Origin of the sequence: Streptomyces sp. WAC05374 (assembly GCF_004353505.1) — a bacterium.
GTDB lineage: Bacteria > Actinomycetota > Actinomycetes > Streptomycetales > Streptomycetaceae > Streptomyces.
This window is the reverse complement of the sequence record NZ_SMNQ01000001.1, coordinates 792,876-908,218: the sequence shown is the minus strand read 5'-3', so window position 1 is coordinate 908,218 and position 115,343 is coordinate 792,876. Positions and strand designations below refer to the sequence as shown.

The 115,343-nt window shown below is 74.3% G+C and carries 89 protein-coding genes and 1 pseudogene (2 of these 90 cut by a window edge); 41 read left to right on the top strand and 49 right to left on the bottom strand.

Features of this window, described 5'->3' with window-relative positions:
- A protein-coding gene (locus tag E2B92_RS04055) for an MMPL family transporter (protein WP_126883397.1) crosses the window boundary here: on the bottom strand, window positions 1-1,762 show its 5' portion. Its footprint begins 695 nt before the window's first position; the window shows 1,762 of its 2,457 coding nt (coding positions 1-1,762); it begins with the start codon at window positions 1,760-1,762; the stop codon falls past the left edge of the window.
- A gap of 267 nt (window positions 1,763-2,029) precedes the next feature.
- Here E2B92_RS04055 and E2B92_RS04050 point away from each other — a divergent pair, with 267 nt between their 5' ends.
- Window positions 2,030-3,586: an FUSC family protein gene (locus E2B92_RS04050; protein ID WP_126883396.1), complete on the top strand. Its 1,557-nt coding sequence runs from the start codon at window positions 2,030-2,032 to the stop codon at window positions 3,584-3,586.
- Between the two features lie 262 nt (window positions 3,587-3,848).
- Window positions 3,849-4,904, top strand: a complete 1,056-nt coding sequence (locus E2B92_RS04045) for a lactonase family protein (RefSeq protein ID WP_126883395.1) — start codon at window positions 3,849-3,851, stop codon at window positions 4,902-4,904.
- A gap of 51 nt (window positions 4,905-4,955) precedes the next feature.
- On the opposite strand, the gene E2B92_RS04040 is transcribed toward E2B92_RS04045, so the two are convergent.
- The 5 genes from E2B92_RS04040 to E2B92_RS04015 all read right to left on the bottom strand — a co-directional run bounded on the left by E2B92_RS04040 (window position 4,956) and on the right by E2B92_RS04015 (window position 9,037).
- A complete protein-coding gene (locus E2B92_RS04040; protein ID WP_126883394.1) occupies window positions 4,956-5,876 on the bottom strand; it encodes a sirohydrochlorin chelatase in 921 nt (306 codons plus the stop codon).
- A gap of 70 nt (window positions 5,877-5,946) precedes the next feature.
- A complete protein-coding gene (locus tag E2B92_RS04035) occupies window positions 5,947-6,981 on the bottom strand; it encodes an N-acetylglucosamine kinase (RefSeq protein WP_126883393.1) in 1,035 nt (344 codons plus the stop codon).
- Entirely contained in the window at window positions 6,978-7,655 is a 678-nt protein-coding gene (locus E2B92_RS04030) for a uracil-DNA glycosylase (RefSeq protein ID WP_126883392.1), read from the bottom strand. Before E2B92_RS04030 ends, E2B92_RS04035 begins: the two co-directional genes overlap by 4 nt.
- A 97-nt stretch (window positions 7,656-7,752) precedes the next feature.
- Entirely contained in the window at window positions 7,753-8,049 is a 297-nt protein-coding gene (locus E2B92_RS04025; protein ID WP_126883391.1) for an antibiotic biosynthesis monooxygenase, read from the bottom strand.
- Between the two features lie 247 nt (window positions 8,050-8,296).
- Complete coding sequence (locus E2B92_RS04015) at window positions 8,297-9,037, bottom strand: PP2C family protein-serine/threonine phosphatase (protein ID WP_399430838.1); 741 nt, start codon at window positions 9,035-9,037, stop codon at window positions 8,297-8,299.
- A gap of 171 nt (window positions 9,038-9,208) precedes the next feature.
- On the opposite strand from E2B92_RS04015, the gene E2B92_RS33945 reads away from it, so the two are divergent.
- On the top strand, window positions 9,209-10,294 hold the full coding sequence (locus E2B92_RS33945; RefSeq protein WP_126883389.1) for a M28 family peptidase: 1,086 nt from the start codon (window positions 9,209-9,211) through the stop codon (window positions 10,292-10,294).
- 20 nt (window positions 10,295-10,314) lie between these two features.
- Window positions 10,315-12,051, top strand: a complete 1,737-nt coding sequence (gene polX, locus E2B92_RS04005; protein WP_126883388.1) for a DNA polymerase/3'-5' exonuclease PolX — start codon at window positions 10,315-10,317, stop codon at window positions 12,049-12,051.
- Window positions 12,052-12,103: 52 nt separating this feature from the next.
- Here the strand turns inward: polX and E2B92_RS04000 are convergent, their stop codons facing one another.
- Window positions 12,104-13,189: a WD40/YVTN/BNR-like repeat-containing protein gene (locus E2B92_RS04000; RefSeq protein ID WP_126883387.1), complete on the bottom strand. Its 1,086-nt coding sequence runs from the start codon at window positions 13,187-13,189 to the stop codon at window positions 12,104-12,106.
- Between the two features lie 91 nt (window positions 13,190-13,280).
- The gene (locus E2B92_RS03995) at window positions 13,281-14,363 is read right to left on the bottom strand and encodes an NADH:flavin oxidoreductase/NADH oxidase (RefSeq protein ID WP_126883386.1); all 1,083 of its coding nucleotides are present in this window, start codon (window positions 14,361-14,363) and stop codon (window positions 13,281-13,283) included.
- 120 nt (window positions 14,364-14,483) lie between these two features.
- Between E2B92_RS03995 and E2B92_RS03990 the strand changes: the two genes are divergently transcribed.
- Window positions 14,484-14,834 (top strand): ArsR/SmtB family transcription factor, encoded by a 351-nt coding sequence (locus tag E2B92_RS03990; RefSeq protein WP_126883385.1) that lies wholly within the window; start codon window positions 14,484-14,486, stop codon window positions 14,832-14,834.
- Between the two features lie 21 nt (window positions 14,835-14,855).
- On the opposite strand, the gene E2B92_RS03985 is transcribed toward E2B92_RS03990, so the two are convergent.
- Both E2B92_RS03985 and E2B92_RS03980 read right to left on the bottom strand, forming a co-directional pair.
- Complete coding sequence (locus E2B92_RS03985; RefSeq protein WP_126883384.1) at window positions 14,856-16,202, bottom strand: FAD-dependent oxidoreductase; 1,347 nt, start codon at window positions 16,200-16,202, stop codon at window positions 14,856-14,858.
- Between the two features lie 357 nt (window positions 16,203-16,559).
- The gene (locus E2B92_RS03980; protein ID WP_126883416.1) at window positions 16,560-17,216 is read right to left on the bottom strand and encodes a DUF305 domain-containing protein; all 657 of its coding nucleotides are present in this window, start codon (window positions 17,214-17,216) and stop codon (window positions 16,560-16,562) included.
- A gap of 163 nt (window positions 17,217-17,379) precedes the next feature.
- Here E2B92_RS03980 and E2B92_RS03975 point away from each other — a divergent pair, with 163 nt between their 5' ends.
- The gene (locus tag E2B92_RS03975; protein ID WP_126883383.1) at window positions 17,380-18,894 is read left to right on the top strand and encodes an LVIVD repeat-containing protein; all 1,515 of its coding nucleotides are present in this window, start codon (window positions 17,380-17,382) and stop codon (window positions 18,892-18,894) included.
- Here E2B92_RS03975 and E2B92_RS03970 read toward each other — a convergent pair.
- The 4 genes from E2B92_RS03970 to E2B92_RS03955 all read right to left on the bottom strand — a co-directional run bounded on the left by E2B92_RS03970 (window position 18,870) and on the right by E2B92_RS03955 (window position 21,902).
- Window positions 18,870-19,520, bottom strand: a complete 651-nt coding sequence (locus E2B92_RS03970) for a TetR/AcrR family transcriptional regulator (protein ID WP_126883382.1) — start codon at window positions 19,518-19,520, stop codon at window positions 18,870-18,872. The two genes, E2B92_RS03975 and E2B92_RS03970, sit on opposite strands and share 25 nt — an antisense overlap.
- Before the next feature lie 109 nt (window positions 19,521-19,629).
- Window positions 19,630-20,298, bottom strand: coding sequence for a phosphatase PAP2 family protein (locus tag E2B92_RS03965; protein WP_133087388.1), 669 nt, complete (start codon window positions 20,296-20,298; stop codon window positions 19,630-19,632).
- A 28-nt stretch (window positions 20,299-20,326) separates the two neighbouring features.
- The gene (locus tag E2B92_RS03960; RefSeq protein ID WP_126883380.1) at window positions 20,327-21,262 is read right to left on the bottom strand and encodes a M56 family metallopeptidase; all 936 of its coding nucleotides are present in this window, start codon (window positions 21,260-21,262) and stop codon (window positions 20,327-20,329) included.
- Between the two features lie 103 nt (window positions 21,263-21,365).
- Window positions 21,366-21,902: a DUF5134 domain-containing protein gene (locus E2B92_RS03955; RefSeq protein WP_126883379.1), complete on the bottom strand. Its 537-nt coding sequence runs from the start codon at window positions 21,900-21,902 to the stop codon at window positions 21,366-21,368.
- A 141-nt stretch (window positions 21,903-22,043) separates the two neighbouring features.
- On the opposite strand from E2B92_RS03955, the gene E2B92_RS03950 reads away from it, so the two are divergent.
- Window positions 22,044-22,619: a GNAT family N-acetyltransferase gene (locus E2B92_RS03950; RefSeq protein ID WP_126883378.1), complete on the top strand. Its 576-nt coding sequence runs from the start codon at window positions 22,044-22,046 to the stop codon at window positions 22,617-22,619.
- 246 nt (window positions 22,620-22,865) lie between these two features.
- Here the strand turns inward: E2B92_RS03950 and E2B92_RS03945 are convergent, their stop codons facing one another.
- The 3 genes from E2B92_RS03945 to E2B92_RS33745 all read right to left on the bottom strand — a co-directional run bounded on the left by E2B92_RS03945 (window position 22,866) and on the right by E2B92_RS33745 (window position 26,631).
- Window positions 22,866-25,583, bottom strand: a complete 2,718-nt coding sequence (locus E2B92_RS03945; RefSeq protein ID WP_126883377.1) for an ATP-dependent Clp protease ATP-binding subunit — start codon at window positions 25,581-25,583, stop codon at window positions 22,866-22,868.
- Between the two features lie 172 nt (window positions 25,584-25,755).
- Entirely contained in the window at window positions 25,756-26,439 is a 684-nt protein-coding gene (locus E2B92_RS03940) for a glycerophosphodiester phosphodiesterase (RefSeq protein ID WP_126883415.1), read from the bottom strand.
- A 66-nt stretch (window positions 26,440-26,505) separates the two neighbouring features.
- Window positions 26,506-26,631 carry a hypothetical protein gene (locus tag E2B92_RS33745; protein WP_260604296.1) on the bottom strand — a complete coding sequence of 42 codons (126 nt, stop codon included), beginning with the start codon at window positions 26,629-26,631 and terminating at the stop codon, window positions 26,506-26,508.
- Between the two features lie 300 nt (window positions 26,632-26,931).
- On the opposite strand from E2B92_RS33745, the gene E2B92_RS03935 reads away from it, so the two are divergent.
- The 5 genes from E2B92_RS03935 to E2B92_RS03915 all read left to right on the top strand — a co-directional run bounded on the left by E2B92_RS03935 (window position 26,932) and on the right by E2B92_RS03915 (window position 31,559).
- Complete coding sequence (locus E2B92_RS03935; protein WP_126883376.1) at window positions 26,932-28,332, top strand: DUF6421 family protein; 1,401 nt, start codon at window positions 26,932-26,934, stop codon at window positions 28,330-28,332.
- A gap of 26 nt (window positions 28,333-28,358) precedes the next feature.
- On the top strand, window positions 28,359-29,120 hold the full coding sequence (locus E2B92_RS03930; RefSeq protein WP_126883414.1) for an SDR family NAD(P)-dependent oxidoreductase: 762 nt from the start codon (window positions 28,359-28,361) through the stop codon (window positions 29,118-29,120).
- The gene (locus E2B92_RS03925; RefSeq protein WP_235023677.1) at window positions 29,099-30,202 is read left to right on the top strand and encodes a threonine aldolase family protein; all 1,104 of its coding nucleotides are present in this window, start codon (window positions 29,099-29,101) and stop codon (window positions 30,200-30,202) included. The genes E2B92_RS03930 and E2B92_RS03925 overlap by 22 nt, the downstream gene beginning before the upstream one ends.
- Before the next feature lie 68 nt (window positions 30,203-30,270).
- Window positions 30,271-30,849, top strand: coding sequence for a transglutaminase-like domain-containing protein (locus tag E2B92_RS03920; protein WP_126883375.1), 579 nt, complete (start codon window positions 30,271-30,273; stop codon window positions 30,847-30,849).
- 17 nt (window positions 30,850-30,866) lie between these two features.
- Window positions 30,867-31,559 carry a B3/B4 domain-containing protein gene (locus E2B92_RS03915; RefSeq protein WP_126883374.1) on the top strand — a complete coding sequence of 231 codons (693 nt, stop codon included), beginning with the start codon at window positions 30,867-30,869 and terminating at the stop codon, window positions 31,557-31,559.
- A gap of 16 nt (window positions 31,560-31,575) precedes the next feature.
- Here E2B92_RS03915 and E2B92_RS03910 read toward each other — a convergent pair whose 3' ends face one another.
- Complete coding sequence (locus E2B92_RS03910) at window positions 31,576-32,298, bottom strand: lysophospholipid acyltransferase family protein (RefSeq protein ID WP_126883373.1); 723 nt, start codon at window positions 32,296-32,298, stop codon at window positions 31,576-31,578.
- A 308-nt stretch (window positions 32,299-32,606) separates the two neighbouring features.
- Here E2B92_RS03910 and E2B92_RS03905 point away from each other — a divergent pair, with 308 nt between their 5' ends.
- From E2B92_RS03905 to E2B92_RS03880, 6 genes and pseudogenes are all read left to right on the top strand, one after another.
- A complete protein-coding gene (locus E2B92_RS03905; RefSeq protein ID WP_235023676.1) occupies window positions 32,607-32,930 on the top strand; it encodes a TlpA family protein disulfide reductase in 324 nt (107 codons plus the stop codon).
- A gap of 199 nt (window positions 32,931-33,129) precedes the next feature.
- Window positions 33,130-33,654, top strand: coding sequence for a flavin reductase family protein (locus tag E2B92_RS03900; protein ID WP_126883371.1), 525 nt, complete (start codon window positions 33,130-33,132; stop codon window positions 33,652-33,654).
- A gap of 189 nt (window positions 33,655-33,843) precedes the next feature.
- Window positions 33,844-34,629 carry an electron transfer flavoprotein subunit beta/FixA family protein gene (locus E2B92_RS03895; RefSeq protein ID WP_126883370.1) on the top strand — a complete coding sequence of 262 codons (786 nt, stop codon included), beginning with the start codon at window positions 33,844-33,846 and terminating at the stop codon, window positions 34,627-34,629.
- 59 nt (window positions 34,630-34,688) lie between these two features.
- The gene (locus E2B92_RS03890) at window positions 34,689-35,651 is read left to right on the top strand and encodes an electron transfer flavoprotein subunit alpha/FixB family protein (protein WP_126883369.1); all 963 of its coding nucleotides are present in this window, start codon (window positions 34,689-34,691) and stop codon (window positions 35,649-35,651) included.
- Between the two features lie 172 nt (window positions 35,652-35,823).
- Window positions 35,824-37,113, top strand: a complete 1,290-nt coding sequence (locus E2B92_RS03885) for a DUF6986 family protein (RefSeq protein ID WP_126883368.1) — start codon at window positions 35,824-35,826, stop codon at window positions 37,111-37,113.
- An 88-nt stretch (window positions 37,114-37,201) separates the two neighbouring features.
- A pseudogene (locus tag E2B92_RS03880) lies at window positions 37,202-38,976 on the top strand (serine/threonine-protein kinase).
- 6 nt (window positions 38,977-38,982) lie between these two features.
- On the opposite strand, the gene E2B92_RS03875 reads toward E2B92_RS03880, so the two are convergent.
- On the bottom strand, window positions 38,983-40,014 hold the full coding sequence (locus E2B92_RS03875) for a LacI family DNA-binding transcriptional regulator (RefSeq protein WP_126883367.1): 1,032 nt from the start codon (window positions 40,012-40,014) through the stop codon (window positions 38,983-38,985).
- Window positions 40,015-40,217: 203 nt separating this feature from the next.
- Between E2B92_RS03875 and E2B92_RS03870 the strand changes: the two genes are divergently transcribed.
- Entirely contained in the window at window positions 40,218-41,168 is a 951-nt protein-coding gene (locus tag E2B92_RS03870) for an ROK family protein (RefSeq protein WP_126883366.1), read from the top strand.
- Window positions 41,169-41,243: 75 nt separating this feature from the next.
- Here E2B92_RS03870 and E2B92_RS03865 read toward each other — a convergent pair whose 3' ends face one another.
- Window positions 41,244-41,423 carry a hypothetical protein gene (locus E2B92_RS03865; protein ID WP_185923487.1) on the bottom strand — a complete coding sequence of 60 codons (180 nt, stop codon included), beginning with the start codon at window positions 41,421-41,423 and terminating at the stop codon, window positions 41,244-41,246.
- A gap of 229 nt (window positions 41,424-41,652) precedes the next feature.
- Here E2B92_RS03865 and E2B92_RS03860 point away from each other — a divergent pair, with 229 nt between their 5' ends.
- The gene (locus tag E2B92_RS03860; RefSeq protein ID WP_126883364.1) at window positions 41,653-42,693 is read left to right on the top strand and encodes an NUDIX hydrolase; all 1,041 of its coding nucleotides are present in this window, start codon (window positions 41,653-41,655) and stop codon (window positions 42,691-42,693) included.
- 64 nt (window positions 42,694-42,757) lie between these two features.
- Here E2B92_RS03860 and E2B92_RS03855 read toward each other — a convergent pair whose 3' ends face one another.
- Window positions 42,758-43,471, bottom strand: coding sequence for an MBL fold metallo-hydrolase (locus E2B92_RS03855; protein WP_126883412.1), 714 nt, complete (start codon window positions 43,469-43,471; stop codon window positions 42,758-42,760).
- An 80-nt stretch (window positions 43,472-43,551) separates the two neighbouring features.
- On the bottom strand, window positions 43,552-44,937 hold the full coding sequence (locus E2B92_RS03850) for a dipeptidase (protein ID WP_126883363.1): 1,386 nt from the start codon (window positions 44,935-44,937) through the stop codon (window positions 43,552-43,554).
- Between the two features lie 229 nt (window positions 44,938-45,166).
- Here E2B92_RS03850 and E2B92_RS03845 point away from each other — a divergent pair, with 229 nt between their 5' ends.
- The gene (locus tag E2B92_RS03845) at window positions 45,167-46,384 is read left to right on the top strand and encodes a geranylgeranyl reductase family protein (RefSeq protein WP_235023675.1); all 1,218 of its coding nucleotides are present in this window, start codon (window positions 45,167-45,169) and stop codon (window positions 46,382-46,384) included.
- Window positions 46,385-46,441: 57 nt separating this feature from the next.
- Here E2B92_RS03845 and E2B92_RS03840 read toward each other — a convergent pair whose 3' ends face one another.
- Window positions 46,442-46,897 carry a nitroreductase family deazaflavin-dependent oxidoreductase gene (locus E2B92_RS03840; protein ID WP_126883362.1) on the bottom strand — a complete coding sequence of 152 codons (456 nt, stop codon included), beginning with the start codon at window positions 46,895-46,897 and terminating at the stop codon, window positions 46,442-46,444.
- 125 nt (window positions 46,898-47,022) lie between these two features.
- On the opposite strand from E2B92_RS03840, the gene E2B92_RS03835 reads away from it, so the two are divergent.
- The 3 genes from E2B92_RS03835 (at window position 47,023) to E2B92_RS03825 (ending at window position 49,920) form a co-directional block, all read left to right on the top strand.
- Complete coding sequence (locus E2B92_RS03835; protein ID WP_126883361.1) at window positions 47,023-47,874, top strand: TetR/AcrR family transcriptional regulator; 852 nt, start codon at window positions 47,023-47,025, stop codon at window positions 47,872-47,874.
- 157 nt (window positions 47,875-48,031) lie between these two features.
- Window positions 48,032-48,601 (top strand): TetR/AcrR family transcriptional regulator, encoded by a 570-nt coding sequence (locus E2B92_RS03830; RefSeq protein ID WP_133087387.1) that lies wholly within the window; start codon window positions 48,032-48,034, stop codon window positions 48,599-48,601.
- A gap of 41 nt (window positions 48,602-48,642) precedes the next feature.
- Window positions 48,643-49,920, top strand: coding sequence for a GDSL-type esterase/lipase family protein (locus E2B92_RS03825; RefSeq protein ID WP_126889270.1), 1,278 nt, complete (start codon window positions 48,643-48,645; stop codon window positions 49,918-49,920).
- Between the two features lie 63 nt (window positions 49,921-49,983).
- Here the strand turns inward: E2B92_RS03825 and E2B92_RS03820 are convergent, their stop codons facing one another.
- Together E2B92_RS03820 and E2B92_RS03815 are read right to left on the bottom strand one after the other, a co-directional pair.
- Complete coding sequence (locus tag E2B92_RS03820; protein WP_126889271.1) at window positions 49,984-50,262, bottom strand: DUF6332 family protein; 279 nt, start codon at window positions 50,260-50,262, stop codon at window positions 49,984-49,986.
- 80 nt (window positions 50,263-50,342) lie between these two features.
- Entirely contained in the window at window positions 50,343-51,896 is a 1,554-nt protein-coding gene (locus tag E2B92_RS03815; RefSeq protein ID WP_126889272.1) for an MFS transporter, read from the bottom strand.
- Between the two features lie 87 nt (window positions 51,897-51,983).
- Here E2B92_RS03815 and E2B92_RS03810 point away from each other — a divergent pair, with 87 nt between their 5' ends.
- Window positions 51,984-52,397: a MarR family winged helix-turn-helix transcriptional regulator gene (locus E2B92_RS03810; protein WP_126889273.1), complete on the top strand. Its 414-nt coding sequence runs from the start codon at window positions 51,984-51,986 to the stop codon at window positions 52,395-52,397.
- On the opposite strand, the gene E2B92_RS03805 is transcribed toward E2B92_RS03810, so the two are convergent.
- From E2B92_RS03805 to E2B92_RS03790, 4 genes are all read right to left on the bottom strand, one after another.
- Window positions 52,384-53,139 carry a maleylpyruvate isomerase family mycothiol-dependent enzyme gene (locus E2B92_RS03805; RefSeq protein ID WP_126889274.1) on the bottom strand — a complete coding sequence of 252 codons (756 nt, stop codon included), beginning with the start codon at window positions 53,137-53,139 and terminating at the stop codon, window positions 52,384-52,386. The two genes, E2B92_RS03810 and E2B92_RS03805, sit on opposite strands and share 14 nt — an antisense overlap.
- 56 nt (window positions 53,140-53,195) lie before the next feature.
- Window positions 53,196-54,422, bottom strand: a complete 1,227-nt coding sequence (locus E2B92_RS03800) for an MFS transporter (RefSeq protein ID WP_126889275.1) — start codon at window positions 54,420-54,422, stop codon at window positions 53,196-53,198.
- Between the two features lie 454 nt (window positions 54,423-54,876).
- Window positions 54,877-55,233: a hypothetical protein gene (locus E2B92_RS03795; RefSeq protein ID WP_126889105.1), complete on the bottom strand. Its 357-nt coding sequence runs from the start codon at window positions 55,231-55,233 to the stop codon at window positions 54,877-54,879.
- 41 nt (window positions 55,234-55,274) lie between these two features.
- On the bottom strand, window positions 55,275-55,931 hold the full coding sequence (locus E2B92_RS03790) for an endonuclease (RefSeq protein WP_126889106.1): 657 nt from the start codon (window positions 55,929-55,931) through the stop codon (window positions 55,275-55,277).
- 152 nt (window positions 55,932-56,083) lie between these two features.
- On the opposite strand from E2B92_RS03790, the gene E2B92_RS03785 reads away from it, so the two are divergent.
- Window positions 56,084-57,310 (top strand): ROK family protein, encoded by a 1,227-nt coding sequence (locus E2B92_RS03785; RefSeq protein ID WP_126889107.1) that lies wholly within the window; start codon window positions 56,084-56,086, stop codon window positions 57,308-57,310.
- A 57-nt stretch (window positions 57,311-57,367) separates the two neighbouring features.
- Here E2B92_RS03785 and E2B92_RS03780 read toward each other — a convergent pair whose 3' ends face one another.
- From E2B92_RS03780 to E2B92_RS03770, 3 genes are all read right to left on the bottom strand, one after another.
- Window positions 57,368-57,643 carry a mycoredoxin gene (locus E2B92_RS03780; protein WP_260604443.1) on the bottom strand — a complete coding sequence of 92 codons (276 nt, stop codon included), beginning with the start codon at window positions 57,641-57,643 and terminating at the stop codon, window positions 57,368-57,370.
- Window positions 57,644-58,001: 358 nt separating this feature from the next.
- Entirely contained in the window at window positions 58,002-58,544 is a 543-nt protein-coding gene (locus E2B92_RS03775; RefSeq protein WP_126889108.1) for an ATP-binding protein, read from the bottom strand.
- Window positions 58,545-58,758: 214 nt separating this feature from the next.
- The gene (locus tag E2B92_RS03770) at window positions 58,759-59,088 is read right to left on the bottom strand and encodes a hypothetical protein (RefSeq protein ID WP_126889109.1); all 330 of its coding nucleotides are present in this window, start codon (window positions 59,086-59,088) and stop codon (window positions 58,759-58,761) included.
- 229 nt (window positions 59,089-59,317) lie between these two features.
- On the opposite strand from E2B92_RS03770, the gene E2B92_RS03765 reads away from it, so the two are divergent.
- Window positions 59,318-60,493, top strand: coding sequence for a PLP-dependent cysteine synthase family protein (locus E2B92_RS03765; protein WP_126889110.1), 1,176 nt, complete (start codon window positions 59,318-59,320; stop codon window positions 60,491-60,493).
- A gap of 7 nt (window positions 60,494-60,500) precedes the next feature.
- Here the strand turns inward: E2B92_RS03765 and E2B92_RS03760 are convergent, their stop codons facing one another.
- From E2B92_RS03760 to E2B92_RS03750, 3 genes are all read right to left on the bottom strand, one after another.
- Window positions 60,501-60,989, bottom strand: coding sequence for an SRPBCC family protein (locus E2B92_RS03760; protein ID WP_126889111.1), 489 nt, complete (start codon window positions 60,987-60,989; stop codon window positions 60,501-60,503).
- Between the two features lie 61 nt (window positions 60,990-61,050).
- On the bottom strand, window positions 61,051-61,497 hold the full coding sequence (locus tag E2B92_RS03755; RefSeq protein ID WP_133087386.1) for an SRPBCC family protein: 447 nt from the start codon (window positions 61,495-61,497) through the stop codon (window positions 61,051-61,053).
- 300 nt (window positions 61,498-61,797) lie between these two features.
- Entirely contained in the window at window positions 61,798-62,628 is an 831-nt protein-coding gene (locus E2B92_RS03750; RefSeq protein WP_185923777.1) for a DeoR/GlpR family DNA-binding transcription regulator, read from the bottom strand.
- Between the two features lie 222 nt (window positions 62,629-62,850).
- Here E2B92_RS03750 and E2B92_RS03745 point away from each other — a divergent pair, with 222 nt between their 5' ends.
- Entirely contained in the window at window positions 62,851-65,268 is a 2,418-nt protein-coding gene (locus E2B92_RS03745) for a hypothetical protein (protein WP_126888978.1), read from the top strand.
- Here the strand turns inward: E2B92_RS03745 and E2B92_RS03740 are convergent.
- The 5 genes from E2B92_RS03740 to E2B92_RS03720 all read right to left on the bottom strand — a co-directional run bounded on the left by E2B92_RS03740 (window position 65,238) and on the right by E2B92_RS03720 (window position 71,593).
- Window positions 65,238-67,730 carry a right-handed parallel beta-helix repeat-containing protein gene (locus E2B92_RS03740; protein ID WP_126888977.1) on the bottom strand — a complete coding sequence of 831 codons (2,493 nt, stop codon included), beginning with the start codon at window positions 67,728-67,730 and terminating at the stop codon, window positions 65,238-65,240. The genes E2B92_RS03745 and E2B92_RS03740 overlap by 31 nt on opposite strands.
- Before the next feature lie 114 nt (window positions 67,731-67,844).
- A complete protein-coding gene (locus E2B92_RS03735; RefSeq protein WP_126888976.1) occupies window positions 67,845-68,453 on the bottom strand; it encodes an Rv1733c family protein in 609 nt (202 codons plus the stop codon).
- 226 nt (window positions 68,454-68,679) lie between these two features.
- Window positions 68,680-69,504, bottom strand: a complete 825-nt coding sequence (locus E2B92_RS03730; RefSeq protein ID WP_126888975.1) for an MOSC domain-containing protein — start codon at window positions 69,502-69,504, stop codon at window positions 68,680-68,682.
- Between the two features lie 42 nt (window positions 69,505-69,546).
- Window positions 69,547-70,014 (bottom strand): DUF6643 family protein, encoded by a 468-nt coding sequence (locus E2B92_RS03725; RefSeq protein WP_133087385.1) that lies wholly within the window; start codon window positions 70,012-70,014, stop codon window positions 69,547-69,549.
- 385 nt (window positions 70,015-70,399) lie between these two features.
- A complete protein-coding gene (locus E2B92_RS03720; RefSeq protein WP_126889502.1) occupies window positions 70,400-71,593 on the bottom strand; it encodes a glycosyltransferase in 1,194 nt (397 codons plus the stop codon).
- 58 nt (window positions 71,594-71,651) lie between these two features.
- Between E2B92_RS03720 and E2B92_RS03715 the strand changes: the two genes are divergently transcribed.
- The 6 genes from E2B92_RS03715 (at window position 71,652) to E2B92_RS03690 (ending at window position 78,374) form a co-directional block, all read left to right on the top strand.
- Window positions 71,652-72,437 (top strand): glutamate racemase, encoded by a 786-nt coding sequence (locus E2B92_RS03715; protein ID WP_126889503.1) that lies wholly within the window; start codon window positions 71,652-71,654, stop codon window positions 72,435-72,437.
- Window positions 72,438-72,507: 70 nt separating this feature from the next.
- Window positions 72,508-73,149 (top strand): hypothetical protein, encoded by a 642-nt coding sequence (locus E2B92_RS03710; protein WP_235023673.1) that lies wholly within the window; start codon window positions 72,508-72,510, stop codon window positions 73,147-73,149.
- Between the two features lie 256 nt (window positions 73,150-73,405).
- Window positions 73,406-75,016 (top strand): apolipoprotein N-acyltransferase, encoded by a 1,611-nt coding sequence (lnt, locus tag E2B92_RS03705; protein WP_235023672.1) that lies wholly within the window; start codon window positions 73,406-73,408, stop codon window positions 75,014-75,016.
- Window positions 75,017-75,026: 10 nt separating this feature from the next.
- Window positions 75,027-75,503 (top strand): NUDIX hydrolase, encoded by a 477-nt coding sequence (locus E2B92_RS03700; RefSeq protein WP_126883352.1) that lies wholly within the window; start codon window positions 75,027-75,029, stop codon window positions 75,501-75,503.
- 60 nt (window positions 75,504-75,563) lie between these two features.
- A complete protein-coding gene (locus E2B92_RS03695) occupies window positions 75,564-76,349 on the top strand; it encodes a 3-hydroxybutyrate dehydrogenase (protein ID WP_126883351.1) in 786 nt (261 codons plus the stop codon).
- Between the two features lie 63 nt (window positions 76,350-76,412).
- Window positions 76,413-78,374: a helix-turn-helix domain-containing protein gene (locus tag E2B92_RS03690; RefSeq protein WP_126883350.1), complete on the top strand. Its 1,962-nt coding sequence runs from the start codon at window positions 76,413-76,415 to the stop codon at window positions 78,372-78,374.
- 52 nt (window positions 78,375-78,426) lie between these two features.
- Here the strand turns inward: E2B92_RS03690 and E2B92_RS03685 are convergent, their stop codons facing one another.
- Window positions 78,427-79,785, bottom strand: coding sequence for an MFS transporter (locus tag E2B92_RS03685; RefSeq protein WP_126883349.1), 1,359 nt, complete (start codon window positions 79,783-79,785; stop codon window positions 78,427-78,429).
- 327 nt (window positions 79,786-80,112) lie between these two features.
- On the opposite strand from E2B92_RS03685, the gene E2B92_RS03680 reads away from it, so the two are divergent.
- On the top strand, window positions 80,113-80,751 hold the full coding sequence (locus tag E2B92_RS03680; RefSeq protein WP_126883348.1) for a hypothetical protein: 639 nt from the start codon (window positions 80,113-80,115) through the stop codon (window positions 80,749-80,751).
- Window positions 80,752-80,788: 37 nt separating this feature from the next.
- Here the strand turns inward: E2B92_RS03680 and E2B92_RS03675 are convergent, their stop codons facing one another.
- The 6 genes from E2B92_RS03675 to E2B92_RS03650 form a co-directional block, all read right to left on the bottom strand.
- Complete coding sequence (locus E2B92_RS03675; protein WP_235023671.1) at window positions 80,789-81,196, bottom strand: hypothetical protein; 408 nt, start codon at window positions 81,194-81,196, stop codon at window positions 80,789-80,791.
- 303 nt (window positions 81,197-81,499) lie between these two features.
- Window positions 81,500-83,668 carry a bifunctional serine/threonine-protein kinase/ABC transporter substrate-binding protein gene (locus E2B92_RS03670; RefSeq protein WP_126883346.1) on the bottom strand — a complete coding sequence of 723 codons (2,169 nt, stop codon included), beginning with the start codon at window positions 83,666-83,668 and terminating at the stop codon, window positions 81,500-81,502.
- A 10-nt stretch (window positions 83,669-83,678) separates the two neighbouring features.
- On the bottom strand, window positions 83,679-86,078 hold the full coding sequence (locus E2B92_RS03665) for a bifunctional serine/threonine-protein kinase/ABC transporter substrate-binding protein (protein WP_126883345.1): 2,400 nt from the start codon (window positions 86,076-86,078) through the stop codon (window positions 83,679-83,681).
- Complete coding sequence (locus E2B92_RS03660) at window positions 86,078-86,896, bottom strand: hypothetical protein (protein ID WP_235023670.1); 819 nt, start codon at window positions 86,894-86,896, stop codon at window positions 86,078-86,080. The genes E2B92_RS03665 and E2B92_RS03660 overlap by 1 nt, the downstream gene beginning before the upstream one ends.
- A 160-nt stretch (window positions 86,897-87,056) precedes the next feature.
- Window positions 87,057-89,939, bottom strand: a complete 2,883-nt coding sequence (locus E2B92_RS03655) for a helix-turn-helix transcriptional regulator (RefSeq protein WP_312846019.1) — start codon at window positions 89,937-89,939, stop codon at window positions 87,057-87,059.
- A gap of 334 nt (window positions 89,940-90,273) precedes the next feature.
- Window positions 90,274-91,221, bottom strand: a complete 948-nt coding sequence (locus E2B92_RS03650; RefSeq protein ID WP_126883344.1) for a methionyl-tRNA formyltransferase — start codon at window positions 91,219-91,221, stop codon at window positions 90,274-90,276.
- 261 nt (window positions 91,222-91,482) lie between these two features.
- Between E2B92_RS03650 and E2B92_RS03645 the strand changes: the two genes are divergently transcribed.
- The 4 genes from E2B92_RS03645 (at window position 91,483) to E2B92_RS03630 (ending at window position 110,041) form a co-directional block, all read left to right on the top strand.
- Window positions 91,483-92,835 (top strand): lysine N(6)-hydroxylase/L-ornithine N(5)-oxygenase family protein, encoded by a 1,353-nt coding sequence (locus tag E2B92_RS03645; RefSeq protein ID WP_126883343.1) that lies wholly within the window; start codon window positions 91,483-91,485, stop codon window positions 92,833-92,835.
- Between the two features lie 99 nt (window positions 92,836-92,934).
- Complete coding sequence (locus E2B92_RS03640) at window positions 92,935-93,975, top strand: iron-siderophore ABC transporter substrate-binding protein (RefSeq protein ID WP_200836910.1); 1,041 nt, start codon at window positions 92,935-92,937, stop codon at window positions 93,973-93,975.
- Between the two features lie 356 nt (window positions 93,976-94,331).
- Entirely contained in the window at window positions 94,332-109,835 is a 15,504-nt protein-coding gene (locus E2B92_RS03635) for a non-ribosomal peptide synthetase (RefSeq protein WP_126883342.1), read from the top strand.
- Complete coding sequence (locus E2B92_RS03630; protein WP_126883341.1) at window positions 109,832-110,041, top strand: MbtH family protein; 210 nt, start codon at window positions 109,832-109,834, stop codon at window positions 110,039-110,041. The genes E2B92_RS03635 and E2B92_RS03630 overlap by 4 nt, the downstream gene beginning before the upstream one ends.
- 198 nt (window positions 110,042-110,239) lie before the next feature.
- On the opposite strand, the gene E2B92_RS03625 is transcribed toward E2B92_RS03630, so the two are convergent.
- Together E2B92_RS03625 and E2B92_RS03620 are read right to left on the bottom strand one after the other, a co-directional pair.
- A complete protein-coding gene (locus tag E2B92_RS03625; RefSeq protein WP_200836909.1) occupies window positions 110,240-112,147 on the bottom strand; it encodes an ABC transporter ATP-binding protein in 1,908 nt (635 codons plus the stop codon).
- Window positions 112,144-113,856 (bottom strand): ABC transporter transmembrane domain-containing protein, encoded by a 1,713-nt coding sequence (locus tag E2B92_RS03620; protein ID WP_126883340.1) that lies wholly within the window; start codon window positions 113,854-113,856, stop codon window positions 112,144-112,146. Before E2B92_RS03620 ends, E2B92_RS03625 begins: the two co-directional genes overlap by 4 nt.
- A gap of 271 nt (window positions 113,857-114,127) precedes the next feature.
- On the opposite strand from E2B92_RS03620, the gene E2B92_RS03615 reads away from it, so the two are divergent.
- Together E2B92_RS03615 and E2B92_RS03610 are read left to right on the top strand one after the other, a co-directional pair.
- Window positions 114,128-115,135, top strand: coding sequence for a FecCD family ABC transporter permease (locus E2B92_RS03615; RefSeq protein WP_235023669.1), 1,008 nt, complete (start codon window positions 114,128-114,130; stop codon window positions 115,133-115,135).
- Window positions 115,132-115,343: the start of a FecCD family ABC transporter permease gene (locus E2B92_RS03610; RefSeq protein ID WP_126883338.1), read on the top strand. 919 nt of this gene lie beyond the right edge of the window; only the first 212 of its 1,131 coding nucleotides appear in the window; its start codon is at window positions 115,132-115,134; its stop codon lies beyond the right edge, outside the window. Before E2B92_RS03615 ends, E2B92_RS03610 begins: the two co-directional genes overlap by 4 nt.

The following is a 115,343-nucleotide window of genomic DNA, read 5'->3' as shown; positions in this document are numbered from 1 at the left end:
GATCGCCCGGCTCACCGGCCGTGGCCACCGACAGGTACGCGCCGCGTGCCGCCGTCCCCGGCGGCGGTACGAAACGGACGGCCGCCGCCGACGGGCCCGCGACGAGCCGGCCGTGGCGGTACGTCCCGGTGGCCGTGTCCACCCGCTCCACACCGGACACGCCGGAGACCCGGCGTGCGTAGCCGTCCAGTTCGCCCGCGCGGGAACGGGCGTCCAGGCCCGGCAGGACGACCGTGGTCGCCCCGACCGGGGTGTCGGGGAAGTCGTCGCGCAGCGCCGCGCCGACCCCGCCGGCGGCCGTTCCGGCGGGCAGCACCCGGTCGTCGGACATGGTGAACCGGACGTCGGTGAACGGCAGGGTCAGCAGTACCAGCAGGCACGTCACCGGAATCCCCGTCGCCAGGGGGCGCCGCATGACGGCCAGGGCGATCCGCCCCCAGCCGCCCCGCCCCGTCGCCCGCTCCCGGCGGGGACGGCGGCGCCAGCGCGCGAACACGTCCAGGCGTTCCAGCCGGCCGCCCAGCAGTGACAGCACGGCCGGCAGCACGACCAGGCTGCCGACGGCGGCCATGACGGTGACGGCCACCCCCGCGTACCCGAGCGAGCGCAGCAGCGGGTGCGGGAAGACGAGCAGGGCCGCCATGCTGCACGCGACGGTCCCGGCCGAGAAGGCCACCGCCCGGCCGGCGGTCCGCAGCGCGGTGTGCAGCGCCCGGGAGGTCGTCGCGCCGCCCAGGCACTCCTCGCGGTACCGGCTGACCAGGAACAGGCTGTAGTCGATGGCCAGCGCGAAGGCCAGCGCGGTGCCGATGTTGAGCGCGTACACCGACACCTCGGTGACGTCGGTGAGCCGGCGCAGCAGCGCGGTGGTGCCGAGCGCCGCGAAGACCCCGACCAGCACGGGCAGGGCCGCCGCCACCAGGGAGCCGAACACCAGCAGCAGGAGCGTCGCCGTGACCGGAAGGGCGACCAGTTCGCTCATCCGGGCGTCACGGGACGCCTGACGGGCCACCTCGACCCGGGTGGCCGCCTCGCCCCCGGCGGTGACCGTCAGCGGCCCGAACCGTCCCGTCACGCCGGGCACCACGCGCTCGGCGGTCCGGCCACGCTCGCGGTCACCGCCGTGGAGCCAGGCCAGCACCAGCGCGCCCCGCCCGTCCTGCTCCCGCAGCGCCGCCCTCACCGGCCCCGGCGCGCCCGGCGTCCAGTACGACTGCACGCGCGCCACGCCCGGGTCGGCCGCCAGCCGCCGCTCCACCAGCCGCCCGGCGGTGACGGAGCCGACGGCGTCCACCCCGCGACCGGGGGCGGTCCCCGCACTGGGGGCGGCGCCTTCACGCCCGCGGGCACCCGCGTCCGTGCCGGTGCCGGGCCTGCCGGGACCCGCGTCCGTGCCGGGGCTGACGGCGCCGGCACCCGCCTCCGTGCCGCGACCGGCCGGGGCGTCGGCGACGGGGCCGCCCGCCGTGTCCGTACGGGCCAGCAGCACCAGGTCCGGTCTGCCGGCCGCGAAATCCCGCCGGAGCACCTCCTCCGCGCGCAGCGACTCCGCCCCCGGCGGCACCAGGCCGCCCGAGGACAGCCGGCCGGCCACGTCGTGGCCGACCAGCCCCGACAGGGCCATCAGCAGCAGCGCGAGCACGGACACGAGACGCCGGTGGCGTACGGCGAAGGGGACGGGCGGGCCCCCGGGCCCGTCGCCGCCGTCCACCGGTGACGTGGGCTCGGGGGCGGCCGGGTCAGGCCTGGTCGTGGTCGTCATGTGCGCTCCCCTGGCACGGGTCCTGGCGGCGGGGCCAGGCGATCGGTTCGCTTCCCCTTCTTCTTCGACCCGGGCCGGGCCCGGCCTTGAGCTGGCCCATTGGTGCGGTCCCCGCGCCGGTCCCGCCCGTCTCCCTGGACCAATGGCCCAGTGGTGTCCCGTCGAGTTGAGCCAACGGGACGGGAAGTGGTGTCATGGGGGAGTCGATGGCGCTGCGGATCCCGCGGCGCCTTTTTCATGCCGGAACGTCGAAGGGGCGGGGAAACTGTGCTGAAGAGGGTGTTCGTGGCTCCGGACCCGGGGCGGCTGCGACTGCGCAGCGCCACCCGGGCCGTCCTCGGCATCAGCGTGGCGGTGGCGGTGTGCGGGCTGGCCGGGCACTCGCTCGCGGCGGCCATCACCGGTGGGCTCGCCGCGCTCCTCGCGCTCTTCACCGTCACGGACACCACGGTCCAAAAACAGCTCGTCACCACGGCCCTGCTGCCGGTCGTGGGCTTCCCGGTCCTCGCCCTCGCCGCCGTGCTGCACGCCCACCCGGTCGCCCGGGACGTGGCCTTCCTCGCCGTCATGGGGGCCGGGGTCTACGCCCGCCGGTGGGGGCCGCGTGGCCACTCCCTCGGCGTCTTCGCGTTCATGACCTTCTTCGTGACGCAGTTCCTGCACACCCTGCCCGGGCAGTTGCCCGAGCTGTACGCCGCCGTCGCGCTGTCCCTGCTCTGCTCGTCGGCCGTGCGCTTCGGCCTGTGGTGCTACGAGCGGCGCCTGCCGCCCCCGGCCGTGGTCCAGGCCCCGGAGGAGGGGCGCGGGCTGGCCCGTACCACCACACGCCAGGCGGTCCAGGCGACCGTCGGCGGCGCCGTGGCCCTGGTGATCGGCCAGATGCTCTCGGGCGAGCGCTGGTACTGGGCCGTCGGCGCCACCTGGTGGATCTTCGTCAACACCACCTCGCGCGGCGAGACCCTGGTGCGCGGCTTCCGGCGGGTGCTCGGCACGCTGCTCGGTATCGCCGTCGGCCTGGTGGCCGTCGTCCCGCTGGACGGTGCCCCCGTGCCCACGGCCGTCCTGGTCGGCGTGTGCGTCTTCGGCATCTTCTACACGGCCCCCGTCTCCTACACCTGGATGATGCTGTCGGTGACGCTGATGGCCGGGGCGCTGTACGGGCTGCTCGGCGTGCTGGACCCGGCCCTGCTCGCGCTGCGGGCCCTGGAGACCGGCGCGGGGGCGATCGGGGCGGTGCTGGCCGTACTGCTCGTGCTGCCCGTCACCACCCACGCCACGACCGACGCGTGGATCCAGCGCGCCCTTCGCTGCGTGCACGTCTGCACCGCCGAGGCCGCCGCCCGGCTGTCGGGGAGCCCGGGGGCCGACCCGTCGCCGCACGTCGCCGACCTGGAGGTCCTCCTGGGGCGCGTACGGCTGTCGCTGGCCCCGCTCGTGCACCCGCTGAGCCCGCTGCGGGCCCGCAAGGCCCGCGCCCGCCGGGTGCTCGCGCTGCTCGACGAGTGCGCCCGTGAGGTAAGGGGCCTCGCCTCCGTCGCGGCCGACCCCGAGGCGTCCCACGACGCCCGCCTGGCCGCCGCCTGCTGGCGGGTGGAGGCCGCCGTGGAGGCGCTCACCACGCCCGAGAAGGCGCGTCAGGCCCGGACGGCGCCCGCCGACTCGGCCGACACCGCCGGGGCGGCCGCGCCCGGGCGCGCGCTGGCGCACCTGCACAGCCTGGAGCGTGCGCTGACCGAGCTGGCCACGCCGCTGCGCACGATCCCGGCGTCCCTGCCGTCCCTGCCGCCCCCGCCGTCCTCGCGTGAGCCGCTGATCGGCGCCTGACGGCGACCACGGCCGGGCGGGCGGGCCTTCTGGGGCCCCGGCCCCGCGCGTGTGGACCCCGGTCCGGGTCCACGCGCGCGTGTGCCCCGGTTCCGCGACGCGGGCCGTGTACTCCGGTCCACGCGGGCGTGTGCCCCGGTTCCGCAGCGCGGGCCATGCCCTCCGGTCCCCGCGCGTGTCCCGGTTCCGCCGCCGACTTGGTCTAGACCTGCTAGCGTCGGGCGCGCGCCCAGGTCGGGCGCGGGCGGAGAGGGGAGGCCCGGTGGCGGACGAAGCGGGACGGTGGGGCGCGAAGGGCGGCCGGCGGGCGTACATCGGGTCGTTCACGTCGGCGGGCGGGCGCGGGGTCGTCGCCGCGACCGTGGACCCGCGCACCGGCGCGCTCACCCCGACCGGCGCGTCGGACGCCGTGGCGGACCCGTCCTTCCTGGCCGCCGCGCCCGGCGGCGACCTGCTGTACGCGGTCAGCGAGACCGAGGACGGCGCCGTCGCCGCCTTCGACGTCTCGGGCCCCGCACCCCGCCTGCTCGGCGCCCCGGCGCCGGTGGGCGGGACGCACCCGACGCACCTGGCGCTGGCCCACGGACACGCGCTCACCGCCAACTACGGCTCCGGCAGCGTGAGCGCCCTCCCCCTGGGCCCGGACGGCGCGCCCCGGGCCGCCACCGGACTGCTCCGGCACCGGGGCGCCGGCCCGCACCCGGAGCGGCAGGAGGGCCCGCACGCCCACCAGGTGGTGCCGGCCCCGGGCGGCCGCTGGGTGCTGGGCGTGGACCTCGGCACCGACTCCGTCCAGGTCATGGCCCTCGACCCGGCGACGGGCGGGCTGACGCGCCACGGCGAGGCCGCGCTGCGGCCGGGCAGCGGCCCGCGCCACCTCGCCCTCCACCCGTCGGGCGGCCACGCCTACGTCCTGCACGAGCTGGCCCCCGCGCTCACCGTCTGCCGCTGGGACCCCGCCACGGGCGCCCTCACGCCCGTACGGGAGGTGGCCCTGCCCGCGGACGCCGGGAGCTACCCCTCCGGGATCGCCGTCTCGCACGACGGACGGTTCCTGTGGGCGGCCGTCCGCGGGGACGACACCGTCGTCGTGCTGGAGCTCGACGGGACCGGTGAGCGGCCCCGGCCGGTCACGACCGTCCCGTGCGGCGGGCACTGGCCCAGGGACCTCGCCACGGACCCCGAGGGGCGGCGGCTGTACGTGGCCAACGAGCGCTCCGGGGACGTCACCTGGTTCGACGTCGACCCCGCCACGGGCGTACCGGCCCGGGCCGGCGCGATCGCGGCCCCGGCGGCGAGCTGCGTCGCCTTCGCCTGACGCCGAGGGCCCGCACCGGACACCTCCGGTACGGGCCCTCGGCGCACGTGGTCAGCGGACCGGGGTCCCCTGCGGCTGCGGCGCGATGCCCAGCGCCGTCGTGTACTGCGACAGCACCAGCTTGCCCACCGCCGGGTACGCGCCCAGCGGCTCCGCCACCGGGCAGCCGGCCGCCTTCGCGGCCTCGTCCAGCAGGCCCTCGGCCAGCTCCGGACCGATCAGGTACGGCGCGAGCGCGAGCTGCACCGAACCGGAACCGCGAAGCTGCTCGGCGACCGCCGCCACCGAACCCTCCTGGTCCAGCGCGGCCGCCATCACCGGGACGGCCAGCCGGGCGGCGAGCAGCATGCCGGTGATCCCGGCCGCCTGCACGGCCTCCTGACCGCCCACCGTCGCCAGCACGATGCCGTCGGCCGCCGTGGCGACCGTGAACAGCCGCGCCCGGTCGGCGCGCGCGTGGCCCGCCTCGGACAGGCGCACGTGCAGCGCCTCCGCGAGCAGCGGGTGCGGACCCAGCACGTCGGTCAGCTCGGCGGCGGCGCCACTGTCCGCCACGGCCTGCCGTATCCGGTCCGTCAGCGCGCTGTCCGGGCCCGCCAGAAGGGGCACCACCACGGCGGCCGGGCCCTCGGGCTCGGCGACCTCACGGCCGGCGGCGCGGGCGAGCTCGTACCGCTCGACGCGCAGCGCGGCGGCCCGCCCCAGGACGGCCGACAGCGCGGGGTACTCGGAGTCGTCGCCGTCCAGGAAACCGATCGCGGCCTCCAGGCCGGGCAGCTCGGAACGAGCGATGCTCACGACCTCTTCGGCCAGGCTGCGGACAGCGGCGGAAGGGGCGCCGGGAACGGCGAGAACGAGCGCGGGCGCGCCCTCGGGGGCCGCCACGGGTTCAGGGCGACGGTGCCGCCCGGACTGTCGGGGTCGCGGCATTCGTACAGGCAGGCCGGAAGCGGGCCCAGTGGGGGAGCTCATGGCGCCGCATGCTACTGGCTTTGCCTGCTCCGACGCTTGGGGAGGGGGCGGTCAGGCGCCCTCTGTCCGGCTATGTCCGATCAGTCGGTTCGAGGCGGGTTGTCACCAGCATGCCCGGCTCGCGAGGCAGCCGGAGCGTGTCCGTCGCCAGGGCCGCCGCGACGGCGAGCGCACCGTCGAGCGGCCCCCCGGAAGCGGCCACCGTACGCGCGTACGGCAGGCGCTCGGCCAACTCGGCCCGCAGCGGTACGAGGAGGGGGTCGCCCATCAGGAACAGGCCGCCGGTCAGCGCCACTTCGGGCTCGTCGCGGCCCGGCGGGCAGACGGCCGCCGCCGCGTCCGCGATGTGCGCGGCGGCCCGGGCCAGGATGGCGGCCGACACCGCGTCACCGCCCGCCCCGCAGCGGGCGACCTCGGGCGCGAAGGAGGCGAGCACGGCCGGCCGGTCGGTGCGCGGGTAGAGCCGGCCCGGCAGTGTCGCCGGCGGGCCGAACAGCGCCTCCACGCGCGCCAGGAGCGCCGCGGAGCCGCCGCGCCGCCCGTCGTGGGCGCGCAGGGCCGCCTCCAGCCCGGCACGGCCGATCCACGCCCCGCTCCCGCAGTCGCCCAGCAGGTGCCCCCAGCCGTCCGCGCGGCGCCAGCCGGACAGGTCCGTGCCGAGCGCGATCAGACCGGTGCCCGCCGCGACCACCGCCCCGGGCCGCTGGCCGAGCGCCCCGGCGTACGCGGTCACGGCGTCGGCGGCCAGCGCGAGCCGGTCCACCCCCAGCGAACGGCGCAGCGCCCCGGGCAGCCCGGCCCGCAGCTCATCCCCGAGCGTCGCCATTCCGGCAGCCCCGACCGCCACGGCCGCGAGCCGGTCCGCTCCGGCCCGCCCGAGCAGCCCTTCGGCGGCGGGAACCAGCCGCGCCAGCAGGTGGTCCGCGTCGATGCCGCCCGGCCCGGTGGGCACCGGCTCCTCGAACGCCACGCTCTCCAGGGCCCGTACGCGGTCACCGTCACCGTCACCGGCGGCGCCCTCCGCCACCGCTCCGAGAGCGACCCGCAGTCCCGACCCTCCGGAATCCACCCCCAGCACCCACCCCCCGTCCGGGGGAGGCGTCACGGAAGCCGCCAGTCGATGGGCGGCGCGCCCTGCCCGGCCAGCAGCTCGTTCGTCCGGCTGAACGGCCGGGAGCCGAAGAAGCCCCGGTCCGCCGACATGGGCGACGGGTGTGCCGACTCGATGGCGGGGAGGTCGCCGAGCAGCGGGCGGAGGTTGCGGGCGTCACGCCCCCACAGCACGGACACCAGGGGCTTGCCGCGTGCCACCAGCGCCTTGATGGCCTGCTCGGTGACCTCCTCCCAGCCCTTGCCCCGGTGCGCGGCCGGCCGGCGCGGCGCGGTGGTCAGCGCCCTGTTGAGCAGCAGCACCCCCTGCCGCGTCCAGGGCGTCAGGTCGCCGTTGGACGGCCGGGGCAGACCCAGGTCGGAGTTGAGCTCCCGGAAGATGTTCTCCAGACTGCCCGGCAGCGGCCGGACCTCCGGCGCCACGGAGAAGCTCAGCCCCACCGCGTGCCCCGGCGTCGGGTAGGGGTCCTGTCCGACGATCAGGACCCGCACCTCGTGGAACGGCTGCTGGAACGCCCGCAGGACATGCTGTCCGGCCGGCAGGTAGGTACGCCCGGCGGCGATCTCCGCGCGGAGGAAGTCCCCCATGCCGGCGATGCGTTCGGCCACCGGCGCGAGGGCGTCCGCCCAGCCCGGTTCGACGATTTCTTTCAACGGTCGTGCTGCCACGGCAGGTCACCCTACCGGCCGGCCAACAGCACTCCGTACGCCCGTAGGAGCCCGCCCCAGGTGAGGCCGGCCGCCGCGCAGCCCGAACGACCGACATCTACCGCTCGGGGATGCTGAGCTCTCCGCCGCGCAGGAAGTTCTCCCGCTCCTCGACGACGAACGGGGCCATGGCGTCGCGCCGCTGCCTCTCGTCCGCGGACTGCCGCCAGTTGTCACACGCTTCCCGGGACTCCCAGAAGGACACTCCCGTGATCTCCTGCCCGTCCTCGGACCAGAACGCGAACGCGCGGATCATGCCGTTCGGGTGCGAGCCCGGGCGCCACGCCCGTTCGAAGTCGTCCAGGGTGCCCGGCTTGATGCGGCGGGTCGTCGTCCAGACGAAGTGCCTCTCCATCGCAGCGACCTCCTCGGCCTGCTCAGCGGCGCGGCGTTCCGGTGCCGGCGGCCTCCCAGACCACCGTAGGTCCGTGGCGCCACTTCCGCCTCCCGCGCCCCGCCCCGCACCCCAGCCCGCACCAGTCCCGCACGGTCCTCCGCCCTCCCCGGCCCTGCGCCCTCCCCGGGCCCGCGCCTGCGCCCCTCTGCGCCCTCTCCGGCCCTCTCCGGCCCCTGCGCCCTGCCCGGGCCCGCCTCCCGGGGGCCTACTCGCCGATGCGTATCAGCGCGAGGGTGATGTTGTCCGGTCCTCCGGCGTCCATCGCGGCCTTCCACAGCTCGAAGACGGCCCTGCCGTCGCCGTGGTCCCGCAGCAGGACCTCCAGCTCGTCGTCCGGCACGGGATCGGTCAGCCCGTCGCTGCACACCAGGAAACGGTCGCCGGTGGCCAGGGGGGAGACCGCCACATGCGGGGTCACGGCGCTGAACGCGTAACCGCCGCCCAGGGTCTGTGTGACGGCCGACGTGGTGCGCCGCCCCGGTGCCGGCGGCGGACTGTCGTCGACGCTCACCTGCCGGAGCCGGCCCGGAGCCGCCTCGTACACCTTGCTGTCGCCGACGTTGAACGTCAGCAGCGACTCCTCCAGCATGACGGCCCCGGCGATCGTGGTTCCCATGGTGGTCAGCTCCGGGCGGCCCTCGGCGGCCGTGTACACCTCGCGGTTGCACGTGTCCAGGGCGGCACGGACGGCGGCCTCGTCGGTCAGGGACGGGCCCAGCGCGGCGAGCCGGCGGACGACCAGGGAACTGGCCACCTCGCCGGCGGGCTGGCCGCCCAGCCCGTCCGCGACGGCCACGACCAGCGGGGTGCCCAGCGCGAACACCAGCGACTGGGGGCTCTCCGTCTCGGTGCCGCACAGCGTCCACGGCCCGACCACCAGGCTGTCCTCGTTGTGGTCGCGCAGCAGCCCGGGGTGGCTCAGGGCGGTCACCGCTGTGTACCGCACGGGCATCGCCCCCCTCTCCGCGACGGCAGGGGCGCCCTCACCACCATTGTGACGCCGTCGCCGTGCCCGCCGCCGCCGGAGGCCGGGCCGGTGCTCGTCACCTGCGCGACCATCGACAGGGAGACGGTCGCCCGAGGGAGACAGCCGTCCGCGAGGGAAGGCGGTGACGCGATGGTTCCGGCCCAGGGACCGGACGGGGCCTCCACGGCCGTGGGGGAGGCCGCCCAGGAGGCCGTCCGCCGGATCGTCCGTGACCTGACCCGGCGGGCCGATCCCGGGCGGGTGCGCCGGGACGTCGCGTTCCTCGCGGACCGCCCGCGCAGCCGGACCCGCGCCCCCGAGGCCATGCTGCGCGCCGAGGCCCATGTGGCGGCCGAACTGGCCGCGGCGGGCTGGCGGACCCGCCGCCAACCGTTCGACGTCCGGTGGCGCCCGGGCTCCACCGACCGCGGCGGCCACCGGGCGCTGCCGCGGGAGTTCCGCATCCACCCGCGGCTGACCGGCGCGAACCTGCTGGCCGAACCACCGGCCGGCGTCCGGGGCCCCACCGTGGTCGTCGGCGCCCACCTGGACACCGTCGAGGCCTCACCCGGCGCCGACGACAACGCCTCGGGGGTGGCCGCACTACTGGAGGCCGCCCGGCTCCTCGGGGGCATGCCCGGACCGCCCGGCGTCACCCTCCTGGTGTCCGACATGGAGGAACTGGGCCTGGTGGGCGCCCGGTTCGCGGCCCGGTGGCTCCGCCGCCACCGGCAGGTCGCGGCCATGATCTGCCTGGAATCGGTCGGGTACTACACGGCCGAGCCCGGCAGCCAGCGGATGCCGGCCGGTTTCGAGCGGGCCTTCCCCCGGGCGGCCGCCGACGTCCGGTCGGCCGGGCTGCGCGGCGACTTCACGCTGGTGGTCCACCGGCGCTCCACGCGCGCTGCGGCCGGCCTCTGGCGTGCCGCGGCGACGGCCACGCGACCCGCCCTGCCCTGCGTCACCCTGTGCGACCCGCGTCCGCAGGGCCCGCCCGGCGCGCTCGCCGGCCTGGCGGTGCCGCCGCTGGCCCACCTCGACCGCAGCGACCACGCGGCCTTCTGGAACACGGGGACGCCGGCCCTGATGCTCACCGACACCGCGAACTTCCGCAACCCCCACTACCACCTGCCGACCGACACCCCCGACACCCTCGACCACCGGAGCCTTACGGCGGTCGCCGTCGCCACGGCCGCCACCGTCACCGTGCTGACCTCCGGCGTGCCCGCCCCGTGAGGCCGGAGCACCCTGGAGGTATGCCCCGAGCCAACGAAGAGGTCGAAGCGCTGCTCCAGGAGTACGCCGACCTCATCGCCATCACCGGCGGCGACGCCTTCAAGGCCCGCGCCTACGAGAAGGCGGCCCGTGCCATCGGCGGCCACCACGCCGACGTGTCCACGCTCGACGCGAAGGGCCTGAAGGACATCCCCAACGTCGGCAGGTCCATCGCCGAGAAGGTCGTCGAGTACCTGCGCTCCGGCCAGGTCTCCACCATCGAGGAGACCAGGGCGTCGATCCCGGCCGGCGTCCGGGAGCTGATCACCATCCCCACGCTGGGACCCAAGAAGGCCATGGTGCTCCACGAGGAGCTGGGCATCACCTCCGTCGACCAGCTCCTCGAGGCCATCCACGCGGAGCGGCTGCGCGACCTGAAGGGCTTCGGCGAGAAGACCGAGGCGAACATCCTCCACGGCATCGCGCTCATGCAGAAGGCGGGCGAGGGCCGCATCCTCATCAGCGCCGCCATGGACGTCGCCGAACAGATCGTCGCCGAACTGTCCGCCCTCCCCGGCTGCGCGCGGTGCGCCTACGCCGGGTCCCTGCGCCGCATGAAGGAGACGATCGGCGACATCGACGTCCTGGTGGCGGCGGAGCAGTCGGCGCCCTTCATGGAGGCCCTCGGTGCCCTTCCGCACACCGCCGAGGTCATCGCGCACGGCGAGAAGAAAACGTCGATCCGCACCACCAAGGGCCTCCAGGTGGACCTGAGGGTCCTGCCGCCCGCCTCCTGGGGAGCGGGGCTCCAGTACTTCACCGGATCGAAGGCGCACAACATCCGCACCCGTGAGATCGCCGTCCGCCACAAGCTCAAGCTGTCCGAGTACGGGCTGTTCGACGCCGAGAGCGGCGACATGATCACCTCCGAGACGGAGGAGGACATCTACGCCCGGCTCGGCCTGCCGTGGATACCGCCCACGCTGCGCGAGGACCGGGGCGAGATCGCGGCCGGGCTGAAGGGCGAGGTGCCCGAGCTGGTCCAGGAGGAGGACATCCGGGGCGACCTGCACACCCACACCGATCTCACCGACGGCCTCGCCCCGCTGGAGGACATGGTCGCCGCGGCCGCCGCACGTGGTTACGCCTACTGCGCCATCACCGACCACGCCCCCAACCTGTACATGCAGCGCATGACCGACGAGAAGATGCTCGCGCAGCGCGAGCGGGTGCGGGAACTGGACCGCGAGCACCGGGGCATGCGCCTGCTGCACGGCACGGAGCTGAACATCGACCCCGACGGCGAAGTCGACTGGCCCCCCGAATTCCTGGCGGAGTTCGACCTGTGCGTGGCCTCCGTCCACTCGCACTTCAACCAGAGCAGGCAGGCCCTGACGCGCCGGCTCGTCCGGGCCTGCGAAAACCCGTACGTCGCCGTCATCGGCCACCCCACCACCCGCCGGATCGGCAAACGCCCCGGACTGGACGCCGACTTCGACGCCGTCTTCGAGGCGTGTGCCGCGACGGGCACCGCGCTGGAGATTAACGCCCACCCGGAACGGCTCGACCTGCGCGACGAGGACGTCCTCCGCGCCAAGCGGTACGGCGTGAAGTTCGCGGTGAACTCCGACGCCCACTCCGTCACGCACCTGCCGTACATGCGGTACGGCGTGGGAACCGCCCAGCGCGGATGGCTGACCAAGGACGACGTCATCAACACCTGGCCGCTGACCCGGCTGCGCAGCTTCCTGCGCAAGGGCCGTTCCCGTCCGGTCTGACGACGCCCGGCGCGGCGACGCCCGACGTGCCCACGCCCGCCGAAGGCGCCCCTCAGTCGATCACCCGCGCCCGCACGCAGAGCACGTCCGGCAGGTGCGACGCCAGCAGCCGCCAGGTGTCACCCTCGTCGGCGCTGGCGTACAGCTCGCCGTTGCGGTTGCCGAAGTAGACCCCGGCCGGATCGGCGTCGTCCGTGCACATCGCGTCGCGCAGTACCGTGCCGTAGTGGTCCGCCTCCGGCAGGCCGGCCGACAGGGCCTCCCAGGTGCCGCCCGCGTCACTCGTCCGGTAGACCCGGCACCGCCGCTGCGCGGGGACCCGGTCGGAGTCGGCCGTGATGGGGAAGACGTAGGCCACGTCGGCGCGGTGCGGGTGCGCGGCCGCCGCGAAGCCGAAGTCGGAGGGCAGTCCCGCACCGATGTCGGTCCACTTGGCGCCCGCGTCGTCGCTGCGGTACACCCCCCAGTGGTTCTGGAGGTACAGCCGGTCGGGGTCGCCCGCGTCCTGGGCGATCTTGTGCACGCACTGCCCGAACACCGGGTTGGGGTCCGGCAGGAAGACCGCCGACACCCCCTGGTTGGACGGCGACCAGCTCCGGCCCCCGTCCCGGGTGCGGAAGACGCCCGCCGTCGACACCGCGACCGTGACGGCGTCCGGGTCCCTGGGGTCCGTGACGACCGTGTGCAGCCCTTCACCGCCGCCGCCCGGCACCCACTGCGACCGGGTCGGGTGCTCCCACAGCGGGCGGACCAGCTCGAAGGTCTCCCCGCCGTCCTCCGAGCGGAACAGCGCGGCGGGCTCGGTGCCCGCGTACACCACGCCGGGTGCCGCCGGACCGGCCGGGTGGAGCTGCCACACCCGCTCCAGTGAGGCCCCCGTGTCCTTCGGGAACCTGACGGCCGGCTGCGCCGGCTCCGTCCAGCTCGCCCCCAGGTCGTCGGAGTGGAACACCGAGGGGCCCCAGTGCGTGCTGTCCCCGCCGACCAGCAGCCGGGGCGTGGTGCGGCGCGTGTCGATACCGATCGAGTACACGGCCTGCGCGTTGAAGTGGGGGCCCTGGAACTCCCATCGGCCGCCACGCCTGCGGCCGATGAACAGTCCCTTGCGCGTGCCTACGGTCAGTAGTACGTCGGTCATCGCCGACACCTCCTGGACGCCTTTGTCGCGGATAGGGGCCAGTCTGCACCCACCCACTGACAGTGGCGCCCGAGGACGGCGTTCCCCCAGGTCAGACGGAGCGGTGGTACTGGTCGGGCACGTGCACGTCACCGCCGAGCTCGCGCGCGGCGTGCCGCGCCCAGGACGGGTTGCGCAGCAGCTCGCGGCCGAGCAGCACGGCGTCCGCCTCGCCGTTGGCGACGATCTTCTCCGCCTGCTCCGCCTCGGTGATCAGTCCCACGGCGGCGACCGGAAGCCCGGTCTCCTCCTTCACGCGGGCCGCGAACGGCACCTGGTAGCCCGGGCCGGTCGGGATGCGGACGCGCGGCGCGTTGCCGCCGGTGGACACGTCGAGCAGGTCCACGCCGTGCTCCTTGAGCAGCGCGGCGAAGCGGACGGTGTCGTCGGCCGTCCAGCCCGCCCGGTCCTCCAGCCAGTCGGTGGCCGAGATGCGGAAGAACAGCGGCAGTTCCTCGGGCCACACCTCGCGCACCGCGTCGACGACCTCCAGGGCGAAGCGCGTGCGGTTGCCGAAGGAGCCGCCGTACTCGTCGGTGCGGTGGTTGCTGTACGGGGAGAGGAACTCGCCGATGAGGTAGCCGTGCGCCCCGTGGATCTCGACGACCTCGAAGCCCGCGTCCAGGGCGCGCCGCGCCGCGTCCGCGAACTTCCCCGCGACCGCCCGGATCTGTTCCCTCGTCAGCTCGTCGGGCACCGGGTGGCCCTCGTCGAAGGGCAGCGGGCTCGGGGCGACCGGCTGCCAGCCGTGCGCGTCGGCGCCGACGGGGCCGCCGCCCTTCCAGGGCCGGTCGGTCGACGCCTTGCGTCCGGCGTGGGCGATCTGGATGCCGGGGACGGTGCCCTGGCCCTTGAGGAAGCCGGTGATCCGGCGCAGCGCCTCGACCTGCGTGTCGTTCCAGATGCCGAGGTCGTACGGGCTGATGCGGCCCTCGGGGGAGACGGCGGTCGCCTCCAGCAGGATCAGGCCGGTGCCGCCGGCGGCGCGGGCGGCGTAGTGGGCGAAGTGCCAGTCGTGGGCGACGCCCGCGTTCGGTCCGAACGCCTCGGCGCTGTACTGGCACATCGGTGCCATCCAGACGCGGTTGGGGATGGTCAGCGACCGCAGGGTGCGGGGCTCGAACAGTGCGCTCACGGCGGACTCCATTCGGGACGGGGCCGGTGTACGGCTCGTACGATACCCATCGTAGTACGGCGACTGTCAAACTACGAGAGTGCTCGTACAATGGACCCACCCGATGACTCTGGAGCCGCCGTGACCACCGCGACCAGCCCGCGCGAGCTCGCCCACCCCGCGCGCGACGAGATCCGCCTCGAAGGCGTGCTCCACGCGCTCTCCGACCCGATGCGGCTGCGCGTGGTGCGCGAGCTGGAGGCCGCCGACGCCGAGGTGGCCTGCTCGTACATCGAGCTGCCGGTCACCAAGTCGACCACCACGCACCACTTCCGCGTCCTGCGCGAGAGCGGCGTGATCCGCCAGTGCTACCGGGGCACGGCCAAGATGAACGGCCTGCGCCGCGAGGACCTCGACGCCCTCTTCCCGGGCCTCCTGGACACCGTCCTCGCCGCCGCCGAGAGCCAGGCCGCCCGCGAGGGCACCTCGTAAGGCCGCCGGTACCGGTACGCCTCAGCCGCGGCCCGCGGCGGCCAGCAGCCCCGGCCAGTCGGCGATCTTGACCGAGCCGCGCCCCAGCGTGCGCCCCAGGGCCTCCTCCGCCTGCTCGATGGAGAGCCAGCCGGGCCACTCCACCGGCCTGACGCCCCAGGCGCGCAGGGCGGCCAGCGGGTCGGCCGCCACCGTCCGCCGCGCCAGCGCCGGGGCGTCCGCCAGCAGGGACGTGGCCGTCGCCTTGGCGCACGGCCGGTTGGTACCGATCACGCCGGTCGGCCCGCGCTTGATCCACCCCGCCACGTACTCGCCCGCCGACGGCACCCCGTCCCGCAGCACTCGCCCCGCCGCGTGCGGCACCGTCCCGCGCGACGCGTCGAAGGGCAGCCCCGGCAGCGGCACGCCCCGGTACCCCACCGCCCGCAGCACGAGCTGCGCCTCGATGTCCTCGTAGGCCCCCGTCCCGCGCACCCCGCCCGTGCCGTCCGGAACCGTGCGTTCGAAGCGGACCCCGGCCGCTCTCCCGTCCTGTTCCAGCACCTCCACGGGCCGCAGGAAGAACCGCACCCGGATGACCCGCTCCCGCGGCTCCCAGTTGGTGGCCTCCGCCCAGGCGCGCACGACCTCCACGTTCCGCCGGTTCACCGCCGGCAGCCCCGCCGGGTCCACGTACGCGGGGTCGAGCGCCAGGTCCGAGGGGTCCACGGCCACCCGGGCCTGGGGCAGCCCGCCCAGCTCGCGCAGCTCCTTGGTGGTGAACTTCGCCTGCGACGGGCCCCGCCGGCCCACCATGTGCACCTCCCGCACCCGGCTGGCGGCCAGCGCGCCCAGCGCCGCCTCGGGCACATCGGTGGGGTGCAGCTCCTCGGGGCCGCGCGCGAGGATGCGCGCGACGTCCACGGCCACGTTGCCGACCCCGATCACCACGGCCGACCGCGCCCCCAGCACGAAGCCGTCCGCGGCGGCGTCCGGGTGGGCGCTGTACCAGGAGACGAAGTCCGTGGCCGAGAAACTGCCCGGCAGGTCCTCGCCCGGCACGCCGAGCCTGCGGTCCCGTGCCGCGCCCACGCAGTAGACGACCGCGTGGTAGAGCTCCAGCAGCCGCCCGGGCGTCAGGCCGTCCGCGCCCACCTCGACGTTCCCCACGAACCCGACCCGCTCGTGCTCCAGGACCGTGCGGAGGTTGTTCTGGAGCGACTTGATCTTCTCGTGGTCCGGCGCCACCCCGTAGCGCACGAGCCCGTACGGACACGGCAGCCGGTCCAGGACGTGCACCCGCACGTCCGGCACCGCGGTCTGCTCGACCAGGGACTGGGCGGTGTAGACCCCGCTCGGCCCGGAACCGACGACGGCGACACGAAGCACGGCCGCGCTCCTTCCCGCTGGGACTCCCAGCATGGCACCGCCGTGCCCACCGCGGGAGGTGCGGTACGTACGGACGTGTGCCGCCGCGGGCCCCGGCCGCCACCGCCGCCCACGGCGGCCGAGGCGGGCGACCGCGCGGTGGACGCCCCTCCGGGATGCCGCCGCGGGCCCCGGCCGCCCAGCCCGCGTACGCCAAAAACCGTCCCTCCGCCGGCGGCCGAGCCGGCCGACCGCGTGAAGAGCCTGCCCTCGGCGGCCGGAGCCCGGGGCCCGCCCGCGCCGGGCCCCAGGGGCGGGTCGCGGGCGGGCGCCCTTACGGCCTCGGCGGCCGGGCCGGCCGGGCCGGGGTCGGCACCGTCACATGGAACGCATGCGGTTGATCTCGGCCGTCTGCTGGGCGATCACATCGGTGGCCATCTCCTCCACCTGGATGTTGTTGCCCTCTGCCAGGACCTCGCCCGCCATGGTGACCGCCCCCTGGTGGTGGGTGATCATCAGCTTCAGGAACAGCTCGTCGAAGCCGCGGCCGCGCGCGGCCCGCAACCGGTCCAATTGGGCCTCCGTGGCCATACCGGGCATCGCCCCGTGGTCGTGGCCGCCGTGCGACGGGGGATTACCGTTGTTTTTCAGCCACCCGCGCATCGCGCCGATCTCCGGCCCCTGGGCGGCCGCTATCCGTGCGGCCACCTGCTTCACCTGGGGCGACACGGCGTGCTTCGCCGCGAGGGCGGACATCTCCAGCGCCTGGCCATGGTGGACGATCATCATCTGCGCGTAGGTGAAGTCCGCCGAGTTGGGCGTGTCCGGCGGGACGGCCCTGCGCGCCTCCTCGGGCGACAGCGTCCGCGCGGGCTCGCCCGGCTTCCCGGGCGCCACCACCGCCGGGGCGCCGCTCCCGCCGCCCGCCCTGGCCTGCGGTTCGTCCCCCTTGTCCGGGGGTGCCGACTCGCACGCCGCCAGGGCGAGGGCGGCGGTCAGCGCGGCGGCCGCCGCGACGCTCGTGGTGCGCTTCAACACGAAGACCTCCAAGGGCACGTGGAATGGCCGGGACCGGCACTGCGCTCGCACACGTTCATTAAGTCTCTGTTGCCATCTATTGAGATGTGCATGCCGAGGACGATACTGCCGTGGTCCATGACCCGTTCCACTCCGAACGGAGACAAGGGAGGACGACGCAGTGATCTCGTTGCGCACCACTCACGTGCGACGCAGACGTCTGGGCGTGGCCACCGCCGCGGCCGGACTCCTCGCGACACTCCTGACGGCCGGTCCGGCGGCCGCCGTGCCCGACCCCGGAGACGCCCCCCGACCACCGGCCACCGTCTCCTCGCAGGACCAGGCGGAGGCCCGCGCGGCCATCCGCTCCGGCGAGATCCCCGCTGTGGACCAGATCGTCCACAGCGCCAACATCACCCACCTCGCCAACGTCCCGCGCGAGGCGTTCACCGGCGTCAACTCCGACCTCGCCTTCCAGGGCTCGTACGCCTTCGCCGGCAACTACGACGGCTTCCGGATCTTCGACATCAGCAACCCGGCGTCCCCGAAGACCGTCGCCCAGGTCCTCTGCCCCGGTTCCCAGAACGACATATCCGTCTCCGGCAACCTGCTGTTCCTCTCCACCGACTCCTCGCGCAGCGACAACTCCTGCTCCAGCACCACGCAGCCCGCGACGGATAAGTCCTCCTGGGAGGGCATGAAGATCTTCGACATCAGCGACAAGCGCAACCCCAAGTACGTCGCCGCCGTCGAGACCGCCTGCGGCTCCCACACGCACACCCTCGTCCCGGAGCGCAGGAACGTCTACGTCTACGTCTCCTCCTACTCGCCCAACACCGCCTTCCCCGACTGCCAGCCGCCCCACGACGGCATCTCCGTCATCAAGGTGCCGCGCAAGGCCCCCGAGAAGGCCGCGATCGTGAACTTCCCCGTCCTGTTCCCGGGCGAGGGCCCCGACGGCGGCGGCAACCCCGGCGCGCCCACCAACCCGGGTGTCTCCAAGACCACCGGCTGCCACGACATCACCGTGCTGCCCTCCAAGGACCTGGCGGCCGGCGCCTGCATGGGTGACGGCATCCTGTTCTCCATCGAGGACCCGGAGAACCCGAAGGTCATCGACCAGGTGCAGGACAACGTCAACTTCGCGTTCTGGCACTCCGCCTCCTTCAACCAGAAGGCGAACAAGGTCGTCTTCACCGACGAGCTGGGCGGCGGCGGCGCCGCCACCTGCAACGCGGCCACAGGCCCGAACCGCGGCGCCGACGGCATCTACGACATCGTCGGCAAGGGCGACAAGCGCAAGCTCGTCTTCCGCAGCTACTACAAGATCGACCGGCACCAGGCGGACACCGAGAACTGCGTCGCCCACAACGGCTCGCTCATCCCGGTCAAGGGCAGGGACCTCATGGTCCAGGCCTGGTACCAGGGCGGCGTCTCGGTGTGGGACTTCACCGACTCCGCCAGGCCCAAGGAGATCGCCTACTTCGAGCGCGGCCCGCTCAGCACCGAGCGGCTGGTCGGCGGAGGCTCCTGGTCGGCCTACTACTACAACGGCCACATCTACTCGAACGACATGGTCAAGGGCCTCGACGTGCTCAGGCTCGACGACCGGCTCACCGACCCGGCGAAGCGGCTGCGGATGCACGAGCTGAACGTCCAGACGCAGCCGGACTACTTCGACGACTTCGACGACTGACCCGGCTGAACCGCCGTGCCGCCGGGCCGCTCGCAGCCCGGCGGCACACCCAGCTCCCAGTCCAGCCCGTACCGCTGGAACAGCTCCGCCCGCAGCTTCCCCACCGGCATCGGCGCACCCGGCAGCAGCACCGCGAACACGGCGCCCATCAGCAGCGCCCGCAGCAACGGGTAGTCGGTGTCCACGTCCCGCGACCCGTACCGGGCCAGCGTGTCCCGCAGCAGGAACGCCAGCCGCTGCTGCTCCGGGCCCTGTACGAAGCCCTCGGCCTGGAGGATGCCGGCCATGTGCGTCCGCATCAGCAGCGGCTGCTCCACGGCCAGGCCCAGGATCGCGTCGACGGCCCGTGCCAGCCGCTCCCGCCCGTCCTCGCTGCGCGGCTCGCGCTCCAGGGCCGCGTCCAGCGTCAGGTGCATCAGCCGGTGCACGGCCGACTGGAGGAGCTGCCGCTTGCCCGGGAAGTAGTACGACACCAGGCCGCGCGCCGAACCGGCCCGGTCCGCGATGTCGGCCAGCGTCGTCGCCTCGTACCCCCGCTCGGCGACCAGCTCCACCGTCGCCTGCAACAGCCGCTCCCGGGAACGCCGCCGCAGCTCCTCGTTGACCGATGCGCTGCGCGGGGACATGCATAACTCCTGCGTTGACTGGCTCGCAGCCAATATACTCGGACGCAGGCCGGCCGGACCGGGCGACGCGGGGGATCGCCCGGTCCGTTCCGGCCTGTACCGGCGCGCCTCAGACCCGCCGGGAGGCGACCGTCCGCTCGTACGTCACGACGGCGACGGCCACCAGACACACCCCCAGCAGCCAGCCGCCCACCACGTCCGACGCCCAGTGCACGCCCAGGTACAGGCGGGTCAGCCCCCCCCCCACCGCCGAGACGGCACCCACCAGCAGCGCGGCCGCCCACAGCCGCCGGCCCGCGCCGAACAGGGCCAGCAGCCACAGCAGCAGCCCGCAGGTGACCGCCGCCGTCATGGCGTGGCCCGAGGGGAACGCCGCGAAGTGCGCCCAGTCCACCGGGTCCCGCCACCGCGGCCGGTCCCGGCCCACCGCCACCTTCAGCACCTGCTGCACGGCGGAGCCCAGCAGGCTCACCGCCGCCGCCCACACGGCCAGCAGCCGCTCCCCGCGCCACCACAGCCACACCACGCCCGCCGCGACCAGCGCGCGCATCGTCCACGGGTCCCACACCCAGTCGCTGAGGACCCGGTTCGCCCCGGTCAGCCCCGGCCGGCGGACGGCCGAGTCGTGCAGCCCGTCCGCCACCGCCCGGTCGAAGGAGACCAGCGGCCCCCACTCGGCGGCCACGAACGCCAGCAGCACGGCCGAGAGGGCACCGGACCACAGGGCGACGGAAGAGGCGACACGGACACGTGCGGGGGAGGTCGTGGGGGAGCGCATGGGATGATCCTCCCCGAGGATGCTCCCGCTATCCCAGCACCCTCAGCGCCGGTACGAACGCCACCAGCAGCGGCACCCCCGGCACGAGCGCGGCGGCGGCCGTCAGACGCAGGCGCCGCCCGGCCGTCAGGCGCGGCTCGGCGGTCAGCAGACGGTTCACCCGGTGCGGCAGCTCGGCGTCGGGGGCGGGGGAGGGGCCGAACACCCCGCGGTGCTCGTTCAGTTCCACCAGCGCCAGCGCGGTCGTCAGCCGCCCGTACCGCCGGGACGCCACGTCGTCCGCCGCCAGCTCCACCAGCCGGTGCATCTCGTTGCGGAACGCGGCGAAGACCGGGATCTGCGGGAACCCCGTGGCCAGCGCCGACGAGCAGTGCAGCAGCCAGTCGTGGCGCGCCCGAGCGTGGCCCTGTTCATGCGCGAGCACCGCATCGAGCTGACGCCCCTTCAGGCGCCGCAGGGCCGCCGTGGTCACCACCAGACGGGGCGCCGTACCGGGGAGCCACCAGGCGTCCGGGCGCTCCCCCTCCAGCAGCACCCACGGCTCCGCGCCGGGCTCCTCACCGGGCAACAGCGGCACGCGCGCGAGGAGTTCCGCCCGGCTGCGCCGGCGTCGCGCCCGGGCCCGGCGGACCTCCCGGGTGAGCATCGCCCCGGTCCACAGCCCGCCGCACGCCAGCAGCACCGCCAGCCCGGCGGACCAGGGTCCGTGCGCGCCCAGCTCGTACGCCTCGACCACCGCGCGCGGCGCGGGCGCGAACACATGGCCCCGGACCGCCTGCCAGGCGGCCGCCGCGCTGAACGTCATCGACAGCGCGAAGCTCAGCAGCACCGCCGCCACCACGCACTGCCACACCCACAGCGCCACCACCGGCTCGCGCTCCGGCCAGTCGGCCCGCGCCAGCAGACGCGGAGCCGCCACGGCGGCCAGGAGGCCGAGCGCGAGCAGCGCGAGGGCAACCAACATGGACTCACCATAGGAGTGGTGGACTACCCACCGGTATGGCCTTGGACGGCAAGTGACGCACGCCACGGAATCCGCAGCACCCCTGCCACGGATTCCGTGGCGCTCACATCGTGACGAGCATCGCCAGCATGGCCAGCCCCATCGACACCCGGCAGGCGAGGGCCACCTCGGGCCCCGCCCGCCGCCCGCCGCCCACGGTCCCGGCCGCGCCCGCCGGAACCAGCGCGAGCCCGGCCCGCAGCACGTACACCGCGTAGTACGCGAACAGCAGCCCCGTCAGCACCGGAAGCCCGGCCCCGTGCGCCCCGTGCGAGCCGCCCGCGGTCATCGCCACCGCCATGTACACCATGGCCAGCGAGCCCACCAGGTGGTGCAGATGGTGACCGCCGCTGCGCGCCGACCACAGCGCCCGCACCGACGCGGCACCGAACACCACGGCGTAGGCCGTCCAGACCCACCGAGGGGGCGACGCGGCCGCCGCCGGAACGGCCATCACCGCCATCCCGAGCCCCATCACCGCCTCGTCCGCCGCCGTCCGGCGCTCGGCGCCCGTCGAGGTCCTCGTCCGCACCAGGCAGTACGCGCCGGCCGTCACGCACAGCGCCACCAGCAGCCAGCCGGACATCGCAGGTCCGTGCACGACCTACCTCCCCCTCGACGAGACGGCCCCCGTGGACGATGCCCATGACGGCGGGCACGCACGCGAGCGCAGGGGCGTACAGGGGGAGCGCGAACAGGGCGCGTTAGGCTCCGGGCGGGACCGACAGCAGTGAGGGAGACCATGGACACCGCACCGCCCCAGGGCACGGACGAGCTGACCTACCGTGACGCCACCGAGGCCGACGTACCGGAGCTGGTCGCGCTCGTCGAGTCGGCGTACCGGGGCGACTCCAGCCGGGCAGGCTGGACCACCGAGGCGGACATCCTCCAGGGGCAGCGCACCGACCCCGACGGCGTCCGCGACGTCATCACCAGCCCGGGGTCCCGGCTGCTCGTCGTGGAGCGGGCGGGCGAGCCGATCGCCTGCTGCCAGCTCGAACACCGGGGGGACGCCGCCTACTTCGGCATGTTCGCCGTCCGCCCCGGCCTCCAGGGCGGCGGTGTGGGCCGGCGCGTCCTCGCCGAGGCGGAGCGGCTGGCCGTCGCCGCGTGGGGCGTGCGCGAGATGCACATGACGGTGATCTCGGTGCGGGACGAGCTGATCGCCTGGTACGAGCGGCGCGGCTACCGCCGTACGGGGCGGACGACCCCGTTCCCGTACGGCGACGAGCGCTTCGGCCTCCCGCAGCGCGACGACCTGGAGTTCGAGCTGCTGGTGAAGAACCTGGCGGAGGGCGGCACCGGCCGGCCCCGCTAGGGCCTCTCGTTCGGACCTTGCTGGGCTCGCGGCGCTCCCCCAGCTTCGCTGGGAGGTGCCCCCGGGACACCGCACCTCGCGGCGTTGTCGTCGGTCGCCAATGCTCCGCAGTGGCTCCTCCCCCTGCCTTCGGCGGGGGGACCCCCACCTCCGCCTTGCGATGCGTCCCCTCGGCCCTGGCGGGCCTGGGGAGACCCCAGGCACCATGCGCCGCTCCCTGCTCCAGCCTGATCCGAACGAAAGACCCTAGGCGGCGGGTGGCGGGCCGCCCGCCTCGCCCAGCGGTGAGCCCGGGCCGCCCAGCGAGGGGCCCGGCCGGCTCCCGGTGCCCGGCGGCCGGTCCATCGACCCTGGCTTGCCCACCGTGCCGGCCCCGGCGGGCGGTCCCTCGGTACCCGTGTCGGCCGGCTCGTCGGTGTGGAACGCGAGCCGCCCGTTGCCGACCGTCACCCGCACCCGCGCGCCCGCCGGAAGGCGTCCGTCCAGCAGCAGCCGGGACAGCCGGTTGTCGACCTCGCGCTGGATCGTCCGGCGCAGCGGGCGTGCCCCGTACTCGGGCTGGTGGCCGCGGCGGGCCAGCCAGTCGACGGCGTCCGGGTCGAACTCCAGCGTGATGTGCTGGCCGCGCATCCGGCGCCGGGTCTCCTCCAGCAGCAGGTCGGTGATCCGGCGCAACTGGTCCTCGTCGAGGCGCCGGAAGAGGACGATCTCGTCGATGCGGTTGAGGAATTCGGGGCGGAAGTGCTCGCGCAGCGGCCGCAGCGCCCGCTCCCGCACCGCCTCGTCGTCCGCCTCGCTGTCCGTGGCGCCGAAACCGAGCATCCCGCGGCCGGTGCCGATGGCCTCCGAGCCGAGGTTGCTGGTCATCACGATGACCGTGTTCTTGAAGTCGACCGTGCGGCCCTGCGAGTCGGTCAGCCGCCCGTCGTCCAGCACCTGGAGCAGGATGTTGAACACGTCCGGGTGGGCCTTCTCCACCTCGTCCAGCAGGAGCAGCGAGTATGGATGACGGCGCACCGCCTCGGTGAGCTGCCCGGCCTCCTCGTGCCCCACGTACCCGGGCGGGGCGCCGACCAGCCGGCTGACGGTGTGCCGCTCCTGGAACTCGCTCATGTCCAGCCGCACCATCCGCTCGTCGCTGCCGAACAGGGCGTCCGCCAGCGCCCGGGCCAGTTCGGTCTTGCCGACGCCCGTCGGGCCGAGGAACAGGAAGCTGCCGATGGGGCGCCTGGGGTCGGCGAGGCCCGCACGGGAGCGCAGCACCGCCTCGGAGACGGCCTTGACGGCCTCGTCCTGGCCGATGACCCGCTCGCGCAGGTGCTCCTCGAGGCCCAGCAACCGCTCCTTCTCCTCCTGGGTGAGGCTGCTGACCGGGATGCCGGTCTGCCGGCTGACCACCTCGGCGATGTCCTCCGCCGTGACCTCCACGGCCGGCCCGTCACCGGCGGGCTGCGCGGTCCGTCCCGCCTTGATCCGCTCGGTGACCTCCTGGATGCGGTCGCGCAGTTCCATCGCCTTCTCGTACTGCTCGGCGGCGACCGCCTGGTCCTTGTCCCGGGCGAGCTGCTCCGCCTGCCGCTCCAGCGCCCGCACGTCGGTGTTCGTGTGCGTGCGCAGCCGCACCCGGGCGCCCGCCTGGTCGATCAGGTCGATGGCCTTGTCGGGCAGGAACCGCTCCGTCAGGTACCGGTCGGACAGCTCCACGGCGGCCTGCAGCGCCTCGTCGGTGTAGCGGACCTGGTGGTGGGCCTCGTAGCGGTCCTGGAGCCCCCGCAGGATCTCCAGGGCGTCCTCGGGGCTCGGCTCGGGCACCAGGATCGGCTGGAACCGGCGGGCGAGGGCCGCGTCCTTCTCGATGTAGCGGCGGTACTCCTCCATCGTCGTCGCGCCGATGACGTGCAGCTCGCCCCGGGCGAGGGCGGGCTTGAGCATGTTGCCCGCGTCCATGGAGCCGCTGTCGCCGCCGCCGCTGCCCGCGCCGGCGCCGACGACCGTGTGCAGCTCGTCGATGAAGACGATCAGCTCGCCGGAGTGGGTGCGGATCTCCTCGATGATGGCGTTCAGCCGCTCCTCGAAGTCGCCCCGGTAGCGGGTGCCGGCGACCACGCCGGACAGGTCCAGGGCGACGACCCTGCGGTCGCGCAGGGTGTCCGGGACGTCATGCTCGGCGATGCGCTGGGCCAGCCCCTCGACGATGGCCGTCTTGCCGACACCGGCGTCGCCGATCAGCACGGGGTTGTTCTTGCCGCGCCGGGACAGCACCTCCACGGTCTGCTCGATCTCCAGGTCCCGGCCGATCACCGGGTCGATCCGGCCCGCCTTGGCCATGTCCGTGAGGTCGCGGCCGTACTTGTCCAGCGTCGGCGTGCCGCGCTGCGGCGCCGGCCGCTGGTCGGCGTCGCCCACCCAGGGGCCCGGTCCGCCGCGCCCGGCCCCGGAGCCCTGCACGGAGCCCGGGTCGAACTTGGCGGCGTTCAGGATGCGGCCCGCCGCCGAGTCGGGGTTGGAGGCGAGCGCCGCCAGCACGTGCTCCGGGCCGATGTACGAGGCGCCCGTGTGCCGCGCCAGGTCGTGGGCGTCGAGCAGCGCCCGTTTGACGGCGGGCGTGACGGCGATCCGCGACTGGGGCGGGCCCTCGCCGGCCGTCCGGTCGATCTCCTCGGCCAGGGCGTCCGGGTCGGCACCCGCGCGGGCGATCAGGTCGCGGGTGGGCTCGGTGGCGAGCGCGGCCCGCAGCAGGTGCTCGGTCTCCAGGTCGGTACTGCCGTGCTCGGCCGCGTACGAGGCGGCGTCGCCCACCATCCGGCGCGCGGGCTCGCTCATCAGGCGCCCTATGTCGATGTACCGGGGGATGGGCCGCCCGCCCGCGGGTGCCGATCCGGCCCCGCCCCCGAAGAAGCGGGCCAGAAACTCGCTGAAGGGGTCGGAGCCGTAACCCTCCGGACCCATGAAACCGCTGCTCATATGCGTCCGTTCCGGTGTCCGGTAATGGCCGGGACACGCTGTACGAGAAGACCTGCTGGATCCAGGTCGCGGGTTCCCGAGCGCATTCCGGTTACACCTGTGACGGACGGGACGCGGCGGCTCCGCCCGGCGCGGACGGCGGGCGGAGCCGTGGCGGCGGGGACGGCGCCCGTCAGGCCGTGAAGCGGCCCGTACGCCGGATCTCCGGGTGGTCGGTGGTCGCCCCGTCCAGTTCCAGGGCGCGGACGAGCCGCAGGTGCTGCGGCGTGTTGACCACCCAGGCGATGACCCCCAGGCCCGCCGCGCGCGCCCGCTCGGTGGTCTCCAGCGTGAGCCGCCGGATGTCCAGCGCCAGCGTGCCCGCGCCCACGGCCCGCGCCCGCGCCACGATGTCGTCGCCCCAGTGGCTCGCGATCAGCACTGTCCGGACCCCCGGCACGAGCCGGGCGATCTCGGCGACCGCCTCGTCGTGGAACGACGAGACCTCCACCCGCCCGGCCAGGTCGCGCCGGCGCATGACCTCGGCCAGCGCGCGGGCGGCCGCCACGTCCTTGATCTCCGCCTGGAGGGGGGTCCGCACGGCGTCCAGGACCTCCTCGAACACCGGGACGCGCTCGCCGAGCCCGGCGTCGAGCTCCCGCAGCTCGGCGAGGGTCTTGTCGGCGATCGCCCCGGTGCCGTCGGTCGTCCGGTCCACCTCGGCGTCGTGCATGACGACGAGGGCGCCGTCCTTGCTCAGGTGCAGGTCCAGCTCGATGACGTCCATGCCCGCGTGCTCGGCGCGGACGAAGGACCGCAGGGTGTTCTCCGGTTCGACACCCATGACTCCGCGATGACCGATGGTGAGGAAACTCAAGATCTTCTCGCTTCCGTCGACGGCGGGTACCGCGCGGTGCCGTGCCACACGCGGCACCGTCGCAGCCTAACGATCCGCGCCCGGGACGGAACCCGTCCCGCGCGGGGAAGAGGAGTGATCCGGCCCGGGCGCGGCGACGCCCAGGACGAATCCGGTGAGGAGGGCGGCGACAAGGACGGCACGGATGCTCATGCGTACGGCTCCGGAAAGGGGGCAGCGGTGACTGGTCGGTCCTACCCGCGCCGCCCGGCGTGCCGAACCGGTCTTCACCCGTGCGTGGGCGCGTCGTTGGGAGTGCGGCGCGGCGGGTCGCGCCGGGCTCCGGCAGGACGGAGGGACTCCGTGGATGCGGCTGCATCACCCACCTCGGACAGGAAAAACAGCGGCCTCGGTGGGGGGTCGGCAGGATAATTTCTTCCTGCTCCCCTTGTGGCGGAGAAGCACCCATGGATACGGTGCCTTGACGCGAGGTTCTCCCGTGGAGGAAGTGTGATGACGGAAATTCTTGTGCAGGATGCAGTGGGCGGGGACGTGACCGCCGACGCCAGGGTGATCGACCACCCGGCGTGGCCCGAGCTCAAGAATGCCGTGGAAGAGATCCGCACCTGGCAGTCCGCGGACGGTTCCATCGACTTCGGCGCCGAGGGCGCGCCCGGCCGTGCCCTCGTCGACACCACCGTCGACCGGGTCGTCGCCGCGGTCGAGCAGCTCTCCCCGCTGCTCCCGCACGACACGGCGTACCACCGGGCGCTCGTCGCCGACGTGCGCAAGTGGGCCGGCGGCGGCTACGCGGTGCCCGACTTCCTGGACTCCCTGCTGGCCTTCCAGCCCGCCGCGAACCGGCTCGACGGCCTCCAGCACCTGGTGCTGTTCCCGATGTACACCCAGAACGGCAACCCCGACCGCAACCTTGAAGCGGTCGTGCTGCGCATGGTCTGGCCGGAGTGGCTCGCCGAGCTGGAGGCGACCCGCTACGACAACCCGCTGTTCTGCGGCATCACCTTCGAGGACTTCACCTCGGGCTACGACACCAACTCGGCGGTCCTCTTCCCGGAGACCATCGCCGTGCGCGAGGCCCCCGAGCGCTTCAGTTGGGGTGGCATCTTCTGCGACCGCGAGGCCGCCCGTTTCCGCCGCGTCACCGAGGCGGCGGTGGACATCCTGGGCATGGACCTGCCGGACGACATCCGCGAGATGCTCGGCGACCAGGAGCGCTGCGAGAAGGCGTTCGTGCTCTGGGACATGGTCCACGACCGCACCCACAGCCACGGTGACCTGCCGTTCGACCCCTTCATGATCAAGCAGCGCCAGCCGTTCTGGATGTACGGCCTGGAGGAGCTGCGCTGCGACCTCACCGCCTTCAAGGAGGCCGTGAAGCTGGAGGGCGAGGGCCACCCGCACGGCCGGGACGTCCAGTACGCCGTCCTGTTCGACCGGATGTTCCGCTTCCCGGTCACCGGCGACCGCAACCGCAACTACGACGGTCTCGGCGGCCAGCTCCTCTTCGCGTACCTGCACAAGCACGACGTGCTGCGCTGGACCGACAACACGCTCAAGATCGACTGGGAGCGGGCCCCGCAGATCACCAACCAGCTCTGCGGCGAGATCGAGCAGCTCTACCGCGACGGCATCGACCGCCCGAAGCTGGTCCACTGGTTCGCCGCGTACGACCTGGTCTCCACCTACCTCGCCCCGCACCCCGGCTCGCGCTGGGCGAAGGGCCCCGACGCGCTGGACCTGAGCCTGCCGCCGCGCAAGCTGGTCGACGACGTGCTTCCGGACGAGTTTCCGCTGAGCATGTTCTATGAGGCCCTCTCCAAGAAGCTCAAGAACGTGATCGCCTCCACCAAGGGCATCACGGCCGACAAGGCCGGCGAGAAGGCCGCCGCGTGAGCTCTCGTACGGAGGAGACGACGACCATGAACGGCAAGGGCAACGGAAACGGCCCGCTCGAGGGCGCTGTCGTCGCGGTGGCCGGAGCGGGCGGCGCCGCCGGCCGTGCCGCCCTGCTGCGGCTCGCGGAGGCGGGCGCGACCGTGGTCGCCTCCGACGCGGACCCCGAGCGCCTCGCCGAGGCGGTCGACGCGGCCCGCTACGCGCACGGCGGGGCCACCGTCACCGGTGACACCGTCGACCTGCTCGACCTCGGTGCGGCGCGCGAGTGGGCGGACAAGACCGAGAAGGAGTTCGGCCGCGTGGACGGCCTGGTCCACCTCGTCGGCGGCTGGCGCGGCAGCGCCACCTTCGCCGAGACGGACCTCGCCGACTGGACGCTGCTGGAGAAGCTGCTGATCCGCACGGTCCAGCACACCTCCCTCGCCTTCCACGACGGCCTCCTGCGCAGCGACCGCGGCCGCTACGTGCTGGTCAGCGCCTCCGGCGCCAGCAAGCCCACCGCCGGGAACGCCGCGTACTCGGCCTCCAAGGCGGCGGCCGAGGCGTGGACCCTCGCGCTCGGCGACGCCTTCCGCAAGGCGGGCGGCGAAGAGGGCCCGAAGGCCGCGGCTACGATCCTGATCGTGAAGGCTCTGGTGCACGACGCCATGCGCGCCGAGCGCCCGAACGCGAAGTTCGCGGGCTTCACGGACGTCAAGGATCTGGCCGACGAGATCGCCGCCGTCTGGGACAAGCCCGCCCGGGAAGTGAATGGACAGCGCCTGTGGCTGACCCCCAAGCCGTGACCCCCGACACCGCCAGGACCGACGCACGGCGTCGCCACGACCCCGGCGTCCGGGGCTTCGCCAGCGACAACTACGCCGGCGCGCACCCCGAGGTCATGGCCGCACTCGCCCTCGCCAACGGCGGCCACCAGGTCGCCTACGGCGAGGACGTGTACACCGAGCACCTCCAGCGGGTCATGCACAGCCACTTCGGCCCGACCGCCGAGGCGTTCCCGGTGTTCAACGGCACCGGTGCCAACGTCACCGCCCTGCAGTCGCTCACCGACCGCTGGGGCGCGGTCATCTGCGCCGAGTCCGCCCACATCAACGTGGACGAGGGCGGGGCGCCCGAGCGCATGGCCGGGCTGAAGCTGCTGACCGTCCCCACTCCGGACGGCAAGCTGACGCCCGAGCTGATCGACCGGCAGGCGTTCGGCTGGGAGGACGAGCACCGCGCCATGCCGCAGGTGGTCTCGATCACCCAGAACACCGAGCTGGGCACCGTCTACACGGTGGAGGAGATCCGCGCGATCGTCGAGCACGCGCACGGCCTGGGCATGAAGGTGCACCTCGACGGTGCCCGGATAGCCAACGCGGCCGCCTCGCTGGACGTCCCGATGCGGGCGTTCACCAACGCGGTCGGCGTGGACGTCATGTCGTTCGGCGGGACGAAGAACGGCATGCTCTTCGGCGAGTGCGTGATCGCGCTCAACCCGGACGTGGCCCGCCACATGAAGCACCTGCGCAAGATGTCCATGCAGCTCGCCTCCAAGATGCGGTTCGTCTCGGTGCAGTTCGAGGCGCTGCTCGCCAAGGACCTGTGGCTGCGCAACGCCCGGCATGCCAACGCCATGGCGCAGCGCCTGGCGGAGGGCGTGCGCGCGGTGGACGGGGTGGAGATCCTCTACCCGGTGCAGGCGAACGGCGTGTTCGCGCGGCTGCCGCAGGAGGTGACCCGGCGGCTCCAGGAGCGGTTCCGGTTCTACTTCTGGGACGAGGCGGCCGGCGTGGTGCGCTGGATGTGCTCCTTCGACACCACCGAGGACGACGTCGACGCCTTCGTGCTGGCGCTCAAGGAAGAGATGACGCACGGTAGGGGCTGACTGCATACGTATGCGGCCGATCGGAAATTGATTGACTCCGGTCGGCCGCTTCCCTATGGTCGGCCACCATGGAGCTGATCCAGCAGGTCCCCGAACTCTCGGCGTACCTCGCTGCCGACGACGTCATCGACCATGAGCACCCGCGGGTGCGCGAGGTCGCGCACCGCCTCGCCGCCGCACACGGCGACGCATACGCATACGCCAGGGCGGCCTTCGAGTACGTCCGCGACACCGTCGCGCACTCCATGGACACCGACGACCCGCGCGTCACCTGGCGCGCCTCCGACGTGCTGGAGCAGCGCACCGGCATCTGTTACGCCAAGTCCCACGCGCTCGCCGCCCTGCTGCGCGCCCGGTCCGTGCCCGCCGCCCTGTGCTACCAGAGGTTCGACGTGGTGCACGGTCTCGTCGCGGTCAGGCTGCCGGGTGGCCCGGGGTGGGTACGGCAGGACCCGCGCGGCAACGGGCCCGGCGTGGACGCCCAGTTCCGTACCGACCGCGAGCAACTGGCGTTCACCGTACGGCCCGAGTCCAACCAAGTGGACTACCCGGTGTTGTACGCTACACCGCACCCGGTCGTTCTGAGCGCCCTGCGGGCCGCCCGGGACCGGCCCCACCTGGACGCGACGCTCCCCACGAACCTGTGAACCCTGAACGGCGGACCATGAACCTGACGCTCACCGTGGCCGACGAGGTGCGCACCCTCGTCCCCGGCTTCACCCATCTCGCCATCGAGGCCCGCGGACTGGTCAACGGCCCCAGCGACGCGGCCAGTTCCGCCCTCCTGGACGACGCCGCCCGCCGCCTGGCCGAGCGCCTCGGCGGACGCGCCCCGCACGAGGACCCGCACGTCGCCGCCTGGCGCGAGGCCTACAGCGCGTTCGGCGCCAAGCCGTCCCGTACCCGCAACTCCGCCGAGGCGCTCGCCAAGCGCGCCCTCGCCGACGGCGGCCTGCCCCGCATCAACCTGCTCGTCGACGCCTACAACGCCGTCAGCGTGGCCCACCTGATCCCGGTCGGCGGCGAGGACACCGACCGCATCCGCGGCGGGATGCGGCTCGTCCGCGCCACCGGGACCGAGCCGTTCGTCACCGTCGCCGGGGGCGAGGAGACCGTCGAGCACCCCGAGGCCGGCGAGGTGGTCTGGTGCGACGACGAGGGCGTCACCTGCCGCCGCTGGAACTGGCGCCAGGGCGTACGCACCCGCCTCACCGAGCAGTCGGTCAACGCGCTGTTCCTGCTGGAGAGCCTGGCGCCCATGACACGCGGCGAGCTCCAGGCCGCCGGGGCCGAGCTCGCCGAGTCGCTGGAGAAGCTGAGCCCCGGGGCGCGGATCACGGTCCGCGACCCCGAGTAGCCCGCCGGGCGCCGGCTCAGCCCGCCTCGCGGACCTCGGCGGCGGTCGGCGCCGTGCCCCCGAGGTGCGCGGGCACCCACCAGGTGTCGCTCGCGTCCTTGGGGCGTACGGGGTAGGCGCGCTGCGCCGCCTCCAGCAGCTCCTGCACCCGGTCGCGCAGCCGCCGGGTGATCGCGCCCGCGTACTGGTCGGTCGGCGCCTCCACCGGCTCGCCCACCCGGATGGTCACCGGGATGTGGCTGCGCTTGAAGTTGCGCGGCCGCCCCTTGGTCCACAGCCGCTGGGTGCCCCACAGGGCCATCGGGACCAGCGGTACGCCGGCCTCCTGGGCCAGGCGGGCGGCGCCGGACTTGAAGCTCTTGAGCGTGAAGGACTGGGAGATCGTCGCCTCGGGGAACACCCCGATGATCTCACCCGAGCGCAGCGACTCCAGGGCGTGCCGGTAGGCCGCCTCGCCCTGCGCGCGGTCCACCGGAATGTGCTTCATGCCGCGCATCAGCGGACCGGAGATCCGGTGCCGGAACACCGAGTCCTTGGCCATGAACCGCACCAGGCGCTTCTGCGGCAGCGCAGCCAGGCCGGAGAAGATGAAGTCCAGGTAGCTGATGTGGTTGCTGACCAGCACGGCGCCACCGGTGCGGGGGATGTTCTCCGAACCCTGAGTGTCGATCTTCAGGTCGAGCGCCTTGAACATCGTGAGAGCGGCGCCGATGACCGGCCGATAGACGAGTTCTGCCATCTGGAGAAAGCCCCTTTTCTTCAGTGCCTGGGGAGGGTCCTCCCGGCGGAAGTTACGCAAGTTACGCAGCCGTAGGTATCCGGCATTGGGCCGATCGTGCACCATGTGCGCCGTACAGGCCAGTCCTGACGACTTCGGACAGCGAGATTCTCGTCACGTCACGTCCGCTCCGGCGTGCTTCCACGCGGTTCCGGGCGCGTTTTCGGGGCATGTTCGACCGGATTCCGGCGCGCCGGGAATCGCGCGGGCGCCCGGCGCGCTGCACCCGGTGCGCCACCCGGGCGGCGGAACGGACACAGGAGGACGGAGTGCGGGTGCACGGACGAGTGCTCACGGCGGCCGAGCTGGGCGCCGACGGCCTGGGGGAGCGGGCGACGCTCGTGCAGTTCTCCACCGCCTTCTGCCAGCCCTGCCGCGCGACCCGGCGCACCCTCGCCGAGGTGGCGGCGATGGTCGGCGGCGTGGCCCACGTCGAGATCGACGCCGAGCGGCACCTGGACCTGGTGCGCGAGCTGGAGATCGTGAAGACCCCCACCGTGCTGGTGCTCGACCGGCACGGCCGGATCGTCCGGCGGGCCGCCGGGCAGCCCCGCAGGGCCGATGTGATCGCCGCGCTCGGCCATGCCGTGTGACCTGCCGTGATCCATCTCCCACATACCGGTCCGCCCTTGACTGTGCATGCCATCCGTCGTCAGGCTGACGCCGTGCCCCAGGAACTCCTTCTCCACGGGCGGGCCGACGTCGACCTGGCCCGCAACGCGAGCGCGCGCTGTCCGGGTGTCTGAGCGACCACGGACCACCGACCCGCGCCCTCCGCAGAAGGACCCCTCCATGACGGTCTTCCCCGACCTCGCCGCCCGCCGCGCCCCCGGCGCTCCCCGGCCCGCCACGCCCGACCTGCTCCGCTCCGTCTTCCGGCGGCACGCGGCGGGGGTCGCGGTGATCACGGCCGCGGGCGAGCGGCCCGTCGGCTTCACCGCCACCTCGCTGACCTCCGTGTCGGCCGACCCGCCGATGATCTCGTTCGGCGTAGGGACCTCCTCCTCGAGCTGGCCGGTCCTCGCCGAGGCCGGCCACGTCGGCGTCCACGTCCTGGGCGAGCACCAGCGCGACCTGGCCGCCACCTTCGCGCGCAGCGGCGCCGACCGGTTCGCGGAGCCGACCCGCTGGCGCCCGGGCCCGGAGGGCGTGCCGGTGCTCGAAGGGGTGCTGGCGTGGCTGGTGTGCCGGGTCGTGGCCCGTGTCCCGGCCGGTGACCACCGCCTCGTGGTGGCCGAGGTCGTCGCCGGGGACCCGGACGGTGCGGGCCGTCCGCTGCTGTACCACGAGGGGCGCTTCAACGCTCTGCGGGACTGAGAGATCCCGGTTACGGAGCGTTGGCAAGGTCACAGTTCAAAGCGCTTGCTTACCGGGAAAGCAATCGGTGTACTGACGAGTAATATTCCGGTAGGGGCGTCCGACGCCCCGAGCGGAAACCGTCCCATCAGGCGCCTATGCTGCGTGCAACAAGGCAGCCCAGTTATGACGATGTGTAGGAGAGCCGGCGTGAGCTTGAGGATCGTTGTCTGTGTGAAGTACGTGCCCGACGCCACCGGCGACCGGCACTTCGCCGATGACCTGACCGTCGACCGCGACGACGTCGACGGCCTGCTGTCGGAGCTGGATGAGTACGCGGTCGAGCAGGCGCTCCAGATCGCCGAGGAGGCGGACGACGCGGAGATCACCGTGCTGACCGTCGGCCCCGAGGACGCCAAGGACGCGCTGCGCAAGGCGCTGTCCATGGGCGCCGACAAGGCCGTCCACGTCGAGGACGACGACCTCCACGGCTCCGACGTCATGGCCACCTCGCTGGTGCTCGCCAAGGCCGTCGAGAAGACCGGTTACGACCTGGTCATCTGCGGCATGGCGTCCACCGACGGCACCATGGGCGTCCTGCCCGCGATCCTCGCCGAGCGCCTGGGCGTCCCGCAGGTCACCCTGCTCTCCGAGGTCTCGGTGGAGGACGGCCTCGTCAAGGGCCGCCGCGACGGCGACAGCGCCTCCGAGCAGCTCGAGGCGTCCCTGCCGGCCGTCGTGTCCGTGACGGACCAGTCGGGCGAGGCCCGCTACCCGTCCTTCAAGGGCATCATGGCCGCCAAGAAGAAGCCGGTGGAGTCCCTGGACCTCGACGACCTGGACCTCGACGCCGACGAGGTCGGCCTCGAGGGCTCCTGGACCAAGGTCGACTCGGCGGCGGAGCGTCCGGCCCGCACGGCCGGCACGATCGTCAAGGACGAGGGCGAGGGCGGCAAGCAGCTTGCCGAGTTCCTCGCGAGCCAGAAGTTCATCTAAGGCTCGCGCGAGCCACTCACCCGCCCCAGACTCTTCGCATCGCAGGAGATTGAAGTCCCATGGCTGAAGTTCTCGTCTACGTCGACCACGTGGACGGCGCCGTCCGCAAGCCCACCCTGGAGCTGCTGACCCTCGCCCGTCGCATCGGCGAGCCCGTCGCCGTCGCCCTGGGCTCGGGCGCCGAGGCCACCGCCGCCACGCTCGCCGAGCACGGCGCGGTCAAGGTCCTCACCGCCGACGCCCCCGAGTTCGGCGACTACCTCGTCGTACCGAAGGTGGACGCCCTCCAGGCCGCGTACGAGGCCGTCTCCCCGGCCGCCGTGCTCGTCCCGTCCTCCGCCGAGGGCAAGGAGATCGCCGCCCGCCTGGCGGTCCGCATCGGCTCCGGCATCATCACCGACGCCGTCGACCTCGAGGCCGGCGACGAGGGCCCGGTGGCCACGCAGTCCGCGTTCGCCGCCTCCTTCACCACCAAGTCCCGCGTCTCTAAGGGCACCCCGGTCATCACGGTCAAGCCGAACTCGGCCCCCGTGGAGGCCGCCCCGGCCGCCGGCGCCGTCGAGGCCCTCGCCGTCTCCTTCTCCGAGAAGGCCACCGGCACCAAGGTCGTCTCCCGCACCCCGCGCGAGTCGACCGGCCGCCCCGAGCTGACCGAGGCCGCGATCGTGGTCTCCGGCGGCCGCGGTGTCAACGGCGCCGAGAACTTCTCGATCATCGAGGCGCTCGCCGACTCCCTCGGTGCCGCCGTCGGCGCCTCCCGCGCCGCCGTCGACGCCGGCTGGTACCCGCACTCCAGCCAGGTCGGCCAGACCGGCAAGTCGGTCTCCCCGCAGCTCTACATCGCCTCCGGCATCTCCGGCGCGATCCAGCACCGCGCCGGCATGCAGACCTCGAAGACCATCGTGGCCATCAACAAGGACGCCGAGGCCCCGATCTTCGACCTGGTCGACTACGGCGTCGTCGGCGACCTGTTCCAGGTCGTCCCGCAGCTCACCGAGGAGATCAAGTCCCGCAAGGGCTGACCCTCCACGCAGGGCTGACCTGCGGCGTCCGAAGACGGCTCCGGGGCCGCGCGGTGAATCCACCGCGCGGCCCCGCGCCGTTGGGGCCACCATTGACGCATGTCATGGCCACCCATTAACTTCACCATACGGATTGTTGATTCCGTGTAGTGGAATATTGGAGGGTGTGGGAATGGGTCAGCAGGAGAAGGCGGCAACGAGCCTCGCGGGCGCGGTCAGCGAGGGCATCAGCGCCTCCCTCGTCTCGGTCGACGAGGAGCTCGCCCGCCGCTACCCGGGCGACCCCGGCACCCGCCAGCCGGTCCACACCGTGTACGTGCCCGGCGAGGTCTTCGAGGCCGGAACCATCCGCTCCTGGGGCGACCAGGCCCTCGCCATGCTCGACGAGCACGCCCCCGACGCCGCCTCCCTCGCGGCCGTCCTCGGCCTCGACGACCGGCTCGCCGACGACGTCCACGCGCGCGTGCGCGCCAAGCTCGAGCGCGAACCCATCGAGGACCTCCGCGTCGACTTCGAGGACGGCTACGCCGGCAAGGACGAGGACACCGACGCCGGCCGGGCCGCCCGCCTGATCTCCGAGGCGTACGAGCAGGGCACGGCCGCCCCGTACATGGGCATCCGCATGAAGTGCATGGAGGCCGCCGTACGCGACCGGGGCATCCGCACCACCGACGTCTTCCTCACCGGCCTCATGGAGCGCGGCGGCCTGCCCGAGGGCCTCGTCCTCACCCTCCCCAAGGTCACCTACCCCGAGCAGGTCGCCGCCTTCGTACGGCTGCTGGAGGCCTTCGAGAAGGCCCACGGCCTCCAGGACGGGCGCCTCGGCTTCGAGATCCAGATCGAGACCAGCCAGGCCATCCTCGCCGCCGACGGCACCGCCACCGTCGCCCGCATGATCGACGCCGCCGAGGGCCGCGCCACCGGCCTGCACTACGGCACCTTCGACTACAGCGCCTGCCTCGGCGTCTCCGCCGCGTACCAGGCCAGCGACCACCCGGCCGCCGACCACGCCAAGGCCGTCATGCAGGTCGCCGCCGCCGGCACCGGCGTACGCGTCTCCGACGGCTCCACCAACGTCCTGCCGGTCGGCCCCACCGAGAAGGTCCACGACGCCTGGCGCCTGCACTACGGCCTCACCCGCCGCGCCCTCGCCCGCGCCTACTACCAGGGCTGGGACATGCACCCGGGCCACCTGCCCACCCGGTACGCCGCCGTCTTCGCCTTCTACCGCGAGGGCTTCGAGCAGGCCGCCAAGCGCCTGTCCGCCTACGCCAACCAGGCCGGCGGCGACGTCATGGACGAGCCCGCCACCGCCAAGGCCCTCAGCTCCTACCTGCTGCGCGGCATCGACTGCGGCGCCCTCGACACCGACGAGGTCGCCCGCCTCACCGGCCTGACCCGAACGGACCTGGACGGCTTCGCCGCCCCCCGCCGCGGCGACCTGACCGCCACCGCTCAGTAACCCCCGGCGCCCCCGTCGGCGCTGTCACACCGGCCCCGTACTCTGTACGCGTTCATCGACCTGACGTGTACAGAGGAACGGGGCAGCGGTGTCATCGGGGGAGAACGAACTGATCGCCGGGCGCTACCGGGTCGTCCGGCAGCTCGGCCGCGGCGGCATGGGCGTCGTCTGGCGCGCCGTGGACGAGGTGCTGGGCCGCGAGGTCGCCCTCAAGGAGCTCCGTACGTACACGGACTCCTCCGGTCACGAGCTGGCCGACCTTCGGCTGCGGATGCAGCGCGAGGCCCGGGCCGCCGCGCGCGTGCGCCATCCCGGAGTCATCTCCGTGCACGACGTCGCCGACCACCAGGGCCGCCCGGTCATCGTCATGGAGCTCATCGACGGCCCCTCCCTCGACGACGTCCTGGGCGAGCGCGGCGTCATGGACCCGCGCGAGGCCGCCGCGATCGGCGCCAAGGTGCTGGAGGCGCTCGACGCCGCCCACGCCGTCGGCGTGCTCCACCGTGACGTCAAGCCCGGCAACGTCCTGCTGGACCGCGGCGGCAGGGTCGTCCTCACCGACTTCGGCATCGCCGCCATGGAGGACCCCGGCGACGGCTCCGCCACCCACCTCACGCGCAGCGGCGAGATCGTCGGCTCGCTCGACTTCCTGGCGCCCGAGCGGGCGCAGGGCCAGGAACCGGGCCCGGCGTCCGACGTCTGGGCGCTGGGCGCCACGCTGTACGCGGCGGTCGAGGGCGCGTCGCCCTTCCGGCGCACGTCCACCTGGTCGACGCTCAGCGCCATCGTCGGCGAGCCGCTGCCCGAGCCGCGGCGGGCGGGCCCCCTCGGCCCCGTCCTCGGGCAGCTCATGGACAAGGACCCGGCCGGGCGGCCGGACGCCGCCACCGCGGCGCGGCTGCTGGCGGCCGTCGCCGAGGGCCGCGAGCCCGGGCACGGCCCCGTGGCCCCGGCGTACGTACCGACCGAGCGCACCGTCCTGCCGCACCAGCCGCACGGCTTCGGCCCGGCGACGCCCGTGCCGCCCGCAGCCGCTCCCGCGCCCGTGCCCGCGCCCGCCCCGGCCCCGGTGGCTCCGGTGGCCCCGGCGGCTCCGGTGGCCCCGGCCGCGCGGAAGAGCCGCGCCAAGGTCCTCGTCGCGGCGGCGACGGCGGCCGTCCTGCTGGCCGGGGAGGCATCACGTACGCCTTCATGGGCAACGAGAAGACGGCCACGACCCAGGAGCTGGCCGACGGGCGGACCGATCAGGGCGAGTCGCCCGCCGGGCGCCCCCTGGACGCGGGCGCCGGACCGTCCGCCTCCGGCACGACGCCCGGCACCAAGCCGTCCGCGTCCGCGCCGACGGCCGCGAAGTCCTCCACGGCGGCGGACGAGCCGCGCGCCTCCGCCCCCGGCGCGGCGGCCGACGGCGGAGCGGAGGCGGACACCGGCGGCGCGGACGGCCAGGGCTCCACCGGTGGCGGCTCGGGCACGACCGGCGGCTCCGGAACCGGCACGGACGCGACGGCCGGGGGGACCGGCGGCGCGGGCTCCCCGGGCGGCGGCTCCACCACGACCGGCGGGGCGGACCCGGCTACCGCGCCCGTCTGCCACTCCATAGGCGGCGGCAAGTACAACTGCCAGGTGTGGCGCACCGCCACGTCGTACCGGGCCGACGGCAGCCAGGCCGGCACCCTCAACGCGGGCACCAACTACTTCTACTGCCAGGCCAACCTCGGCCGCCGCGAGACGTACGGCGAGTGGACCAACGTCTGGTGGGCCAGGACGGACGACGACAGCGGCAACACCGGTGTGTACGTCAGCGACGTCTACATCCAGGGCGGCGACAACGACCAGCCGCTGCCGGGCCTGCCGGTCTGCTAGCGGGTCTCAGGAGGGCGGCGCGATCTCGCCGGAGCCGCGCGGGATCAGCACCGTGTCCAGCACGGTACGGGCCGGGGCGTCGTCGAAGCCGTCCAGCCGCCTGAACAGCCGCTCCGCCGCCGTGCGCCCCAGCGCGGCGGCGTCCTGCGCGATCACGGTGATGCCCAGCAGGTCGGCCAGCTCGATGTCGTCGAAGCCGACGAACGCCACCGGCCGCTCCCGCCCCGCCAGCTCCCGCACGACGGTCACCGTCACCCGGTTGTTGCCCGCGAACACGGCCGTCACCGGTTCCGGACCGGCGAGCATCGCGGCCGTCGCCTCCCGTACCCGCTCCGGTTCCGTCGAACCCAGCGACACCCAGGCGTCGTTCACCGCCAGCCCGGCGTCCTCCATCGCGGCGCGGTAGCCCCGCAGCCGCTCCACGGCGGTGTGGATGCGCGGCTGGTCGCCGATGAAGCCGATCCGCCGGTGCCCGTGCGCGATCAGGTGCGCGACGCCCGCGCGGGCACCGCCGAAGCTGTCGGACAGCACGACGTCCGCGTCGATCCGCCCCGCCGGGCGGTCCACGAAGACCGTCGCGATGCCCGCCCTGATCTCCGGCTCCAGATAGCGGTGGTCGTCACCGGCCGGGATCACGATCAGCCCGTCGACCCGGCGCGCGCACAGCGCCAGGGCCAGTTCCTGCTCACGGTCCGGGTCCTCGGCGCTGGAGCCGTTGATGAGCAGGGCGCCGTGCGCCCGGGCGACCTCCTCCACGGCGCGGCTGAGCGGGCCGTAGAACGGGTCGGCGAGGTCCTCCAGGACCAGGCCGATGGAGGCGGTGCGCCCCTTGCGCAGCACCCGGGCGCTGTCGTTCCGCCGGAAACCGAGGGCCTCGATCGCCTCCTGGACGCGGCGCTCGGTGTCGGCGGTGACGCCCGCTTCGCCGTTCACCACGCGGGAGACGGTCTTGAGCCCGACACCGGCGCGGGCGGCCACGTCCTTCATGGTGGGCCGGGTGCCGTAGCGGTGGGCGGGGTGGCGGGCGGTCTCGGCCACGGTGCGCTGTCCTGTCGTTCGTCGTTCGCCGTCCGGCGTGCGGGTGCATGTGCGAGGCTGTGGCGTCGAGCATAGGCCCTGGACAACGTTGTCAGCGCGGGAGAGACTGAGTGGACGGTTCTTGAACCGCTCTTGAACGACGCCCTGAAACCGCCGGTCCGCCACCGTCCTCGGCCTTCACGCTCACGGGGGAACCCACACCGATGCATTCCGACCTCGTCGCCGCGCTCGACATCGGCGGAACCAAGATCGCCGGCGCGCTGGTGGACGGTGCGGGCGGCATCCTGCTCCGGGCGCGGCGGCCGACCCCGGCGCGCGAGGACGGCGAGACCGTGATGGGCGCGGTCGAGGAGGTCCTCGCCGAGCTCGCGGCCTCGCCGCTGTGGCCCGGGGTCCGCGCCGTCGGCATCGGCAGCGCGGGCCCGGTGGACGCCTCGGCGGGCACCGTCAGTCCCGTGAACGTCCCGGGCTGGCGCGGCTACCCCCTCGTGGAGCGGGTGCGCCGGGCGACCGGCCTGCCCGTGGACCTCGTCGGCGACGGCGTCGCCATGACGGCCGCCGAGCACTGGCTGGGCGCCGCGCGGGGCCATGACAACGCGCTGTGCATGGTGGTGTCCACCGGCGTCGGCGGCGGGCTCGTGCTGGGCGGCCGCCTCCACCCCGGGCCCACCGGTAACGCCGGTCACATCGGGCACATCAGCGTCGACCTGGACGGCGACCCGTGCCCGTGCGGGGCGCGCGGCTGCGTCGAGCGGATCGCCAGCGGCCCCAACATCGCGCGCCGCGCCCTGGACAACGGCTGGCGCCCGGGGCCCGACGGCGACACCACGGCCGCCGCGGTCGCCGCGTCCGCCCGGGCGGGCGACCCGGTCGCCGCCGCCTCCTACGAGCGCGCCGCCCGGGCGCTCGCGGCCGGCATCGCCGCCACGGCGACGCTGGTCGAGATCGACATCGCGGTGATCGGCGGCGGGGTCGCGGGCGCCGGCGAGGTGCTGTTCGCCCCGCTGCGGCGGGCCCTGCGCGACTACGCCACCCTCTCCTTCGTACGGCGCCTCACCGTCGCCCCGGCGCTCACCGGCACGGACGCCGGCCTCCTCGGCGCGGCCGCCGCGGCGACCCCGCGCGACCCCGCGGGCGCGACCTCCACCGCCTGAGCGGCCATCTGCCCCGGCCGTGCCCGCCCACCAGGCGGCGTGGAAGGGCACGGCCGTACGCCGCGCGGGGAGCCGTCAGGAGGCGGTGGCCGACGGGCGGGGCTGGGGGACGACCACCAGGAACGCGTCCGAGGTGAGGTCCATGACCACCTCCGCCGCGAGGCCCTCCTCCCGGCGTGCCTGGGCGAACTGCTCCGCCGGCCAGGAGCCGTGCGGGCCGCCCGCCGGGAACCTCTCCAGCACCATGCGTGTCATCACGTACCCCCTGTCCATCACCTGCTCCAACGACACTCCACGCCGGAGTGTCACGGCTCGGCAGGCATCTCTTCGTACGGTGAGACGTTTCTGGTGCCCCGTCGGCCGCGACGGAAGCGCAACAGCCCGGCCACAGTTGTGTGCGCGATCGGACACCCCCCTGCCCGGACGGGTTTCCGTGGGAGGGTGTTGCGGGCAAGCCACTGGGGGCTACGGAGGAGGGGGAACCGTGATCGTCTGGATCAACGGTGCGTTCAGTGCGGGCAAGACCAGCGCCGCGCGCGAACTGGTCGATCTGATCCCGAACAGCACCGTCTACGACCCCGAGGTCATCGGCGGTGCGCTGCGCCACCTGCTGCCGCAGAAGCGGCTCGCCGAAGTGACCGACTATCAGGACCTGCCGATGTGGCGGCGCATGGTCGTGGACGCCGCCGCCGCGATGCTCGCCGAGATCGGCGGGGTGCTGGTGGTGCCGATGACGCTGCTGCGCCAGGAGTACCGCGACGAGATCTTCGGTGGCCTGGCCGCCCGCCGGATCGCCGTACACCACGTCCTGCTGACACCGGACGAAACGATACTGCGCGGGCGTATCGCCGCTCGTGAGGAGTTCGAGGACGACCCGGAGGGCAACGAGCGCGTCCGGCAGTGGGCGTACGACCACATCGAGCCGTACCGCGCGGCGCTCGGCGGCTGGCTGGCCACCGACGCGTACGCCGTCGACAACAGCCGCCTCACCCCGGCCCAGACCGCGCGGGCCATCGCCGACGCCGTCAGCGGCGGGGCGGCCGGCGCGTGCGGGATCGTGCAGACACCGGAGCCGACCGGGGAGACCCTCGCCGCCGGCGTGCTGCTCTTCGACGAGCAGGACCGCGTACTGCTCGTCGACCCCACCTACAAGCCCGGCTGGGAGTTCCCCGGCGGGGTCGTCGAACGCGGCGAGCCGCCGGCCCGCGCCGGCATGCGGGAGGTCGCCGAGGAGATCGGGCTCGAACTGGACGCCGTACCCAGGCTCCTGCTCGTCGACTGGGAACCGCCGCGCCCGCCCGGGTACGGCGGTCTCCGGCTGCTCTTCGACGGCGGCCGGCTCACCGCCGCCCAGGCCGGCGGAGTGCTGCTGCCGGGTGCGGAGCTGCGGGGCTGGCGGTTCGTCACCGAGGGGGAGGCGTCCGCCATGCTGCCCCCCAACCGCTACGAACGGCTCCGCTGGGCCCTGCGCGCCCGGGAACGCGGCACCGTGCTGAACCTGGAGGCCGGCGTCCCGGTCGGGTGAGCGACGGTCGGCCGGGGGCGGCCGCGCGACGACCGGGGAACCCCTGCCACGCGCCTTCGGGCGCCTACGGCCGTACGGCGCCGACGGCGGCGTCCCGCTCGGCAGCCTCGCGCAGCGCGGCCGCCGCACCGTCCGTCACCGGGTCGCCGTGCCCGCAGCACACCGTCTCCGGCGCCAGGGCGGCGAGCCGCCGCATGGACGCCGCGGCCCGCGGACGGTCCACGTGGAAGACGCCCAGGGTCACCTGCCCCACCGACGCCACGGTGTCGCCCGTGAACAGCACGCCGTGCCGCGGCAGGTGCACCGCGATCGAGCCGTCCGTATGGCCGGGCGTGTGGACGACACGGGCCCCGTCGCCGAAGCCGAGGTCGTCCCCGTCCGCGACCTCGCGGTCCACCCGGGTGGGCGGCGCCACCGGCACCGTCCTCGCCTTCTCGTACAGCGGCACCTCCCAGTCGAGCAGCACGGGGTCCGGGACGGGCGCCTCGCCCCGGACGACCGGCGCGTCCAGGGCGTGCGCCACCACCTCGGCGCCGTACCGCGCGGCCAGCTCGCCCGCCGCGCCCACGTGGTCCCCGTGGGCGTGGGTGAGCACGATCCGCCGCAGGCCCTCCGGTCGGAGGCCCCGGCTCCGTATCGCCTCCCCGATCAGCGGCGCCCCGCCCGTCCAGCCCGCGTCGATCAGGGTCAGGTCGTCGTCCCCGTCGGCCCAGACGTACGCCTGCCCGATCGGGAAGCGCAGCATGAGCAGGCGGGGCCGTACCTCGATGACATCCATGTTCATGGTCATGCCGTGAACGTAAGCACCCCGCGCCGCCGGGGGGCCTCCACTCTGCTGTGCGCTGATCCGCCGTCGGCTCAACCGCGTCCGGAGGTGGCGTAGTTCAGCAGGAACACCGCCTCCGCGACCGACATCCGCTCCAGCTCGTCCGGCGACACGCTCTCGTTCACGGCGTGGATCTGCGCCTCCGGCTCGCTCAGCCCGATCAGCAGGATCTCGGCGTCCGGGTACAGCCCGGCCAGCGTGTTGCACAGCGGGATCGACCCGCCCATGCCCGCCACCTGCATCTCCTGGCCCGGGTACGCCACCCGCAGCGCCTCGGCCATCGAGGTGTACGCCGGGCTCGTCACGTCCGCGCGGAACGGCTGGCCCTGCCCCACCTGTTCCACCGACACGCGCGCGCCCCACGGCGTGTGCGCCTCCAGGTGCGCGGTGAGCAGCTTCGTCGCCTCGGCGGCGTCCTGCCCCGGCGGCACGCGCAGGCTGATCTGGGCGCGCGCGGTGGCGTGGACGGACGGGGTGGCGCCGACCACCGGCGGACAGTCGATGCCCATGACCGTGACGGCCGGGCGCGCCCACAGCCGGTCGCCGACCGAGCCGTGACCGATGAGGTCCACGCCGTCGAGCACCTTGGCGTCCTTGCGGAAGTCCTCGGCGGGGTACTGGAGACCCTGCCACTCGCCCTCGGCCTCCAGCCCGTCCACGGTCGTCGACCCGTCCTCGGCCCGCAGCGAGTCCAGTACGCGGATGAGCGCGGCCAGCGCGTCCGGCGCCGCCCCGCCGAACAGCCCCGAGTGCAGGTTGCCCTGGAGGGTGTCCACCGTGACCCGCACCATGGTCATCCCGCGCAGCGTCGCCGTGACGGTCGGCAGGCCCGCGCGGAAGTTCCCCGCGTCACCGATCACGATCGCGTCCGCCGCCAGCAGCTCGGGGTGCGCCTCCGCGTACCGCTCAAGTCCGCCCGTGCCCTGCTCCTCCGAGCCCTCGGCTATGACCTTGACGCCGACCGGGACGCCACCGTTGGCCTTCAGGGCGCGCAGCGCCAGCAGGTGCATGATGAAGCCGCCCTTGCAGTCGGCGGCACCGCGCCCGTACCAGCGGCCGTCCTCCCGCTCGGTCAGCTCGAACGGCGGAGTGACCCAGCCGGCCGGGTCGAGCGGCGGCTGCACGTCGTAGTGCGCGTACAGCAGCACCGTCGGGGCCCCCTCGGGGCCGGGGAGGTAGCCGTACACCGAGGGCGAACCGTCCGGGGTGTCGAAGACCGACACGTCCTGGAAGTCCTCCGCCCGCAGCGCGTCCGCCACCCAGTCGGCCGCCGCCCGGCACTCGCTCGGCGGAAACTGCGCCGGATCCGCCACCGACTGGAACGCCACCAATTCCGTGAGCTCCGCCTTCGCGCGGGGCATCAGGGAAGCGACGGTCTCGGCGATCGGCGGGATCGGCCGGGTCGGCTGGGCGGTCATGGGCACGCTCCTGGTGGGTGCGACGTTGAGAGTGGCGTTGCGTGTGTTGTTGTATCGCGAACGCGTGTCCGATCCTCCCACAGTGGGTGACGACGGCCCGCGCCGTAGGATGCGATCACAGGCATGGGACAGGACCGGGATCACTCGGGATCGATCAGGATCACTTGTGATCGTCCGGAGTCGTCAGGCATCACTCGGGATCAGTCGGGATCAGGAGCAGAAGCACATCGTGAGCAGCGAGAACGCAGACGCCGGTAACGAGTACTCCGCGCCGGTGTGGGATGTCGTCGTGGTCGGCGCGGGACCGGCGGGAGCCTCCGCGGCCTACGCGGCGGCCGTCGCGGGCCGCCGGGTGCTGCTCCTGGAGAAGGCGGAGCTGCCGCGCTACAAGACCTGCGGCGGCGGCATCATCGGCCCGTCGCGCGACGCCCTGCCGCCCGGCTTCGAACTGCCGCTGCGGGACCGCGTGCACGCCGTGACCTTCTCCCTGAACGGCCGGTTCGCCCGTACGCGGCGCTCCAAGCGGATGCTGTTCGGGCTGCTCAACCGTCCCGAGTTCGACGCGGGCCTGGTCGAGCAGGCCCAGAAGGCGGGCGCCGAACTGCGTACGGGCGCCACGGTGTCGCGCGTCGAACAGCACGGCTCGGCCGTGCCGGACCGGCGTACGGTCGCGGTCGTACTGGCCGACGGGGAGGTCGTGCTCGCCCGGGCCGTCGTCGGCGCGGACGGCAGTGCCAGCCGCATAGGGGCGCACGTCGGGGTCAAGCTCGACCAGGTCGACCTCGGCCTGGAGGCGGAGATCCCGGTTCCGGAGACGGTCGCCGAGGACTGGGCCGGGCGGGTCCTCATCGACTGGGGGCCGATGCCGGGCAGTTACGGATGGGTGTTCCCCAAGGGGGACACGCTGACCGTCGGCGTGATCTCGGCGCGGGGCGAGGGGCCGGCCACCAAGCGGTACCTGGAGGATTTCATCGCCCGGCTGGGGCTCGCCGGTTTCGAGCCCGCCATCTCGTCCGGCCACCTGACGCGGTGCCGCAGCGACGACTCGCCCCTGTCGCGCGGACGGGTGCTCGTCTGTGGCGACGCGGCCGGACTGCTGGAGCCGTGGACCCGTGAGGGCATCTCCTTCGCGCTGCGCTCCGGGCGCCTGGCGGGGGAGTGGGCGGTGCGGATCGCCGAGGCGAACGACGCCGTGGACGCCCGGCGCCAGGCCCTGAACTACGCGTTCGCCATCAAGGCCGGGCTGGGCGTGGAGATGGCGGTCGGGCGCCGGATGCTCGCCCTGTTCGAGAAGCGGCCGGGACTGCTGCACGCCACCATCACCGGGTTCCGCCCCGCGTGGCGCGCCTTCACGGACATCACCCGTGGCGCCACGACCCTGGCCGGCCTCGTCCGGAACTCCGCCGTGGCCCGCCGCGCCATGGACGCCCTGGACCGCCGGCAGTAACGGGGCGGGTGACCCACGGGCGGCGCGGGCGGCTGCCGGGGCCGGCCGCGTGCGCGGTCAGCTCGACGTTATGCGGAACACCGGGTGCCTGGGCGCGATGGCGCGCAGGTCCTCGTCGGGGGAGTCCGGGCCGACGCCCTTGAAGAAGAGGCCGACTTCGGCCTTCCAGCGCCTGAGGTAGGCCCGCAGCAGGGCGGGCTTGTCGTCGTCCCCGACCTCCACGGCGGTGAACGCCTCGACCCGCTTGCCCAGGTGCAGCTCGCCGCCGCCCGCCGCCCGCATGTTGTGCGTCCACTGCACGTGTCCGCGCGGGGCGACCAGGTACCGGGCGCCGTCGACGGTGAGCACGTTGACCGGCGTACGCCGCCACTCGCCGCTCTTGCGGCCGCGCACCGCCAGGACGCGGGAGCCCCAGACGCTGATGCCCCGCCGGGTCATCCAGGCGACCGCCCGGTTGACGACATGGATGGTGAACCAGCCGGGCCTGATGACGTGCTGGGACTCCGCGGACATGGGGCGACCTCCAAAGTGTGAGCACTGCTCTCGGTTGAGAGCAGTGTGCACGGAAGCAGTGCACCAAAGCAAGAGCAGTGCTCTCGTTTCAGTGCACCGATCCGAAAGGTGGCAGACTGCTCTCCATGAACACCGTGCGAGGAGCCAGGGCCCGGGCCCGTGTCGAAGTCACCGCCGCCATCAAGGACGAGGCGCGCAGGCAGCTCGCCGCCGAAGGCGCCGCGAAGCTGTCCCTCCGTGCCGTCGCCCGTGAGCTCGGCATGGTCTCCTCCGCCCTCTACCGCTACTTCCCGAGCCGCGACGACCTCCTGACCGCGCTCATCGTCGACGCCTACGACGCGATCGGCGCCGCCGCCGAAGCCGCACTCGCCGACGTGGATGCCGGTGCAGGCCGTGGTGCCGGTACTCGTGCCTCTGCCGGGGTCGGTGCCGCACCCGCCGGTGCGGGTGCCGGTGCCGGAGCGAAGGGCACCCCCGTGGACGGAGCCCGTGCCGGTGCCGGAGCGAAGGGCACCCCCGCAGCCCGTACCGGTGCCGGGGGTGCCCCCGCCCCCCGCGCCCGCTGGACCGCCGTCTGCCGGGCCGTCCGTGCGTGGGCCGTGGCGCACCCCCACGAGTACGCCCTCATCTACGGCTCGCCCGTGCCCGGCTACTCCGCCCCGCAGGCCACGGTCGCCCCGGCCTCCCGCGTCGCCCACGTGCTGCTCGCCGTCCTCCGCGACGCCCACCGCTCCGAGGGTGTCGCGCCGCCGCCGCTGGCCGAGGGCCTCCGCGCGGAGGCGGACCGCCTCACGGCCGACCTCGCGCCCGACCTCCCGCCCGCCCTCGCCGTCGCCTTCGTGAACGCGTGGTGCCAGTTGTTCGGGCTCATCTCCTTCGAGGTGTTCGGCCACTTCGCCGGGGTCGTGGAGGAGGCCGAGACCTTCTTCACGCACTCCGCCGACCGGCTCGGCCATGAGCTGGGGCTCCTGCGGTGACGCCCGCCCCGCCGCGTCCTGGGCCCTCCACCGATTAGGCAGTTACCTAAGCCCCTCGTCATTTGCCTAAAGGCTTTAGGCAGCGCACAATCGAGTGCGTCGATCGAGTGCGTCGAACGAGTGCGGCGAACGAGTGCGGCGGACGGGAGGAGCGGTCATGGTGCGCGCGGGGCTCTCCGCGGAACGGCTGGCCAGGGCCGGTGCGGAGCTGGCCGACCAGGTCGGCTTCGAGCAGGTGACCGTCTCCGCCCTCGCCCGGCTGTTCGACGTCAAGGTCGCCAGTCTCTACTCGCACGTCCGCAACTCCCGCGACCTCAAGACCCGGATCGCCCTGCTCGCCCTGGAGGAACTCGCCGACCGGGGCGCCGCCGCGCTGGCCGGACGCGCCGGCAAGGACGCCCTCGCGGCCCTGGGCAACGTCTACCGGGACTACGCCCGGGAGCACCCGGGCCGCTACGCCGCCGCCCAGTTCCCACTGGACGCGGAGGCGGCCGCCGCGAGCGCGGGCGGCCGGCACGCGGCGATGACCCGGGCGATCCTGCGCGGCTACGACCTGGGCGAGCGGGACCGGACGCACGCGGTCCGGCTGCTCGGCAGCGTCTTCCACGGTTACGTCAGCCTCGAACTCTCCGGCGGGTTCAGCCACAGCGCCCCCGACTCGCAGGAGAGCTGGGAACGCATCCTCGACGCCCTCGACGCCACGCTGCGGAACTGGCCCGCGCACTGAGCGCACCCCCCGCCCACCCACGTCGACCCCCAGGCCGAGCCATGCACACCGATGACCCCCGGGCCACCACGCCCGACACCGCAGCCGACGCCGCGCCCGGCGCCACGCCCGCGACCGCACCCGACACCACCCCGACGCCCATCACCACGCCCATCACCGCGGACCTCCTCCGGGGCGCCCTCGATCTGGAGCCCACCCAGGACGGCGTACTGCCGCACCGGCTGCCCGCCTGGGCCCGCGCCCAGTGCCCCGACGGACAACTGGCCATGGCCGAGGCCCAACCCTCCGGCGTACGGCTGGTGTTCCGCACCCGCGCCACCGCCGTCGAACTGGAGACGCGGCCCACCAAGCGCGTCTACACCGGCGCCCCGGCCCGTCCGGACGGCGTGTACGAACTGCTCGTCGACGGTCGGTGGGCCGGACGGGGAAGCGTCGGCGGCGGCAACACCCTCACCATCGACATGACCACCGGGACCGCGATCCGGTCGCCCGGCCCGTCAGGGACCCTCCGCTTCACCGGCCTGCCCGGCCGCGCCAAGCACGTCGAGATCTGGCTGCCGCACAACGAGACCACGGAGCTCATCGCCCTGCGCACCGACGCCCCCGTCGAGCCCGCACAGGACCGGGGCCGCGAGGTGTGGCTGCACCACGGCAGTTCGATCAGCCACGGCTCCGACGCCGCCGGCCCCACCACCACCTGGCCCGCGCTCGCCGCCTCCCTCGGGGGTGCGGAGCTGGTCAACCTGGGCATGGGCGGCAGCGCCCTGCTCGACCCGTTCACCGCCCGGACGATGCGGGACACCCCCGCCGACCTGATCAGCGTCAAGATCGGCATCAACCTGGTCAACACCGACGCGATGCGCCTCCGCGCCTTCACCCCCGCCGTCCACGGCTTCCTCGACACCATCCGCGAGGGCCACCCCACGGCACCGCTGCTGGTGGTCTCCCCGATCCTGTGCCCCATCCACGAGGACACCCCGGGCCCCAGTGCGCCCGACCCCGCCGCCTTCGCCGCCGGACGGCTCCGCTTCCGCGCCATGGGCGATCCGGCGGACCGCACGAGCGGAAAACTGACCCTGGGCGTGATCCGCGACGAGCTGTCCCGGATCGTGGCGCAGCGGGCCTCTCAGGACCCGCACCTGCACTATCTCGACGGCCGCGACCTCTACGGCGAGCCCGACCACGCCGAACTGCCGCTGCCCGACGGGCTCCATCCGGACGCCGCCACCCACCGCCGCATCGGGGAACGCTTCGCCGCGCTGGCCTTCGCCCCGAACGGTCCCTTCCGCGCCAACGGCGCCGTACGTTCCCAGGAGTAGGAGCGCCCCGGCACCCGGCACCCGGCCCCCCGGCCCACGCGCCGGCCCTGGTACGCCCCGGACCTACGCGCCGGGCCCGGTACGCCCCGGCCGGTCCGGCAGGCCGTCCGGCCCGGCGCCGAAGCGCCACAGCACCCGCGCCACCCGCGCGACGAAGCCCAGCCCCGCCACCGCCGCGGCCACCATCAGCGTCCCCCGTGCCGCGCCGCCCTCCAGGCCCAGGACGAGCACGGGCGCGGCGCACAGGCCGAACAGCGCCGCCGCCAGGAACGCCGCGGTCAGCAGCGCGTACCCGATCTCGACGGTCATGGCGTCACGTTGAGCCTGTGTTCGATTCCCCATGGGCTGAGTGTCACAAGTGCGCGGCCGGTGGGCAAGGACATCGCCCACCGGCCGCAGGTCGCAGGTCGCGTGACGGCAGGTCAGTCCCCTACGCCGACGGGCTCGGCCTGCTCCGCCGCCGTGCCGGCGGTGCTGCCGTCACGGCCGGCGGGACCGGTCGACTTCGCCACCACGAGCGAGGGCTGCGAGGCCGGTGTACGGCGGCCTCGCCGCAGCCCCGTGAGGGTGATCAGCAGCCCGGCCACGGCGATCGCGGTGACCACGGCCAGACCCGGGCGGAAGCTGTCCAGGACCGCCTGCGGGGAGGCGGACGCACCGCCCTCGTGGCCGCCCGCGGTGATCACGGCGGTGACGACGGCGAGGAAGATGGCGCCGCCCACCTGGATGGAGGTGTTCAGCAGCCCGGACACCATGCCCTGCTCGTCGTCGTCCACGCCGTTGGTGGCCTGGATGTTGAGGGACGGGAAGGTCAGGGCGCAGGCGGCGCCGAGGAGCAGCATCGAGGGCAGGATCACGGCCGCGTACCGCGGCGTCAGGTCGACCTGCAGGAAGATCGCGTACGCGAGGACCAGCAGCGTGAAGCCCGTCGCGATCACCCGGGGCGTTCCGAACCGGTCCACCACGTCACCGATCTTCGTCGAGGAGAGCGCCACCAGCACACCGGCCGGCAGGAAGGCGAGCGCCGTCTGGAGCGCGCTCCACCCCAGCAGCGACTGCATGTACTGCGTGACGATGAACTGGAAGGCGACGTACGAGCCGAAGAACGCGGCGGCGCCGAGCTGGGCGCGCAACTGCGGGCCGGACCGGAGGACGCCGAGCCGCAGCAGCGGGCTCGCGCTGCGCCGCTCGATGGTGACGAAGGCGGCGAGCAGGACGGCGGTGGCCAGGAACGACAGCAGCGTGCGCGCGGAGGTCCATCCCGCTTCGGGCGCCTGGACGACGGTGAACACCAGCAGCAGCATGGCGGCGGTTCCGGTGACGGCGCCCGGGACGTCGTAGCCGCCGCGCGTGTCCTCGCGGTCGCTGTGCGGGATCAGCCTCAGGCCGGCGACCAGGGCGATGAGCGCGATGGGCGCGGGCAGCAGCATGGTCCAGCGCCAGCTCAGTTCGGTGAGCAGGCCGGACAGCACCAGCCCCATGGAGAAGCCGGTGGCGGCGCAGGTGGTGTAGATCGACAGGGCCCGGTTGCGCTGGGGGCCCTCCTTGAACGTGGTGGTGATGATCGACAGTCCGGCCGGTGCGGTGAACGCGGCACTCAGTCCCTTGATGAAGCGGCTCGCGATCAGCAGCGGTCCGGAGTCGACGAGTCCGCCGAGCAGGGAGGCGAGCGCGAAGACGGCGAGGGCGATCAGGAAGACCCGGCGGCGGCCGAGGAGGTCGGCCGCGCGGCCGCCGAGCAGCAGGAGACCGCCGTAGCCGAGGATGTAGCCGCTGACGACCCACTGGAGGGTCGCGGTGGACAGGCCGAGATCGGTGGCGATGGACGGCAGGGCGACACCGACCATCGAGACGTCGAGGGCGTCGAGGAACATCGCGGCGCAGAGCACCAGCAGGGTCCCCCAAAGGCGGGGGCTCCAGCGGTCCTCCGTGGCCGAACGCGCGTCGGGGGAGGGGACGTTGAGCGGAGAGGTCATGCGCAGCACAGTACATGCACGTGCATTGAATGCAAGTGCATTTAATTCCGATGCAACAATCGGTGTCTTTCCTGCTAACGTGACTCCATGGCTGTGAAGACGTCCGAGCGCGCGCTCGTGGAACAGTGGCGCGACGTGCTCGCCCTGCACGCCCGCACGACGTGCGAACTGGACCGCGCTCTGCACGGGCTCGGGCTCGGCGCCAGCGACTTCGAGGTCCTCGACGTGCTCGCCGAGGGCGCGGCCGAGGACGGCGGCTGCGCGTACCGCGTACAGGAGCTCGCCTCCCGTGTGCACCTCAGCCAGAGCGCCCTGTCGCGGCTGGTCGCACGGCTGGAGAAGGACGGCCTGGTCACCCGAGGCATGTGCAGCGAGGACCGGCGCGGCGTGCGGGTCGCCCTGACCGACGCGGGCCGCGCCCGGCACGCCGAGGCGCGGCCCCTCCAGCGTGCCGTGCTGAGCCGGATGCTCGCCGAGGGGCCGGACCCTACGACCAGGTGATGGCGGACGTCTCCCGCCACAGTCGGGCCGGCCGGTCGTCCCCGGTGAGGGTCACGGCCTCGACGGGGAGCCGGTTCCACAGAGTCGGATACAGCCGCGCCGCCGGTCCGCTCAGCTCGCAGTCGGCCGGCCCGTCGGCCGTCCGCACCGCACGCGGCGCCCCGTCCGACAGGCGCACGGTCCACACGTCACCGGTGTCCGTCGCCCGTACGCGAAGGACGGCGGGCTCCGCCGTGCGCACCCGGCTCTTCTCCCGGGCGTGCATGCCGCACAGCAACTCGTCGATCCCGTCGGCGGCGAACGCCGGCTCCGGCTCGGGCTCCGGCATCCGCGCCACCGCGCCCAGGGCCGCCTGCGCGTCCATCCGGTGCACGGCCGTCTCGTGCGCCTGACGCCGTGCCCAGAACGCGCGCGGCGAGGGCGCGGGCAGGAAGGCCCAGCATTCCAGGGAGTCGGGCGCCTCGGTCAGCGCGGTGACCAGCCGGCCGTGGCCCTCCCGGAACCAGGCGACCAGCTCGGCGCCGTCCAGGTCAGGTTCGGCCTCGGCCGGGTGGTACGAGGTGTGCCCCTCCGTGACGAAGGCGGTGGCCCACCGGTGCACCATGCCCGTGTGCCGCAGCAGGTCCCGCACCTGCCAGCCGGGACACGTCGGGACCGGCGCCCCGGTCCCCGCCCGTTCGGCCGCGTCGGCGAGCAACTGCCCTTCGGTGGTCAGGTACTTGATGTGCTCGGTGATCTCCATGTCGCGATTCTGCCAGCCGGGCCGTCAGGCGCGCGCCGCCACCGGAGCACCCCCGGTCAGGGCCGCCCGGCCGCCGAAGCGCCGCGTGCCGCGTACCCGATCACGGCCGCGCCCGCGGCGAGGACCGCCACCGTCGTCAGCGCGACCGGCAGGGAGAACCAGTCGGCGAGGAACCCGATCGCGGGCGGCCCGAGCAGCATCCCGCCGTAGCCCAGGGTGGAGGCGGCGGCCACCCCGCCGGGGCCCGCCACGGCACCCGCCCTGGCGACGGCGACGGGGAAGATGTTCGCCAGGCCCAGCCCCGTCACGGCGAAGCCGAGCAGCGCGAGCCACACCGTCGGCGCCAGCGCGCCCAGCAGCATGCCGGTGGCCGCCGTCGCGCCGCCCGCCACCAGGGTGCGGGTCTGGCCGAGCCGCTCCAGCATCGTGGTGCCGGACAGGCGGCCGGCGGTCATGGCGAGGGCGAACAGCGAGTACCCGGCGGCCGCCACGCCGGGGTGGGCGTGCAGGTCCTGCTCCAGGTGGAGCGCCCCCCAGTCGGCCAGCGCCCCCTCTCCGTACGCCGTGCACAGCGCGATCACCCCGAAGACGGTCACCGGCCGCCGCGACCTGCCGTCCATGCGGCCCGGCGCGCGCTCGTCGGCGGGCACCGTCTCCGGGACGGTGGGGGAGGGGTGGCGGAGGAGCACGGGGCCGGCGACGGCCGTCAGCACCAGGCCGGCGACCGTGAGGCCGAGCAGGTGCGCGGTGGGGGAGAGGCCGCCCGCGACCAGGCCGCCGAGTCCGGCGCCGAGCATGCCGCCCAGGCTGAACGCGGCATGGAAGCTCGGCATCACGGGGCGGCGCAGCGCGGCCACGAGGTCGACGGCGGCGCTGTTCATGGCCACGTTGATGCCGCCGTACGCGGTGCCGAAGACCAGCAGGACCAGGCCGAGGGCGAGCGCCGAGTGGGTCAGCGGCGGCAGCGCGATGCTGAGGCTGAGCAGCACCGCCGAGGCGACGGTCACCGGATGGCTGCCGAAGCGCCGGCAGAGGCGGCCGGTGAGCGTCATGGTCACGACCGCGCCGGCCGATACGCCGAGGAGGGCGAGTCCGAGGTCACTGGCGGAGGCTCCGGTCTGCTGCTTGATGGCCGGGATGCGGACCACCCAGCCGGCGAACAGGAAGCCGTCGAGGGCGAAGAACAAGGTCAGGGCGGTGCGGAGGCGGGCCAGGGTACGCGGGGCGGTGTCTCCGCCCGCTTCCCCCGGTACGGCCGTCGGTAGTTTGTTTAGGTGCGGCACAAACTCAGGATAGGGGTCGGCGGCGGCACCCTTCAACCACGGGGGGTGGGTGGGGGAGCTGTGCCGTCGGCAGTGGGGCGGTGCGGGCCGGGGGCGGGTGGGGGTTGCGCCGGATGCCGGCTACGGGGTGCGCGCCGGGTATCAGGTGCCGGGCGCCGGGGGCGGCCATCGGGCAGTGGGGCCAGGTGCCGGGCGCCGGGGATCGGTACCGGGGCGGCCGGGCGCCGAGTTCCCGGGAGTGTGCGTTCCCGCGCGCCCCCACGGGCCGGGTGTCGCCCCCGCCCGTGGCCGGGCGCCGGGGGCGGCCACCCGTACCTGGCCCGGTGCCGGGGGACGGGGCGCGGGCCCGAGGCCCCGGCGCGGGCACGGCACGGGCACGGGGCCCGAGCGCCCGGTACGGGCACGGGCACGGGGCCCGCGTGGCCGTGCCGCCCCGGCCGGCCCGGGAAGGGGATCAGCCGGTGCGGTTGCCCTTCGGCTTGCCCCGCTGGTCCGGGGTGCCGTGCGGCGGCGGGCTCATGGGCTCGGGCGACGTGGCGGGCGAGACCGGCGAGCCGCCGTGGCCGTGACCGGCCGCTTCCGGTTTGAACGCCGCCGGGTTGCCGCCGGACAGGGGGGCTCCGGCGTCGAGCTGCCGCTTCCGGGCCGTCAGGACCTGGACGACCATCGGACGGTCGGCGTGCTCGTGCTCGTAGTGCAGCAACTGGTCGAGCTCGGGGACGCCGAGCGACCGGACGCGGTGCTCCAGCGTGCCGACCGACAGCTCGTCGTAGTCGGGCAGCGGAAGTGCGCTGCGGTCAGAGGTGCTCATCGGGATCCTCCCTGTGTCTCGTGGACCGTCTCGTCGACCGGCTACTCGTGGACCGTCTCCCGGACCTCGTCGACGACGTGCTTGTCCAGCGCGGCGCGCACCAGCGCGGCGGCCAGCGCGGGCAGTTCCTCCTTCCCCGCCAGTCCGGCCAGTGCCTCCGGGTCCGCCGGGAGCCCCAGCCGCCTCGCGCCGTCCAGCGTCTTGCCGTCCAGGTACGGCGCCAGCTCCGGCCACACGCCCTGTGCCTCCCGCAGGAAGATGTCGGCACCGGCCGGGCCGATCCCCGGCACCTCCTGGAGCAGGTCGCGCAGGCGTTCCACGTCGCCGCCGGCCCGGTCGCGCAGCCGTCGCAGATCGCCGCCGTACTCGTCGAGGACCAGCTCCGCGGCCTTGCCGAGCTGGGTCGCGGTCCGCTCGTCGTAACGCCGGTAGCCGCCCTCGCCGAGCGCGTCCACCCGCTGCTGCCAGGTGGCGTCGCGCATGTGCCTCGCGTCCCGCATCCCCGCGTCGAACAGGGCGCGCGCCGCCGCGACGGCCGTGTCCGCCCGGATGCGCGCGCTCAGCAGATGGGCCAGGACCAGCAACTGGTACAGCGGCTGCGGGGTGTCCCTGAGGTGGACCCCGGCCTGCTCCGCGTAGGTACGGCCCTCCTCGTCGAGCAGGACCCGGACCGTCGTCTCTCCGTCGGGGCGTGCCATGGAACCTCCCGGAACCTCTCGCGGCCTCCGGCGACCGGCCGCCACGGGCGATCGGCCTCCGGCGACCCTGCCGCCCGCAGTACCCGTCCACGACCGGCCGAAACAGCACCGCCCCGCCGGGCGGGTCCCTGGATCATGGGAGACTCGCCCCCATGAACGGCAAGGCGACCACGACCCGATCCCGGCTGGACAGAGGCCGCAGCGCGCTCGGCCCCGCGCTGGAACTGGTGCACACCGGGCGGGCCCCCACCCGTGCCGTCCTCACCGCCGAGCTGGGCGTCACCCGCGCCACCGCCGGAGCCGTCGCCGCCGAACTGGAAGCCCTCGGCCTCATCCGCGTCGACTCCCGGCCGGGTGCCGCCGCCGGGTCCCAGGGCCGGCCCTCCCACCGGCTCATCGTCGACGAGGGCGGGCCCGTGGCGCTCGCGGCCCAGATCCACGCCGACGGCTTCCGCGCCGCCCTCGTCGGCCTGGGCGGCCGCATCGTGGCCACCGCACCCGGCTGCGTGACCGTCTCCGAGGACCCGGCCCAGGTCCTGGCCGCCGTCGTCGGGGCGGGCGCGGACCTGCTGCGCGAGAGCGGGCGCCGCTGCGTGGGCGCCGGGCTCGCCGTCCCCTCCGCCGTCGCCGAACCGGACGGCACCGCGCTCAACCCCCTCCACCTCGCCTGGCCGGCCGGGGCGCCCGTCCGGGACGTCTTCGCCGAGCTGGTACGACAGGCCGGCATCGACGGCCCCGCGTTCACCGGCAACGACGTGAACCTCGCCGCCCTGGCCGAGCACCGGCACGGCGCCGGGCGCGGCGCGCAGCACCTGCTGTGCGTCGCCACCGGCCACCGCGGCGTGGGCGGCGCCCTCGTCCTCGACGGGCGGCTGCACACCGGCAGCTCCGGCCTGGCCCTCGAAGTGGGCCACCTGACCGTCAACCCGGAGGGCCGCCCGTGCTACTGCGGCAGCCGTGGCTGCCTCGACGTCGAGGCCGACCCGCTCGCCTTCCTCACGGCCGCCGGCCGCGAGCCCGGTCCCGAGGTCTCCCTGCTCCAGCAGTCCCGCGACCTGCTGCGCGACCACGCCGACGCCCCGGGCGTCCGGGCGGCCACCGAGGAGCTGATCGACCGCCTCGGCCTCGGCCTGGCCGGTCTGGTCAACATCCTCAACCCCGACCGCATCATCCTGGGCGGTCTGCACCGCGAACTGCTCGCCGCCGACCCCGAGCGGCTGCGCGCGGTGGTCGCCGACCGCAGCCTGTGGGGCCGCAGCGGCGGCGTACCGATCCTGGGCTGCACGCTGGACCACAACAGCCTCGCCGGCGCTGCCGAACTGGCCTGGCAGCCGGTGCTGGACGACCCCCTCGCCGCCCTGGGCCGCCCGGCCGCGTAGGGCCCCGCCCGCAGCGCGAGACCCGGCCGGACACGCAGGGCCGCTCCCGGCCGGGGTTCACAACAGGTGCGGGGCGTGCGCCCTGACCGCCTCAAGCAACTGCCGGAGCGACGGATTCACCAGGGCCGTCCCCGCCACGCGCACCGTCGGCACGGTCTCGTTGCCGTCGGCCACCGACCGGACGTAAGCCGCCGCCTCGGGGTCTTTCCAGATGTTCACCTCGGTGTACCGCAGCCCGGTGAAGCGCAGTTGGAGACGCAGCTTCATGCAGTACGGACAGCCGGGCCGCCAGTGGACGACCACGTCCTCGCGGTCCTCGCGGTCCTCGCTCACGACTACCCCCTCCGTCACCGCGAGCGTACTCGCCACGGTGTAAGGGCGGTGTCACCGCCGGTACGACCACGAGGGCACCCGCCCCCGGCGCCGGTGCCGTCACCGACCGCACCGCACGACCGCACACCCCCGTGGCGCCGCCATCGCCGGGGCGCTCCCGGCGGCCGGTCACCGAAGGCTCTCCACCACGGCTTCGCGGCCGGTGGGACCGGCGAGCACCCGTACGGGAACCGTGCGGCCGCCCCGCCCCCGGCAGGATACGGGCGCCCGGCCCCCGCGCCGGCCCTCTGCGCCGGGCGTGCCTCCACGTCCGGCGCCCGCCCGGCGGGCGGGCCGTGCGCGGCCCTCGTGTGCCCGGTCAGCCCGCCACGGCCGGCCGGGCGGTGGCCCGTTCACGTACCGCGTCCGCCGCGTCCGCCAGGTCTCCGAAGGGCACCGCGCCCGTGAAAGGTCCGCTGGTGGCCGCTCCGTACACCGGGAGGGGCGGTATGGGCAGGGGCGTGGACGTGGGCGCCGGGAGGGTGAACCACACGACCTTCCCGGAGTCGCCCTGGGGCCGGGCGCCCCAACTCTCGCTGACGGCCTCTATCAGGGCCAGACCACGGCCCGAAGTGGCCATCGGGTCGGACGTGTTGACCGCGGGAAGGCGGGGGTCGTGGTCGTGGACCGAGACCGTCAGCCGGTCGAGCATGAACTCGATCTCGACGGTGCACACCTTGTCCGGCTGGGCGTGTTGGTGAACGTTTGTCAGGAGCTCGGTGACACCGAGCGCGGCCTTCTCGATCAGACAATCGAGATTCCAGTAGCGCAATTGCGCTGAAACGATTCTGCGGACCTGACCGATCCGCGACGGCAGGGCTTGGAGCTCTACCGTGCACTGCCTGCTTGCCTGGCTGATCACGGCTGCGACTCCCCGAAATAGGTCCGGAAGAAGACGGAGATCGGATCCAGTGGTTGGCTGGCTGATGGTCCGGCGGGCTGGATCGCAGCGTCACCGCCGGTGCACCCTGGGTAGTGATGTCAGTCCAGCGTGGACCAGGGGTGACCGCTCCGCAACTCGCGGCGACCGGTTACCCGTGGGTCCCTGGCGTCACTTCTGTCGGCGCGCGGCCCTGTCAGTCCCGGCCGCCGCCCGCCCGGCGTACGGCCTCCAGCAGGCGCCCGGCCACGGCCGTCGCCGCCGCGCTGTCGGGCCGCCGGCCGCGCTGGCCCATGGTCAGCCGGTACCGCGTCCCGTTGAGGGTCGCCACCATCGCGTCACCGCCGCCCGCGAACCAGGGCCTGCTCGCCCTGACCGCCCGTACCGGGGCGCTGTCGATCACCCGTCCGTAGCTGGTCAGGAGCGCCAGCCTGCCGTCCTTGATCAGGACCTCGCCCGCCCGGGTCAGCGAACGCGGCCACCGTTCGATTCGTACGCCGGTGGCGCTGAAATCGGCCTCGGCCATGTCGTACCCAGCCCCCTTCGCGCAGGTTTATCCGGTCAGTCTGCACAAGGACGCGCCCATGCACCAGGGCGCGTCGCCGATGCGCCCCTGCGCCCCCTGCGACGCGAGGGGGCGCGTGGGGGCGCCCCCTGCAAGCGTTCCCTATGGGCCATCAAAGTCATCGTTTGTGCAGGTGAGGGAGGTATGTTCGAGGAGGGACAGCAGGGCAGGGAACCATGAGGAGTGGCGCGTGAGCACCGTTGAGCAAGCAGGGCATCCGGGGCCCACGGACCCGGCCGTGACCATCGACGTCGACCGCAGCGACCCGGCGTACCGGCAGTGGCTGAAGGAGGCCGTGCGCAAGGTCCAGGCCGACGCCAACCGGTCCGCCGACACGCACCTCCTGCGCTTCCCGCTCCCCGAGCGGTGGGGCATCGACCTCTACCTCAAGGACGAGTCGACCCACCCGACCGGCAGCCTCAAGCACCGCCTGGCGCGCTCGCTCTTCCTCTACGGGCTGTGCAACGGCTGGATCCGTCCGGGGAAGCCCGTCATCGAGGCGTCCAGCGGCTCCACCGCCGTCTCCGAGGCGTACTTCGCGAGCCTCATCGGCGTCCCGTTCATCGCCGTCATGCCGCGCACCACCAGCCCGGAGAAGATCCGGCTCATCGAATTCCACGGCGGGCGGTGCCACTTCGTCGACGACTCGCGCAAGATGTACGAGGAGTCCGCCGCCCTCGCCGTCGCCACCGGCGGCCACTACATGGACCAGTTCACGTACGCGGAGCGGGCCACCGACTGGCGCGGCAACAACAACATCGCGGAGTCGATCTACCAGCAACTCCGGCTGGAGCGCCATCCGGTACCCGCCTGGATCGTCGCCACCGCCGGTACCGGCGGCACCTCCGCGACCATCGCCCGCTACGTCCACTACATGCTGTACGACACCCGCGTCTGCGTCCCCGACCCGGAGAACTCCTGCTTCTTCGAGGGCTGGACCACCGGCAACGCGGACGCCGCCAGTGACTGCGGCTCGCGCATCGAGGGCATCGGCCGCCCCCGGATGGAGCCGAGCTTCGTGCCCGGCGCCATCGACCGGATGATGAAGGTGCCCGACGCGGCGAGCGTGGCCGCCGTACGCGCCCTGGAGAGCGCCATCGGGCGCAAGGCGGGCGGCTCGACGGGCACCGGCCTGTGGAGCGCGCTGAAGATCGTCGCCGAGATGGTGGCGGAGGGCCGCACCGGCAGCGTCGTCACCCTGATCTGCGACCCGGGCGACCGCTACCTGGACAAGTACTACTCCGACGCCTGGCTCGCCGAACAGGGGCTGGACATCGCCCCGTACAGCGCGGCCATCGACGAGTTCCTCGGCAGCGGCGTCTGGCCGGACCCGCCGGCTCGCCCCGCCGGGCCCGTCCACCGCTGAGGAAACGTTACGGCGCCGGGGACGACGCCAGTCTGCGGTCCAGGTTGCGCATCGCGTCCCGGAACGACCGGCCCACCCCCGACCGGCCCAGCCGCATCACCACCCGGAAGGGCGCGGTGCCCTCGGCCGCCATCGTCCACCGCACCCGGGTGCCGGGCCCCTCCGGCACCGGGGTCAGCAGCCACTCCTCCATCAGGGCGCGTACGCCGGGGGCGTTGGTCTCCTCCACCCGGTAGGCGTAGCGCTCACCGGCGTCCGTCACCAGGATCCGCTCCTGGAAGACCACCCCGCCGCGCAGCCGTATCTCACGGCCCGCGCCGCCCGCGATGGGGCGGGCGGCAGCGATGGCGGGGAACCACGAGGGGCTGTCGGCGACCTCGTCGGCGAGGGCCCGGTACACCGCCGAGGGCGGCGCGGCCACGTGCGCGGCGAAGACGAGACGCAGGGGCGCGGACTCGAGGAAGTCGAGCCGCACAGGGCGCAGTCGGCGTGCCATGGGACCGTACCTCCAGCATATGAGGGGGGTGCCAGGGCCCCACACCATAGCTGTCGACCCGTCAGTTGTCCGCCATGAGAGCGGACAAGGCCCGGCCGAAAACCCACTTCCCGGCGCCCGCGAGCACCGGATCGCACACGCGCGGCACTCCCCGCAGGCGCAGCGCCTCCGTCCACGTGACCCGCACCGACCCGGGCGCCGTCTCCCGCACCTCGATCTCGGCCCACCCGGTGACCACCCGGCCCCGCTTCTCCAGCCGGCACACGCCCACCGGCGCGCCCCCCGGACCGGGCGGCTCCCAGCGGACGACCTCCATCGGATCGTCGAACCCGACGGGCCCGATCCCCGTACGCATGGTGAACCGGCTCCCCTCCCGCACCGGCCCCGTGCTCACCGCCCCCACCCGGGTCAGCGGCACCAGCGCGGCGTGAGCCCGCCAGTCGGTGACCCGCCGCCAGGCCTCGGCGGCGGACAGGGGTGCACCACGGACGATCCGGAACAGAGCCATGCGACGATCGTATGCGCGCCCCACCCGCCGGCCCGGCAGCCGCACCAGCCCCCGGGCCCTGCCCGCCGGCCCGGCCACCGCACCAGCCCCCGCGCCCCACCCGCCGGCCCACCCGCCGCACCAGCCCCCGCGCCCCACCCGCCGGCCCGGCCACCGCACCAGCCCTCGCGCCCCGCCCGCCTCCCGCGGCCACCCGCCGACGCGCAGCCGCGCACTCTCCCCCCGCGTCCGGACACCAACCCCCGACGCCCAGCACCCCGCCACCCCCGGCCCGTAGGCGACCGCGACCGCTCCCGGGCGTCAGGCGGCGTCCTGCTCGCCCGCCACGACCAGGCCCGGCAGGTGGTCCGCCATGTCCGCGCGGGTCTCGGCCGACAGGCCGCCGTCCGTCACCAGGGCGTCGATCTCCTCCAGCCGTGCGAAGGAACTGAGCCCCACCGTGCCCCACTTGGTGTGGTCGGCCACGACCACCACGCGCCGCGCCGAGCGGATGAAGCGCCGGTTGGTCTCCGCCTCCGCCAGGTTCGGCGTGGACAGTCCGGCCTCCACCGAGATGCCGTGCACGCCCAGGAACAGCACGTCGAAGTGGAGCGAGCGGATCGCCTGGTCCGCCACCGGCCCGACCAGGGAGTCCGACGGCGTCCGTACCCCGCCCGTCAGCACCACGGTCGCGGTGCCCGGGCGCGGGGCGCCGCCCGAGCCGGTGCGCTGCGCCGTGTGGAACACGTCCGCGACCCGCACCGAGTTGGTCACCACCGTCAGGTCCGGCACCTCCAGCAGGTGCTGGGCCAGCGCGTACGTCGTCGTGCCGCCCGACAGGGCGATCGCGCTGCCCGGCACCGCCATCGCCGCGGCCGCCCGCGCGATGTCCTCCTTGGCGCCCTGCTCCAGCGACGACTTCGCCTCGAACCCCGGTTCGTGCGTGCTCGCCTCGACCAGCGGGACCGCCCCGCCGTGCACCTTCTCGATGACGCCCTGCCGCGCCAGCGCGTCCAGGTCGCGGCGGACGGTCATGTCGGAGACGTTCAGCCGGCGGGTGAGCTCATTGACCCGCACCCCACCGCGCCGCCTCACCTCGTCCAGGATCAGGGCGCGCCGCTGCTCCGCGAGGAGGTTCTGGTTGTCGCTCACCGCAGGGGCCGGTCCTTCCATGTCGTCACCACCGCTGGCCAAGGCCCATCATCCTGCCACGGTCCCGCCGGCGACAGACCGGGGGAGATTCGGTGAGAACCCTGCCGAAGGCCGCCCCCTTCGACGATTCTGGTCGTGCCCGGTCATGCCTGGTCACGTCCGGCCCGCACGCCCCCATGCCCCGCACCCCTGCCCGCTTCACGTCGAGAGGGAGCCACCCACGTGCCCCCTGCCATCCCGGAGCCCACGCGCCCCGGCGCCGCGCTGGAACTGCTGGTCCACGGCGTCGGCGGCACGACGCCCGAGCTCATGCTGGACGACCCCCGTACCGTACGGGTGACCGGTGACGAGACGGCCGCCATCTACCGGCGCACCGTCGACCAGTACGCCGAGGAGGACCCGGAGCGGTTCGCCGACGGACGGCCGGTGCCGGAGGCGTACTGCTGGTGCAACCTCACCTCGGGCAACGGCGCCCGCGCGTTATGGCTGCTGCTCCTGCCGTTCATGGTGGTCAACCTGGCCCACTGGATGCGCCCGCCCGCCGCGCGGCAGGCCGCCACCGTCCGGCTCTACGGCGTGCTCGTCCGGCTCGTCGCCCTCACCCTGACCGTGCTGCTCACGGCCGCCGCCTGTGAGGTCGCACTCGACCTCACCGCCTGGCAGTGCGCGGGCTCCGCCCGCTGCGCCGGCGACCGGTCCTGGCTCGGCTTCATGTCGGCCGCCCAGGGCGGCTGGTGGTCCCAGCCGGGCCGCCGGCTGGCGCTCGCCGCCGTCGTCCCCGCCGCCCTGGTGGGGCTCCTGTGGTACCTGTCCAACCGCACCTGGAGCGCGTACGAGGCCCAGCGGCCGCCCCGGGGCGACATGGACGGGGACGGCGTCCCCGGGAACGGCCCCAGGCCGGTGCTGGGCCGCCCCGGCTTCTGGTACGGCCGCCGTCTCGTCGCCCGGCTGCGCGCCGCGCACACCGCCGCCGGGTTCCTCACCGTCGCCGCGGCGGTGGCGGGGGCGACGGCACGGTACGACCGGCACGCGGCCGGCACGGGCCGGGAGGTGCTCGGCTGGGCGCTGGAGGGCGCCCTGCTGCTGGGCGGGGTGGTCGTGGTCTGGGTGGTGTGCCGCCGGGGCCGCAGCGAGAAGCGGCTCGACAACCGGCTCGACCGTGCCGTCGTCACCTGGCTGCCCGGCGCCTCCATCGCCCTGCTCGTCCTCGCCGTGCTGTACGCGGGCTGGTCGCGCCCCACCTGGCGTTCCGCCGGCACCCTTCCCGGGGACACCACGTTCAGCGTGATCGCCCTCGCCCAGGGCGCGCTCGTCCTCGCCCTCGCCGCGGTGGCCCTGCGGCTGTACCGCCGCGCCCCGCACACCCGTACCGTCCTGCGCGGTCTCGGCGGCCCCGCCGTCGCCATGCTCGCCTGTGCCCTGGGCAGCGTCATGAGCGGTGGCGTCGCCCAGCGGGTCGCCGACTGGCTCGACGGCCCCGCCACGCCCGGCACCGGCGGGGAGCCCATCGGGCCGCCCGTGCTGCTGAGCTGGCAGGCGTCCGTCATCCCCGTCCTCCTCGTGCTGCTGCTCGTCCCGGCCGCCGTCCTCGCCCTGCGCACCGCGCTCACCGCCCGCCGCCTGGCGCCCGTCGTGGAGGCCGAGTACGAGGGCGAGCGCCCCGATCCCGTCCGCACCCGGCGCATCGCCGCCACGCGCGCGCGTGCCGCCCTCACCGACGCGGCGCCCGGCGTCGTGGGCATCGTCGCGGGCGCCACCCTCCTGCTGGGCGCCGCCGCGCTCGTCGGGGCGTGGACCGCCGAAACGGTGCCCGGCAAGGCGTTCGAGGGCGGGCACCCGTTCGTGGAGAGCGCGGCCGAGGCGGCGCAGGCGCTCGGGTCCTGGCTGATCGGCTTCGGTTTCATACTGTTCGTCACCTGGGGCCGCCGCGCCTACAAGGACGCCTCCGCACGGCGGACCATCGGCATCCTCTGGGACGTCGGTACGTTCTGGCCGCGCGCCGCGCACCCGTTCGCCCCGCCCTGCTACGCGGAGCGGGCGGTGCCGGACCTCACCTGGCGCATGTCGTCCTGGACCCGCCGGACGGGCGGGCGCCTGGTCATCTCCGGCCACTCGCAGGGCAGCGTCCTGGCGGCCGCCGCGGTGTGGCAGCTCCCTGCGGCCACCCGCCGCCGGGTGGCGCTGCTCACCTACGGCTCGCCCCTGGAGCGGCTGTACGGGCGCTGGTTCCCCGCCTACTTCGGACCCCGGCCCCTGGCCTCCCTCCACCGGGAGCTGCACTGCTGGCGCAACCTGTGGCGCCGCACCGACCCGATAGGGGGGCCGGTCAACGTCCCCGCCGAAGGGGACAAGCCGGAGGTCGACCACCGGGCGCTGCGCGACCCGGTCGTCTACGGCCGCACCCAGGAGCACCCGCTGCCCGAACCGATCCTGGGCCACGGCGACTACCAGGCCGACCCGGTGTTCGCCAAGGAACGCACCGTCCTGCTCGACCGCCTCCCGCCCGCCCTGCCCCTGCCCGCGCCGGTGCCGGTGCCCGAGCAGCGGACCGAGGAGGGCCCGCCCGGCGGGGCGGACGCGGCGGACCCGGCCGGCGCGGCGGGCGACGCTCAGGGCAGCTCGGGCAGGTCCTCGGGGTAGAGCAGGGTCAGGTCGTCGGTGCTCATCTCGGTGAGCCCGGCGACCCGGCCCGCGTGCCGCTCGACCATCGACTCGAACGTCTGCCGGGCGGTGCGGCCGTTGCCGAACGCGGGTCCCTTGGGCAGCTCTGTGAAGTACTTCCGCAGCGCCTCGGCCGTCCCCTCGGCGAGCCGGTACTCGTGCTCCTCCGCCTGCTGCTGCACGATCCGCAGCAGCTCGTCCGGCACGTAGTCGGTGAAGGTGATCGTCCGTGAGAAGCGGGACGCCACCCCCGGATTGACCGTCAGGAACCGCTCCATCTCGGCCGTGTACCCGGCGACGATCACCACGACCGCCTCGCGGTGGTCCTCCATCAGCTTCACCAGCGTGTCGATCGCCTCACGCCCGAAGTCCCGTCCCGAGTCCTCCGGGGACAGGGCGTACGCCTCGTCGATGAACAGCACCCCGCCGCGCGCCCGGTCGAACGCCTCCTGCGTGCGGATCGCCGTGGAACCGATGTGCTCGCCGACCAGGTCCACACGGGACACCTCCACGAGGTGGCCGCGCTCCAGCACGCCCAGGGACGCGAGGATCTCGCCGTACAGACGGGCGACGGTCGTCTTGCCGGTGCCGGGGGAGCCGGTGAAGACCAGGTGGCGGCGGACCGACGCGGCCTTGAGCCCCGCCTCCTGGCGCCTCCTGCCGACCTCGATCATGTTGGTGAGGGTGCGCACCTCGCGCTTGACGCTGTCGAGGCCCACCAGCGCGTCGAGTTCGCCCAGCACGTCCTGGGCGCTGCGGACGGGCGGCCCCTCGGGCGGCGCCGATATGGCCGCGCCCCGGCCCCCCGGCCCCGGTGCGGAGCCGTGCGCGGACCCCTGCGGCGGCACCTGGGCGGGCCCCCCGGGCGGTACGACCGGTGCCGGGGGCGCGACGGAGGAGGGCACCGTACCGAGCAGCCCGCCGACCGAGCGGGGCGCGGACGGGGCCGATGCCTCGGACCGCGCGGTGAGGACCCCGCTCTCGTCGCTGGTGCAGTCCTCGAGGACGGGCCCCTCCTCTCCGGACTCGTATCCACCGCGTGCACACCGCTCCGTACGGCACCGTCTCAGCGTCGTGCGGCAGCCGTCCATGACGTGGAAGCCGTACCCCCCGCTGCCCGTCACCCGGCAGCCGTGGAACGTGCCGCGGCCCTCCGCCGAGACGTAGAACCCGGCCTCGGCGGGGGAGGTGACCGTGCACCGCTCGATCGCCGGGTCGGCGCCCTTGGTGACGATGACCCCGGTCTGTACGGAGTCGATGGTGCACCCGCTCAGCGTGCCGCCGCTGCCGTGGTCACGGAACCAGGCCCCGGTGGACGCCTCCCGGATGCGGCAGTCGTCGAGCTGCGCGGTGGCCCCGTCGCTCACCGACACCGCCGTGTTCCGCACCTGGGACAGGTCGCTGTCCACCATGTCGGCCCGCGAGCCCCGGTCGAGGACGAACAGCGCGTCCGGCACGTCGTGCACGCGGCACGAGTCCAGGACGGCCGTGGCGCCGTCACTGACCCACACCGCCGGGTAGTCGCCCGTACTGTCGTGGATCTCGCACTGGTTGGCGTCCACGCGCGTGCCCGGGTCCCACACGGACAGCCCGTTGCGGCCGAACCGCCGCACCGTCGAACGGGTCAGCGTCAGCACCGAACGGGAGCGCAGGTCGACCGCGTTCTCGGGGATGTCGTGGATGTCGCAGTCGGAGAGGGTGAGCACGGCGTCCGTGTCGAGGGTGATCCCGTCGGACGTCGTCCGGTGCACCGACGAGTCGGTGAGGTGGGCCGCCGCCCGGGCGGTCACCTGGACGCCGCTGCCCTTGATCTCGTACACCTCGCAGCCGATGGCCTCCAGTCCGCTGCCCTCACCGGTCACGGACAGCCCCGCGCCCGAGGCGTGGTGGATCCGGCACCGCTCCAGGCGCGGGTGCGCGCCACCGCGCACCGAGAGGCCCGACTGCCCCGCCGCGACCACCTCGCACTCCTCGAACACCCCGCCCGCGCCGTCCAGTACGCCGATCCCGACACCCGCCGGGTTGTCGACGGTGCACCGCCGTACGGTGGGCCGTGCCGCACCGCGCACCTCCACGCCCGCCGCCGAGCGGGTCACGATCCGCAGGTCCAGCAGCTCGGGGGTGCCGTCCTCGATCAGCAGCGCGGGCGCGGAGGTGTCCTGGCCCTCGACGTGCAGGTCCTGCACGGTCGCCGAGGCGCGCACCGTCAGCGGCACCCCGTCGGCCGGGGCGATCCGCACCGGGCCGACCGCGCCCTCCGCTCCCCGCAGCGTGACGGCACGCCGCAGGACCAGGTTCTCCCGGTACGTGCCGGGGGAGATGGTCAGGACATCGCCGTCACCGGCGGCCTCCAGGGCCGCGGCGAGGGAGGCGTACTCGCCCGTGCGGCGCCGCCACCGCGATGTGCCGGTGTGCGTCACCTGGACCGTGCCCTGTGCCATGGTGCTGCTCTGCCCCCACCTCGTGCCTCGCGCGTCTTCCCGGACGGTCGCACCACCGTAGCGCGCGTGAAGGGGGCGAGTTGACCGGTCGGCCACCATGACCGCGACGACCGGTCAGCTCCCCGCGCCCGTCCTGCCCCAGTCGGGCCCGGCCTGCGCCCACGCCCGGTCCAGCCGTGCGTACCGCTGCCGCACCAGCCGCCATACGACGATCCGCCGGACGCCCTCGACGGCCCCGGCCGCCAGGAGCATGGTGCCGATGCCCGCGATGACGGCCTGTTCGCGCGCCGTCTCGGCGGTCATGGGCGGATCGACCGGCCGGCCCCGGCCGTCGGTGAAGATGCGGAAGGTGTCACCCGGATCGGCGTTGTGCCGTGCGGCGGTGAGCGCCCCGGTGTGCGCCGTCCCGTCGGGCGCGGTCCAGCGGGCGAGCACCGCCCTGCGTATCTGGTTCCCGGTGGCCGCCTCCGGGTCGTGCGCGGCCGGCCGGGAACCCTCGTCGCGGCCCAGCACGTGGGCCGTGACGGGATGGCGCTGCCGCTGCTCGTGCCGGGCCGACTCCTGGAGCGAGGTGTTGGTCAGCGCGCCGCAGATCCAGCCGACGGCAGGAGCGGCGAGGCACATCAGCAGCAGGGCGGCGAGCGCCACCCACGCCTCGGTGAGATCGGTGGCCCGGCGCAGGGGATTGTGCCGCCAGCGCCAGAGTCCGACGACCGCACGCACAGGTCCGCACCCCCTTTCGTGTCCGTCAACGCGTGTGCCGAGTGCCCGGGTTCCCGTGAAGGCGCGGCCTATGCGGCGCATCGTCCCGCGGGGCGGACCGGCGGGCGCTGTGCGGACCGGGCGGTGGGGCGGATGTCCGGGCGCTGTGCGGACGGCGCGGTGGGGCCGACCAACCGGGCGCTGTGCGGACGGCGCGGTGGGGCGGGCGTCCGGCGCTGCGAGACGCCTAGCGGAGGATCTCCACCGGGTCACCGGCCCGGAGGGTGCCCGGGTGCTCGGGGACGAGATTCTGGCCGAAGATCATCTTCTTGCCGACGAGACGGTGCCGGGCCAGGGTGCGCAGCGGTTCCTTGCCGCGGTGCCCGGTGAGCTGGTCGGTGGTCGTCACGACGCAGCGGGCGCACGGCTTGGCCACGCGGAAGGTGACCTCGCCGATCGCGATGCGGGACCAGCGGTCCTCGTCCCACGGGTCGGTGCCCTCGACGACCACGGTGGGCCGGAAGCGGTCCATGGGCAGCGGACCCTCTTCGGGGTGATCGCCCCGGGCGACGAGGGAGTTCAGCGCGTCCAGGGAGGAGACGGACGTGAGCAGCAGGGGATAGCCGTCGGCGAAGTTGACCGTCTCCCCGGGCAGCGCGTAATCCGGGTCGATGGGGCGGCGGTGCGCCGGGTCGTCCAGGTGCACCAGCCGTACGTCCTCGCCCAGGTAGGCGGTGCACCACTCGTCCGCGGCGGCTCCGGCCGGCACCGCCTCGACCTTCGTGAGGAAGATCTGCGCCGGCACGGTGGCCGACGGCTCCGGTACGGCGACGGTCAGCGGCTCCCGTCCGGGCGCGGACAGCCGGACCCCTCCGCCGGGCAGCTCCTCGGCGGAGGCCAACGCCAGCCTCGGCTGCTGGCGTTGGGTGACCGCCTTCCCCGCGGCGTCGATGATCATCCAGCGGCGGTCCCCGGCGAGACCCCATGGCTCGACCGCCGCCGTGACGGGCGAAGCCCCCCGGAGGGACTTGACCGGCCGGACGTGCAGCGAGCGGAGGGCAGGAGTGGGCATGGCCTCATCCTGCCAGCACGCGTGACGCCCGACCGGGTCAGGTCAGTAGCCCCCGCCCTGGTAGGGGCGGTTGTACGGGTCGTCGTACGGGGAGGGCGCCGGCACGGGGCGGGGCGCCGCGGGGCGCATCGCCTCGTACCCGGCCGGCACCGGCCGCGCCTGCGGATGGGGCTGCGGGCCGGGGTAACCGCCGCGAACGGCGGTCGGCTGCTGGGGGATGTACGGCGCGGGCATGTGCTGCAGCGGGGCGGGCTGCGGGGCTGCCTGCTGGGGATAGCCGTACGAGCCGCCGTTGTAGGACGGCATGGGCTGGGAGGGGGCCGCCGGGAGGGCGGGAAGGGCCGCGGGGAGCGCCGGCAGGTAGGAGCTGCCGGTGTCGTAGGCGGCGGGCACTCGGATCGGCGCGATCTGAGGCGTGCCCCGTTCCGCGACGAGAGAGTCGTAGATCGGGGTGTCCGGGAACGACGGCGCGTTGTAGTACGCGCCGCCGTAGGAACGGGGGGAGGTCATGGCACATAAGTTAAGCCCACGATGTGCTGATTGGGGAGGCTGATAAGCAGGTTGTTTTACGCGGTGTGAGTGGCCGCCGATCGCCAATACGAGCGAACCCGGGAAAAACGGTCACCGTCCGTGTAAAGGCCAGGCTGATGGGGGGTTACCGGCAGGTCCCCCGGCCCGCGGAAGACCCCCCGCAAGGTGGCCCCTACATAAATCCGGGCCCGCCCGGCGATGATCCGGACTGGGCATGCCCATGCTTAAAGAGGGTCAATGTTCCACCCGAAGTGCTGAGTCTTCACACCGCATCAACATCGAATTGAGCCGGCGTAACTCCGCGTGCCCGGAAAGGTGCGCTGCGGCGCCGGCCCGCCCCCGGGCCAACCGGCCTGACCACCCGTCACCTGTCCGGCGCGACCTCGGGACGCGGATAGGTGCGGCCCTTCCACGCGGCCCCGCGGCCCCGGTGGTGGCGCACCGCCGAATCGACCGTCATGCACAGATAGAGGGACGCGGTGAACGGCAGCAGCAGCGCCCGCCACGGCGACAGCCGGTAGTAGCGGAGCATCGGCACGTATGTCCCCGCCATCACCGCCCACGCCGCCGCGCCCAGCACCCCGGCCGGCACGTCACCCGCGAACAGCCCCGCGCACACGGCGGCGGGCGGCGCCAGGTACACCACCGCCAGCCCCGCCACCGTCCCGGCCAGCAGCACCGGGTGGTGCCCGAGCTGGGCGTACGCGCTGCGCGCCACCATCCGCCACAGGTCGGCCAGCCGGGGATAGGGGCGGATGCTGTCCACCCGCTCGGCGAGGCCCAGCCAGATCCGGCCACCCGCCCGCCGGACCGCCCGCGCCAGCGACACGTCGTCGATCACCGCCTGCCGGATCGCCTCCGGCACCCGCGCCCGGCCGGCCACCTCCGTACGCAGCAGCACGCACCCGCCCGCGGCGGCGGCCGTCCGCGCCCCGGGCCGGTTGACCCACCGGAACGGGTACAGCGAGGCGAAGAAGTACACGAACGCGGGAACGACCAGCCGCTCCCAGGCCGTCGCCACCCGCAGCCGCGCCATCTGCGACACCAGGTCGAGGTTGTTCGCGGTGGCCGCCGCCACCAGCTCGCGCAGGCTGTCCGGCTCGTGCGCGATGTCCGCGTCCGTCAGGAGCAGGAACTCCGGGTCGCCCGGTCCCTCCTCCGCGCCACGCGCGCGTGCCTCCGCGATCCCGTGCCGCAGCGCCCACAGCTTCCCGGTCCAGCCCGGCTCCGGCGCGTCCGGGGACACCACCGTCAGCGGCGGCCCTCCGTGCCGCACCGCGAGCACCCGCGCCAGATCACCCGTACCGTCCGTGCTGCCGTCGTCCACCAGGAAGATCCGCAAAGGCCCCGGATAGTCCTGGGCCAGCAGCGACGGCAGGCTCAGCGGCAGCACCTCCGCCTCGTCCCTGGCCGGCACCACCACGGCGACCGACGGCCACCGGGCCGGATCGGCGCGGCGCGGCAGACGCTGATCGGTGCGCCAGAAGAAGCCCTGCCCCAGCAGCAGCCACGTCCAGGCGGCCACCGACCCCAGGGCGATCCACGCAATGGTGCTCATTCGCCGCAGTCTGCCCCACAACGGGGGGAGCGCAAGGGCCGTCGGCTAGGGTGATCGGGTGAAGATCGCGCTTATGGACTCCGGAATCGGCCTGCTGGCGGCGGCCGCCGCGGTGCGCCGGCTGCGGCCGGACGCGGCTCTCGTCCTCTCCTCCGACCCCGACGGGATGCCCTGGGGACCCCGGACGACGGACGACCTCACCACGCGCGCCCTCGCCGTCGCCCGCGCGGCCGCCGCGCACCGGCCCGACGCGCTCATCGTGGCCTGCAACACCGCCTCCGTCCACGCCCTGCCGGCGCTCCGCGCCGAGCTCGAGCCCGCGATCCCGGTCATCGGTACCGTCCCCGCGGTCAAGCCGGCCGCGGCGGGCGGCGGACCCGTCGCCATCTGGGCGACCCCCCTCACCACGGGCAGCCCCTACCAGCGCGGGCTCATCCGCGACTTCGCCGGCTCCGTCGACGTCACCGAAGTGCCCTGCCCCGGCCTCGCCGACGCGGTCCAGTACGCCGACGAGGACGCCATCGACCGGGCCATCGCCGCCGCCGCCGCGCTCACCCCCGCCGACGTCAGGGCCGTCGTCCTCGGCTGCACCCACTACGAACTGGTCGCCGAACGCATCCGGACGGCCGTACAGCCGGCCGGCCTGCCACCCGTGGTGCTGCACGGCTCGGCGCAGGCGGTCGCCGCCCAGGCGCTGCGCCGGATCGGCGCCCTCCCGAAGCCCGCCGCGACCCCCGCCACGGACCTGACGGTGCTGCTCAGCGGCCGCCCCGCCGCGCTCCCGGACGCCGCCCTGGCGTACGCGGAGGGCCGGCTCCTCGGCGAGGCGGCCCCCGCGCGCTGACCGCCCGCGCCTCCCCCGGCGGGCCCGGCACGAGCGGCCGCGACTGCGGAACGTGAGTACGCTGCTACGCATGAGGGACCACTCCCGCGACGAGCGACCTGCCACAGAGCCGGTGCCCGACACCTGGACCGGACGGGCCACCAACCGCGTCCAGTGGCTGCTCGCGGCCGCCGGAGCCGCCTGCGTGGCGCTCGGCATCGAACTGGCCGTGGACCTCTCCTGGACCTCCGGCACCGCCGCCCTGCTGATGGCGGTCGTCGGCTGCGTCGCGGCCGGACTCCTGGTGCTCTTCGGGACGCTCGCCTTCGTGTACGTCGAGCTCACCGTGGACCGCCACACCCTCGAGGTGCGGTGCGGCCACATGGGACTGCCCCGGAGGCGCATCCCGCTCGACACCGTGGTGGACGCCCGATTCGCCCCCTCGGTCACCCCGCGCCAGTGGGGCGGCTGGGGCTACCGCTGGCTCCCCGAGAAAGGCACGGCGGTCGTCGTACGCCGGGGCGAGGGCCTGGTGCTCACCCTGGGCGACGGGCGCAGCTTCACGGTCACCGTCGACGACGCCGAAGCGGCGGTCCGCGTGATCCGCCACCGCCTCCGCCTGCGGCGGCCCACGGCCACGCGGGACGGGTTCACCCTGGCACACGGCCCCGAGGACCCCGCCCCGGACGGCACCCCCCTGCCGCACCGCCCGGACCCCACCACCGGCCGCTGACGCGCCCGCCCCGGCCCGGCCCGGGAACACCGGGCACGCCGCGCGTGCCGTACTCCCCGCCAACGGCTCCGGGACGCGCTGCCGGGCGCGGGCTCCTGGATCCTCCCCGGCCACCGGCTCCCGGATGCGCCCCCGGCCACCGCCGCCCGGACGCACCCCCGACCACCGGCGTCCGCGTCCGCGACCGGCCGCTTGCCGGTCCCGGGCCACCGGCCGCGCTCCCGTTCGCACAGGAGATCGCCGTAGACTCCGGCACGTGAGCGCCACCATGACCGCCGTCGACGTCCCTCCCCCCGCCCCCGAGGAGCCGGGGGCCCGGCTGCCGTGGTGGTGGGTGCGGCCGACGGCAGCGGTGCTGTCCGGAGGGCTGCTGTTCCTGAGCTTTCCGCCCCGCCCCTTGTGGTGGCTCGCCGTGCCCGCCTTCGCCCTGCTCGGGTGGACGTTGCGCGGCCGGCGGCTGAGGGCGGGCTTCGGGCTCGGCTACCTCGCCGGGCTCGGCTTCCTCCTGCCCCTCCTCGTCTGGACCGGTGAGGAGGTCGGGGCGGGGCCGTGGCTCGCGCTCGTCGCCGCCGAGTCGCTCTTCGTCGCGGCCGCCTGCCTCCTCGTCGCCGCCGTGTCGCGGCTCCCCGCCTGGCCGGTGTTCGCCGCCGCCGCGTGGATCGTGGGGGAGGCGGCACGCGCGCGCGTGCCCTTCGGCGGCTTCCCCTGGGGCAAGATCGCCTTCGGCCAGGCGGACGGCATGTTCCTGCCGCTCGCCGCCGTGGGCGGCACACCCGTGCTCGGCTTCGCCGTCGCCCTGTGCGGCTTCGGCCTGTACGAGGCGGTACGCGTCCTGCGGGCGTACCGGGCGACCGGCACCCTCCCGCGCGGCCCCCTCGCCGCGGCCGCCCTCTCCCTCCTTGCCCCGGTCACCGCGGCGCTCGCCGCCCAGCCGCTGGTCTCCGACGCCCCCGAGGACGGCACCGCGACCGTCGCCGCCATCCAGGGCAACGTCCCCCGCCTGGGCCTGGACTTCAACGCCCAGCGCCGCGCCGTCCTCGACAACCACGCCCGCCGCACCGAGCAGCTCGCCGCCGACGTGGCGGCCGGCCGGGCGCCGAAGCCGGACTTCGTCCTGTGGCCGGAGAACTCCTCCGACCTCGACCCCTACCGCAACGGCGACGCCCGGTTCGTCATCGACGAGGCCGTCAGGGCCATCGGCGTACCGACCGTCATCGGGGCGGTCGTCACGCCCGAGACCGGCCCCCTCCGCAACACCCTGATCCAGTGGGACCCCCGGCGCGGCCCCGTCGACACGTACGACAAGCGGCACGTCCAGCCCTTCGGCGAGTACATCCCGATGCGCTCCTTCGTACGGATCTTCAACAAGGACGTCGACCGGGTCAGGCGCGACTTCGGCCCCGGCAGCCAGGTGGGCGTCTTCGACCTCGCCGGCACCCGGGTGGGGCTCGCCACCTGTTACGAGGCGGCCTTCGACTGGGCCGTGCGCGACACCGTCACGCACGGCGCCCGGCTCATCTCCGTACCGAGCAACAACGCCACCTTCGGGCGCAGCGAGATGACCTACCAGCAGCTCGCCATGTCCCGGGTGCGCGCCGTCGAGCACAGCCGTTCCGTCGTCGTCCCGGTCACCAGCGGTGTCAGCGCGATCATCCGGCCGGACGGCACGATCGTGCGGGAGTCCCGGATGTTCACGCCGGACGCCCTGGTGGCGAAGGTGCCGCTGCGCTCCTCGCTGACGCCGGCGACCCGGATGGGCACTCTGCCCGAGGCGGCGCTGGTGGCACTCGCCGCCGCCGGGCTCGGCGGGGCCGCCTACGGTGCCGTTGTACGCCGGCGTGCCCGCCGGGAGCCGGCGACCCCCTAGGGTCGGGGGCATGGCCACTCCTGACTTCATCCGGGCTGTCCGCGCCACCGCCGGGCACCAGTTGCTGCTCCTCCCGGGCGTCACCGCCGTCGTCTTCGACGACGACGGCAGGGTGCTGCTGGTCAGACGCGCCGACAACGGCAGGTGGTCGCTGGTCGGCGGCATCCCCGAGCCGGGCGAGCAGCCGGCGGTGAGTGTCGTGCGGGAGGTGTACGAGGAGACCGCCGTGGAGTGTGTCGTCGAGCGCGTCGTCCTCGTGGAGACGCTGCCGACGGTCACGTACGCCAACGGTGACCAGTGCCAGTACATGGACACCTGCTTCCGCTGCCGGGCCGTCGGCGGTGAGGCGCGCGTCAACGACGACGAGTCGCTGGAGGTGGGCTGGTACTCGCTGGACGCGCTGCCGCCGCTGCGGGAGGGCGAGCTGTTCCGGATCAAGCAGGCCCTCACCGACGGCCCCACATGGTTCTCCACCATGGCCGACTAGGGCGAACTATGGGTTCGGGCCACATCGGTGGCCGGTCCCGGGCTCCATAGGGTGCGGAACATGACCGCACCCCACACCGTCACCTCCCTCGACCTCGGGGGCCGCACCGCCCTCGTCACCGGCGCGGCGAGCGGCATCGGCCGCGCCTGCGCGCTGCGCCTCGCGGCCGCCGGGGCGAAGGTCCGGGCCGTCGACCGGGACGCCCGGGGCCTGGACGCCCTGACCAGGGCGGCGCCCACGGCGGCCGGGGCGGTCGAACCCCACGTACTGGACCTGACCGACCTCGACGCGGCCGAGGACCTGGCGGCGGGCACCGACATCCTCGTCAACAACGCCGGGCTGCAACTGGTCCGGCCCATCGAGGACTTCCCCCCGGACGTCTTCCACACCGTCCTCACCGTGATGCTGGAAGCCCCCTTCCGGCTGATCAGGGGCGCGCTGCCCCACATGTACGCGCAAGGGTGGGGCCGTATCGTCAACCTCTCCTCCGTGCACGGGCTGCGCGCCTCCGCCTACAAGTCCGCCTATGTGGCCGCCAAACACGGCCTGGAAGGGCTGTCGAAAACGGCCGCCCTCGAAGGCGCGCCGCACGGCGTCACCTCCAACTGCGTCAACCCCGGCTATGTGCGCACGCCCCTCGTCGAGGCGCAGCTCGCCGACCAGGCCGATGCCCACGGCATCCCCGCCGAACGGGTCCTGACCGACGTCCTGCTGAAGGACTCGGCGCTCAAGCGGCTGATCGAACCCGAAGAGGTCGCCGAGGCCGTCGCCTACCTCTGCTCCCCGCCCGCCTCGTTCATCACCGGCACCTCGCTCGTCCTGGACGGCGGCTGGACCGCGCACTGAGCGTGCCGCCCGGTTGTCCACAGGGCTGGTGCGACCACCCGTACGGCAGGTATCCCTGTGACCATGTCCGAAGAACAGCTCCGCGAGCCGGAGCCCAGCGCCGACCCGGTCGCCTACCTGGGGCTTCTGGCACGCGGGGCGGCCGTCGAGGCGTACGACCGGCCCGTGCTGCTCGCCCGCGCGAACGGCGCGGGGCCCGACGCGCTCGCCGCGCTCGAGCACGCCAAGCAGCTCGCGCTGCGCGTCCGCGCGGAGCTGGAGGGCCGCAGGCGCCGCGAGGCCGAGCTGTCCGCGCTCTTCGAGACCGCGCACGACCTGGCAGGCCTGCGCGACCTCGACGCGGTGCTCCGCGCCATCGTGCAGCGCGCCCGGTCCCTGCTCGGCACCGAGGTCGCGTATCTGAGCCTCAACGACCCGGCCGCCGGCGACACCTACATGCGGGTCACCGAGGGGTCCGTCTCGGCGCGCTTCCAGCAACTGCGCCTGGGCATGGGGGAGGGGCTCGGCGGACTCGTCGCCCAGACCGCCCGGCCCTATGTGACGGAGAGCTACTTCGACGACGAGCGGTTCCGGCACACCCGCGCCATCGACTCCGGCGTACGGGACGAGGGCCTGGTGGCGATCCTCGGCGTGCCCCTCATGCTCGGCAGCCAGGTGATCGGCGTGCTCTTCGCCGCCGACCGGCGCGCCCGCGTCTTCGAACGCGAACAGGTCGCGCTGCTCGGCTCGTTCGCCGCGCACGCGGCCGTCGCCATCGACACCGCCAACCTGCTGGCGGAGACCCGGTCGGCGCTGGCCGAGCTGGAGCGGGCCAACGGCATCATCCGCGCCCACAGCGGCGTCATCGAGCGGGCCTCGGACGTGCACGACCGGCTGACCGAGCTCGTCCTGCGCGGCGGTGGCGTCCACGACGTGGCGGCGGCCGTCTCGGAGGTCCTGGACGGCTCGGTGGAGTTCACGGAGGGGCCGCTGCCCTCCGAGTGCGTCGACGGCCACGCCACCCGCCGCGGCGACGACTGGGTGGCGGCCGTGTCGGCGGGCGGCGAGGTCCTCGGGGCGCTGGTACTGCACGGCCACCCGGGCCTCGACCCGGTCGACCAGCGGACCCTGGAGCGCGCCGCGATGGTCACCTCCCTGCTGCTGCTCGCCCGCCGCTCCGCCGGGGAGGCCGAACAGCGCGTGCGGGGGGAGCTGCTGGACGACCTGCTGGACGCGCCCGAGCGGGACCGGCGCCTGCTCAAGGAGCGCGCCGCCCGCCTCGGCACCGACTTCGACGCCCCGCACGTGGTGCTGGCCGCCCGCGTCGACCGGCCGGACCCGCCCACCGATCCGCACGCCCCCGCGCGCGACGGCACCCTCCCGCCGGCCGCCCAGCGCGAGGGCACCGAGCGGGACGGTGCCGACCGGCAGCGCCTGTGGTCCGCCGCCTCCCACCTCGCGGCCACCCGCCACGGCCTCGCCTCCGCCCGCGACGGCGGCACCGTGCTGCTGCTCCCGCTCGGCCCGGGCGACACCGCCGCCGACCTGGCCCGCCAGACCGCCAAACACCTCGGCGGCACCCTGCGCGACCCGGTCACCGTCGGCGCCTCCTCCCCGGTCGGCGCGCCCGCCGCCCACCCGGGCGCCATAGCCCCGGCGTACGCCGAGGCGCGCCGCTGCCTGGACGCCCTGCGCCTGCTCGGCCGCTCCGGCGAGGGCGCGGCCGCCTCCGACCTGGGCTTCCTGGGCCTGCTGCTCGCCGACACCCGGGACATCGCCGGCTTCGTGACCCGCACCATCGGCGAGGTCATCGCCTACGACCGGAGCCGCGGCACCGACCTGGTCCGCACCCTGGACGCGTACTTCGCCAGCGGCATGAGCCCGGTCCGTACGAAGGACGCACTGCACGTCCACGTCAACACGGTGGCCCAGCGCCTGGAGCGCGTCGGCCGGCTCCTCGGCCCCGACTGGCAGTCCCCGCCCCGGGCCCTGGAGATCCAGCTCGCCCTGCGCCTGCACTCCCTGTCGGCCGCGGTCGCACAGTGAGACGGCCGGCCGCCCCGCGCGGGGCGACCGGCCGTCCGGAGGGCCGACGGGCTCACCGCCCGGCCACGACCCGCTCCTCCTGCGTGTCGTCGGCGAGGTCCCGGTCGCGGGTCTCCCGGGCGCAGGCGATCGCGACCACCGTGAGCAGCGCGGCGGCGATGACGTACAGGGAGATCGGCGTCGAGCTGTCGTGCTCGGCCAGCAGCGCGGTCGCGATCAGCGGCGCCGGCGCACCGGCCGCCACCGAGGAGAACTGCGCGCCGATGGAGGCGCCCGAGTACCTCATCCTGGTCGCGAACATCTCGGAGAAGAACGCCGCCTGCGGCGCGTACATCGCCCCGTGCAGGATCAGCCCGACGGTCACGGCGAGCAGCAGGCTGCCGAAGCTTCCGCTGTCGATGAGGGCGAAGAACGGGAACATCCAGGCCCCGACACCGACCGCGCCGATCAGATAGACCGGCCGGCGCCCGATGCGGTCCGACAGCGCGCCCCACGCGGGGATCACCGCGAAGTGCACGGCGGAGGCGATGAGGACGGCGTTGAGCGCGGTCTGCTTGCTGAGCCCGGCCGACGTCGTGGCGTACACCAGGATGAACGCCGTGATGACGTAGTAGCTGATGTTCTCGGCCATCCGCGCGCCCATCGCGATCAGCACATCGCGCCAGTGGTACCGCAACACGGCGACCAGCGGCATCCGCTCCACCTGGTCCGTCTCCGCCTTCCGGGCCTCGGCCCGGGCGAGCGCGGCCTTGAAGACGGGCGACTCGTCGACGGACAGCCGGATCCACAGACCGACGATCACCAGGACACCCGACAGCAGGAACGGGATGCGCCACCCCCACGAGGTGAAGGCCTCCTCCGACAGCAGCGCGGTGAGCGCGGAGAGCACCCCGGTCGCCAGCAACTGCCCGGCCGGCGCCCCGGTCTGGGGCCACGACGCCCAGAATCCGCGCCGGCGCGCGTCCCCGTGCTCCGACACCAGCAGCACGGCCCCGCCCCATTCACCGCCGAGCGCGAACCCCTGCACCAGCCGCAACACGGTCAGCAGTACGGGCGCGGCCGTCCCGATGGTGGCGTGCGTCGGCAGCAGCCCGATGGCAAACGTCGCCCCGCCCATCAGCAGCAGGCTCAGCACCAGCAGTTTCTTCCGCCCGAGCCGGTCCCCGTAGTGCCCGAACACCAGCGCCCCGAGCGGCCGCGCGGCGAACCCGACGGCATACGTCAGGAACGACAGCAGGGTGCCCACGAGCGGGTCGGAGTCGGGGAAGAACAGCTTGTTGAAGACCAGCGCGGCGGCCGACCCGTAGAGGAAGAAGTCGTACCACTCGATGGTGGTCCCGATGAGACTCGCGGCGACGACGCGGCGGAGGTTCGCGGACTCGGGTGGAGCGGATGCAGCGGGGGCGGCCATGAACACCACTTCCGGACAGTTGGCGGGGACGTTTCCGATGTCGCCACACCGTAGGAAGCGGCAGGTCAGGGGCGTATGTGGCGGGGCACCATAGTTCCGGGGACGGGTGTGCGCCGGGCCACCATGAGAGCGCTGCCGGGGCCTCCACACCTGCCTCGTCGAGGTTACGGAGAAGGCTGTCCGAGTGGGCGGCCCGGATGTGAGCCCGGGCGGGCGCCGGATTCGGTGGCCGTCTACGTGGTTTCCCCGATGTCCCGCGGCGAACCGGGGCGCGAGGATGCGGGCGGACGGGCTTCCTGGGGCGGGGCGGAGCGGAGGGACCACGTGGTGGGCTGGATCGTCTTTTTCGCCGTCATACTGGCGCCGTCCCTGATCGGACTGGCCTTCGCGGTCCGTGCCGCCCGGCGGGTCGGCAGGGCGGAGCGGGCGATGCGTGCCCTGGCCGCTCGTCCTGGCTGGCGGCTGGTCGAGCGCGACGAGGGCGGGGCGCGGTGGGCCGGGTACGCGGTCCACTTCCCCTGGCTGCTGCGGGCGCGGGACGGGACAGCCGTGGCCGGTCCGCTCGGCGAGCACCGGGTCACCGTCGGCAGGTTCGTGGAGAACCTGACGAGCAAGACCGACGCCCACTGGCTGGTCGTCGTGTTCGACGTACCGGGCAGCCGACCGCACCTGCGGCTGGAGCGCGGCTGGAGTGCGGCGGAGCTCGGGCTCACCTTCCCCCTGGACGCGCCGTACCTGCCGATGAGCGAGGACCGTGCGGGGACGACGGAGCGGTTCTACGCGTCGGAGCTGCCGGAGCGCCTGGTACGGCTCGCCGGACCGGCGGTCTCGGTGACGAAGGACGGGGTCTGCTTCGTCCACCACCCGCTGCCGCACGTGGTGGACATGGACCGGCTGCTGGAGGGACTGGCCGGGATGCTTCCGGACCTCCTCGCGCTCGCCGGGGACGGCGCCCCGGACGCATGAGCGGGACGCCGGGAGCCGGCCGACGGTGCGGCGCCGGTCAGAGGGTGGGGAAGACGGCCGTGAAGAACAGCCACAGCAGGACCGCCCAGAAGAGCGCCGCGGCCAGGGACACGAGCAGGGAGCTGCGCCACTTCAGTACCAGGAACGGGAAGAGCACCAGGGCCGCCCAGTGCCCCGCCACGTCGATGGACAGGCGGGCGGCCTCGTGCAGGGTCCCGGCGCGCCCGGAGGCGATACGGCGGAGCAGCCGCTGGGAGACGAAGCCGTACAGTCCGAAGACGATCGGGAAGAACCACAGAGGTGTGAGCGTGACCAGCTCGGACTCGGAGAGCGAGTCGAACATGACCATGTAGACGAGTCCGGCCCCCGCGAGGCCGGCTATGAGCGCGATCATGTAGAGGGCGGTCAGCGCCATCGGCTCGGTGGCACCGGCCGGCAGGGGCACGGGCGAGGCATAGGGAACATCGCTCCCCGGGACCCGGACCACACGGTGACAGTGGGGGCAGCGGGCGTCCTGCCCCGCCCGGTCGGCCGGAGCCGAGATCAGATGCCCGCAGGAGGCATGGAATTCCATCTGCTGACCCGGGTTCATGCGTTTCCCTTCCTGTACCGCTGGAGGAGTGATCATCGCAGCGGTGACGGGGCCGCGCCATCGGGGAAAGCACGCAGTGACGCACGTACCGTCCGGCGCTCGCCCCGTGCGGTGGCGGCTGAGGCGCCGTGACGCGACGGGGCGCCGCCGCACGGCTCAGGCGGTGGCGTCCTCGAACTGGCCCAGGTACTGGAAGCGGCCGCCCGATGCCCGGAAGAGGTACATCGCCTTGGTGGCGTAGCCGGTGCTCGAGCCCGTGTAGCGCAGCCGCTTGGTGATGCCCCGGTAGTCGGTCTCCCGCAACCGCGCCACGAGCGGGCCCCGTTCGGTGAGGGAGGCGCCCAGCGCCGTCAGCGCGCGGGCCACGAAGAGCGTCGCGTCGTAGGCCTCCGCGGAGTACCAGGGCGGGGCGGTGCCGAAGCGGTGGCGGTAGGCGGCGACGAAGGACCGCGCGGCCGTCACCCGGGTCGGATCGAGGAAGGCGGTGGCGAAGACCCAGCTCTCGGCGGCGTCCCCGGCCATGGTGAAGAAACGCGGGTCGAGCGCGCGTTGGGTGGCCAGTCGGGCGCCGGAGTAGCCGGCCGCGCGCAGCGCTCGCGCCAGTTTCGCCGCACGGGCGAAGCCTCCGGCGAACAGCACCGCGTCCGCCTTCCGGCCGGTCACCGACGAGGCCAGCGCACGGAAGTCGTCCCTCGAGTCGTCCTCGGCGGCGAGGGTGAGCCGGGTCGTGACGCGCCGTCCGGACGCGAGTGCCTGGGCGACGTCCGCGCAGAGCTCCCAGCCGAAGTCGCCCTCGGCCGCGTCGTCGATCAGCACCGTCGCGCGCGTGCGGACGGTGCGGACGAGGTGGGCGACCAGGGGTGCCGCCAAGCCGCGGTCGGGGGGCCGGGTGGCCGCGTACGTCCGGTACCTCCCGGCGGACACCCCGTCGAGCCCGACCGACACGCAGACCATGGGCAGCAGCGCTGCCCGGTACTGCTCGAGGACGGCCTCGGCACAGGCGTCGGTGGTCGGCCCGATCACCGCGCCGATCCGGTCGTCGGCCGACAACCGCCGCGCGATCCGCTGTGCCCGGGTGGTGTCGCCCGCGTCGTCGTGCACCTGGAGGGCGAGGTCGAAGCCCCGGCCCGTCCGGGAGTTGACGTGGTCGACGGCGAGCCGGACACCGTTCTGCTGCGCCAGGCCGGCCGCCCTCCGGTCCCCCGACAGGTCGGCGTGCAGGGCGACCACCCGCCGCGGAAGCCGTGTCCCGCCGCCTCGGCCCGCCGCGCGGCCGGGGCGACCCGCGCTCCACCAGGTGGCCCCGGCGCCCGCCGCCACCCCGGCGGACGAGCCCAGCACCAGCAGGCGGCGCCGTGTGACGCCCCGCGGCCGTTCCCGCGAGTCCGGCACCGTGTCGGTGCCTCCTGGCGCGCCGGTCACCTCGGTCGCCTCGACCGCGGGCAGCGCGAGGACGGCGGCCGAACGGCGTGCGATCAACCGGGTGAGCGACTCCGGCAGCCAGCCCCCCGCCCCCTCGTCCGCACGCTCCAGAGCCGCCCGGACCCCGGCCGCGGTGGGGCGGGCGCCGGGCTCCTTCGCCAGGCAGTCCCGCAGCAGCGGCAGCAACGGCGCCGGTACGGCGTCCAGGTCCGCCTCCTCGTGAACCGTACGCACCAGCACCTCGGCCGCCGAGCCCCACCCGAAGGGGCGTTCGCCCGTCACCGCGTACGCCAGCAGACAGCCGAGCGAGAAGACGTCGCAGGCCGGCCCGATCTCCCGGCCCCGCCCCTGGGCCTGTTCGGGGGAGAGGAACCCGGGGGAGCCGACCACCATCCCGCTCGCGGTGAGCGCGGTGTCCTCCGGCGGCCGGGCGATCCCGAAATCGATCATCCGCGGCCCGTCGACCGCGAGCAGCACATTGGCGGGCTTGACGTCCCGGTGCACCAGCCCCGCCCCGTGCACCGCCTCCAGCGCCTCGGCCAGCCGCGCGCCCAGGACGCGGGCGCTCCGGTACGGCAGGGGGCCGCACTCCTCCACGGCCTCCGCGAGGGAGGGCCCCGGCACGAACTCCGTGGCCAGCCACGGCGACTCCGCGTCGGGGTCCGCGTCGAGAAGAGGCACGACCCAGGGGCTCACCACCCGGCTCCCCGTCTCCACCTCGCGGCGGAAGCGGGCCCGGAAGCCCGGGTCGTCCGCGTGCGCGGCGCGGATGACCTTCACCGCGGTGAGCGAACCTCCCGCCGAACGGGCCAGGTAGACCACGCCCATGCCGCCCGCGCCGAGGCGGCGCAGCAGCCGGTGACCCGCGATCCTGGCCGGGTCGGCTCCGCGCAACGGCTCCATCAACGCCCCATCAGGTGGCCACCTGGTACGGCGCGGGGCCCTGGTACGCGAACCGGCCGCCCTCGACCTTCCACAGGTGGACCCCGCTGCCGTCGGCCACCAGCGCCCCGGTGTCCTTGGCGAAGGCGAGGTTGCGGGCGATGCCCCGGTGCGACCCCGACCGCAGTGCCGTCGTCAGAGCCTGCCGGGTGCGGCGCCCGGCGCTCAGTGACCGCAGCGTCTTCACCGCGTACTGCGCCACGTCGTACGTCTCCACGGCGTACCGCTCCGGCTCCGCGCCGAAGAGCTCGCGGTGGGCGGCCCGGAACGCCTTCGCCCCGGGTGCCACGGTCGCGTCCATGGCCGGGGCGACGATCACCCAGCCGTCGGCCGCGTCCCCCGCGGCGGACAGGAACCGGGCGTCGAGCACCCCTTGGGCGGCGGCCCTGGCACCGGGGAAGCCACGGCGGTGCAGCTCCCGGGCCAGCAGCGCGGCCCGCTCGTGATAGCCGGCGAAGACCACCGAGTCGGCGCCCCCGTCCAGCAGGGCGTCCAGGATCGGCCCGAAATCGGTGCGCAGGGCGCTGACCACCTTGGGCACGGCAGGCAGGGGGACCTTGCGAAGGACGGCCGCGAGGGTGCTGCTGATCTCCCAGGCGTGGGCGTCCGCCGCCCGGTCGTCGACGATCCCGACCGTGCGCGACTTCGCCGTCCCGCGCAGGTGGACGTCCAGATAGAGGGACAGCAGCGTGTCCGTCACCCGGGTGTGCAGGAAGGACCGGCTGCCCATCACCTGCAGTGCGGTGGCGCCGGGCGTCACCGCGATCAGCGGCAGTGACGCGGCGTCGTACGCCGCCAGTGAGGCCAGGGCGGTGGCGTCCGTGGTCGGCCCGATCACCGCCAGCACGGAACGGTCGGCGACGAGTTGTCCGGCCGCCTCGGCTGCCCGGGCCGGATCGCCACCGTCGTCCACCGCCTTCACCACGAGGGTGAAGGGCTTGTCCGCACGGGCGTTGAACTCGTGGACCGCCAGCCGCAGCCCGCGTTCCTGGGCGCGGCCGACGGCACCCTGATGGCCCGTCAGATCTGCGTGCAGGCCGAGGGTGTGCACCGGGCCGGCGTCGCCCTCCCCGCCGCCGTCCCGGTCGAGCGCCGCCCACGCCGCCAGTCCGCCCCCCGCCGCGACGGCCGCCGCGCCCCCGGTCAGCAGCAGGAACCGGCGTCTGCCGACGGTACGGGCCGCGGGCCGCGCGGCCGCGGTGCCCGGCGGGGCGGTGCCGGGCGGGGCGGTACCGGCGGACGCGGGGTCGACCTCCGTCTCGTCGACGGCGGGCAGGGCGAGCCCGGCCGCCGAGCGCTCGGCGATCAGCCGTACCAACGGTTCGGGCAACCAGGCGTCGTCCGCGGGCAGTCGCCCGTCGGCCGCCTGCTCGCGCTCACCGCCACAGACCCCGTCCGGCGCGCCACCGGTGTCCGGCGCGTCCGTGACCGGCACGTCCGCGTCGTGCACGTCCGCGCCCGGCACGTCCGTGACCGGCACGTCCGCGTCCGGCGCGTCGGTGTCGCGCGGGGGCGCGGGATGACGCACCGCCCGCAGCGCCTCCCGTGGGTCGGGTGGGGTCGCGTACGCGGCGCCGTCGAGCGTCGCCGACAGCGCTTCCGCCGTGGGCCGCCGCCGCGGGTCCTTCTCCAGGCAGCCGCGCACCACCTCGCCGAGCGGTACGGGTACGCCCGCCAGGTCCGGGGCCTCGTGCACCGTGCGGTACAGCAGCGCGTCCAGCGACCCGGTGCCGAACGGAGGCCGGCCGGTGGCCGCGAAGGCCAGCACGCACCCGAGCGAGAAGATGTCGCCCGACGCGCTCAACTCCCCCGTGCCGTGCGCCTGTTCCGGTGGCAGGAAACCAGGGGTGCCGACCACCACGCCCGTCGAGGTGAGCCCGGTGTCCCGCGGATCGCGGGCCACACCGAAATCGATCAGCCGGGGCCCGTCGAGCGCCAGCAGCACATTGCCCGGCTTCACGTCCCGGTGCACGAGGCCCACGCCGTGCAGGTCCCCCAACGCCCGCGCGAGCCGAGCCCCCAGCACGCGCACACTCCGCAGGGGCAACGGCCCGTGGGCGGCGACGGCCTCACCGAGCGAGGGCCCCGGCACGAAGGCGGTGGCCAGCCAGGGCTGCGGCGCGTCCGGGTCCGCGTCGACGAGGGACGCCACCCAGGGGCTGGTCATCCGGCGGGCCGTCTCCGCCTCCCTGCGGAACCGTTCCCGGAAGCCGGCGTCCTCGGCGTACTCGGCCTGGATCACCTTCAGTGCCACCAGGGAGCCGCCGGCCGAGCGGGCCAGGTAGACCACGCCCATCCCGCCCGCGCCGAGTCGTCCGAGCAGCCGGTGGCCCGCCAGTACGGACGGGTCGGAGGTGCGCAGCGGGTCCATCACTTCCCCTTCAGGCGCTGCTGGACGCGCGCCAGCATCTGCCCCAGGGCGTCGGCGCCCCGTTGCTGGAGTTCCTGCTCGGTGTGGCCCTTCGCGCCCGTCACGGAGACGGCCACGACGACCGTGCCCAGCCGGGCGACCATCCACCGGTACGGCTGGGCGGCGCCGCCCTTCTCGACGTACAGCCCGGCCTCCAGCACGGAGTCGTCGGCGTGCTCCTGCTCCCGGGCGCCGAAGGGGGTGCCGAGCGAGTTCAGGCCGGTGATCAGGGCGTCGGCCCGGGGGCGCTGCTCCGGGCAGCGCAGGACCTCCTCCAGCGTGGTGCTGAGTTGTTCGTCCGCGCCGAGGGCGGAGGCGTGCACGGTGGCCGCGGCGGTCACCTTGACGGCGCCCCGGGAGCCGTCGGCGGGCAGCACGCTGTAGCGGGACAGAGCGGCCAGTACTCCCCGCGGGGCCTGCTCCCGCCCCCAGCGGCAGCCGTCGTCCAGCACGGCCCACGTGCCGGGCCGGCTCACGGCCGGATCCTGGGCGACGAAGCCCCGCCCCCAGTCGCCCGGAGCCGGCACCACCGACTCCACCAGTCTCTGACCGTCCTCAGCCGTTCTGGGAACGAGGGACGCGTCGGGTGTGAAGACGGGGGCGGCGGTCGACCCGCCCGGCGGGGACACCGCGGCGCGCGGCGAGGCGGTGTGCGCGGACGCCCCGGCCCGCCGCGGGGACCCGCCGTCCGCCGCCTGAGCCGAACACCCCGCCAGCAGAGCCCCCGTCACCAGGACCGCCACCCAACTGCTGCCCGCACCACCGGTGTTGCCTCTCACGCAGTCCCCTCTGCACCGCTCGAGCCGTCCGACCGGTCGAACGTAGACGGCGGCGGGGGGTGGCGGCCTCGGGGGAATTACGTAATCGACTACGGGTTCCGCCCGGTCGCGGGGTGTGCGGTGCGGAGGCGGCGGGAAGGACGCGGTCCACCGGTACCGCTCACGGCCCGGCTCCCAGTCCGACGCGGGTCATGAGCCCGGCGAGGGCCGCGCGGGACGGCACCGACGCCTTGCGGTAGATCGAGGACAGGTGGGCCTCGACGGTGCGCCGGCTGAGGTGGAGCCGGGCGGCGATGTCCTGGTTGCTCAGCCCCTGCCCCACCAGCCCGGCCACCTCCAGCTCACGAGCGGTCAGCTCCGCGAGCTGCGCCGGGAGCTCCGGTGTCCCGGCCATCACCAGCGGGCGGATCAGTTCGGCGAGGTCCACCAGCAGGCGTGCGCCGCCGCCGTCGGCGATGCGGTGGGCCCGGTGCCACATGGCGGCGGCGCGTGCCCCCTGCCCGGTGCGGTGCACCAGGGGCGCCGCCCGGAGCAGGGAGTACGCCTCCCACAGGGTCTGGCCGCAGCGGACGTACTCCTGGGCCGCCGCGTCGAGGAGCCGTACCGCCTCGGCCGTCTCGCCGCGGTGCTCGGCCAGGGTGGCCCGGGCGCGCAGGGCGGCCGCCCGCTGGCCGTCGAGGCCGAGCCGGTCGGCCTCGCGGGTGGCCTGGGCGGCCCAGCGGCCGGCCGCCTCGACGTCCCCGGCGCCGAGTGCCGCGGCGGCGAGGCTGTCGAGCTGGCCCGGACGGATCGACGGCTGGAGCAGGGGCAGTCCGGGGCCGCCGCCCGCCGCCGTGATGGCCTCCTGGGCGCGATGCGGGTCGCCGCCGACGAAGGCCGCGTGCCCGAGCATGCACCAGGCCAGCGACGACCACCAGCCCCTGCTGCGGCCGGCCGCCGCGGTGGCCTCCTCGCCGGTGGTCAGGGCGCTGGTGTCGCCGAGTGGCCGGGCCACCAACAGCACCAGCGTCTTGATGGCCAGGGTGAAGCCCAGGAGGTCGTCGCTGCCCGCGGCCCGGGCGACGGACTCCGCCTCCTCGGCGGCCTCCAGCGCGGACGGCAGGCGGCACGTGGTGAGGTGGACGAAGGCGCGGCTCGTCAACAGGTGGGGCAGGACGTGGAGCTGTCCGGTGCGACGGGCGATGCCCAGCCCCCGGGTGATGTGCCGCTCGGCGTCCGCGTAGCGCTCGAGCAGGGTCTCCGCCCAGGCCAGCCAGACCAGGGCCTCGCACAGACCGGCGAGGCCGGGATCGGTCAGCGCGTCGGCGAGGGACGCGGCGGAGTCGGCGAACCCGGCCGCCGCCTCCGTCTCTCCCTCGTACGCCTCGCCCAGGGCCGCGAGCGCGAGCGCCGCCGCCTCACCGGTGGGATCGTCGTCGGCGCGGGCGACGGCGACGGCCCGCGCGACGTCCGCGCGGGCCTGCGGGTAGGACGCGGTCAGCAGGGCGGACATGCCGAGGGCAAGGCGCAGGGAGACCGCCTGGGCGGGGGAGGGGCCGGGATCGCGGGACAGTTCCCGGCGCAGCAGGGCGGTGGCCTCGGGGGAGTGGCCGAGGTGCCGCTCCATCACGGCGCACTGGGCGACGGCACTCGTCCGCAGTTCCGGATGGTCCTTGCCGGCGGTCTCGATCAGGGTGTGCAGCAGGTCCCGGCTCTCACGGAGGTGCCCGCTGACGCCGAGCGCGCGGGCGCGTGCCAGCACCAGCTCGCCGCGCTGTGCGAAACGGTCGGCAGTGTCCGGCATATGGGTCAGGACGACGTCCAGCAGATGGGCGGCGGTGGCCGGAGCGGTGGACGCGAAGCGTGCTGCCGCCTCGATCAGCACCTCCGCCGCCGGGGCGTCCCAGGTGGTCAGCGCCCGTGCGACGTGGCCGGCCCGCTCGGTGACGGGAGCGCCGCGCCGGGCCAGCTCCACCGCCGCGCGGCGGTGGAGTCCGGCCCGCCGCCCCGGCGCGGTCCGCTCGTGGACCAGGGCCCGTACCAGCGGATGGCGCAGCGTCCACCGGCCGCCCGGCCCGGCCCGCAGCACATCGCGCGCCACCAGGGCCTCGGTCTCCTGCTCCACCTCCTGTACGGATCGCTCGCCCACCGCGGCCAGCAGTGCGGAGGAGGCGTGGTCGCCGAGCGCGGCCACCGCCTCGACGAGCCGGTGCTGCGATGCGGTGAGCGAGCCGAGCTCGTCGAGCAGCAGCGCGGCGAGCCCGGACGGTACTCCGGCCGCGTACCCGGCGCCCGTGGCGTCGGCGGGGGTGCCCGGGGTGAGGCCCGGCAGCGACGCCCCGGTGCGGTGGGCGTGTCCGAGCGCCAGCAGGTACAGGGGGTTGCCCTCGCTGGCCGCGTGCAGCCGCCTGGCCTGGTCCTCGCCGATGCCGGGCGCCAGCGCCAGGACGGACTCCCGCTCGGTGAGCGGCGCCAGGGCGAGGTGGAGCACGGTCCCGCTGTCCGCGCCGCGCGTCAGCGCCGCGGTCAGGGAGGTCGGCGTCTGCCGGACGCGCCGGGCCACCACCAGCAGGACGCGTCCGCGCGGGGGGTGCCGGACCAGATGATCCACGAGTTCGCGCGACGCGGGGTCCGCCCAGTGCACGTCGTCCAGGGCCAGCACCAGACCGTGCTCGCCGAGCCGGGTCAGGAACGCCGCGATCGCACGATGCGGCCCGAACCGGGCGGCGGCGCTCCCGACGGAGCCGTCGCCGGGGCCGTGCCGGACGCCCCGTACCACCGACCGCACCTCGGCGAGGGCGTCTTCCGCGCCGGGTCCGGCGTCGGCGAAGGCGTCCGTGAAGAGCTGGTAGGGAACGTGCTGTTCGTACTCGGTGGCCCGTCCGCGCAGTACGGTGACCCCGGCGCGGCGGGCCCGCGCGCACACCTCGTCGAGCAACCTGCTCTTGCCGATGCCCGGTTCGCCGACGACGTCGACGACTTCCGGCGATCCGGAACGGCCCAGGCCCGCGAGGAGGGCATCCAGTTGTTCGAGCTCCGCCGACCTGCCCACCAGTCCCGCCACGTTCCCGTCCCCCGATGTGATCGCTCACCTGCGTCGATCCTCGTCCCCCGACAGGTCACCCTACGGGGCGGTGCCGTGCCCCTCCAGGCGGTGACGGGGGCGCGGGCCGGCCGCCCCGTGGGCGCCGCACGAGGTGGTGGACGGCGCAGGCGGCGGGGCAGCGGTGACGCGCGGAACGTCAGGACCGCCGCGGGCGGTGGGAGGCAGGCGCCAAGGAACCGGGCGACCGGGTCGCACGCCCTGTGACGGGAGCTCGTGGCCCCACCGGACGGCCCGCCCGCGGGGCCGTCCGGGCGGGCCGGTGATCAGGTGGCGGGGGTGGATGCCGCCCTCGTCAGGGACGGCTCGTCAGGTAGCCGCCCATGGCGGTGAAGTACTCGGTCGCGGGCAGTTCGCGGCCGTCCTCCGTCCGTACCCGGGTGATGGCCAGGCCGTGGTTGCGGCCCGTACGGGCATCGGCGCCGGCGACGATGACCACGCCGTCGCCCTCGCGGTAGAAGATCCGGCCCGGGGTGCCGCCGTAGCGCCCCTCGGAGACGACGGCGGAGAGGATCTCGAGCCGCTTGCCCTTGTGGAAGGTGAAGGCGGCCGGGTAGGGGGCCGACTGGGCGCGGACCAGGCGCTCCAGGACGTCGGCGGGCCAGTCCCAGTTGATGCGGATGTCCTCCTCTGACCGCTTGTGGAAGAAGCTGGCCTGGGAGCGGTCCTGCTTGGTGAACTCGGTCTCGCCGGCCGCGATCCGGGCGAGGGCGCCGATCGTCACGGGGGCGATCAGGTCGACCGTCTTGTGGAAGAGGTCCGTGGCCGTGTCGGTGGGTTCCACCGTCACGGCGCGCTGGTCCACGATGTCGCCCGCGTCGAGCACCTCGTCCATCATGTGCGCGGTGACGCCGACTTCCCGCTCGCCGTTGATGAGGGCCCAGATCAGCGGGGAGAAGCCCGCGTACTTGGGCAGCAGCGAGTCGTGGACGTTGAGGGTGCCGTGGCGCGGCAGGGTGTAGATGCGCGGCGGTATCCAGGTGCGCCAGTTGTTGGCCACGATGATGTCCGGGTCGGCCTCCTTGAGGCGCTGGAACAACTCGTCGTCGTCCGGCCGGTTGCGGATGACCACGGGGACGCCGTGCGCCTCGGCGAGGTCGGCGACGGAGTCGCTCCAGATCTTCTCGTAGGCGTGGTCGCTCTTGGGGTGCGTCACGACCAGCACGACGTCGTGTTCGGAGTCCAGGAGCGCTTGCAGGGTGCGATGGCCCCAGGTCTGATAACCGAACATGACGACCCGCATAGGGGTTCCTCCTCAGAAGAGTGCGTGACCGGATCAGTAAAGCAAGCCTTACCTAAGGCTGCAACAAGCCCCAATTCCAGGCCGGTTGACCTCCATGAATGAGGGTGTTGCCCGCTTTGTCCCGTCGACAGGTCGGCTGGATCAGGTTAGCGTTACCTAAGTTCCGATCGGCTGCCGGTCACCGGCGTGCCTGGACTCCCCGTTTTCCCCCACGCCCGGCAGCACGCTGACGGGCGGCTTGCCCGCACGAATGGGAGTGACATGTCACAGGCTCTTCCTGGCGACGCACCACTGATCCACGACCTGATTGGCATCGGCTTCGGGCCGTCCAACGTGGCCATGGCGATCGCGCTGAGCGAGCACAACGCGCGCGTCGGAAGGCAGGAGGCGGTCACCGCCCACTTCTTCGAGCAGCAGCCCAGCTTCGGCTGGCACCGCGGCATGCTCATCGACGACGCGACCATGCAGGTGTCCTTCCTCAAGGACCTGGTCACGCTGCGGAATCCGAGCAGCGAGTACAGCTTCCTCTGCTACCTGCAGAGCAAGGGCCGCCTGATCGACTTCGTCAACCACAAGAACCTCTTCCCGCTGCGCGTGGAGTTCCACGACTACTTCGAGTGGGCCGCGGCGAAGGTCGACGACATGGTCTCGTACGGCCACCAGGTCATCGCCGTCGAACCCGTCGTGCGTGACGGTGTGGTGGAGTACCTCGACGTGACGGCCCGCTCGGGCGCCGAGGTGGTCGTCCACCGCGCCCGCAACCTCGTCATCGGCACCGGACTGCGCCCGCTCATGCCGGAGGGCATCGAGCGCACCGACCGGGTCTGGCACAACTCCGACCTCCTCGCGAAGGTCGACGGCCTGGAGGGGACCGACCCGTCCCGCTTCGTCGTCGTCGGCGCCGGCCAGAGCGCCGCCGAGAACGTCGCCTACCTGCACCGGCGCTTCCCCGAGGCGGAGATCTGCGCCGTCTTCTCCCGTTACGGGTACAGCCCCGCCGACGACAGCAGCTTCGCCAACCGCATCTTCGACCCGGCCGCCGTCGACGAGTACTTCACGGCCCCCGAGGACATCAAGCGCAAGCTGATGGACTACCACGGCAACACCAACTACTCCGTGGTGGACATCGACCTCATCGACGACCTGTACCGGCAGGCGTACCAGGAGAAGGTCATGGGCGCCGAGCGCCTGCGCTTCCTCAACGTCTCGCGGCTCACGGGCGTCGAGGAGACCCGGGACGGCGTCCGTGCCACGGTCACGTCGCTGGTCACGGGCGAGGAGACCCCGCTGGACGCCGACGTCGTCGTGTGCGCCACCGGATACCGTCAGGCCGACGCGCTCGGTCTGCTCGGGGAGGTCGCCGACCGCTGCCACCGTGACGAGCAGGGGCGGGTGCGCGTCGAGCGCGACTACCGCATCGCGACCGACGCGGAACTGCGGTGCGGCATCTACCTCCAGGGAGGCACCGAGCACACCCACGGCATCACCTCCTCCCTGCTGTCCAACACCGCGATACGGGTGGGCGAAATACTGGGCTCGATCCTGGACCGCGACCTGAAGGCCGTGCCGGACGAGGCCCGGCCGGTCGCGGACGGGGTCGGCTCGCCCCGCTAGCGGCCCCGCAAGGAAGCCCGTTCCCGTCCGGACCGCCGGCAGCGCCGCATGCCCGGCGGTCCGGGCACGCACCGTGAAACCCCCGCGAAAGGAACAACCGTGTCCACTGGTACACGCCCCGCGCTGACGCGGCTCGCCAGAAGCATCCCCCGCGTGGCCGTCGCCACGGCCGCCGCTCTCGCCCTGGCCGCCTGCGGCGGCGGGGAGGGGGACAAGCCGGAGTCCAAGGCACCGGCCGGGGCCGGCGCCAAGAGCGCCGCCTTCCCGGTGACCGTGGAGCACAAGTACGGCAGCACGACGATCGACGCGGAGCCGAAGAAGATCGTCACCCTCGGTCTCTCCGACCAGGACGCGGTGCTGGCGCTGGGCGCCAAGCCGGTCGGCGCGGTGGACTGGTTCAAGGAGCAGCCGTACGGCAAGTGGGCCTGGGCCAAGGACAAGTGGGGCTCGACGCCGCCGCAGATCGTCGGCGAGCGCGACGAGTACAACGTCGAGAAGATCGCCGCCCTCAAGCCGGACCTGATCATCGCGCAGTACTCCGGCATGAAGAAGGAGCAGTACGACACCCTCTCCAAGATCGCCAAGGTGGTCGCCCAGCCCAAGGGCCACGAGGACTACCAGGCCCCGTGGCAGGACATGACCCGGCAGATCGGCAAGGCGCTCGGCAAGTCCGCCGAGACCGAGAAGCTCATCGCCGGCATCGACGCCCGGTTCAAGGCCGTGCGCGACAAGCACCCCGAGTGGAAGGGCAAGACGGTCGCCGTCGGCGAGCCCTACGAGCCGGGCAAGTTCTCGGCGTTCTCCCCGAAGGACCCGAAGGTCATCTTCCTGTCGGAGATGGGCTTCACGACCTCCGAGGCGTACCGCGGGGCCCTCGGCAAGGAGAACATCGCGGACCTGAGCGTCGAGCGCCTCGACGTCATGGAGGCCGACCGCACGGTGTGGCTGGGCACCCCGGACACCGAGAAGGCCATGAAGGCCGACCCGCTGTACAAGAAGACCAAGGTGCACCAGGAGAAGCGGGACCTGTTCCTGCCATACGACAGCCCGGACATCGGCGCCGCGCTCTCCTTCAACACGGTGCTGTCGATCCCGTACGCCATCGACCAGGTCGTCCCGATGCTCGAGGCCGTCAAGTAGGCCGTCCCGGCGAGAACACCGCCGGCTCCGTCCGGCCCCTCCACCCGCCCGGTCGCCGTCCCCGGCCCGGCGGGTGGAGCACGCGCCGCCGGACACCGGCGGACGTGACGGAACATCCGGGCCCCCGGGCCAGGCCCCGCACCGTCGCGGTTCATGGGCCGCCGCACCGCGAACTCGAGACCCATCAGCACCAGCACGGCCTCTGCGCGCCGTACCAGGACCCCGGCACCGGCGCCGCCCGCTCCCGCGACACGGTCCTTCCGATCCCCACGCCATCGACGTGACCGAGCCGTCGCCGACGGCCGGCACCCCACACCCCATCGCTGACGCACCACCAGGGAAAGGCCACGCGAACGATGTTTGACGCCGAGTCGGACCGGACGACCGCTGCCGGCATACCCGTCACCGGCGGGCAATCCGGCATCTGGCTCGCTCAGCAGATCGAGCCGGACAGCTCGGCCTACAACGTCTCGTTCGTCCTCGAACTGCGTGGTGACATCGACCTGGACCGCCTGGCCACCGCCGTCCGGCAGACCGTCCGGGAAGCCGAGAGCCTGCACGTACGGATCGTCACCGAGGGCGGCGCACCCCGTCAGACACCCGTCTCCGTCCACGCCGGCGTGCCGGTCGTCGACCTGCGCCAGGAGGACGACGCGCGGGCGGCGGCTCTCCGGTGGGCCGAGACCGACCGTGACCGCCCCTGCGACCTCGGCGCGGACCCCCTGTCCGCCCACGCGCTGATCCGCCTCGCGGACGACCGCGTCTGGTGGTACCAGCGCTACCACCACATCGTCGTCGACGGTGCCACCCTCATGGAGCTCTGCACCCGGGCCGGCGACCTCTACACCCACGGCGCCTCGGCCCCCGCCCCCGACTGGTCGCTGCACCGGCTCGTCGACGCCGACACCGCCTACCGCGCCTCGGAGCAGTACGGGCGGGACCGCGCGTACTGGCTGGAGCGGATGGCCGGCCGGCCCGAGCCCGTACGGCTCGTCGAGCGGTCCCGGGCGCTGACGAAGCGACGGCTGCGCCGCACGACCGAACTGGAAGCCGCCGCCGCAGCCCGCATCCGTGACGCCGCGTCCGCCGCCGGCCTGCGGCCCTCCCGCTTCCTGGTGGCCGCCGTCGCCGCCTACGTGCACCGCACCTCCGGCGAGCGGGACCTCGTCCTCGGCCTGCCCGTCACCACCCGGCAGGACCCCGGGACCGCCCGGATCCCCGGCATGGTCTCCAACATCCTCCCGCTGCGCCTCACCGTCCGCCCGGACACCACCGGCGCCCAACTGCTCGCGCAGACCGGCACGGCCATCGCCGAAACCGTGGCCCACAGCCGCTACCGTGCCGAGGACCTGGCCCGCGAACTGGGGCTGGTCGACGGTGTCCAGGAGCTCGTCGGCCCCACGGTCAACGTCCTGCCCCACCCGCGCGGACTCCGCTTCGGCGCACTCGACTGGGAACTGCTCCCCCTGTGGCTCGGCGCGGTCAGCGACCTCGCGATCACCGTCACCGACTCCCGGGCGGGGCAGAGCCTGCGGATCGTCTTCGACGCGGACGCCGACGTCTGCGACGAGCAGGCACTCGCCGAGCACGAGCGGCGGTTCCTCACGCTGCTCCACGCCCTCGCCGAGGACCCCTCCCGGCCCGTCGGCCACCTCGAACTCACCTCCGGCGACGAGCGCGCCCGGCTTCTCGGCGAGTTCGGCGTCGCGCCCTGCGAGGCCCCCGAGCTGTCCTGGCCCGCCGCATTCGAGCACCAGGTGCGGCGCACCCCGGACGCGGTGGCACTCGTGTGCGAGGACCGGGAACTGACGTACGCCGAACTGAACGCCGCCGCGAACCGTCTCGCCCACCTGCTCGCCGCCCGGGGCGTGGGCGCCGAGGACGTCGTCGCCGTGGCCCTGCCGCGCTCCCCGGAGCTCGTGATCTGCCTGCTGGCCGTGATGAAGGCCGGGGCGGCGTACCTGCCGCTGGACGCCGACCATCCGCAGGACCGGATCGCCTACATGCTCGACGACGCGGACGCCCGCACGCTGGTGACGACGAGCGAGCTGTCCGCCGGCCTCCCGGCCGCCCCGGCCGCCCGGCGCGTCCTGCTCGACGACCCGGCCGTGACCGCCGAGTGCGCCGCCCTCGACCCGGCGGACCCGGCCGTCCCCGTCACGCTGGACCAGGCCGCGTACGTCATCTACACCTCGGGTTCCACCGGCCGCCCCAAGGGCGTGGTGGTCTCGCACGACGGCGTCGGCAGCCTCATCGCCACCGCCACCGACCGCATCGGCATCACCGCGGACAGCCGCGTGGTGCAGTTCGCCTCCGTCGGTTTCGACGTGACGGTCTGGGACCTGATCATGTCGCTGTGCGTGGGCGGACGGATCATCGTCGTCCCCACCGAGCGGCGGGTCGCCGGGCCGGCCCTCACCGACTACATCGCGCGCCACCGCGCCACCCACATGATCCTGCCCCCGTCGCTGGTCTCGGCCCTGCCCCAGGAGTGCGAGCTGCCCTACGGCGCCGTGCTGATCGTCGGCACCGAGGCGGTGCCCAGCGAGCTGATCGCCCGCTGGGCCGGCCGGCTCCAGGTCGTGGTCGCGTACGGGCTCACCGAGGCGACGGTCAACTCCACCCTGTGGATCGCGGACGCCGACCGGCCCGGCCCCGCGCCCATCGGCCGCCCCGACCCCAACACCCGTGCCTACGTGCTCGACTCCGCCCTCCGCCCCGTCCCGGTCGGCGCCGAGGGAGAGCTGTACGTGGGAGGACGCGGCCTGGCCCGCGGCTACCTCGGCCGGGCGGCGCTCACCTCGGAGCGCTTCGTCGCCGACCCGTTCGCCGGGCCGGGCGCGCGTATGTACCGGACCGGTGACCGGGTGCGCTGGAGCGCCGACGGCAATCTGGAGTTCCTCGGCCGCGCGGACGGGCAGATCAAGATCCGCGGCCACCGCATCGAGCCCGGCGAGATCGAGAGCGCCTTCATGGCCTGCCCCGGCATCGCCCAGGCCGCGGTCCTGGTCCGCGAGGACCACCGGGCCGTCAAGCGGCTCGTCGCCTACCTCGTCGCTGAGAGCGGCACCGTCACGGACGCCGAGAGCGCCGTGTCCGAGGCGCGCGCCCGGATCGCCGAGACGCTGCCGGACCACATGGTCCCGTCCGCCCTCGTCCGCCTCGACGGCCCGCTGCCGCTGACGCCCAACGGCAAGCTCGACAGCCGGGCCCTGCCCGCACCCCAGTGGACCGCGATGGCCGGCGACGACGCACCGACCACACCGGCCGAGACGGCCCTCGCCGGACTCTTCGCCGACCTGCTGGGGCTGCCGTCGGTGGGCGTCCACGACAGCTTCTTCGAGCTGGGCGGCGACAGCATCGTCGCGATCCAGCTCGTCAACCGCGCCCGCGAGGCCGGGTACGCCCTCACCCCGCGCGACGTGTTCCGCCACCGCACGGTCGCGGCGCTCGCCCGTCTCACGGGGGACGCACCGGACGCCCCCCGCAGCGAGAGCGGCGCTCCGCCCGCTCCGTTCTCCCTCGTCACGCTGACCGGCGCGGAGCGCGCCGAGTGCGCCGCCGCCGTCCCTGGCCTCATGGACGCCGTGCCCGCCACCCCCCTCCAGGAGGGCTTCTACTTCCACGCCGCCGTCGACGCGTCGGGCGCCGACGCCTACGCCGTACAGGACGTCGTCGAACTGGCCGGGGACGTCGACCCCGAGGCGCTGCGGACAGCCGTCCAGGGGCTCCTGGACCGGCACCCGCTGCTGCGCGCCGCCTTCCACCAGCTCCCCGACGGCAGGATCGTGCAGCTCATCGGTGAGCGTGCCGCCCTGCCCTGGCGGTTCGCCGACCTGTCCGGCCAGGGCCCCGAGGACCGGGCGGCGGCGGCCGACGCGATCGCCGCCGAGGAACGGGCGGAACGATTCGACCTGGCCGTTCCGCCGCTGATGCGGGCCGCGCTGATCCGCCACGGCGCCGAACGGTCGCAGCTCGTGCTGACGCTCCACCACATCGTGATGGACGGCTGGTCGGTCTCGCTCGTCATGCGGCAACTGCTGGACGGCTACCGCCCCGGCACCGCGCCCGCGACGGCCGAGGACGACCCGGCGTACCGGGCCTACGCCGCCTGGCTCGCGTCCCGGGACACCGACCGCGCCCTGGACGCCTGGCGCGAGTCCCTCGCCGGCTTCGACGGCCCGGCCCGGCTCCCCGTACGCGAGGCCGCCCCCGGCGCGGCCCGGACCGGCACCGTCACCGTGGACCTGCCGGCCGAGGCGACCGCGGCGCTCACCGCGCGCGCCCGCACGCTGGGGCTCACCCTCGGCAGCGTCGTCCAGGGCTGCTTCGGACTCCTGCTCGGAGACCTCACCGGCACGCGCGACGTGGTGTTCGGCAGCACCGTCTCGGGCCGGCAGGCCGGCGTCGAAGGCGTCGAGACCCTGGTCGGGCTCCTCATCAACACGCTCCCCGCCCGCCTGAAGTGGCAGCCCGAGGAGTCGTTCGCCGATGTCCTCGCGCGCTTCCAGGACGAGCAGGCCGACCTGCTCGACCACCAGCACGCCGGACTCGCCGCCATCCAGCGGGCCGTCGGACGCGGCGAACTGTTCGAAGCACTGGTGGTCGTGGAGAACCTCCCCGACGCGGGCGAACCGACCGACCCGGCGGGCCTGGTGCGGATCACCGGCTCGCACATCCGCGACGCCGTCCACTACCCGCTGGCCCTGACCGTCCTGCCCGGCGAGGGGCTCACCCTGCGCCTGGACCACGATCCGGCCAGGCTCGACGGCGCGGCGGCCCGCCGCTTCGCCGGCCGGCTGCGGCTCCTGCTCGACCAGGTGGTCACCGACCCGCTGCGCCCGGTCGCCCGGCTCGCCCTGACCGCGCCCGGCGAGGAGCGCGACATCCTCGGCCTGCTGGCCGGCGCCGACCGGGAGCTGCCCGGGGACACGGTCCACGCGGCCTTCGCCCGGCAGGCCCGCCGCACCCCGGACGCCGTCGCGCTGGCGGACGAGGAGGGACCGACCACGTACGCCGAACTCGACGCGCGCGCCGACGCCCTGGCCGGCCGGCTGCTCGCGCACGGGGTGAGGCCCGAGTCCGTCGTCGCCGTCGCCGTGCCCCGCTCCGCGGACACCGTCGTGGCCCTGCTCGGCGTCCTCAAGGCGGGCGCCGCCTACCTCCCGGTGGACGTCGACTACCCGGCGGACCGGGTGCGCCACCTGCTCGAGGACTCCGGGGCGCGGACCGTCGTCGTCACCGCCGCGTCCCGGACCCGGCTGCCCTCGCTCGACGGCGTGACCCACCTGGTCGTCGGCGAGGAGACCGGTGCCGCCGCCCCGGCCGGCGCGCCCGCCCATCCGGACGGCGCCGCGTACGTGATCTACACCTCCGGCTCCACGGGCCGCCCCAAGGGCGTCGTCGTCCCGCACCGGGCGGTCCTCGGCCAGCTCCTGTGGACCGCCGAGCGGTTCGGATACGGCCCGGGGGAGCGGGTGCTGCACCAGTACTCGACCAGCTTCGACCCCTCCGTACTCGAGATCTTCGCGCCGCTGGTCGCGGGCGGCACCGTGGTGATCGCCCGCCCGGACGGGCACCGGGACCCGGCGTACCTGATCGACCTGATCCGCCGCGAGCGGGTCACCGGCGTCGACCTGGTGCCCTCCCTCTACGGGGCGCTCCTCGCGGAGGACGGCGAGGGGGAGTGGTGGGCCGGCCTCCGCCGCGCCTTCAGCGGCGGAGAGGCGCTGCCCGTCCCGCTGGCGCGGCGCTGGCACGAACGCACCGGGGTACCGCTGTTCAACGTGTACGGCCCCACCGAGGCCACCATCCAGGTCACGAGCTGGGAAGCGGGCGCCGCCCCCGGGAACGGCGGCACGGTGCCCATCGGGCAGCCGGTGTGGAACACCAGGCTGTACGTGCTCGACGCCTGCCTGCGCCCTGTGGCGGCGGGCGAGCCGGGCGAGCTCTACATCGCGGGCGGACAGCTCGCCCGCGGCTATCACGGACGCGCCGCGCTGACCGCGGAGCGCTTCGTCGCCGATCCCTTCGGCGGCCCGGGGACGCGGATGTACCGCACCGGGGACATGGTTCAGTTCAGTGGAGACGGTGTGCTCACCTACCTCGGGCGCACCGACCACCAGGTCAAGATCAGGGGTAACCGGGTGGAGCTCGGGGAAATCGAGGCCCGGCTGCGGGACCAGCCGGCCGTCGGCGACGCGGTCGTCGTGGCACGCGACGACGAGCGCGGAGCCAAGCAGCTCGTGGCCTACGTGGTGCCGGCCGCCGGGGCGGGGGACCTGGACACCGAGGCCGTGCGCGAGGCCCTGAGCGGCTCGCTGCCCGCGCCGCTGGTGCCCAGCCACATCGTCCGGCTCGCCGAACTGCCGCGCACCCCGGGCGGGAAGACCGACCTCAAGGCCCTGCCCGCCCCCGAGGTCCGCCGGCGCGCGGGCCGCGACTCCCGGGAAGGCGACGAGCAGCGGCTCTGCGCGATCTTCGCGGAGGTGCTGGGCATCGACGGGGTCGATGCGGACGAGGACTTCTTCGTCCTGGGCGGGGACAGCATCCTGTCCATGTCGGTCTCCAGCCGCGCCCGCAAGGCGGGCCTCCAGGTGACCCCGCGGGACGTGTTCGAGCACCGGACCCCGGCCGCCCTCGCGGCCGCGCTCACCACGTCCGCGCACGCGGCACCGGCGGTGACCGCGGACCCCGAGGGCGTGGGCGACGTACCGCTCCTGCCCATCGTCCACCAACTGCGCGAGGACGGCGGCACCATCGGCCGCTTCAACCTCTCCATGCTGCTCCAGGCACCCGTCGGCGCCGACGGCGACAAGCTGACACGGGTTCTCCAGACGGTCCTCGACCACCATGACGGGCTGCGGCTCGTCCTCACCCGCATGGACCTCGGCCCGGCCATCCCCGCCCTGTGGTCCGCCCGGACCACGGCACCGGGCTCCCTTGACGCCGCCGCGCTGCTGCGCCGCGTCGACGTACGCGACCTCGACGCCACGGCGCTGCGCGCGGCGATCGCCGAGGAGTCCGACGCCGCGGCGGGCCGCCTCGACCCGGACGCCGGCGCGACGGTGCAGGCCGTGTGGTTCGACGCGGGCCCGCAGCGGCCCGGCCGTCTGCTCCTGGTGGTCCACCACCTCGTCATCGACGGAGTGTCCTGGCGGGTGCTCCTGGGCGACCTCGCCGCCGCGTGGGACGCCGTCGAACACGGGCGGGCCCCGGCCCTGGAGCCGGTCCCCACCTCACTGCGGCGGTTCGCCCGCGACGTGGCGGAGCAGGCCACCTCCCCGCAGCGGCAGGCCGAACTCCCCTACTGGGCCAAGGTTCTGGCGCCCGGCGCCGACCTGCTGCCCGGGGCCACCCGCACCGGCACGGCCGGCGCGGCGCGCGAGCACGTCGTCACCCTGCCCGCCGAGGAGACCCGCGCCCTGCTGACCGCCGTACCGGCCGCGGCCGGCGCCGACGTCACCGAGGTGCTGCTCGCCGCGCTGCGGCTGGCCGTCACCCGCTGGCGCTCCGCACACGACGGCACCCCGCCGGCCGACGGCGACCTGCTGATCGACCTGGAGCGCCACGGCCGCGACGGCACCGGCGCCGACCTGTCCCGCACCGTGGGCTGGTTCACCAGCCTCCACCCGGTCCGCCTGCCCGCCGCCGCCGACCCGCTCGACACGCTCAAGCAGGTCAAGGAGACCGTGCGCTCCGCCCCCGACTCGGGCGCCGGATACGGCATGCTGCGCTACCTCAACCCGCAGCTCGCCCCGGTCTTCGCCCAGTTGTCCACCGCCCAGGTGCTGTTCAACTACTTCGGCCGGCTTCCCGCCGAGCAGACCCGTGACTGGGCTCCCGCCGTCGAGTCCGACGCGCTCGCCGTCGAACCCGACGCCGACCTCGCCCTGCCCTACCCGCTCCAGGTCAACGCCGTCTGCGCGGACACCCCCGCCGGCCCCGAGCTGCGCGCCACCTGGACCTGGCCGGACGGCGACGCCCTCACCGAGGACGACGTCCACGCCCTCGGCCGTGCCTGGGCCGACGCCCTGCGGGAGCTCGTCGCCCGCACCGCCGCCCCCGGCCTCCGCCCGTCCCTCACCCCCTCGGACGTACCGCTGGTCGCCCTCACCCAGGCCGACATCGACCTGGTCGAGCGGGCCGCCCCGGCGCCGGTGGCCGACATCTGGCCGCTGTCGCCGCTCCAGCAGGGCATCCACTTCCACGCCAGCTACGACACGGCGGGGCTGGACGTCTACACGGCGCAGGACACCTTCGACTTCGACCGCAGGCTCGACGCCGACCGGCTCCGCGCGGCCTGCGCGACCCTGCTGCGCCGCCACCCCAGCCTGTGCGCCGGCATCACCGGCGACGGCCTGCCCGAACCGGTCCAGTTCGTGTGCCCGGCCGACGAACTGCCCGCACCGGTGACCGAGATCGACCTGACCGGACTGACCGGGACCGAGCGCCGGGCCCGGCTCGCCGAGATATCCGACGCCGACCGGCGGCAGCGGTTCGACCTGACCGCGCCCCCGCTGTTCCGGCTCACCCTGATACGGCTCACCGAGACGACCGACCGGCTGATGCTCAGCCACCACCTGGTCGCATGGGACGGCTGGTCGCAGTCCCTCTTCCTCGGCGAGCTCCTGGAGCTCTACGCGGCTGCCGGGGACGACAGCGCCCTCGAGAAGCCGGGGACCTACCGGGACTACCTGACCTGGCTCGCCGGGCAGGACTTCGACACGGCCCGCGCCACCTGGCGCGGCGCCCTCGCCGGACTCGAGGAGCCGACCCTCGTCGCCCGGGAACGCGGCGACGAGCCGACGATCCCCCGCCGACGCACCCTCGCCCTGGGGCGCGCCCTCAGCGACCGGCTGCGCGACACCGCCCGCGAGCACGGACTGACCATCAACGCGGTGCTGTCCGCCGCGTGGGCGCTCGTGCTGTCCTCCGCCGTGGGCCGCGACGACGTCGTCTTCGGCGCCACCGTCGCCGGACGCCCCGCGGACGTACCGGGCGTCGACACGACCATCGGCATGTTCCTCAACACCGTGCCCCAGCGGATCACCCTGGACCCCGCCGAGCCGGTCGGGGACCTGCTGCGCCGCGTCCAGAGCGAGCGCGTGGCCCTGATGGACCACGAGTACCTGGGCCTCGCCGAACTCCAGCGCGCCGGCGGCCACCCCACCCTCTTCGACACCCTGTACGTCCTGCAGAACTTCGCCGACGAAGGGGCCTTCCGGGAGCTCACCGAGCGCCACGGCATCGCCGGGGTGGGCAGCGTCGACGCCACCCACTACCCGATGACCCTCATCGTCAACCCGGCCGAAACGGTCCAGGTCAAGCTGGAGTACCGCCCCGACCTCGTGAACGACGAGCAGGCCGGCGCCACGCTGGACCGCTTCGGTGCCCTCGTCGAACGGCTCATCGGCGACCTGACCGCCCGTGTCGGCGCCCTGGACCTGCTGCTGCCCGGGGAGCGGGACTCCCTGGCCGCCGCATGGGCTGGCAGCCGGGAGCCGGTGCCGAACGAGACGGTCGCCGACATGCTGGCCGCCCAGGTCGCCCGTACCCCTGACGCGGTCGCGCTGGTCTTCGGCGAACGCTCGCTGACGTACGCGGAGCTCGACGCCCGCATCAACCGGATCGCCCGCCTGCTGCTCGCCCGGGGCGCGGGGCCGGAGAAGGTCGTGGCGCTCGCGCTGCCGCGCTCCATCGACATGGTGGCCGCGCTGTTCGCCGTCCTGCGCACCGGCGCCGCCTACCTGCCGCTGGACCTCGACCACCCGGCCGACCGGCTGCGGCTGATGGTCGAGGACACCGGACCGCTGTGCCTGCTGTCCACGACCGCCGTGGCCCCGACCCTGCGCGGGGACACCGGCCCCGCCGCCCCCGAACTCCTCCTGGACGCACCGGACGTGGCCGCCGAGCTGGCGGGCCTCGCGGCCGGTGAGATCTCCGACGCGGAGCGGCCTGCGTTCGCCCACGACGTGGCGGACCGTCTGGAGTTCCCGGCGTACGTCATCTACACCTCCGGCTCCACCGGCCGGCCCAAGGGCGTCGTCACCCCCCACCGGGGCCTGACGAACATGCAGCTCAACCACCAGCGGGAGGTGTTCGACCCGGCGATCGCCTCGGCCGGCGGACGGCGGCTGCGCATCGCGCACACGGTGTCCTTCGCCTTCGACATGTCGTGGGAGGAGCTCCTCTGGCTGGTCGAGGGACACGAGGTGCACGTCTGCGACGAGGAACTGCGCCGCGACGCCGAGGCCCTCGTCGCCTACTGCGACCGGCACCGCGTCGACGTGGTCAACGTGACCCCCACGTATGCCCAGCTCCTCATCGAGGAGGGCCTCCTCGACCACGACGAGGCGGCCGGCAGGCACCGGCCCGCGCTCGTCCTGCTCGGCGGCGAGGCCGTGTCCGACACGGTGTGGACGAAGTTGCGCCGCACCGAGGGCACCTACGGCTACAACCTGTACGGTCCCACCGAGTACACGATCAACACCCTCGGCGGCTCCACCGTCGACAGCGCGACCCCCACCGTGGGTCTGCCCATCCGCAACACCCGCGCCTACGTTCTCGACGCGATGCTGCGGCCCGTCCCGCCCGGCAGCCCCGGCGAGCTGTACATCGCCGGCACCGGCCTGGCCCGCGGCTACCACGACCGGCCGGGCCTGACCGCCGAACGTTTCGTCGCCGACCCGTTCGGCCGGCCGGGCGAGCGGATGTACCGCACCGGCGACCTGGTGCGCCAACGGCCCGACGGTCTGCTGGACTTCCTCGGCCGCACCGACGACCAGGTCAAGATCCGTGGGTACCGGATCGAACTCGGCGAGATCGCCGCCGCCCTGTCGGCGCACCCCGAGGTCGCGCACGCCACCGTGGTCGTCAACGAGGCCACCGGCACCAAGCGGCTGGTCGGCTACGTCGTGCCGGAGCCCGGCACCGAGCCGGGCGAGTCCCTCCTCCAGCGGCTGCGCGACCACCTCAAGGCCGGGCTGCCGGACTACATGGTCCCTTCGGCGCTGGTCACCGTTGACACGCTGCCGCTGACGGTCAACGGCAAGCTGGACGTCAGGGCGCTGCCCGCCCCGGAGTTCGGCGGCACCGGGCCCAGCCGCGCCCCCCGCACTCCGCGGGAGGAGACGCTGTGCGCCCTGTTCGCCGAGGTGCTGGGGCTGCCGGAGGGCAGCGTCGGCATCGACAGCGACTTCTTCGAGCTGGGCGGCCACTCGCTGCTGGCCACCCGCCTCATCGGCCGGGCCCGCACGGCGCTCGGCACCGAACTCGCGATCCGCGACCTCTTCGAGGCGCCCACCGTGGCGGAGCTGGTGGAGCGCGCGGGCCGTCCGGCCGGTGCCGCCAGGGCGGCCCTGACGGCCGGCGAACGCCCCGCCGAGCTGCCGCTCTCCCACGCCCAGCAGCGGCTGTGGGTGATCCAGCAGATCGAGTGCACCTCGGCCGCGTACAACTTCCCCCTGGTGATGCGCCTGCGCGGCGCCCTCGACCCGGAGGCATGGAGCGCCGCGCTCGCCGATGTGACGGCCCGTCACGAGGCCCTGCGCACGGTCTTCGGCGAGCGCGACGGCCAGGCGTTCCAGCGGGTCCTGCCCGCCGAGGAGGCCCGGCCGGCCGTCGAGCACGTCCGGGCCCCGCAGGACGAGGTGCCCGGCCTGGTCGACGCGGCGATCAACCGGCCGTTCGACCTGGCCGCCGAGCTTCCGCTGCGCGCCACGGTCATCGAGGTGGCGCCGGACGACCACGTGGTCGTGATCCTCCTGCACCACATCACCACCGACGAGTGGTCGGACCGCCCGTTCCTGCGGGACCTGGCCGCCGCCTATGAGGCCCGGATCGCCGGAGCGGCCCCCGACTGGGAGCCGCTGCCCGTCCAGTACGCCGACTACGCCCTGTGGCAGCAGAAGCTGCTCGGTGACCCCGCCGACCCCGGCAGCCTGGCCGCCCGGCAGCTCGCGTACTGGCAGTCGGCCCTGGACGGGGCTCCCGAGGAACTGGAACTGCCGGCCGACCGGCCCCGCCCCGCGCGGCCGGCCTTCACCGGCGCCGAGCTGGACATCGCCTTCGACGCCGACGTCCACGACGGGCTCAAGCGGCTCGCCCGCGAGACCGGCGCCAGCATGTTCATGGTCGTGCACGCGGCTGTGGCCGCCCTGTTGCACCGCATGGGCGCCGGTACGGACATCCCGCTCGGCTCGCCCATCGCGGGGCGCGGTGACGAGGCGCTCGACGACCTGGTCGGCTTCTTCGTCAACACCCTCGTCCTCCGCACGGACCTCAGCGGCGACCCCAGCTTCACCGAGCTGCTGGCCCGGGTCAGGGAGACCGACCTGGCGGCCTTCTCCCACGCCGACGTGCCGTTCGAGTCGGTCGTGGAGAAGCTCAACCCGACCCGCTCGCTGTCCCGGAACCCGCTGTTCCAGGTGATGGTCGGCCACCACACCCGCACCGGCGCGGAGCTGGAACTGGCCGGGCTCCGGGTGGAGCACGTGCCGTTCCGCATCCGCTCGGCCAAGTTCGACCTGGTGTTCAGCTTCACGGAGCGGACGGACGCCGACGGCGACGCCGCATCCCTGGTCTGCCGACTGGAGTACGCCACCGAGCTGTTCGACCACCGGACCGCCGAGCGGCTGGGCGACCGGCTGCGCGCCCTGGTCGCGGCCCTGGCCGCCGCCCCGCACCAGCCCCTCTCGCGGGCGGAGATCCTCGCCCCCGACGAGCGCCACCTGGTCCTGGAGGGCTTCAACGGCCTGCCGCGCCAGGTCGACGAGGAGACCCTGCCCGCCCTTTTCGCGCGGCGGCTCGCCGAGCGGCCCGACGCGGTCGCCGTCGTCGAGCGCTCCCGCTCCGTGACGTACGCGCAGCTCGACGCCCGTGCCAACGCCGTCGCCCGGCTGCTGGCCGCCCGCGGTGTGGGCCCGGAGAGCGTGGTCGGCGTGGCCGTGCCCCGCTCCATCGACATGGTGGCCACGGTCCTCGCGGCGCTCAAGCTGGGCGCGGCGTTCCTGCCGCTCGACCTGGCCCACCCGGCCGACCGGCTCGCCTACATGATCGAGGACTCGGCCACGGCACTCGTGGTCGGCACCGAGCCGGTGGCGGGCAAGCTGCCGGAGGTCGCGGGCGTACCCGTGGTGCTGCTGGACGCGCCCTCCGTGGCCGCCGAGCTGGACGGTCTGCCGCAGACCCCCCTCCCGGGCGGGCCCGCCGGCCTGGACCAGGCCGCGTACGTGATCTACACCTCCGGCTCGACCGGCCGTCCCAAGGGCGTCGTCGTCCCCCACGAGGGCATCGCCAGCCTGGTGGCCACCGCCGTCGACCGGATGGGCCTGGAGGCCGACAGCAGGGTGCTGCAGTTCGCCTCGATCGGCTTCGACGTCTTCGTCTTCGAGCTGTCGATGGCCCTGTGCCACGGCGGGCGCCTCGTCCTCATCACCGACGAGGCCAGGGTCGCGGGCCCCGCCCTCACCGACTTCCTCGCCGACCAGCGGATCACCCACATGATCCTCCCGCCGTCGCTGGTGTCGGCGCTGCCGCCGGGCTGCGAACTGCCCGAGGGATCGACCGTCCTCGTCGGTACGGAGACGGTGCCGCCGGACCTGTTCGAGCGCTTCGGCGCCACGGCGAACCTGATCTGCGCGTACGGACTCACCGAGGCGACGGTCAACTCCACGCTGTGGCCCGCCCGCGAGCACGGCGGCCGGCCCTCCGGCCGGGTCCCCATCGGCCGGCCCGACCCCAACACCCGCTGCTACGTGCTCGACGACCACCTGCGGCCGGTCCCGCCCGGCGTCGTGGGCGAGCTGTACGTCTCCGGACGCGGCCTGGCCCGCGGCTACCTCGGCAGGGCGGGACTGACCTCGGAGCGGTTCGTCGCCGACCCGTTCGGCCCGGCCGGCGCCCGCATGTACCGCACGGGCGACCGCGCCCGCTGGCGGGCCGACGGCAACCTCGACTTCCTCGGCCGCGTCGACACCCAGGTGAAGGTGCGCGGTTTCCGGATCGAGCTGGGGGAGATCGAGGCGGCGCTCGCCTCGCACCCGGCGGTCGCGCAGTCGGCCGTACTGCCGGACCGGGACGGCGACATCGTGCGCCTGATCGGCTACGCGGTACCGGAAGCGGACGGCCTGGACCCGCAGGAACTGCGGGCCCACGTGGCCGGACTGCTGCCGGAGTACATGGTTCCGGCGCTCGTGGTGGCGCTGGACGGCCCCCTGCCGCTCACGCCCAACGGCAAGCTGGACCGCAAGGCCCTGCCCGCCCCCGACTGGTCGGCGATGACCGGCGACGCCCGGCCGGCCACCGAGACGCAGGCCCGCCTCGCGGAGCTGTTCTGCGAGATCCTCAAGCTCGACGAGGTCGGCGTCCACGACAACTTCTTCGCCCTGGGCGGTCACTCGATGGCCTCGATGCGGCTCCTCGGCCGCATCCGCGCCGAGTTCGGTGTGGAGCTGAGCATCAGGGACGTGTTCGACGCGCTGACGGTGGCCGGCCTGGCGGGCAAGCTGGAGGGCGCCGCGGCGGCCCGTCCGGCCCTGCGCCCCGGCGTGGACGGGGACGACGCCCCGCTCACCGCCGCTCCCGTCCAGCGCTGGCAGTGGGAGTCGCACCGGCGCAGCCCCGGCTTCGACCACGCCCTGGTGCTGCGTGCCCCCGGCGGTCTGGACTCCGGCGCGCTCGCGGCGGCCCTCGCCGACGTGGTCGCGCGCCACGAGCCGCTGCGCACCGCGTTCGCCGAGGACGGCGGCACCCTGCTCCGGCGGCCCGCCCCGGCTCCGGCGCTGGTGTCCGAGCCGTGCGCGGACCTGGACGCCCGGCTCGCGGAACTCGCCGCGGGAACACCGGAACCGGAGCGCGAGGCCCCGCTGCGCGCCCACCTGCTGACGGACCCGCAGGGCCGGCAGGCGGTCCTGCTGACCATGCACTACCTCGCGGTGGACGAGTGGTCCGTGGTCCCGCTCTTCCGCGACCTGACCCGGGCCTACGCGAGCCGGGCCGACGGCCGGGCGCCCGAGTGGCAGCCGCTGCCGGTGACGTACGCGGACTACACGCGCTGGGCCCACCAGGTGCTCGGCGACCTGGCCGACCCCGACAGCCGGGGCGGTCGCCAGCTCGCCTACTGGCGGCGGACGCTGGCGGACGTCCCCGAGCGGCTGGCGCTCCCGACGGACGGGCCGCGCCCGGACGCCCGGGGCGGCGACCACGTGGGCTTCGTCCTGGACGAGGCACTGCACGCGGCCGTGGACGAACTGGCACGGACGACCGGCACCAGCATGTTCATGGTGCTGCACTCCGCGCTGGCGGCCCTGCTCACCGCCCACGGCGCCGGCACCGACCTGCCCATCGGTACGATGGTCGCCGGTCGTGGTGACGACCAGCTCGCCGACCTCGTCGGCTGCTTCCTCAACACGGTCGTGCTGCGTACGGACACTTCGGGTGACCCGTCCTTCGCGGAGCTGCTCACCCGGGTACGGGAGACCACGCTCAGCGCACTCGACCGGCAGGACGTGCCGTTCGACGCGGTCGTCCGGGAGACCGGACTGCCGCCGGAGGGACCGCAGGTCATGGTGATCCACCACGAACAGGCGGACCTCGACCGCCTGGAGGGCGGCATGGGCTCCTTCCACGCCGTCCCCACCGGCACCGCCCGCACCGAGCTGACCCTCAGCTTCTACGAGCCCCAGGGCGACGGCCCGGTGCACTGCGAGCTCATCCACGCCAACAGCCTGCTCGGCCGGGCGAAGGCCCGGCGGCTCGCCGAAGAACTTCAGACCCTGCTGCGCGCCGCCGCGGCCGACCCCGAGCAGCCCCTTTCGGAGCTGTTCACCGTACAGTCCACGAGGAGTGACGACGCATGAGCACCAACCCGTTCGAGGACCCGCAGGGCCGCTTCCTGGTCCTCGTGAACGACGAGAACCAGCATTCGCTGTGGCCGTCCTTCGCCGAGGTGCCCGCCGGCTGGCGGACCGCCTTCGGCGAGGACACCCGCGAGGCCTGCCTCGCGTACGTGGAGACGCACTGGACCGACCTGCGTCCCGCGAGCCTGGCGGCCCGGCAGGGCTGACGCGGGCCCACCGCACGCACCGCACCGCCGCCCGCGGAGAGACGGACTCTCCGCGGGCGGCGGTGTCTTTCCTCGTGCCACGGGGCCGCGGCCCGGCCATGGCGGTGCCGCCGGCCGGGCACGACGAACGGCGCCGGTGGGCACAGGGGTGCCGCACCGGCGCCGGGCGGCCAAGGGCCGCGGCGGGAGGCGTCCGCGCTACGCGGAGTCCTCCACGGCCGCGCGCGGGGCCGGGACGGTCGCGGGCGCGGGGCGGCTGTCGGACCAGGCCGCCCAGAGGGAGGCATAGCGGCCGCCGGCCGCCACGAGTTCGTCGTGCGTGCCGGTCTCCACCACCCGGCCCTGATCCATGACCACCACCCGGTCCGCCGAGGCGGCCTGGGGAAGGCGGTGGGCCACCATCAGGCCCGTACGCCCCTCCAGTGCGCGCAGCGCGGCCCGCTCCAGGACCCGGGCACCGGCGCTGCCGGCGTCGGCGGTCGCCTCGTCGAGGATGGCGATCGGCGGGTCCGCGAGGACCAGACGGGCCAGGGCCAGGTGCTGGGTCTGGGTGACCGTCAGCCGGTGGCCGCCCTCGCCCACCACGGTGGCCAGTCCCTCCGGGAGGCCCTCGACCCAGTCCAGCGCCTCCACCCGGGCCAGGGCCGCGCGCAGCTCCTCGTCCGTGGCCCCCGGCCGGGCCAGCCGCAGGTCCTCGGCCAGCGGACCGGCGAACACGTGGACCTCCTGGCTGATGAGGGTGACCGCGCGCCGTACGCCGGCCGGGCCCAGCTCGCGGGCCTCGACACCGCCGAGGACGATCGAGCCGTCCCGCGGTGCGTGGACGCCGGCGACCAGCTTCGCCAGGGTGGTCTTGCCCGCGCCGCTCGCACCCACCAGCGCCACGCGCTCGCCGCTCCGGACCTCCAGGTCGACTCCGTTCAGCACCGGGTGACCGTCCACGTACGCGTGCCTGAGCGCGCGGACCTTCACCGAGCCGTCCGCGGGCGTCGCTCCGCCCGTGTGCTCGGGCTCGGCCGGCAGGTCCGAGACGCCCACGAGACGGGCGAGGCTCGCGCCCGCCGACTGCGCGTCGTCGATGAGGAACAGCGCGGCGTTGATCGGGTTGAAGAGGCTGTGGAAGTACAGGGCCGCCGCCGTCGCCGTACCGATGCTCACCGAGCCGCCCTCCACGAGGAGGAACCCCGTCACCAGAACCGCCGTCAGCCCGACGAACTCCCCGGCGTTGAGCCGCGAGAAGAACCCCGAGACGAGCCGTATGCCCTGCAGCGCCAGGGTCACGGCCTCCTTGGAGCGCTCCTCCAGGGCCTGTTGGTGGGCCGCCGTCAGCCGGAACGCGCGCACCGTGCGCACGCCGCCGACGCTGTCGAGGAGCTGGTGCTGGAGGGCCCCGCCCGCCACGCGGTGCCGCGCGTACACGGACGCGGCGCGCGGGATGTACCAGCGGACCGTCAGGACGTGCACCGGCACGGCCAGGAGCACGGCGAGCAGGAAACGCCAGTCCAGCACGGCGAGCCCGACCAGGGTGAGGGCGATGGTGAGGAGCGCGGCGGCGAACTCGGGCAGCGCCTGGCGCACCGCCTTGGCGATGATGGTGACGTCCCCCGTCACCCGGGAGGTCAGGTCGCCGGAGCCGGCCCGCTCGACCTTGTCGAGCGGCAGGCGCAGCGCCCGGCCGACGAACCGTTCCCGCAGGTCCGCGAGGACGGTCTCGCCCAGGCGGGCCACGAGGGAGTGCCCGATCGCGGTCGCCACGCCCCGGCCGACGGCGACCGCGAGGAGCAGCGCCGCGGGTACGGTCAGCGCGTCCGGTCCGCGCCGTGCGACGACCAGGTCGACGATGCGGCCGAGCAGCGGGGCGGTGAGCAGGCCGATCCCCGTGCCGGCGACCAGCACGGTCACGGCCAGGCAGGTCAGCAGCCGGTGCCGGCGCAGCATGGCGCGGACGGCGGCGAACGTACGGGCGCCGGTCGCCGTGGGCAGCAGCGCGCGGTCGGCGGCGCGGTCCGCGAGGCCGTCTCCGGCCGCGGTGGTCGGGCTCATCGTGTGTCCTTCGCCGTTGGCGCCGGTGTCGTTCACGGGGCGGGTCGCCTCGGTGTCCGTCATGCGAGCACCACCGAGCGGTAGGCCGCGTGGGTGGCGACCAGGTCGCCGTGGCGCCCCTCGGCGGCCACGGCGCCGTCCTCGAGCAGCACCACCCGGTCGGTCGCGGCGAGCAGGGCGGGGCTCGTGGTGACCAGGATCGTCGTACGTCCCCGGCGGAGGTCCCGCAGGCGGGAGGCGATGCGTGACTCGGTGACCGTGTCGACCGCCGTCGTCGGATCGTGGACGACGAGCACCGGGGGGTCGGCCGCGAGGGCGCGGGCCAGCGCCACCCGCTGGCGCTGGCCGCCGGACAGGGACCGGCCGCGCTCGCTGAGGACGGTCGCCGTGCCCTGGGGGAGGGCCCGGGCGACGTCGTCGGCGGCCGCCGCGGACAGCGCCGGGCCGAGGCCGGGTGCGCCGGCGTCGGTTCCGGCCCGCACGTTGTCCAGGAGGCTGGCCTCGAACAGGTCGGCATCGTGGTGGGCGACGAGGATCGCCCGGCGGGCGCTCTCGGCCGCCAGCTCGGTGGTGGCGGTTCCGTCGAGTTCGACGGCCCCTTCGTCGGGGTCGAGTTCCCGGCCGAGGCAGAGCAGCAGGTCGTGGGCGGTCGCCGGGTCCTTCGCGACGACGCCCACGACCGAACCGGCGGTGATGTCGAGGTCGACGCCGCGCAGGGCGCCGTGGGCGAGCCCGCGCAGCCGGACGTGCCCGGCGAGCGGCCGGGGGAGCGGGGTGTCGCCGGACGTGACGGCGGGCGGTGAGGCGAGCACCTCGGCGATCCGCCCGGCGGACGCGCGGGCCAGGGCGAACTCGCCGTTGACGTAGGTGAGCAGTTGGAAGGGGCCCAGCAGGTACTGGGCGAGCCCCACGGCCGCCACCAGCTCGCCCACGGTGATGTCGCCGCGCATGGCGAGGTGTGCGCCGGCGAGCCCGATGACGGCGATGAAGATACCGGTGAGGGCGAGGATCGCGCCGTCGTGCCAGGCGCGGCTGCGGGCCGCTCGCAGCGCGGCGGCCAGGGAGTCCCGGCTGGTGCGCCGGTAGCGGGAGACAGCGGCGTCCTCGGCCCCGATGCCCTTCAGCACCCGCAGTCCGGCGACCAGGTCGGCGGCGACGCCCGAGGCGTGCGCCGCGCGCTCCTGCTCGACCTCGCTGCGTGCCTCCAGCGGCCCGCTGATCAGGCGGCCGATCCACAGCAGAGGCGGTACGCCGAGCAGGACGAGAAGGCCCAGGGGGACGGAGACGCGGAGCAGCAGGACCGCGCTGACGGCCAGTCCGGCCAGGGCCGAGACCGCATAGGGAACGGCGGCGGCGACCGCGCCGACGCGGGTGGCGTCGTTGGTGGCGACGGCCGTCAGGGCGCCGGGCAGCCGGCCGGCGTCGGCGCCGCCGCGCGGATCGAGGACCCGGGCGCCGAGCCGCAGGCGCAGCGCGTGCGCGGCGTGTTCGCCCGCGCCGTCGGTGATCCGGGCGGCGGTGCGGTAGCACGTGGACAGGACGAGGAACAGGGCGGCCAGGGCGAGCAGCCACCGCACCAGCGAACCGGCCGAGCCCGTGGCCACCGCCTCGTCGATGACCAGTCCGATCACGACGGGGACCAGTGCCTCGCACCCCTGGTGCGCGATGCCCAGGAACGAGGCCGCGATGATGGGACGGCGATGTCTCCTGATCGTCCCCCTGAGGACGCGGGCCCCGGTGGGCCTGTCCTCGGTCGGTCCCCCCACGGCCATGCGGTACCTCCGAAGCCGGTCGATTGATTAGGTAAGGCTAGCTTAAGCAGCGTCGGAGCGGACCTCCGGGACGCCCTCCCCCGGGCCCATTCCCCGTGGTGGAGCAGGTGCGTTGACCCTGCACTGACCGTTCGGTTAGCCTCACCTAAGTCGGACGTGTCGTTCGCTGCGTGCCGTCTCGCATGTCGGTTGCCTCCAGGGGGAGTTGTCGTTGTCGGTCCAAGTCCAGGCGGCACCCGGGAGCAGGGCCGGCACTCCGCCGGGCCCTCCGGTGCGCCGGTCCGTCGTGGCGCTGCGCGGCCTCGGGCTCGTGGTCACTCTCGCGGCGCTGGTGGTCGTCGCGCTGCTGAGCGTCTGGACGGGAACCCGGGGCATCCCCTTCGGCTCGACCTGGAACCTCCTGTGGAACCCCGACGGGTCCGAGGCCTCGGTCATCATCCACGACTACCGCATCCCCAGAACGCTGCTGGCGCTCCTGGTCGGCATGGCCCTCGGGCTGTCGGGAGCGCTGATGCAGTCGCTGACCCGCAACCCGCTCGCCGATCCGGGCCTGCTCGGGGTGAGCCTCGGCGCGTCCACGGGAGTGGTCGTGGCCATCGGCTTCTTCGGCATCGCCTCGGCCCGGGGCTACCTGTGGTTCGCCTTCCTCGGCGCGGCCGCGGCCTCGGTGCTGGTCTTCGTCCTGGGCTCCGCCGGACGGTCCCTGGCCACGCCCGACCGCCTCGTCGTCGCCGGAGCCGCGGTGACGGCCGTGCTCTACGCCTTCAACTCCGCGGTGCTGCTGCTCCACCCGCGCGCCTTCGACTCGTTCCGCTTCTGGACGGTCGGTTCGCTGGCCGGCCGTGACACGGAGATCGTCCTCATCGTCCTGCCCTTCGTCGTGGTGGGTCTGCTGCTCGCCCTCGGCCTGGCCCCCTCGCTCAACGCCCTCGCCATGGGCGACCAGATGGGGCGCGCCCTGGGCGTGAACGTCGGCCGGACCCGGACGCTCGGCGCCGTCGCCGTCATGCTGCTGTGCGGAGCGGCCACCGCGGCGGCCGGCCCGATCGGCTTCGTGGGCCTGGTCGTTCCGCACGTGGCCCGGTTCGTGGTGGGCCCCGACCAGCGCTGGCTGTTCGCCTATTCGGTCCTGCTCGCCCCCGTCCTGCTGATCGGGTCCGATGTGCTCGGGCGCGTCCTCGGCGCGCCCGGCGAGATCCAGGTCGGCATCGTCACCGCGTTCCTCGGTGCCCCGCTCTTCATCGCGCTGTGCCGCCGCCGAAAGCTGGTCATGCTGTGAGTGCCGTACGAGAAGCAGGGGCCCCGGCCCCGGGTCCGGGGCGACCCGGCGGTCCGACGCCGCCCCGGGCTCCCGCGGCCGTCCGGGTCGTCACCGGGCGGGTCGTCCGCACCCGCACGGGCGGGATCTCCCTGCGGGTCCAGGGCCGCGCGCTGGCCGTGACGGCCGTGCTGCTGTGTGCCCTGGCGGCGGTCATGGGCGTCACGCT

Bases quoted from the DNA above. Each gene is read 5' to 3' on its own strand.
- E2B92_RS04040 (WP_126883394.1), bottom strand. From the start codon at position 5,876: ATGAGCTCCCCCACTGGGCCCGCTTCCGGCCTGCCTGTACGAATGCCG.
- E2B92_RS04025 (WP_126883391.1), bottom strand. From the start codon at position 8,049: ATGGAGAGGCACTTCGTCTGGACGACGACCCGCCGCATCAAGCCGGGC.
- E2B92_RS33945 (WP_126883389.1), top strand. From the start codon at position 9,209: ATGGTTCCGGCCCAGGGACCGGACGGGGCCTCCACGGCCGTGGGGGAG.
- polX (WP_126883388.1), top strand. From the start codon at position 10,315: ATGCCCCGAGCCAACGAAGAGGTCGAAGCGCTGCTCCAGGAGTACGCC.
- E2B92_RS04000 (WP_126883387.1), bottom strand. From the start codon at position 13,189: ATGACCGACGTACTACTGACCGTAGGCACGCGCAAGGGACTGTTCATC.
- E2B92_RS03970 (WP_126883382.1), bottom strand. From the start codon at position 19,520: ATGTCCCCGCGCAGCGCATCGGTCAACGAGGAGCTGCGGCGGCGTTCC.
- E2B92_RS03965 (WP_133087388.1), bottom strand. From the start codon at position 20,298: ATGCGCTCCCCCACGACCTCCCCCGCACGTGTCCGTGTCGCCTCTTCC.
- E2B92_RS03960 (WP_126883380.1), bottom strand. From the start codon at position 21,262: ATGTTGGTTGCCCTCGCGCTGCTCGCGCTCGGCCTCCTGGCCGCCGTG.
- E2B92_RS03950 (WP_126883378.1), top strand. From the start codon at position 22,044: ATGGACACCGCACCGCCCCAGGGCACGGACGAGCTGACCTACCGTGAC.
- E2B92_RS03945 (WP_126883377.1), bottom strand. From the start codon at position 25,583: ATGAGCAGCGGTTTCATGGGTCCGGAGGGTTACGGCTCCGACCCCTTC.
- E2B92_RS33745 (WP_260604296.1), bottom strand. From the start codon at position 26,631: ATGAGCATCCGTGCCGTCCTTGTCGCCGCCCTCCTCACCGGATTCGTC.
- E2B92_RS03935 (WP_126883376.1), top strand. From the start codon at position 26,932: ATGACGGAAATTCTTGTGCAGGATGCAGTGGGCGGGGACGTGACCGCC.
- E2B92_RS03930 (WP_126883414.1), top strand. From the start codon at position 28,359: ATGAACGGCAAGGGCAACGGAAACGGCCCGCTCGAGGGCGCTGTCGTC.
- E2B92_RS03920 (WP_126883375.1), top strand. From the start codon at position 30,271: ATGGAGCTGATCCAGCAGGTCCCCGAACTCTCGGCGTACCTCGCTGCC.
- E2B92_RS03915 (WP_126883374.1), top strand. From the start codon at position 30,867: ATGAACCTGACGCTCACCGTGGCCGACGAGGTGCGCACCCTCGTCCCC.
- E2B92_RS03910 (WP_126883373.1), bottom strand. From the start codon at position 32,298: ATGGCAGAACTCGTCTATCGGCCGGTCATCGGCGCCGCTCTCACGATG.
- E2B92_RS03900 (WP_126883371.1), top strand. From the start codon at position 33,130: ATGACGGTCTTCCCCGACCTCGCCGCCCGCCGCGCCCCCGGCGCTCCC.
- E2B92_RS03890 (WP_126883369.1), top strand. From the start codon at position 34,689: ATGGCTGAAGTTCTCGTCTACGTCGACCACGTGGACGGCGCCGTCCGC.
- E2B92_RS03885 (WP_126883368.1), top strand. From the start codon at position 35,824: ATGGGTCAGCAGGAGAAGGCGGCAACGAGCCTCGCGGGCGCGGTCAGC.
- E2B92_RS03870 (WP_126883366.1), top strand. From the start codon at position 40,218: ATGCATTCCGACCTCGTCGCCGCGCTCGACATCGGCGGAACCAAGATC.
- E2B92_RS03865 (WP_185923487.1), bottom strand. From the start codon at position 41,423: ATGACACGCATGGTGCTGGAGAGGTTCCCGGCGGGCGGCCCGCACGGC.
- E2B92_RS03855 (WP_126883412.1), bottom strand. From the start codon at position 43,471: ATGGATGTCATCGAGGTACGGCCCCGCCTGCTCATGCTGCGCTTCCCG.
- E2B92_RS03850 (WP_126883363.1), bottom strand. From the start codon at position 44,937: ATGACCGCCCAGCCGACCCGGCCGATCCCGCCGATCGCCGAGACCGTC.
- E2B92_RS03840 (WP_126883362.1), bottom strand. From the start codon at position 46,897: ATGTCCGCGGAGTCCCAGCACGTCATCAGGCCCGGCTGGTTCACCATC.
- E2B92_RS03835 (WP_126883361.1), top strand. From the start codon at position 47,023: ATGAACACCGTGCGAGGAGCCAGGGCCCGGGCCCGTGTCGAAGTCACC.
- E2B92_RS03830 (WP_133087387.1), top strand. From the start codon at position 48,032: ATGGTGCGCGCGGGGCTCTCCGCGGAACGGCTGGCCAGGGCCGGTGCG.
- E2B92_RS03825 (WP_126889270.1), top strand. From the start codon at position 48,643: ATGCACACCGATGACCCCCGGGCCACCACGCCCGACACCGCAGCCGAC.
- E2B92_RS03820 (WP_126889271.1), bottom strand. From the start codon at position 50,262: ATGGGGAATCGAACACAGGCTCAACGTGACGCCATGACCGTCGAGATC.
- E2B92_RS03815 (WP_126889272.1), bottom strand. From the start codon at position 51,896: ATGACCTCTCCGCTCAACGTCCCCTCCCCCGACGCGCGTTCGGCCACG.
- E2B92_RS03810 (WP_126889273.1), top strand. From the start codon at position 51,984: ATGGCTGTGAAGACGTCCGAGCGCGCGCTCGTGGAACAGTGGCGCGAC.
- E2B92_RS03805 (WP_126889274.1), bottom strand. From the start codon at position 53,139: ATGGAGATCACCGAGCACATCAAGTACCTGACCACCGAAGGGCAGTTG.
- E2B92_RS03795 (WP_126889105.1), bottom strand. From the start codon at position 55,233: ATGAGCACCTCTGACCGCAGCGCACTTCCGCTGCCCGACTACGACGAG.
- E2B92_RS03790 (WP_126889106.1), bottom strand. From the start codon at position 55,931: ATGGCACGCCCCGACGGAGAGACGACGGTCCGGGTCCTGCTCGACGAG.
- E2B92_RS03785 (WP_126889107.1), top strand. From the start codon at position 56,084: ATGAACGGCAAGGCGACCACGACCCGATCCCGGCTGGACAGAGGCCGC.
- E2B92_RS03770 (WP_126889109.1), bottom strand. From the start codon at position 59,088: ATGGCCGAGGCCGATTTCAGCGCCACCGGCGTACGAATCGAACGGTGG.
- E2B92_RS03760 (WP_126889111.1), bottom strand. From the start codon at position 60,989: ATGGCACGCCGACTGCGCCCTGTGCGGCTCGACTTCCTCGAGTCCGCG.
- E2B92_RS03755 (WP_133087386.1), bottom strand. From the start codon at position 61,497: ATGGCTCTGTTCCGGATCGTCCGTGGTGCACCCCTGTCCGCCGCCGAG.
- E2B92_RS03740 (WP_126888977.1), bottom strand. From the start codon at position 67,730: ATGGCACAGGGCACGGTCCAGGTGACGCACACCGGCACATCGCGGTGG.
- E2B92_RS03730 (WP_126888975.1), bottom strand. From the start codon at position 69,504: ATGCCCACTCCTGCCCTCCGCTCGCTGCACGTCCGGCCGGTCAAGTCC.
- E2B92_RS03725 (WP_133087385.1), bottom strand. From the start codon at position 70,014: ATGACCTCCCCCCGTTCCTACGGCGGCGCGTACTACAACGCGCCGTCG.
- E2B92_RS03720 (WP_126889502.1), bottom strand. From the start codon at position 71,593: ATGAGCACCATTGCGTGGATCGCCCTGGGGTCGGTGGCCGCCTGGACG.
- E2B92_RS03710 (WP_235023673.1), top strand. From the start codon at position 72,508: ATGAGGGACCACTCCCGCGACGAGCGACCTGCCACAGAGCCGGTGCCC.
- E2B92_RS03700 (WP_126883352.1), top strand. From the start codon at position 75,027: ATGGCCACTCCTGACTTCATCCGGGCTGTCCGCGCCACCGCCGGGCAC.
- E2B92_RS03695 (WP_126883351.1), top strand. From the start codon at position 75,564: ATGACCGCACCCCACACCGTCACCTCCCTCGACCTCGGGGGCCGCACC.
- E2B92_RS03690 (WP_126883350.1), top strand. From the start codon at position 76,413: ATGTCCGAAGAACAGCTCCGCGAGCCGGAGCCCAGCGCCGACCCGGTC.
- E2B92_RS03685 (WP_126883349.1), bottom strand. From the start codon at position 79,785: ATGGCCGCCCCCGCTGCATCCGCTCCACCCGAGTCCGCGAACCTCCGC.
- E2B92_RS03670 (WP_126883346.1), bottom strand. From the start codon at position 83,668: ATGGAGCCGTTGCGCGGAGCCGACCCGGCCAGGATCGCGGGTCACCGG.
- E2B92_RS03665 (WP_126883345.1), bottom strand. From the start codon at position 86,078: ATGGACCCGCTGCGCACCTCCGACCCGTCCGTACTGGCGGGCCACCGG.
- E2B92_RS03650 (WP_126883344.1), bottom strand. From the start codon at position 91,221: ATGCGGGTCGTCATGTTCGGTTATCAGACCTGGGGCCATCGCACCCTG.
- E2B92_RS03645 (WP_126883343.1), top strand. From the start codon at position 91,483: ATGTCACAGGCTCTTCCTGGCGACGCACCACTGATCCACGACCTGATT.
- E2B92_RS03635 (WP_126883342.1), top strand. From the start codon at position 94,332: ATGTTTGACGCCGAGTCGGACCGGACGACCGCTGCCGGCATACCCGTC.
- E2B92_RS03630 (WP_126883341.1), top strand. From the start codon at position 109,832: ATGAGCACCAACCCGTTCGAGGACCCGCAGGGCCGCTTCCTGGTCCTC.
- E2B92_RS03625 (WP_200836909.1), bottom strand. From the start codon at position 112,147: ATGACGGACACCGAGGCGACCCGCCCCGTGAACGACACCGGCGCCAAC.
- E2B92_RS03620 (WP_126883340.1), bottom strand. From the start codon at position 113,856: ATGGCCGTGGGGGGACCGACCGAGGACAGGCCCACCGGGGCCCGCGTC.